The sequence below is a fragment of the Acetatifactor aquisgranensis genome, assembly GCF_943193215.1.
Taxonomy (GTDB): domain Bacteria; phylum Bacillota; class Clostridia; order Lachnospirales; family Lachnospiraceae; genus Acetatifactor; species Acetatifactor aquisgranensis.
Genome location: NZ_CALPDH010000021.1, coordinates 1 through 115,343, shown reverse-complemented (window position 1 = coordinate 115,343; position 115,343 = coordinate 1). Strand labels below are relative to the sequence as shown.

The following is a 115,343-nucleotide window of genomic DNA, read 5'->3' as shown; positions in this document are numbered from 1 at the left end:
CTTATGCCGCCTTGACAAATTCCACTCCTATCATTCTGATCTTAACCTCTGTTGCGATGGGGGCAACTAATGGTGTATCAATTTTGATCTCTCAGGCGATTGGCGCAAAGAACAAGGAAAAAACAGAGAGTTTGATTTCCACATCGTTCTGCGTGGCAGTAGTTTTCTCCCTCCTTGTAACTATTCTGCTTGAGGCTTTTCTTCCGGGAGTTTTGAAAGCTCTGAACACCCCGGCTGAAACCTATGATATGGCATACAGCTACTTGGCGATCTATATCCTCGGATATTTGGCGGTCTACCTCTATCTTTATTTCACCGCTGTTTTGAGGAGCTTTGGCAATTCTATGTTTCAAGCCGTAGCCATGCTGGTGTCAACAATTTTGAACGCGATCCTCGATCCTATTTTTATCCACTTCATCGGATTTCACGGTGCGGCGATTGCTACCTTGCTTTCTCAAGTGATCTGTCTGGCGTTCATGTTGATTTATCTGAAAAAGAAGAAATTGCTTGCATTCAAAATCTCTGCGTTTGATAAAAATGATGTATTGCCACTCATTCAAAAAGCAATTCCCTCGGTTATTCAGCAGAGTATTCCGGCCATCAGCACGACTTTCCTTACTGCACTTGTTAGTACATATAGCGTCACTGCAATAGCGGCTTATGGGGTAACAGGAAAACTGGAAACCATCCTGTTTTATCCGGCGATGGCATTGAACATGGTCTTAACTACCATTATCGGACAATGTGTCGGCGGCGCACGTTATGACCGGGCCAAAGATTATTTGAAGTGTGCATTGGGGTACGGCTGTGGTCTGCTTGTAATTCTTTCTGTTTTGGTGGTCGGGTTTTCAAAACAGCTTTCCGGCCTATTCGTCAAGAGCGATGCTGTGGCGGCTATTGTCGGAACTTATTTTCTGATTGTCAGTGTCGGGTACATTCTGAATACGGTTACAAACTGCTATCTTGGTGCCCTTAACGGTATGGGAAAACCTTCAAAGAGTATGTTCCTGATGATTTTTTATTACATTGTGGTTCGGATGCCCCTGGCCTACTTACTTTCCTATCTTGGCTTTGGACTAAATGGAATTTGGGTTGCGGTTCTGGTCAGTCATGTGGTGGCCAGTGTTGCCGCTGGCATCTCTGGAACTATTGCTTTCAAAAAGCGGACAAGTACAACCTAAGTCAGTTTTATTAGGCGAATGCAACTGTCCGGCGGCGGTAAATAAAAAAACCGCCATTGAGACAGTTGGTTTTGTGCGCTCAAATTCATTTCAACGGCGGTTCATAACGAACCGCCGTTTCTTATCATAGCGACGGCGGTTACCAGGAGGTATCGCCGTGTCCTGTTCTCTTTTCCACCCTAACCTGTCAAAAAAAGCCCACCCGCCCAGCAGGATCAGTCCGGCGGTGGATGCGAAATTTGACAGTACATAAATGAATTTGTCATTTCATGCGCTTGCGTGGCTTTGTGTCGCGCAGGCGCTTTTTGTTATCTGCACTTCGAGACAAAGTGTCCCGAGGTACGGAGCAGCTCCCCAGGGTGCCGCTCCCCGCCGCCCTCCATATCGTTTCCCCGCAACCCGACCACAAAAAACGATATGGAGGTACATACAATGACTATCATCAACTTGCGCGACTTTTACTACTGGTACACCCAGGACGAATATATTGAGGTTTCCGACGATGTGGCCGAGGCGCTCCGGGCCAGCGTCCGCTATGAGGCGGCCTATACCGAGCGGGCCCGCTACAACAAGGCGTACTATTCCTTGGACGCGGATGACGGCATCGAGTATTCCGCCTGCCTGCACGAGCTCACCCCGGACGAGGTTCTGGAGTTCAAGGAGCGGTTCTGCCGTCTCTGGAACGCGCTGAACAGCCTGCCGGAGATCCAGGGCCGCCGGGTGGACGCTCACTTTATCCTCGGCATGACCTACCGGGAGATTGCCCAGGCCGAGGGCGTGGATAAGAGCGCGGTGCGGCGCTCCGTTCTCAGCGGCATCGCACAGATGAAAAAATATTTGAGAAAAAATCCGTGATTGCCGTCTCCATTTGCTCCATTTTTCTGGTGGTATATGAGAGGAAGTTTTTTCTTCTCCACAACTGAATAGCGGGCGGCCCCGGGTGAACACGGGGAGCCGGGCGGCGGGTGCGCTATGACTTCTCCCACGGGAGGACGAGCGACCAACACCACCGCCGCGAGTGGGGAGCCTGCCAGCCCCACGGCCACGATCCGCGAGGGACAAGCTGGCTGCTTGCCACTTGGGGCCGCCGCACAAAACAAGGGAACGCCGGGCCGCTACTCGCTGTCTTTTGACGGGCCAAACATACGGGCCCGGCGCTCCCCATTTCAAACAAGTTCGAGACAAATTGTCCCAAGGTGAGGACAGGCTAAAGGGCGGCACTTTTCGGAGTGCTGCCTTTTCGCGTTTCCCCACCAACCAAAAACGCAAAAGGAGGTTTTGCCGTGAAACTGACCGCACAAGAGCTGGAACAAATGAAAAACGTGGACATCGGCGCGGTGAGCGCGGATGCGCTGGCTGACGTGAGCGGTATGGCCTTTGACCGCACCCTCCCCCGGGAGGAGCGGCTGGCCCGGTTCGTAAAACGGGCCGTCAATCCCTACTGCTTTAGCGTGGGCGGCGTGGGCGTGAAAATCGAGTTTGCCGAGGGCGGTCCCTCCCTCCAGGAGACGTTGGCGGCCTTTCTTATCCGGCAAAAGAGCGGGCTGTAACTGCTGTTGCGGCCTGCTCCCACTTCGAGACAAAATGTCCCGAGGCATCGACATCCTTGTTGATTGCCCCGGGCAGAGGTATAATATAAGTGTAATGTGATAGGGAAGGAGGAACAATGGCACGAACAAAAAACAGAGGGTATCAGCAAACTTTGACCCCTACCTATACGGCCCGGCTCTGGAAAATGGGCGGCTACATCCGGCTTTCCCGAGAGGATTTACAGAAAATCAACCGGGGGCTTGACGATAGCAACAGCGTGAAAAACCAGCGCGACATTCTCAATGATTTTCACTTCAACCATGCGGAAGAATTTGAAAGCTACACCGAGTATGTGGATGACGGCCACACGGGAACCGATACGGAGCGCGAAAGTTTCCAGCGACTTTTAGGGGATGTGATGAGCGGGAAAATCAACTGCGTTGTGGTGAAAGACCTTTCCCGTTTCGCCCGGAATTATAGCGATGCTGGAAGTCTGATTGATAACCTTTTTGTGCAGATGGGCGTCCGCTTTATCAGCTTGGCCGAGGGCGTGGATAGCTACCTAAACCCGGACAGCGTGAACAGCATCATCGTTCCGATAACAAACGTGATGAATGACCAGTATTGTTATCAGACCTCAAAGAAAATCCGGCAGGTTTTCGATTACAAGCGGCGCAACGGCCAGTACATCGGCCCTTTTGCTCCCTACGGCTACATAAAAGACCCCAAAGACAAGCACCAGCTAATCGTTGACCCGGAAGCCGCTGAAATCGTCAAGAAGATTTACGAGCTGTGCCTGCAAGGAACCACCAAACACGCGATAGTGCTTTATCTGAACGAACACGGCATACCCAGCCCCACGGCCTACCGGATAGAAAAGGGCCTGCCCTATTCCCCCGCCGTGGCCGACAATCCCATGTGGGGAAACAAGATTGTCAATGACATTCTGAAAAACCCCATTTATACAGGGGACTTGGTGCAGGGCCGCCGCCGGGTGAAAAGCTACAAGGTACACCAGATCGAGGCTGTGCCGGAGGAAGAATGGGTGCGCGTCCCCGATACCCACGAGGCCATCATCACCCACGAAACCTTTGACCGGGTGCAGGCCCTCCTGCTCCGCGATACCCGGACAACCCCAAAGGGCCGGGAGCTCCATTTGTTCAGCGGCTTTCTGAAATGTGCGGACTGTGGGAAATCCGTCACCCGGAGCCAGAGCGGGAAAAATGTATATTATGCCTGCTCCACCTACAAGAACCGCTCCCGGACGGCCTGCACCATGCACTCTATCAAGCACAACCGTTTAGAGGCCGCCGTCCTGTTCGCTATCCAGTATCAAGTGAGCACCGCCGTTTCTTATTCGGAAATAGTAACCCGTATCAATGCGGCCCCGCTGAAAAAAAGTCAATCCCACCGCCTTAATGACCAGATAGCCGCAAAGGAAAAGGAATTGACGAAAATCACCCGCTATAAGCAGTCACTGTATCAAGACTGGAAAGACGGGGAAATCACCCAGCAGGAATACCGGGAAATGAAAGCCGATTATGAACGGCAGCCGCTGGGCTCTCGGATTTGCTGGCCCGGCTGACGGCTGAACGGAAAGAGCTCTCAAATGGCGTTGACCAGCAGCATCCCGCGCTGGTAGCTTTTGCAAAATATCAGAACATCGAAAAGCTGACCCGCGAAATTCTGATTGAGCTGGTAGACCATATCAAGGTTTACGAAAACGGCAATATCAGCGTTCACTTTAAGTTTGCGGACGAGTTCCGCCGGATTGCCGAGTACATTGAAATCAACACCACTGACACCGCCGAGGCGGGCTGACCCCCGCCAAAGCATAAAATCCTTTTGACAGTGTGTTTTCCTAATAAAACGCAATCTTAGTATTACCAATCTGCACGCCTTTATACAGATTTTTCTAATTTTTTGCACCAAAATAAAACATCCCGGCTGCTTCTTTTCGTGGGCTCTGCCCACACCCGGCCTCTGGAATAAGGATGGGGACAGCAGCATTCCTTTCAGGGTGCGCTGCCCCAGACTTTCCTAATGATGCGAAGCTTCTATATGATGCGGAGCTTCTATATGATGCGGAGCTTCTATATGATGCGGAGCTTCTATATGATGCGGAGCTTCTATTTTACAGATGCTGGGTCAGCCGTTCCCCATAGAGGACTGTCAGCTGGTTCAGCACCTGGTTCCAGTTCCGGTATCTCTGTGTCCACTTCTTCGCCACATTCAGGCTGGCCAGATAGAGCATCTTTTCCAGGGAGCTGTCGCTGGGGAACACGCTCTTTGTCTTGGCGGCTTTCCTGTACTGGCGGTTCAGCCCCTCGATTATATTGGTCGTGTACATGATACGGCGTACTTCGTCTGGGAACTGGAAGAAAGGGCTTACATCTTCCCAGTTGTTTTCCCAGTTGCTGACTGCGTAGGGATCCCCATTTTTCCCTGACATCCGACAGTGCTTCCAGCCCGGTTTTTTCATTCGGGGCATTGTATACCGCCTTGAAATCAGACGCGGACTTCTTCAGGTCACTGTAGTTCACATACTTGAACGAGTTGCGCAGCATGTGGATGACGCACCTCTGGATTTCGGACTGGGGGAACACGGCGCCAATCGCCTCCTTGAACCCAGGGAGCCCGTCCACGCAGAAGAACAGCACATCCTGCACTCCCCGGTTCTTCAGGTCGTTCAGCATCCCCAGCCAGAACTTCGAGCTCTCGTTGGCGCCTACCGTGATGCTGAGGATCTCCTTGTACCCTTCCGTCGTGACGCCCAGCACCACATAGGCCGCACGGCTGAGTATCCGCCCGTCTTCCCTGACCTTGTAGTGGATGCAGTCCATGAACACGAATGGATAGACCGGGTTCAGGGGCCTTGACTGCCATTCCCGGATTTCCGGCAGTATCTTGTCCGTGATTTTGCTGACCATCTCTGCAGACATCTCTATCCCATAGAGGTCCTGCAGCTGGTCATGGATGTCCCTGGTGCTCATCCCCCTGCCGTAGAGCGGGATGACTTTTTCTTCGATTCCGGAGATGTCCCTCTGGTATTTGGGGATGAGCTTCGGCTCGAATTCACCGTTCCTGTCCCGGGGCACATCGATCCGGAACCCGCCGTACTGGCTCTTGAGGTTCTTGGGGGAGTGGCCATTGCGCTTATTTGAAGTCTCCACATTCCCTTTGTTGTTCTTCTCATAGCCCAGTGTCGCGTCAAGCTCTGCCTCCATGAGTTCCTGGAGGATATCTTTGAATCCATCTCTCAGGAGGGTGTAGACATCTGCCACGCTGTTTAAGTTGCTGTCTGCAATAATCTGTCGAATCTGTTCCTTTGCTACCGGCATAAAAATACTCCTTTTCGATAAGAATTTTCATATCTTGATTCTTACCAAAAAGGAGTCATTTTTTACCAAAGACACAAACTTTTTTACACTACCTCCCTATTTTCCAAATGCTTTCCTTAACCACTATATCGATATTTAAAATCTATTCTATTTTTAGTGAAAGACCTTCATAGATTCCCACTGGTATGTCTTTATCAAAAGAGAATTCTTCCATACTGTCTTTTTCAAAATTATATACTGTCACAAGTTCTCTTTCAGAATCTACAACCCAATATTCTCTAACTCCTGCTGTCCGATACTTAAACAACTTCTTATAATAATCCATCTGTCTACTGCTTGGTGAAACAATCTCAATAGCCCAGTCAGGTGCACCATTGCAGCCTTTATCCGTAATTTTATTCTTATCACAAATAACAGAAATATCAGGCTCCACATAGTTTTTATCATTTTCATTCAAGAATACAGCAAACGGAGCAGGGAACACCTCGCACTCACCATCATTTCGCTTAATAAAGTCTTTTATCTGATAATGCAAATCAGAAACCAATCTCTGATGTCTTGTGTTTGGTGGAGCCATATAGTATATTTTCCCATCAATTAATTCAGCCCGTTCTCCATCTGGTAAAGCATAAATATCTTCTAATGTATAAATATCTTCTTTTCTCAATGCCTCCATCCTTGCACCTCCGCTCTTGTTTCCATTATAGGCAATATTCATAGGAATTACTATCGCTTTCCATCATTTGAATATCTAATTTCATTGATATTATAGAACGGTTTCTTCCAAAACGCCTTCTCCATCTCTAAACCATATTACTTTACTTACTACTTTTTCCTCTTAAATTTTTTTTGGATCTCTAACTAAAGTTTTTCAATTTTCTGGTCATCATATTCAGAAAACAGAATAATTGCATGATTGTCATTTCTCTCTAAAAGATAGCACACTCCATTTGTTACTTTACCAATTTCTTTTGTATCGATCCTACTATGAAATCCGCCCATATCTTGATTATAATATATACTATTATTGTTCATTCCACCATATTCTGCCTTTGACTTATCAAAAACTAATTCATTTCCTCTTTTTCTATAACACCAGTTTACAACTTTTGAATATTTTTAAAGCCTGACAATATATAGCCCTCAATGATTTTGATTAGGGAGCATGATTTTATTACAGTTTCGAGTTTTCCCACGAAACTGCTGAATATTATGCTGGCCTGAATCTGTTGTCCAATACCGAAACGCGTCTCCTGTGCGCTGGCAAACTGGTAGTATGAAAAGGCTTCATCACTGTATGGGAGCAGCGTCATGGCGTTATATGCCATGCACTCCAGGTTGATCAGGCGCTCAATGCCACTGCGGCTCCGCATGCGGTATTCTTCCAGTGACCAGAATGTCTTGCTTTCATAGTAGGATACTTCAATCCGTTATGCGAAAGTTCGTATAACGGATTGAATGTACATTCCGTGAACTGAAGCAGCAGATTGGGGCATTCTGCTTTCACTTCTGGTCAAAGTACATGCATCTGTTCCATCTAAATGCGGCATGCGCCTTCCTCCCTATAGTCCCAGGGCAATGGACCCTGTACTTATCCAAAGGAAAATTCTTTAAATAACTCCTCTCTATAGCTTGGTTTATTCATGGCTTTCTCCCCCCGCAATCCCCATTCTACCGCGCAAGTCATCCCCTGGTAAGCCTTCGCTATATTGCTGTTCTAATCTTCTAGCATGACCCTGCATTTCTTCCTGTTACAGGCAATGCCGTATTTCAGAATGGTCTCCAGGCCGTCCTGGCGGAGCTTTTCCTCATAGCCTTTTGTATCTATCTGCTGCAGGGCTTCCCTGCAGCCTTTTTCCATCATTTCATATGGGGATTTTTCATTGCCGCCTTTTGCACGATTGGTGGATGCATCTGTACCGTCCGCGGACTTTTTCCCGCTGTCCGGGTACTTCACCTCTATCACGATGCCGATGCCCTCTTCCTCGATTTCCACAAGGATATCGCTGTACCAGGCATTCGCCAGAATGCCTTTGTCTCCGGACTCCACATTGGAGCGGATGTACCAGTCCTCCCGGTGGCTCAGGAGACCAAGGAGTATGCCGTGGTAGAAGTTCTCCTTCTTGCTTTTGTGCACATTCGTGTCCCGGATGCTGATAGTCCTGGAGAGGTAGGCGTTGAACTGGCTTTCCACCGCTTCCGCGTCCCCTCTCACGAACGCATCGCAGAATGCGTCCAGCGTGGGCGTGTCCCTGCGGGCCTCCTGCTGGAACCATTCCAGAATCTGGTCAATGAAGATTTTCCGTATCTCACGATTCGGTATCGCCAGCTGGTATACCTCCCCGTCCTCGCTGCCCCGCTGCGTCAGGTAGCCAGTGGTAAAGAGGATGCTCCAGAGATTGTCCATGGAGGTATAGAGGTCGCGGTAGGTCAGCTCCTGGTTGATTTTCTTCGGAATCGTCTCCCCGTCGATCAGGCGCTCCAGCTCCTTCCTGGTGCCCGCCTTTGCCATCCGGACAAAATTGCGGATGATGTCGTTCCCGCTGGTATTGATCCAGAAGGGCCTGGGGAGCGCGTCCGGCTCCGAACGCAGCTGGTCGATATAGTTAATCACATCCCAGGGGCAGATAACCTGCGCACGGCCGAAACGGTATCCGTCATACCATTCCTTGATCAGGTGAAGCTTGTCGGTGCACTGGAATCTTTCCGCCATGGCCTGGATTTCGCTTTGGGTAAAGCCGAACCTTTCGTCGGACTGTGTATTTGTGATGGAATACACCTTCAGGTTGTTCAGCCCGGTGAAGATGCTCTCTAAATGTCTTCCGCAGGAAGACATTGATACGCGCAGGCACCCTGTGAGCACGGCGAATGCCAGGCTGTGGTTGCTCCTCAGCGCCTGGCTGAAAAGGCTGCGGATCAGGCTCACCATCTCGTCATAGTAGCCGAAATGCTGCGCTTTGTCCAACGGCACATCGTATTCATCAATCAAAAGAACTGCCTTTTGCCCATAATGCTTATGGAGGAGCTCGCAAAGGGTCAGAAGGCTGGAGGCAAGCGCTCCATAGGACATGCTGAACCATTGTTCATTAGAGGAATCAATTGCAATCAGCTTCTCATAAGATGCTTTTTCCCAGGCAGTAAGCGCTTCGCTGTCCAGCAGGAACTGAAAGCGCATGGCTTCCCTCCCGATGACTGAACGGAGCATTTCCAGAGCCGTGGTGTAGCCATTGCCGCTTACATCCTTCAGGGTGATGGAGATGACAGGGTACTTTCCCATGTGTTCCTGGCAAAGCTGCGGCTCTGCGCTGATGGCAAGCCCCTCAAAGAGCTGCGGGTCACAGCCATATTCGAAAAAGTACTTCAGCATGTTCATGTTAAGGGATTTGCCGAACCTCCTGGGACGCGTAAATAGGTTTATGCCTCCCCATCCCTCCAAGAGATCCTTTATCAGGGCAGTCTTATCTACATAATAAAAACCGTTTCTGCGGATATCTTCAAAATTCTCAATGCCGATAGGCAGTTTGGCTGTTGCGTTCATGGCGGCTCCTTTCGGGGAAATATCTTGGATTACGGTTCCATTATACTATATTTCAGAAGCATTCACAATCCTCGCTAACAATGATCTGCTCCATTTTGAAGCATCCTTGTACATCAACATCCCTGCCCGTCCTTTTATGCGCCTCAGTAGGTTCGTCCATCAGTACATCCCCACATCCCGCCGCATCTCCCGGAGTCCCTGGAGCATGGCCGCCAATATCCCCAGTCCCAGCACGGCCCAAAGCCTCAAAGGCTTCCCTGTTGTCCCGGCATGCCAGTTCCATCAGTTCATTATCTGATTTTTCCTGCAGGCTGCGCTGCTCCACCTTTCCCGCCCTCCTCCCTCTTTTCTGACATCCGTTTTTCGCCCAGACTGCCTGTGCAATCGAAAGCGATGCCCTGCTTCCGCTTTATTATATTATCCGTATCCGAAAGCAGGAAGTTACACCCCTCCCGATAAAAACATAAAAGAAAAGCATCCCCCAAGAGATGCCTTCCTATACAGAATCACTGCTTTCTTATTTACGCAGAACTATACACATCTTAGCCCATTCTCTGCACCTTTCAGACACTTTCCGATCTTACGGATGGCTCCCCGTCTCATAGCACCACCTGGCGATATCGGAAACCAGTCCCGCCGGAACTGTCCCGCTGTAAGGGAGCTGTATGGTTCCCTTGCTGGTCTTGTATCCTTTCAGACACTCGGAAAACTCCCTGACAGCCTCCGGCCCCGGATACAGGCCCACATGGTTTTTGAAACCGGCAAACTGGATGATATTATGCCCCTTCCAATAAGTCGGCATGCTCCATGAAATCCGCTCCTCCGCCTCCGGCAGCGCCGCGCAGAGCGCTTCCCTTATTTCCTTCAGATATCCCTGCACCGCTTCCGGCTGTGCCGCAATGTATTCATCTACTGTTTCCGGCGCTTTCCCGCAGTAATGGCTCTGCTCCTGCCTCTTAAAGGCACGCCCGCACTTCGGACACGTCCACATCTTTATCCCTCCTGTCTCATTCCCGTTCCCTGACTGTCACCAGAACCTGATTCCCCGGTTGCTTCCCTGTCCGGAATGTCGATGGCTCCCGCCCCCCAGTCCTAACGGCACTGTGAACAGGAACAGCAGGCTGCCGGAACAGGAGAACCCTAACAGCGCGGCGGCTGTTTCCAGTTTAGGCTCAAACATGGTTCACACTTCCCTGACATATCTGTCCGTCCCTGTGCACAGCCATGTCCGGTCTCCCTCCTGTTCCAGGCGGAAGACGATCCCATCCCGGGTAGTTTCCGAAATCAGGCAGGTCTCCTTTTCGTTCCGGGAATCGCATACAAGGGGCACCACCGGGTATTCCTCATGCTCCGTGGTGAAAATCAGCACGTTTTCCTCATTGATGCTCTCCAGACAGATTCTGCCGAAAACATCCTCCCCTTCCTCTGCCGTGAAGCAGGCTCCCGCCAGATTGGGCCATAAGGCTCCGGGGGACGGGTATCCGGCGTTCTTCTGGCAGAAGGCCACTCCCCACCTTATGTAGTAGACCTTTCCGTCATATTCCTCCGCTGTAATCCGGTCATGCTCCCCTTTTACGAAGGCTTTCCCGTCCCACTGGAAGCCGCTTAGCCCCTCTTCCCTTTGCCAGGCCCCTCCCTTTTGCAGGGTCTCCGTGTACAGCGTTTCTTCCTGTACGGAAAAGCGGTAAACGCTGGTGCTTCCGTATGCCAGTCCGCTGTATCTGCCGGGGACTTCCAGGAGCGCGCTTTGTTTGATGCCGGCGGGTTCCGATGCCTGGGCGCTTTGTTTTTCTATATTGCCAGGTTCTGATGTCTGGGAGCTTTGATTTTCGCCACTACTGGATTCTAATCCCAGAGTGCTCTGCTTTTCGATGCTGTCAGATTCCGGTTTCTGGGAACTCTGCTTTCCGCTGCTGCCAGGTTCCGGTGTCTGAGAGCTTTGATTTTCAACACCATCCTCTCCGTTCTTTTCAATAAACTTCAGAGCTTCCCCGCCAATGTCCTCCAGCACCTCAAGCCATGGGGCACCTCCATCATTGGTGGCTGAAATCGCCAGTGACAGCCCACAGGCAGGGCCCACCAGCAGATAGCTGGTAAACTGCTCTGTGCCGCCTGACTTTATCACCGCCCCCTCCCCCAGGGGAATCCGGTTCCTGTTGTAGAGCGAGTCCCATCCCAGGCAGTAATCTGCCGCATCGTATGCCCCCTGCAGGAAGGTCGCTCCCTGGGGGCACCTGGTCTCGTCCAGATATGCCTGTCCGATGACGCCCCTGGAATCGATGAAGAGGGAGCCGAACATGGCGCACTCCGGCACTGTGGTATGGATTGCCCCCGCGCCGAAGCAGTTGTAGTATTCCGGCTCGTCACCTCGGCAGGCCACCTTCACATGCCCTTCCGCAAGCCTTCTGCCCACTCCCGCGGAAAAGGCTCCCGCCGGTCCCGTTATCTGCTCCCGCAGCCACCGGATATAGGGCTTGCCTGTCACTGCCTCCACTACTTCCGCCACCAGGTCGAAGCCGTCATTGCCGTAGCTGGAAAAGCTGCCCGGCCTGGCCCGCAGCTTCACTGTCTGCCAGTATGCCGGTGTGTTCCGGTATTTTCCCGTATAAAGCTCCTCCTCTTCCTCCAGGTCAAGATGATCGTGGAGGTTCGTCCCCGGGATTCCGGAAGAGTGGTTCAGGAGCATCCGGACGGTGATCTCCCCGCACCTTTCGTCCGCCATCCTCCAGTCCGGCAGGTATCTGCGCACCGGTTCGTCCAGGGATATCCTTCCCTCCTGCACCAGCTTCATGACAGCCGCCGTCACATAGATTTTGGAGACAGAGCCTACGTTATATAGGTCATCCACCCGGGCCGGGCTGTCATCGAATCCCCTTGTGCCGGCACAGGCCGCCGCCAGGAGCCCTTCCGACCCGCAGACTGCAGCACAGGCCGCCGTGGTTTTCTTTTCCCGGACAATCCTTTCCAGCTTCTCCTGTATCCGCTCCGCCAGCGCCAGGCTGCTCCCGCTGCATCTGCCATCCTGTATGCTCATTGCTTTTCTCCTTATTATGGTTCCGCATCTGCCCCGCCCAGCACCCGGACATGGGCTGTTTTCATTTAGCTCTTGGTATTTCTTAGCTGGACTTATGGATCTGTATCTCTATTTTTCAATCTTTATTCTCATCCCTTTGCCATTGTATCCAAATGGTACTGCCTCAAATCCACAGCTCTCATAAAATTTCTCCATACCTCTAATTGATATCAAATTAATAGTACTGTATTCTCCAGCCATAGTTTCATTTTTTATAGCATCTATTATGGAATTTACAAGTTTTTTTCCTATTCCTTGTTTTTGATATTTTGAGCTGACTACTACGTCAACTAAAAGATATGACATACCATCCCCAATGGCTCTGGCCATACCGACTGTTTTGCTATCGTATGTCGCCTTTTTTATAATTGTGCTATTCCTTATAGCTTTTTCAACAATGAGTGGATTTTTTATTTCCCAGCCTACTTCTACCCTCAATTTATTATATTCATCTACGTTTATATCATCGTGTATTTCAATCATCATTTTCACCATTCCTCTAATCGCAAATTCATCCAAAAACCGACCGCTGTTTTTCGTTTTTCAGATTCTTTCAATCACGCAGCTATGCGCTTTCTTTTTTGCATCATAGCCGATTCCCACCAGCACGATCTCGCCGCCATAGTCCTTCAATACGGCAGGGTAATTCCGCTCTTTCACCTGTCGGATTGCTCCCTCGGATGACTTGTTCCATTTCAGCTCCACCACCAGCGCCGGAAGCGCGGATCTGCGCTTTGGCAGGTATACCACATCCGCAATCCCTTTTCCGGACGGCAGCTCCTCCACCTTCAGGTACTGATCCAGCGCGGCAATGTACGCGAACTTAATCACGTACCGCAATGCCTGTTCGTCATTATAGTAGGCGGGCGCATATTGGGAATCCCGAATCTCTTCCACGGCCTTTGCGACTGCCTCTGCATCTCCCGCTATCGTATCCTCCAAAAGCTTTTCGGAGCGGCCAAGCAGCTCCATCCATTTCCGGTTCACGTTCGTGCCCTTCAGAATCTTTCGGAACTCAATCCGCACCTCCTCATTGGGGATGCGCACCGTCCCCTCCTCCTCATGCCAGGTCAGGTACCCCAAATGAATCAGCAGAGTCAGCACATCATCGCAGCTTTTGAAGGATTCAAAGTCATTCTCGAAAAGGTCTGTGTCGACCTCTACCTCTTCCCCGGAAATCAGCCGGGAAATGGTCTCCTGCAGCCCCTCAAAGTCCATATTGATATATGTCATCAGGGATTCCGCCGCAGAAGTCCTCTGCCAGTAGGAGCCGAACTTCCTCTTTCTCATGGCCAGCATGACTGAATAGGGATTGTAGATTGCCCCGATATCCGGGAAATCGTACCCATCATACCAGTTTTTGGCATCCCCGAAGTCCATCCCGTAGCTTTCACACAGCCTCTTTACCTCGCTTTCCGTGAAACCGGTAAACTCCGCGAACCCATCCGGGTCAAGCACCGAATATTCTCTAAAATCCGAGATGGCTGACTGGGAGCCGTCCTTCTTGATGGGCAGGATTCCCGTCATGTAAGCCGCCGCCACCGCCTTGGGCGTGAAGTTGTTGTTCTTGAACCAGCCCCTGAGGAAATTCAGATACTTCCTCTGTACTACCGTATCTCCCTTCGCCTCCCGAATCAGCGCGTCCCACTCGTCAATGATGAACACGAACGCTTTCCCTGATTTTTCCACACAGCCAATCATGGCATCCGCAAGGCTTTTCCCTTCCAGCTCCGGATACTCTTCCGTCAGTTCCCTGCAGACTGCATCGGCAATCATATTTGGCACATTTGAAAGTGGTATGTCCATTCTCTCCGCATCGGAGATAAAGCCGGTGATGTCCAGATTGATGACATGATATTGGTTCAGATGCGCCAGATATCCCTGCGTCCCTGCTATCTCCTTGTCGTCAAAGAGCCCATGGGAATCGCAGGAACAGTCATAGTATGCACACAGCATCATTGCCGCGTAGGACTTCCCAAAGCGCCTTGGCCTGCTGATACAGGACAACTTCTCCCTTGTCCCCACAGTATTATTTATCAAGGCAATCAAGCCTGTTTTATCCACATATTCAGACTGTAGTATCTCCTGGTATCCACTGTTTCCCGGATTCAAATATGCTCCCATTGGAATCTCCTTCCGCGGCCATGCGTTAATACTCTTTTGTTTAGTTTATACCAGAACCGTCAATAAGACAATACCTCGTTCCATTATCTTTCCGGCAGAATAAAACGCAGAATAAAGTTCGCTGGAGTTCGATAGATGCTCTTTTCGGAAAGAAAATATTCTGCAGCTAATCTGTGAGCGCCATAATCCCAGGCCGTCATTATATCATGGAGGAAGCGCCGGTCATTTTGTTTGTGGTCAATTCATTAGGCAAGAGCATTCTGGAAGATTTGACGCCGGAGGAGCACATTTCCGAAATCTGCAATATCCAGTCTGTAAGCGCTTCCATACAGAATATGCTCCTGGCCGCTACGGAGAAAGGAATCGACAGCCTTTGGATATGCGACATTTTCTTTGCATATGCCGAACTGAGCCAATGGCTGGAAAGCGATGGTCAGCTTATCGCGGCTATCGCCTTTGGTTATCCTGATGAATTCCCGGAGGAAAGGCCGCGCAAGAGGATTGACGATATCGTTGAATGGAGATGCTGATTTTCAGATTACTTCCGAAGAAATCCCCGAATCGTCAGCACTACTGCCAGAATCAGTACCACTATTGTCACCGCCGCTGCAATCACAAAAAAAATTGCGGAAAAGATAGGGATTCCATGGCCGCCTTCCCCACTTGCAAAAATCATCAAATCCAGCCGGATGCAACCGTGGCATTCGCCATCTGCATGGCAGGACTGGTCATCGGGAAGAAATTCGCAGCGTCAGGGTTCTCTTTCCCTTCAGGCGGCCCAACATCCATTGATATATTCTCCCACTCCAGCATGGCCGTTAGTGCTGCATACTTGTCAAATGTTTAGTTTTCTGCCCTGCTGACGTACTTTGTGCCTGCGCTTCCTCTGAAGAAGCAATCCTCACTTCCACATTGCCCACGGATACATACACATCCTTGCTTTCATCCGTGGGGTTCTGCACGTTCACGCCTATCTTAAACCACGCGCCCTTTTCCACCTCCATCTTCACAGGCATCCCCGGCGTCAAATAGACAGGCTCGTCATAGGCATTCTCCTCCCGGACTTCTACCGCCAGCAATTTGGCAAGTTTCGATATAATCATTTTTTCTACTTGTGATTATGTCCCTGGCCCATGCAATGGTATTGCGGCAACAACCGGAAGGAAAAACTACGGTTCCATGCACTTTTATGCTGTTGTTTTGATACATTCAATTTTTATACTTAACTATGCATGTACATTCTTGACATCCTGGGTTCACCATTTCCCTGGACCATGCACAAAAATTTATGTCCTGCAATCCCTTTACAGCGATATTCTTCCTCTGTATATACAGCGCAGACATTTGGCGTGAGGTCTTTTCTGTCATGAAAATCATTTTCAATCACTCCAAGTCCTCCTATGATTCTGCCCTCATCCAGGCAAAGATACCAGCCATACTCGGTTTCATTATTAAGATAAGCTTCCATACATTCAAGGTAAGCTTCTTGTGGCACTCCCCACTTACAATGAAACCATTCGGCTGCCGTGTCCTTTAATTCCGGCCGCTGCCTTAACGTGACATATATACTGTTTCATGTTCTCCTCCATAAATCCTGCGCTTCTGTACATACACGGCAGTTACAACATGCTCTTGGCGTGCTGACACAGCCCCGGAACCAAGTATGATTGCATTCATGTTATATCCGCCTCCTTCTTTTCATAAAATACTAATGTAAGTCTTTCATTAATGATTTCTGTTTTTCCCGTCTGGCAATATCCCATTTTTTCATACAAATGACAGTTTTTAGCCTCCTGCCAAATTGTGTCCAGCTCCCAATTTTCGTTTCCATGCATTTCTTCACACAGCCGGATTGCTTTCTGTGCAATGCCTTTCCCTTGAAATTCCGGCAATATAAATATTGGGGAAATTCTTTTGTTTTTTCCATTTTCCTTTTTGTCAATAATACGGATAGCTCCTACTTTCTTCTGTCCGATACAGATAAAATAGTAAAATGTAAAGTCCTGTTTTAAGCGTGCTTCTACTTTTTCCATGTTTTCATTTCCAGGACTGGTGTCAAAATCCTGATATTTTTCCAATAATTCTTTGAAAGCTTCAATCTGCATAGCATGTAGTTCTTTTGCGTTGTCAATATTTGCCCTTAATAATGTTATTTCCATATACAGCCTCCGTATTACAAAAAAGCATTGCCTGATACATTTTTCTCAAATGCCACTTTGGGTATGTCCTCTGCTTCCAAAGCCTTCATTGCTGAATCGCCTAGCCCATTTTAGGTATTTTCATACAATATCCCTCTTGTATCAGTAATTTCAATACAAGCGCCCTCTCGTTCCAACATTATCCGAGTGAAATTATCCAGTATCCATCATATTTAGCAACAATAATCTTCATTATTTCTTCATCCGGCTGCCAGAAATCCAGCTTTTCCTATCCCGATTGATGAATTACATCCATATCTTAGCACAAATGCACACACAATTCTATTAAATTCTGCTTGAGTTCCCTTACTTTGTTATTCACGCAGGCATACAAATATCCTACAGCGCCCTTTGCCACCGCCCATTTCCTGTGTCCACAGCCCTGATACCCCAAAAAGTTTGCAGCGTGAAGCCATATATGATATAATGACCTTATTTTCGGCAGGAAACGGCCGAATGGCCATCCAGCATGAGCGATGCCTTGCTCATGCTATCATGCTGTGTAACCTGTATCTACAATACGCCCCCTCATTGAAAAGGCTGCTGTCAGTTACAGGCATTCCTCATAAACCAGAACAACACCTCATGGAGGCACCCATGGATACCATTATTCAAAAAATCGATGCGAAACCCGGTCAGCGGATTATCGCCATGAGCGATATCCACGGCCAGCCTGACTATATACTACAGCTCTTACGAAAACTGCATTACCGCAACGACGACATCCTGGTCATCGTGGGCGACCTGGCCGACAAAGGTTCGGACAGCCTGCATGCAGTTCGTTATATCATGGATTTATATTTGAAAAACCAGGTCTATGTCTCTATGGGAAACGTGGATGACCGCCTGGTCCAGCTCCTTCTGGATGAAACGGAAGGGTGGGAACAGCGCTTCCATGACTTTGTGCACTGGCAGTGGGATGTCTGGCGCCGCGGCCTGATCCTGGACATGCTTACCGGCATGGGCATTTCCCCGGAACATATCACCCCGGAAAATACGGCGGCCTGCCGGAAACGCCTGCAGGAACATTATGCTCCGGAAATTTCGTTTTTGCGACAGCTTCCCACCATTCTGGATATGGGTTCCTATCTTTTCGTCCATGGGGGAATTCCCACCGATGACCTGGACCGCCTGTCCGGCACCCCCAGGTATCAGTGGCTGAAAAACGACCGTTTTCTGGAACAGGACTGCCGCTTTTCCCGATGCGTGGTCACCGGGCACTGGCCGGTATGTCTCTACAGACAGGACGAGCTGAACATGAATCCCCTCTTCGACTATGAGCGCAGGGTCATTGCCATGGACGGCGGATGCGGCCTGAAGACCACAGGACAGCTGAACGCCCTGGTTTTTCCGGACAAGGATGCCCCCATGGAAAAGGTCACCTGGGAATCCTACGATGCCTTTCCCCTTGTGACAGCCCTGGAGAACCAGGAAAAGAAGCCTTTCTCCCTGTACATCCAGTATCTCGACAGCCAGGTGGATCTCCTGGAAGAAAAGGATGGCATGACGCTCTGCCGCCATTCGGGCAGCGGCAAAGAATTGTGGATTCCCTCCTGTTACCTCTACCGTCGGGAGGACGGATGGCATGCCAATGATTACACCGACGAAGAACTGGAAGTGGACGCCGGAGACGAACTTTCCGTCCTCTACAGCCATGCGTCCGGATGTTATGTGAAAAAGAATGGCATTTCCGGGTGGTACAGGGGCAGTTACCGGGAATCCCCTTCCCTGGGGATTTCCCCGGGCTCGGTCAGCGTCCTGGGACTGATGAACGATGCGGAGAACCGGGTACAGCTCCTGATGGACCGGGATGTGCTGCAAGGGACTTATTTCGGCTGTCACCCTAACGTCAATACAAGCAGTCTCCGCATCAGGATGGACGACTTACTGGAACGGATTCTGCCTGCCATCCATCATGAACCGCTTATGGTGGAGCTGAAGGGAAACCCGAATCCGTGAACCTTGCTACATATTTGCAAGCCGAAACCAAGCTTTTGTCAATTTGCGCAAGGCAAAAAATCCAGACTTTCTCCAATGCCCCTCTGATACCCAATTTATACTGCTTAACGATTTCACTTGCCGTGAAACCAGACTGCATAACGCTGACTGGTTCATTCGCATGATTACATTAGGCAGCATTCAGCGTTATGCAGTATAACGCCGCAGTCTCTTTACAGAAACTGAGAATTAATCACACAAAATCTCGCACACCTTTTCCAGATGCTCCCTGATAGCCAGGTGCTGGGGGCATTTCTTCTCGCAGATACCGCACTTTTTGCAGTCCGCAAAGGTCTTGCCTTCTTTCTGGAGGTAATTCTTCATCATATTCTTCGCATGGTCTTTCAGGCCGTACACATTATAATAGGTATACATCTCAAAAATCCGGGGGATGTCGATTCCCACAGGGCAGGGCTGGCAGTATTTGCAGCCTGTGCAGTAAAGCTCCGAGAACTTCTTGATTTCCTCCATGGCAGCGCCCAGCTGCTCCCACTCTTCCGCGGAGAATGCCGTATCGTCGGAGGCCACTTTGATGTTCTTCTGCACCATGTCCAGGTTCTGCATGCCGGAAAGGGCGCAGTTCAGGTTCGGGTTGCCCAGGCAGAATTTGAACGCCAGTTCGTATGTAGCGATGGAAGCCTTGCCGGTGAGCTTCGCGTAGAGGTCTGTTGGAGCCGCCAGCCTGCCGCCGCCCACGGGCCCCATGGCAACGGTGCCAAGGCCTTTTTCATTCACATATTTGATCATCTCTTCATTGGAACGGTCAAGGAGATTGTACTGGCAGAGCATGGACTCCATCTTCACGCCCCGTTCCTCGGAGGTGTCCACGATGTGCCTGATGACTTCCGGCGCGTCATGGAACGAAAAGGAAATGTGGCGGATAAGGCCCTCTTCCCTGGCTTTCGCGGCAGCCTCCAGAAGGCCCTCCTTTACGACTACATTGTTGTAGGAATTGCGGTTCAGGGCCCAGAAATGGTAGAAATCCACATGGTCTGTGCCCAGGCGGGAAAGGCTCTTCTCCAGGCGCTTTCTGTAGCCGTCGGCTCCTATGCCTGCGTCTATGGGGCATTTGGTGGAGATGAGGATCCTGTCCCGGAAGCCTTTTACCGCATGTCCCAGGGCGGCTTCGCTGTTCTCGCTGCAGTATCCGGGAGCGGTGTCGAAATAGTTCACGCCGTTCTCATAGGCGTATGCTATCATTTCGTCCACCTTGTCCTGATCCACGAAATTCTTCTCGCCCTCCTTATATTCCGGAAAGCGCATGCATCCAAATCCCAGTGCCGAAATCTTCTCTCCTGTTTTGCCGAATTCACGATAGTTCATCTTGTCATCCTTTCTTGGTTATATTATTTTTTGTTATATTAGACAATTCCTTAGGAACTGTCGGAAAATAACCGCTACAATTTGTTTAGGAAAAAGCCCGGAAATACAATAAAAATTGCTGCAGACTTGTAGCGGTTATTTGCAGACACTTCCTTAGTGCCTGCAAGCTGAAACTTTTATTCTGCAGTATACCTTTCCCATACTTGCGGCAATTTAGACTGTATAAAAGAAGCATAGGCGCAGTCAGGGGTTTCTATCATATGCTTTTCCTTTAAATATTCGACACAGCATGAATACCACCATTCCAGCTGCTGCTCCGATTTATCTTCAAAATGACCTATCTTCATTTTACCCTGCTTCACATATTCCGTAAATAGAGCATATGCATTTTCTACCCGGAAACACCCCATTACTTCAACAGGTTCTGTCGCCAGTCTCGCACAAGGGATATTTTTGAATGGAATGACTTGATTTTCTTCTGCAAGGACTTCGTAGATATATCCGCTGACGCCTTCCGATACTTCTTTCAGCGCATTCGGGTACAGTTCGTGGTAAATCGGTATATTACTGTCGCCTTCAAAACCATAAGGAAACCAATAATAGGGCCGTTCTACAGCATTGCATAAATAGAATGCGGCAACTACATCTATTGTAGTCATATATACATATGGCCTGTCATGGTCAGCCTGATTGGGTTTTAATACTTTAATATTTCCTGTGTTACTTCCATGATATAGTATCATAGCGGCTTCCTCCTTAAATGCCGATTTATATATGATTATACTCCGTCTCTGCGTATTCTTCGTATTTCATACATGTTTTTCCATCACTATGCCTTGTAAAAAGAGGTCGAACGTCTGTTCCCTGTCTTTTGCGGTCTCAAAGTACGGCAGACCGTATTTTTGGCATTGCTCTTTCATGCAGATGCTTTGCTCCACGATATATACTGCGCCCTCCCGGAGCTCTTCCTCCGATTTGTAGAAGGTGTAGTCCTTTTCCGTGTCATATCTCTTTTGAATGGCGAACCGCTCTTCCGGTGTCACGTCGGACGTAATGAAATAGAAGATTTCACAGTTCGCCCCATGGATATATTTCATATAATCCCCTGGCAGGAGCTGATACATATCCAACACCATACCGGGTTGGAACTCATCGTATTCGCCGCTGTCCAGCATCGCCCGGACAAAAGGGGCCATCTTACCGCTAATCAGGCGCAATGTGTCCATGGAGGATAGTCCGGTGTAGGTATTCACCCCTGTTTCGGGGAAACACTTCTCAAACCCCGCTATGATCGAATCCATGCTGATATGCTGATACCCATACTGCTTTGCCAGACGGCGGGAAATCGTGCTCTTCCCGGCTCTTGGGACACCTGCGATAATAATGTTGTTTTTCATCTTGCCTTCTCTCCAAATGCTGTTTTTTGATTTCAATTCAGATCTCTTTAGTTTTGATAAAGTATGTCACAGAACGCTTCTTCTGTCAAGATGCCGCGGCAAGGTTGAAGTATGTTGAAATCTGTTGAAATCTAAGGGAAATTCGGGAGGGCAGCGGTTCAGCCTGGACGCTGAACCGTTGCCCTGGAACTCCCCCTCGCGCTACACAAACTGGGAATTATAAAGCGTGCTGTAGAACCCGCCCTGCCGCAGCAGTTCCTGGTGGGTTCCCTGCTCGGTAATCTCCCCGCCCCGGACTACCAGGATCGTATCCGCGTTCTGTATGGTGGACAGTCTGTGGGCGATCACGAAGCTAGTCCTGCCCTGCATCAGTCCGTTCATGGCTTCCTGGATCTGAATCTCCGTCCGGGAGTCCACATTGGAGGTGGCCTCGTCCAGAATCAGCATGGGAGCGTCGGACAGGAACGCCCTGGCAATGGTAATCAGCTGCCGCTGGCCCTTGGAGATGTTCACGCCGTCATCTGAAAGCAGAGTGTCGTACCCGTCGGGAAGGCTTTCGATGTATCCGTCAATCTTGGCGGATTTCGCCGCTGCCCTGACCTCCTCCATGGTGGCGTCTTCCCTGCCATAGACAATGTTCTCGAAGATGGTGCCGTGGAACAGCCAGGTGTCCTGGAGCACCATGGTAAAGGCGCGGCGCAGATCCTCCCGCCTGATCTTCAGGGACGGCGCGCCGTCCACCCGAATCTCGCCGGACACAGGGTCGTAGAAGCGCATCAGCAGGTTGATGATGGTGGTCTTGCCCGCGCCGGTGGGGCCCACGATGGCGATCATCTGCCCCGGCTTCGCCGTCACGAAGACATTGTGCAGAATGGTGGTGTCCTTCTTGTAGCCGAAGGTGATGTCGTCCAGCTCCACCTGGCCTTTCACCTGCGCCATTTCCCGGGCATCGGCGGCGTCCGCCGGCTCCGGCGCTTCGTCCAGCACCCGGAATACCCGCTCCGCCGCCGAGAAAGCGGACTGGAACTCGTGGAGGATGTTGGAGAATTCGTTGATGGGCCCGGCGAATTTCCTGGAATACTGCACGAACTGCGCCACTCCCCCCAAAGTGATGAACAGGACGGAGCCCGCCTGTATCAGGCCGTTTTCGGAATACATATACAGGATTCCGCCGAAGATGGCCACCAGCGAAAGGGACACGTTGTTGATCAGGTTGATGGTGGGGAACAGGAGGGATGCATTGTACTCCGCGTTGTAGAACGCCCCCATGGCCTCGTCATTGTGGGTATTGAAGCGGCCCGAGATCACGTCCTGCCGCCCGTATGCCCGGATGCTGGCAGAGCCGGAAAGCATCTCTTCGGCATAGCCGTTGAGCTCGCCGTACTTCCGGGAGCGGGCGCTGAACAGAGGGCGCACCTTTTTGGAACGGTACCGGGTGAACAGGACAGAAACCGGCACGGTGACCACGAAAATCAGAATCATCGGCCTGGAAATCTTCCACATGAACACCAGCGAGCCCACCACGGTATAAATGCTGGTCATGACCTGCACCAGGTCGTTGGACAGGGAGGTGTTCACCGTATCCACGTCATAGGATATGCGGCTGATGATGTCCCCGGTGGCGTTGGTGTCGAAATACCCCACAGGCAGCGTGTTCAGCTTCTCAAAAATCTGTCTGCGCATGGTATATACGATTCGCTGGCTCAGGTTCACCATAATCACCGACAGAAAATAGGCGATGACGGCAGAGCCGGCGTAGCAGACAATCATCTTGATTACGCTGTCCCAGACCGCCCCAAAGTCCACCCCCGAGGACAGGCTGATGGCGTCGATTGCGGCACCGGAATACCGCGGGCCCAAAAGGGACATCTGATTCGATGCCAGGGTCAGTATCACGGCAAGGAGGAACAGCGGCCATTGCTTCAGGATATATCCCCCCAGCCGGAGCATGATTCCGCGGTTGTCGCGCTTTTTCTTCGAATGATTGTCGGTCATAGGTTTATTCGTCAATGGTTTGTCAGTCAAGGAAGGCACCTCCCATCTGAGAATCGCTGATTTGCCGGTATTCCGCACAGTTTTCCATCAGTTCCTCGTGTGTTCCCCGGCCGATGATTCTGCCCTCGTCCAGCACGATGATCAGGTCGCAGTTTTTCACGGAGCTGACGCGCTGGGCCACGGTGATGACGGTGGAATCGGACATGGACTCCTTCAGCGCCTGGCGCAGGCTGGCGTCGGTCTTGTAGTCAAGGGCCGATGAGGAATCGTCCAGAATCAGGATGCCGGGATCCGCGGCGATGGCCCGGGCGATCAGGATGCGCTGCCGCTGGCCGCCGGAAAGGTTCGTCCCCTTGGAGGAAATCATGTGGCCATAGCCATCCGGCATGGCGGAGATGAAATCATGGGCCTGGGCAATCTTCGCGGCCCGGCGTATCTGTTCGTCCGAAATGTCCCTTCCGAAACGTATGTTCTCCTCGATGGTGTCCGCGTAAAGGAAGTCGTTTTGCAACGCCACGCCGAACATGGCGGTCAACTCCTTCTGGGTATAGGAGGATATCTTTCTGCCGTCGATGCGAATCGTGCCGGAGTCGGCATCGTAAAACCGCAGCAGAAGCTTCACAAACGTGGATTTTCCGCTGCCGGTGGCGCCGATGATGCCAAGCGTCCCGCCTTTGGGGACACTGAGGGTGATATCTTCCAGGTTAGGCTTTTTGCCCAGGTAGGAAAAGGTCACTTGCTCAAAAGAAATCCTGACTGCGGGGTCTCCTCTGCCGTCATCCTCTGTCAGCGGGAAAGATTCCGGCGTGTCCAGAACCGCGGCGATCCTGCGGGCAGAGGCGGCGCATTTCGTGTACATGATGAACATGCGGGACAGGGACATCAGCGCCATGGAAATCAGGGTAAAGTATTGGGTAAAGGCAATCACCGTAGCCGCGGAGGAGGTTCCCTTTGCCACCCGGTAGGCCGCCACGGCGATGACCCCAGCGATGCCCAGATTCATCAACAGGGTCATGATGGGATTCACCGCGTTCATCACGATGCCGGCATGGCATTCCTGCTTTGAGAGGGCTCGGTTGAAAGCGTCGTAGCGGCGGTTCTCGAAGTCGTTTTTGGAAAGGGCCTTGATGACGCGGACGCCCAGCACATCCTCCCGCACCACCCGGATCATGTCGTCGGTGGACTTCTGCACTTTGGTGTACAGCGGGACGCCCCGGCGGGCGACGCTGTACACGGTAAGGAAGATTAGGGGCATGGTGGCGATCATCACCAGGGACAGAGCGCTGTCCATGAACAGGGTAATCCCTACGCCCCCAAGCAGCAGAATGGGCGCACGGATGCCCATGCGCTGCATCATGCCCACGAAGTTCTGGACATTGTAGGTGTCCGAGGTGATGCGGGATTCCAGGGAGGGAATCGTGAATCCATCCGTGTCCCGGGCAGACAAATACAGGGTACTGGCGAACAGGTCTCTGCGCATCACGGTGGAGAAATCCGCCGTGACCCCTGCAGCCATCCGGTTGGCGGTCACGTTCCCCACGCAGGCTGCCACCGAACAGAGAATCATCACCCCGCCATACCACAGGATGCGGGGGATTTCCATGGTGACAATGACATTCTCCAGGATGTAGGTCAGCAGAAAGGGAATCAGAAGCTCTGCCACGGTGCCCAGGATCTTGATGGAGATGCCCCGCAGCATCCGCATTTTATAGGGTGCAAGATAGGAAAATATCCGTTTCAACTTGATGTCACCTCCAGCTCTTCCGTAATCTTTTTCGCATTCTGTTCCATCCTGGAGAGCACTCTGTGGAAGACTTCCAGCTCTTCCGGCGGGACATTTTCCGTCAGGCGGGCGTTCCATCCCTTGTTTGCCAGCAGCACTTTGGGATAGATGTCCAGCATCTTCTCCGTGGGATGTACCTGGTACTGCCTCCTGTCCTTTTCATTGGGGACACGGGTGATGTAGCCGTGCTTTTCCAGATGGGCCAGGGTCCTGGCCACAGTGCTTTTGTCCAGGCACAGCGCCCTGGCGAGCTCGTCCTGGGAACGGCCAGGCGCATGGCAGATGTTCAGCACGAATGCATAGTGGTTGGGGCACAGGTCTTGGGCCGCTATGGTCTTCTTTCGATATGTGGCCTGGCAGCGGCTGATGTTGTTCAGGGTTTTCATGATTCCGGGCATGTTATGCTCCTTTATTGGTTGTATTTACAACAGTTGACACCGCAACCATTATACTATGGGATGGTTGCGGTGTCAACTGTTTCCTGCCGGTTAATTGTGTGTCGCTTCACCCGCTCAATTGGATAAACCGCTCTCCTACAGCAAGGAAATCCCCAAGCATCCCCTCAAAATCATCAGATTCATCACCATTCTACCATATAGATCCATCCATTCCGTCTCGATTCTCACGTCACCGCTGCAAAGAAAAAACTTCCCTTTTAGACCCGATTGCTGTATAATTAGGAAAAATTGTGCAGCCCAAACGGGTCATAGGAGCGATTATATGGAACATTCCCTGAAGCTTTTGATTGACTATTTACAGAATATCCTGGAACAGCCGGAGGCAGCCACCCTCCGTCTGGAAGAGCTGTCGCCCGATTTCCGAGAGTTGGGAGAAAAAATAGCGCTTCTGGCTGATGCGCTTCTTGACCTGACCGGTCAATTGCAGCAGAAAACCGAGTCCCTGGAGCTGGAGAACCAGGTCTTGATGGACAACATCCAGGCCATGGATGAGATCAGCTGGTCTCTGGAGCAGAGCAACCAGGAGCTGCGCAGCAACCTGGCACTGGTGAATGCCCTGACAGACTACACCCACAGCATGATTTTCGTATACTCTGCGGAAACAGGAGAGGAAGTGCACTCCAATCAGCCAGCACGCTGGTTCCAGAAAGCCTATGTGCAGACCGCCGCCCAGTTGACCAGGCAGCTCCTTGACAAACAGCCGGAGATCCAGCGCCAGATAGATCAGCACAGAAAGAATCCGAACGCGGAAACCTCACCCCTCCAGGACGGGCAGGCCGCGGAAGGCGAGAATCCATCAGACCATAACCAGAACTCCCTGAGATGGGATCTGGCGCTGCACGATTCCGACGATACCGAAATCTTCTACCAGGTGGAGTCCTTTCTCATCCCCTGGTTCCGTTCAGACGGGGAGAATTCCCACGATGCCAGGAAACAGGCCGTCGTCCATATCGTGATTGACGAGACAGAGCGGCAGCGACGGCAGAAGCTAATCTACCGTTATGCCTATGTAGACCCTCTGACCAACCTGAACAACCGGCGCTATGCTACCGAAAAGATGGAGCAATGGCTGCAGGAGGGAACTGCATTCACGCTCTCCTTTATCGATGTGGACTATTTGAAATACTGTAACGATACTTTCGGGCATGAGCAGGGCGACAGCTATCTGATCCAGGTCTCCAGGGCGCTGCAGACCCTGGGCGGGGAGGTATGCCGGGTAGGCGGCGATGAGTTCTTCCTGCTCCAGACCGGGCTTACCTCAGCCGAGCAGAATCGGAAACTGGAAAGCCTGCGGCAGGCGATGCTGGCGGACAAGAGCAGCGGGCACCCCAAATGCTTCAGCTACGCCTCCACCCTGGTTCCGGCCCATTCCGGCACTCCTTTATCCACGTATATCAGCGATACGGACGCGCAGATGTACCAATATAAGCAGAAATACAAGATTCCTCTCTCCAATGTCATCTACAAGGATGACCGGATATAGGCGGGAATGCCCGGCTTTCCCGGAACGGTCATCCCGCGGTAAAATAGCATGACCAGCTGAAACGGAGGCATCATATGGCTTTTCAACCAAAGGAACCGGGCTTTTTTACAATTTCTGACCTGCAGGAGGCACTGGAATATATCGAGGCGAATCTTCTGGAAGCGCTGACTCCCGGCCTGATTGCGGCCCATTTTTTCGTCAGCCCGTCAACGCTGTCCTCTCTCTTCAAGCTGGTGTGCGGCATGACGGTCATGGAGTATATCCGCAACAGGCGGCTCACGCTGGCTGCGGCGGAATTGTCCTCCTCCGGCGCTCCTGTCATAGAGCTGGCCTACAAATACGGCTATGATACGCCGGAGGCCTTCACGAAAGCCTTTTCCAGATTCCATGGCTTCCCGCCCAGCTTCGTCAGGCGCGGCTTTCCGGTCTCGAAGGTATTTCTGCCCCTGCGGGTCAATGTCGTACTGGAGGGCGGCTGGGCATGCGCAGACCTGACAAAATCCAATCCTACAGGACAAGACCAGTCTTCCCTTTCCTGTTATGATACCTTTATCAAGGACGAAGGAGGAAGACGAATGGACAGTCAAAATATTTACCGGATTGACCTAAGCAGGATGCAGTTTCAGAGGGAATGGGGCATCCTCTGCTCTTTGGCGGAGGATTTGATTCAAGGCCGGATTCCTTTCAAGGTGGATGGCAAGACCATGATTTTTGCCCATGGCCTGGAATTTCCCCTGGAGAAGATCTGCCTGACCTTTCAGTGGGACGACGAGGAGCGGGTCAGGAGATTCTTCCGCTATGATTCGGAGACGCAGCATACGGGTGGGAGCTTTCAGTATTTCGATGGACAGTACAGGGACATGAGGGTCAGGTGTATGTTCTACGATGTCTGCCCCGGCCAGGACTCGGAGACGCTCCTGTACCGAAATACTGATTCCGTACAGGTGGGCGCTCTTCTGCTCCCTGTGCAGTCCCTGGAGTTTTATTATGAAAATGCGGAAAAAGATACGCCTTTCTACAGCATGGTGGCAAGGCGGCTGGGAAAGCCCGGGAACTACCGTGCCCAAAACAAGCGCGCATGGGAATATTCCGCCTACGAATTCTGGCTTAGGACTTCCGGGCAGCCTGCCGAAAGGGCGGAAAAGAGCCTGGAGAATCCCCTGGGCATGTTAAGGAAATACGCGGCTTATTTCGACGGCTATGAGGGCGTGCGGATAGCGAATATATGCGGCTCTTGCGGAAAAAAGGCCGTGGCTTTGGCCATCCTGGGCGCGGAGGTCACTGTCTTTGACATTTCGGAGGACAACAGAAGATATGCCCTGGAAGTGGCTGCGGCCGCAAAGGTGGCGCTGGATTATCAGGTATGCGATGTTCTGGATATGGATATAGAGAAGTATCGTGAGTCCTTTGATGTGGTGTTCATGGAGGGCGGCGTTCTGCACTATTTCCATGACCTGGATGAATTCATGGGCATTATGTACGCTCTGTTGAAATGGGGCGGGAAGATGATCTGCAGCGATTTCCATCCATTTTCCAAGATATCGGATATCCTGGAGCTGGAACAGCCTTCCATGAGCTATTTTTCCACGGAGGTCTTCGAAGGGGAAATGGCCCATGCCCGCTTCTATCCGGATGCCGTCAGAAGCCAGATGCCGAAATGCCTTTACAGGAAATATACCATCAGCGAGATCATCAATGCTATCGTCAGATGCGGATTCCTGCTGGAGAAATTCGATGAGCATCCGGCGTGGACTGACGACAGGCTCCCAGGGGAGTTCACGGCGGTGGCAGTTAAAAGACAGATTGGGCCGTAGGGCGCAGTAGGATACAGATTGATGGCTCGCGATGGGCCCGCCTGACGACAAGGGCGGGCCTATTCCGGTTTCATTTGGACTTCCGCCTGATTTTCCCGCGGGCAATGGCAATAGCTTACCTGGGCTTACTGCTTTTCCAGCCTCTCTATCCTACAGCTATGGGGATTGTTGACATCATCCTTGTCATAATTTATCTCCACGGCCAATATCTCGCCTGCATACTCTTCAAATTCCCCATTATAATATGCAAAGCACAATCTCCCTTTGGGCATCCAGTCCTAAAAGACAGCAAAAAACAGGCAATCCCTCTTGCAGAACAAGGAACTGCCTGTTGGTGTTCTATCCAGATTTACATCATAATCAGTCGCAGCATTCCTTTGTGTCAAAGGCAGGGTTGAACGCATAGAAATTCCTGCTGTCCAGCCTATCCTGTACGATGCGCAGCGCTTCGCCGAACCGCTGGAAATGCACGATTTCCCGCATGCGCAGGAACTTGATGGGCTCGCACACATCCGGCTCTTTCACCAGGCGCAGGATGTTGTCATAGGTGGTGCGGGCCTTCTGCTCCGCCGCCAGGTCCTCCATCAAATCCGTCACAGGGTCCCCTGTCACCTGGAACTGGGCGGCAGTGAAAGGGAATCCCGAAGCAGCCTGCGGCCATACGCCGACGGTATGATCCACATAATAGCTGGCGAAGCCGCTCTTTTCGATTTCCTCCATGGACAGGTTCCGGGTGAGCTGGTGGACGATAGCCGCCACCATTTCCAAATGTGCCAGCTCTTCGGTACCGATGTCCGTCAGGACGCCCGCCACTTCTCTGTAGGGCATGGAATAGCGCTGGGAAAGATAGCGCATGCTGGCTCCCATCTCGCCGTCCGGCCCGCCGTATTGGCTGATGATGGCCTGGGCCAGCTTCGCGTTGGGCTCCTTGATGTTCACGGGAAATTCCAATCTTTTCTCATAACTCCACATTTATGCGCACTCTCCTTCCCAGGGCAGGGGCGCCGCGCCCCATCTCCATTCCTTGCTGCTCTCGGCGTATCTGGTGTTCAGAGGGTAATATTTCTGGGAAAACTCCTTTTCCATCTGAAGCTTGATTCGGTTGTAATGGTTGAAGTACTCCTGTGCATTGCGGTCAAAGGGATGGGTGTCCAGGTACAGGACAAGTTCCGTCAGGACGAAATCCGCAATCCCGATATCTCTTAACAGCTGTTCCTTCTCTCCCATTATACACATCTCCTTCCTGTGAAAGGCTTATCCAGTTCAGGGAATATTGTTCCGGCACAATACCCTTTCTCCAAGTCTTCACACAACCGCTCAAATTTCTGCCACGGCACATAAGCCATCGCTACCGGGAAATCATCAAAATTGTTGTCATTCCAATGTTCGTGCATTTTGAGACCTTTCTTTCATAGATTTTAGCTTGCTATTATAATATGAGGAATCGGGAAATCTGTGAAAACCGTGGAAAGAAAAGTGCCCGGCCAACCGCAGTCTGTCTGCTTCTGCGTGATTGTCCGAGCACTGAATATTCAGCTCTTTATCTTGACTCTCCCATGAAGAACAGGGCGATTGTGCCGGGGCCTGAATGGGCGCCTATGGTAGGGCCTATGTGATTGATCAGGAAATGCTGGTATCCGTACCGTTCTTTTATCAAATCCCTCACATATTCCGCGTCCTCCAGGGCATCCCCATGGCTGATGAACACATAATCATCCTTGTTCTCCTCTGCCCAGGAACCCATCTTCTCTTCCATATAATCCACCAGCGCGGCCAGGGATTTCTTTCTGCCCCGCACCTTCCCAATCAGAATCAGGTGCCCCTCGCTGTCCACATGGAGCTTGGGCTTGATGGAGACCAGCGTCCCCAGGACAGCTGCCGTCCTGCTGACGCGCCCGCCCCTGTATAAATGGAACAAGTCATCCACCGTAAATACATGGACGAAATTCTGCACATGCTCTTCCAGCCATTTCGCCGTCTCTTCCATGGACTTTCCCGCATCGCGCATCCTTGCCGCCTTATGCACGAACAGCCCCTCCCCCATGGACGCGCCCAGGCTGTCCACCACTCTAATCTTCACATCCGGACGCTCTTCCATGATTTCAGCGGCCGCCATGCGGATATTGCCGCAGGTTCCGCTCAAGCCCGAAGAGAATGCAAGGTAGAGGATTTCCATGGGATTTTCATTCCCGAAAAGGGCTCTCGTTATATACTCCTCCAGCTGTTCCTTCGCCTCGGCAGGATTGATCTGGGAGGTAGTCGGCATCTTGCCCTCCTCCCGCATCATGGCATAGAACTCTTTCCAGTCCAGTTCCCTGTCCCTGCCATATGTGACTCCGTCCAGAATATAGCTGATGGGCAGGCATCCTACGTCATGCTCCTCCAGATATTCTTTCGGCAAATCCGTCGTGCTGTCGGTTATGATTTTAAACATATATGTCCCTCCATGGCCTTTTTCTTTTACTCAGCTTTCTTGACTTTATCACAAATCCGCGCGTCTGTCAAATCCGCCGGCCCTCTGCGGGACGTGCTTCCCGTCTCTCTGCCGAATCTCCTACTGCGGCAGCAGAATCTCCGTGGTAAAGGCTCCGTCCTCGCTGTTTCGGCTGATATACCCCTGATATCTCTCCACAATGGTATCCACCCGCACCAGGCCGTGCCCATGCCCCATGCCCTTCGTCGTCCTAAAACGTCCGGCTTCTTTCTTCTGTTTCCTCTGGGCCGTGGTATTGGTAAAGGACATGTACAGCTGCGTGTTCTTCATGTCCATGTAGACACGAATCAGCCTATCCTCCTTGGGCAGTTCCATGCAGGCCTCGATGGCATTGTCGAACAGATTGCCCATGATGATGCACAGATCCAACTCCGACGTCGTCAGCGATACCGGCACATGGGCATCCGCCCTGACTGTGATGTCCCTGGATCTGGCCAGCGAGATTTTGCTGTTCAGGATTACATCCGTCATCTTGTTTCCGGTCTTCAGGGCCATATCCACAGCCTCCAAATCGGCGCTCAGCTCTTTCAGATAAGCTTTCAGCGATTCCATGTCTCCCATCCGGGCATAACTTCCGAGCACCTGGATATGATTGCGGTAATCATGCCGCCAGCTCCTGATCTGCCGGTACATGTTCTCCACCTCCGCGTAATGCGTGGCCAACAGGTCGCTCTGGTATGCCGCGATTCTTTTGTCGATTATCTTGTCCAGCAGATGCATCCCGACTTTCCTTTCCGTCTGTATGAAGTTCAGAAATACTGTATCAACGCCCGATTCAATCCCTCATACGCTTTTCTGGACAGAGGGAGCTCCTCGCTTTCCTTCAGCGTCACGGCAGTCTTCGTCACTTTCTTCACGAACCGCAGATTCACCACATAGGATCGATGAATTTTGTAAAAGCTGTCGTCCAGCTCTTCCTCCAGCTCGCGCAGCGTGCGCTTTACGCTGTAGGTTTCCCCGGCGTGCACCGTGACATAATTTTTCATCACTTCCAGATATCGAATCTCATCTAACGGCAGCCTGACCATGCTCCCGCCCCAGGACAGAACCAGTACATTCCCCCTTGCCCCCAGCCTCTCCATGGCCCGCTCCAGCACGGTTTCCAGCTTCCCCTGAGTCACCGGCTTGAGCAGATAGTGCAGAGCCTCCACGTCATAGCCCTGCTCGATATAGTCCATGTATCCCGTGATGAATACAATCTGGAGCTTCGCACCTGTGGCGCGCAGCCGTTTCGCCAGCTCTACTCCGCTCATGCCGTTCATTTCGATGTCCAGGAACAGCACGTCTACGCCATTGTCGTCTTCATAGGCGAACAGAAAAGCCTCCGCGGAGGGATAGGTTTCGATTTGAAAGGGCGTGTTCGATTTCTTGCTCCAGTTATTTATCAGCGATACTACATACTGTATGTCTGCCGGATTGTCGTCACATACTGCAAATCTGTACATTTCTTTTCCCCCTGTGCCGCAATGCCCGAAATCCATGGGCGCCCTGTCCTCTCGGACATTATACTACATCCGGCCTGAAAATGGTATCTTATTTTAGGACCTTTTTTTCGGCTGACACCATCCCTCCACACAACTTATCCCCGAAATCATGCATTTCGTCACCCAATCCGCATTCCTTCCTTTTCTGTGCTATACTATCCTCAGGAACTGTTCCTTAGTCCAACAAACCCTGAAAGGAAAAATTATGGCAGAACAAGAGTTAAAACAAAAAGAAAAAGGCAAGTACAACATGTGGCAGTCTGCAGGCTTCATGATTCGGCTGGCCATTCGGGAGCGGGAAAAGAAAGTCCCCATCCTGTGCGTCCTGACAGCGCTCCTGGCTGTGGCGAACAATCTGACCGGACTCTATGTGGCGCCCGTCATCATCGGATCCGTAGAGGCCCACCAGTCCCTGAACCGATTGTTCCTCATCATACTGGCATTTTTGTTCCTGAACATCCTGCTGAACGGGGCATCCGGCTATCTCTATGTCAATGTCCTGTATGGCAGGGTTACCGTGCGCTCCAGCCTTATTGCGCGGCTGAACACAAAGATGGCCGTCACCTCCTATCCCAATACGGACAATGATGAACTGCTGAAGAAGTTGGCCAAAGCCGGTGATGCCCTGAACAGTAATGCAGCGGCTGGCGAGGCCATATGGACCACCCTGACCGATCTGCTCAGGGACGTGACGGGGTTCCTGTTCTATTTAATGCTTTTGTCCCACGTCAATCCTCTGCTGATTGCAGCCATATCCGCTGCCACCGTTGCGGGATACTGCATCAACAAGCCCCTGTCCGAATACCGCTACCGGCACCGGGAGGAAGAGGGGGAATGCGATCAGATGTTCTGGCACTTCTTCACCTGTACCGAGGACAAGAAAATGGCAAAGGATATCCGCATCTTCGGCATGCAGCCCTGGCTGGAGCAGGTATTTAGCAGCACCCGGGATACATTCCGCGCTTTCCACAGGCGCGTGCAGAACAGATATCTGTGGGGCAGCATCGCCAATCTGATACTGGCCCTTTTTCAGAACGGCTTTGCTTATGCCTATCTGATCTGGCTGGTGCTAAACGAAGATTTAAGCGTATCCATGTTCCTGCTCTATTTTTCCGCCGTGGGGAATTTCAGCGCATGGGTAAGCGGCATCCTGAACGGTTTCCTCACCTTACATAAGCAGGGCCTGGAAATTTCCAATATCCGGGAATGCCTGGAATTCCCGGAGCCTTTCCTCTTCGAGGAGGGCAAGCCCATCGCCGCAGACACGGCAAATACATACGAAATCCGTCTGGAGGACGTCTCTTTCCGCTATCCGGACGCGGCGGCAGATACTCTTTCCCATATCGACCTGACCCTGCGCCCCGGCGAGAAACTGGCCGTGGTGGGCTTAAACGGCGCGGGCAAGACCACCCTCATCAAGCTCCTCTGCGGCTTCCTGGATCCCACAGAGGGAAAAGTGCTCTTAAACGGCAATGACATCCGCCAGTACGACCGCAGAGACTATTACCGCCTGTTCTCCGCGGTCTTCCAGGACTTCAACATACTGGCCACCACCATTGCCGCCAACATAGCCCAGACAGAGGATCACATCGACAGCGCTAAAATGAAAGAATGTGTGGAAAAAGCCGGCCTCACCCGGAAAATCGAATCCCTGCCCCTGCAATACGACTCCAAAATGCTGCGGGAAATCTATGATGACGCAGTCACTCTCTCCGGCGGCGAGACCCAGAGGCTCATGCTGGCCAGAGCCCTTTACAAGGACGCGCCCCTAGTAGTGTTGGACGAGCCCACTGCGGCGCTGGATCCAATAGCCGAGGCCGATATGTACTGCAAATACGACGAAATGACACAGGGGCGCTCCTCTGTATACATTTCCCACAGACTGGCCTCCACCCGCTTCTGCGACCGCATCCTCCTTATCGAGGGCGGCCGGATTGCGGAGGAAGGCACCCACGAAAAGCTGCTCGCCATGGGCGGCCGATATGCACAGCTCTATGAGGTGCAGAGCAGATATTATAAGGAAGGAGCCGATGGCAATGAACCGCAAATCATCAAAAAAGAAACAAAAAACAAACGATAACAAGATGTTGTCCTGGAAAGAGACCTGGCAAATCAACAAAATGGCGCTGCTGCTGATACACCGCAGCCAGTCCGGGCTAATCGCGACATCCCTGATGCCCTGCGTCTGGAGCGCCCTGACCCCCTATGTGGGCATCTGGCTCCTGGCCCTCATCATTGACGAGCTGTCCGGCAGCCGAAGGCCTCAAAGGCTCCTTACACTGGTGCTGGCCACACTGATTTCCTCGGCATTGATTTCCCTGGCAGACGCTCTGCTAAAAAAAAGAAAGGCCGTAGAGGAGGAATGCCGGTTCTACTATCTGCGCAAAATCACGGCGGACAAAATGATGGACATGGATTTCTGCATCGTGGACAATCCGGACACCGACCGGAAACTGGCCCAGATTCTTCAGAACCAGTCCGGAGGCGGATGGGGACTGATCAGAGCTTTCCGGCTGATGGAGGAACTTCTCACGGCAATCCTCACTCTGTTCGGAGGCATCGCCATGACCATAACTCTGTTCACCAGCCGGGTGCCGGATAATGCCGGGACACTGACTATCCTGAACAATCCCCTTTTCCTGGCTCTCATCATTGCCGTCATGCTGGCCGTGACCTATATCGCTCCCCTGCTCTCCAATAAGGCGGACAGCTATTATGCTTTCAATTCCAACATCCATACGCTGGCCAATCGGCTGTTTGGCCATTATGGATTTATGGGAAAGCGTAAGGAATTCGCCGCTGACATGCGAATCTACCGCCAGGATAAGCTGTGCGAAAAGTATAATAATGACAAGTCCGGCGCTTTCTGCTCTCAGGGCTATTTCGCCAAACTGGCCAGAGGGCCCATGGGACTGTATTCCGGGGCCTCCGGAGCCGTCTCCGTGATGTTCACCGGCGTGGCGTACCTGTTCGCGGGCCTCAAGGCATGGGCCGGAGCCTTTGGGGTAGGCATGATGACCCAATATGTCAGTTCCATCGTCAGGCTGGCGGGAGGCCTCTCCTCTTTCATAGGCACATTAGGGCAGACCCGCATCAACGCCACCTTTGTAAAGATGCTGTTGGATTTTCTGGAGACGCCCAACGTCATGTACCAGGGAAGCCTCACCGTGGAGAAACGAAACGACAGGCAGTATGAAATCGAATTCCAGGACGTATCTTTCCGGTACCCGGGAAACGACCAATATGCCCTCCGCCATGTGAACATGAAATTCACCGTTGGCAGGCGCCTGGCGGTGGTAGGCATGAACGGCAGCGGCAAGACCACTTTCATCAAACTGCTCTGCAGGCTCTACGATCCCACGGAGGGGAGGATTCTCTTGAACGGCATCGATATCCGCAAATACAGCTACCGGGAATACCTCTCCATCTTCTCCGTGGTATTCCAGGATTTTACTTTGACGGATCTGCCCCTGGGCCAGAACGTGGCCGCCGCCATGAACTACGATGGAAGTCTCGCGGAATCCTGCCTGCAGAAATCCGGCTTCGGCGACCGGCTGGACAGACTTCCCGATGGGCTGGAGACCTATCTGTCCAAGAGGTTGAATAAGAACGGCATGGATATGTCCGGCGGGGAAAAGCAGAAAATCGCTCTTGCCAGGGCGCTCTACAGGGATACGCCCTTTATCATCCTGGATGAGCCCACGGCAGCGCTGGATCCTTTGGCGGAGGCGGAAATCTACAGCAACTTCAATGCGATTATCAAGGACAAGACAGCCATCTATATCAGCCACCGACTGTCTTCCTGCAAGTTCTGTGACGACATCCTCGTCTTCGACAGTGGGGCAATCGTCCAGCAGGGCAGCCATGATGTCCTGGTAGAGGATACAGCCGGGAAATACCACGAACTGTGGCAGGCGCAGGCACAATATTATAATAGCCAGCCAAATCCACAGGGCTCTCCAGCCAGATAAACTGATAAAAGGGGGCGTCTCACTACTCATTTCGCGGGACGCCTCCTTTGGCGCTTTTAACCGCTTTTCCACCCGCAGTTCTCTTATGCCCTATCTCGGCTCTTTTTTCAACGCTCCAGGCAGCCGGGTCCGGAACAGTTTGTTCTTCAGCGTCTTCCAACTAAAAGGAATCAGGGGATAGAGGTAGCTCCTGTGGGACACTGTCCGGTTGCAGCCGATAGCCAGCAAAGACAACAATATTCCTCCGATATATCCCCACAGATTGAACCACTGGGTCAGCAGCAAAGTGATGATACGCAGGAACTTCAGGGCATACCCCAGCTCATAGTTGGCCTGGGTATAGTTCGCGATGGCCACGAACGCCATGTACAGCATGACCTCTGGGCTGAACCACCCGCTGTTCACCGAGAACTCCCCCAGCACCAGGGCTGCCATGACACTCAATGGTGTGCTGAGCATATTCGGCGTATTGATGGCCGCCAGCTTCAGGCCGTCTATGGCCAGCTCCAGCACCAGGAACTGCCAGATTAGGGGAAGGTTCGGCTCCTCCTGCAATATGATGAAGGAAAATGTCTCTGGGATAAACTGGGGATTATTCATCATCAGCAGGAAGGTGGGAGTGACCAGGTAAGTCAACAGGGAAATCAGGAACCTGGTCATCCGCAGATAGGTGCCCGTCACCGGAGGGAAGTAATAATCGTCCGCTTCCTCTATCACATCGAATATGGTGGTGGGCAGAATCATGGCCGAAGGGGAATTGTCCACCAAAATGACGATATTGCCCTCCAGCACCTGGGCAGAAGCCGCATCCGGCCGTTCTGTATACTTGAACTTCGGGAAAGGATTGTACCACTTCCTCTGGTAAAGGCATTCCGCCAGAGATTCCTGGTTCATGGTCAGGGCATCCGCCTGGATATTGTTGATTTTCCGCCTTATATCGTCCAGGAAATCCTCATCCACCCGGCCTTTCATATAGCAGAGCGCAATGTCCGTATGAGAGCTTTCCCCGGCGCTCTGCATCTCAATGTGCAGGTCTGTGCTGCGGATTCTGCGGCGAATCATGGCCGTGTTGGACACAAGAGTCTCCACGAAGCCGTCCTTAGAGCCCCGGAGAGTCTTGTCCTTCTCCGGCTCCCCCACGCTCCTGGCCGGATATGTCCTGGAATCTATCAGCAGGGCTTTCTCGTAGCCGTCCACCAGAAGCACAAATATGCCGGAGAGCAGGGCGGTAATCAGGGTATCCCATTTGTCCTCGATGTCCACTTCCGCATAGGGCGTGAATCCTTTCGACAGACCATGGGCGTCCGCCGGCATATCGTCCGGAGTCAGATCCATGAAATACTGCAGCAGCTTCTGCACCAGGTCATCCTTGCAGAAGCCGTCCACCAGGTACATGCAGGCTTCTTTTCCGCCTATCTGGATGACCCGGTAGATGATGTCAAAGTTCTTCTCCACGTCCAGGGCACGGTTCAGGTAAGCCATATTTTCCTGCAGAGAGCCCATAAGGCGGCCGCTTCCTCTTTCGCTTCCATTCATGAGCTTCTCTGTTTTCCTGCCGGAATCTTTCTTCTCTATCATCCAAAAACTCCTTTTCTTTCATGATTTGCGCATGTTCTTACGCTTATCATAGCCAGAACCGGAATTTTTATTCGATTCCACATGCTTTTATATGTTTTAGGACGGCAGAATACTGTCCGCAGGTTTCCTGAGAGGGCGGCCCGCAAAGGTCTCTAAAATAGCGCTATTTTGTCGTGCTCCCCAATCCGCCGTTGCGCACATCGGACACCTCATCGTCCACGGTAATTCCATACTCCAGGAAAATTCCCTGGGCAAAGCCTGACCCCTGGGCAATCTCTATGGTCTTTCCCTCATTGGTGGCATTTGTCATTTTGATAAAGATATGCCCCTCGTTGTCGGAATCATAATAATCGCTGTCAATGATGCCCACAGTATTGTTCATCTGCAGACGGTATTTGAATCCCAGTCCGCTGCGCGGATAAAGGGTGAATACCCAATTTTCGTCCATTTTTACACGGATTCCCGTAGGTATCTTGATGGTCTCGGCAGGCGCGAGGGAAAAGGAAAACGGCGCGTATATATCATACCCGGCACTGCCTTTGGTGGCGCGTTTCGGCAGCATGATTTTTTCATATATCTCCCGGATATCCTTAGCAGAATACTCTGAAAACCCCTCTCTCATGGCTTCCGCAAAATTATCAGGACTTACCTTATAGAACTGTGCTACTCTCTTCATATGTCTCTCTTTCCATAAAATATCTTTCCATATCAAGCCGAAACAAATGCATCGTCTTTCCCGGCATGTATCGAAAAATAGACCCATCCAATCAGCAATGGCACAGACGCCACTGTCGGCAGTTCATAGCGTATCGCCCCAGCCATGGGAGACGCCAAACAGACCAGGATATTCATAACGGACGGCACCAGGAGAATCAATGCACTATACCTGCGGTGTTTGATCAAAAGCATTATCAGAATCGCCACAATCCATGTATACATTCCCGGTGTACACAAATACTTTACCAGCGGCATCACCATGCTCATATTCCACACCATGACAAGCACATTGGACACATTCAGGGAAAATACATGGTGCACGCCAAGCTCTTTCATATAATCATAATGCTCCAGCTGAATCCACGCTTCTATATTCTGGGACACTGGCGCCAGATACCCGTAGCATTTGTTGATGAACGCCGAAAAGTAAGTGCCGGAATGCTTAAAAAACATGCGGAACCATACGCCAAAATATTCATCCATCGCGATACCCTTACAATGATTCTTGATCGGATCCGACAGAACCGGATTATAACTGAAAAGGGCGTCATAGTCAAATACCTTCCCAAGAATCTCTTTCTCCTGCTCCGTGACCTCATCCGGATACTCGCAGACATATCTGGCCGTCTGCTGAAAGGGAATGCTCAGCGGTTCCACCACTGACGCTCCCCGGACTCCCAAAGCAGGATACAGCCCTCTCATCACGCTTTCATATGCAGCCAGGACAATCAGCGATACCGCCGCGATTCTCTTTCTGGATATCCCCCTGAAACGGATTGCCAGAAGAACCAGCGCGGGCAGCACCGCATGTATTCCATTGTTACGCAAAAAAACTGCTCCCAGGCTGCTGCAGGTCAGAAAAACTGCCTCTTTTTTGCCGCATTCTTTCCGAATCAGAATCTCCAGCATACAGATAGTCTGCAGCAGAGCGATTTCCGCATAGAAAAGGTCCTTTTCCAGCCATTGGGCATAAGTCCCCCACAGCGGAGTGAACGCGAATAAGGCGATTCCCAGCAGGCACCATTTGATTGGAATCCCCAAATCCTTCAGTTTTTTCATACTTAAGGAAAATATCAGCGCCCCTGCGCATGTCTGCATGAGGCAGTATAGAAAAAAGCCGAAATTAGCATCCACCAGCAAGCGTCCCACAGAAAAAAGGCTGCCCATAATCACCGAAGACAGCGGCGGATGTCCTACAGCCCATTGTTCCTCTCCGAAAAACTCTTTGAGCTGCAAAATACTGTCAGGGCAATCGGATCCCGGATAATTCATCACAATCCAGGGAAGCCATCCCAAAAAAATAATACAGAAACCAATCAACAGAAAATGCTTGTCCAGTATAAGCAGAAAGCCATTCTTTTCTGTCTTTGCCGACTCCATAATGTTTTGATTGAACAGATGATAGACACATCTGAGAATCCCATACAAAATAATCCAGATACCTATTATACAAAAGCAGGATATCATGAACTGATAGCTGTTCTCAAACAGAAAATCCGCAGAATCAAATTTTTTAAAGCTGATTGACGCAACCAACATCACAGAAAGGAAAAGTGAAAAAAGAAGAGAGCCGATATCCGGCTTATCATCTTTCTTTTTCACAAAACGCAACATGATGAACACTGCAGCAAATACGAACAAATCTGTGTACTCAGGTCCGTAAAAAGTACCATACAGCTTATGCATTCCATTGAGCAGAGCCGAATCGGGAAAACTACCGACAAATATCTCAAATCTACAGTGCAGCGCAAAGACAGCCACCAAAGACAGCAAAATCTCCATCCTATATCCCCCTTCTGTGCCAGGATTGCATCCAGTGCCATAAATGGCCCCCTTATGCCTGTCAGTCACAGCATCCACATATATTATCCGGCTTATCCGCTATTGTATACTCCTGCTCATAATCGCCGCAGTGAATCACCGGCACAGAGGGGTCTTCCCGGGCCAGCGTCCTCTGCACATCTATCACCCGCTGGTTCGCGCTGCCTTTCCATAGAAGCTTCACATCTTTCTCATCCTCATGGAATTCCCCGTCTACCAGCACATCAATGTACTTCATCATAGGATAATGCAGGATATCCTCCCAGCTGTCGCCCGTGTAGAGCCAAATCGTCTTTTCCGGATGTCTCTCCTTGATTTCAGCCATCAATCCCCTTACATCCAGCCTATTGGCAGGGTGCAGAGGGTCTCCCCCGGAAAAAGTGATGCCGGAGATATAGCTTTTCCCTAACTCCTCAAAAATCTCATCCCGGGCCGCCTTATCAAACAGCAGCCCTCCGTCCGGATCCCAGGTCAAGGGATTCTGGCAGCCCTTGCAGCAATGGTTGCAGCCGGCCAGCCAGAGCACCACCCTCAGACCATCGCCATTCAGCATATCATCAGACGTTATATTGTGATATCTCATATTAATGCTCCCTACATGCTCCTGCGCTCCGCAATCTCCGCCATCTTCGCGTCATTCAGCCTGGTGTCCCCATGCACCCTGGAATAGGACAGATAGCCGTTCATGCGGTCAATCTTGGTCAGGTTGCGGCTGCCGCACTTGGGGCACACGTCCATCTCCAGCTCCTGATGGCCGCAGTCATCGCAGTAAGCCAAAGACAGGTTGACCCCCTCGTAAAAGCCCAAATCCATGGCCCGGCGAATCAGCGTCCTTATCGCTTCAATGTTATAATCTATAGGATATTTCACATACTGAATCTTCCCGCCATTGCTCAAATCCCAGAAACGATTCTCCAGATTCTGCTTCTGGATAGGCGTAATGTCCTCCGCCACATGGCAATGGAAGCTGTTGCTCACATATTCCCTGTCGGAGACGCCCTCTATGATACCGTATTTATTGCGGAACTGCTTCACCTGCAGCCCGCACAAATTCTCCGCAGGCGTGCCGTAGATGGCGTACAGATTGCCGTCCTCTTCCTTGAATTCATTGATCCGCTTGTTGATGTACTCCAGCACCTCCACGGCAAACTCCCCGTCCTCCACCAGGGACTTGCCATTGTACAGCTCCTGCAGCTCATTCAGCGCCGTGATGCCGAAGCTGGCAGTGGCAGACTTCAATAGCGGCTTTATCTTGTCCGTGAGCTTCAGGTGCCCGCCCAGGAAGCCGCCCTCGCAGTAAGCCAAAGGATTCGTGGAGGCCCGCATCTCGCCCAGATAGGCATAGGTACGGATGTGGAGCTGGCGGATCAGATTCAGATAATAGTCCAGCACCTTGTAAAAGTCCCGGCTCTCCTTCCTGGCCTTTGCCAGAATCATGGGCAGATGCAGCGACACCGCCCCGATGTTGAACCGTCCCACGAACACAGGTTTGTCCTGGTCGTCAGCCGGGTGCATGCCCCCTCTCTCATACCAGGGGGACAGGAACGCCCTGCAGCCCATGGGGGACACGATGCGCCCGTACTGCTTGTACATGCTGGCCACATACCCTTTTCCCGTCAGGCTCAGCCAGTCAGGATACATGGTCTTGGCGGAACACTGCACTCCAGCCTCGAACACATCCTCCAGGGGCTTGCCCGGCCCATGAAGATTCTCATCGTATAAGAACACAATCTTTGGAAACAGCACCGGCTTTTTATGCTCCTTCTTGCCTTGGCCGCCTTTTCTCACTTCCAGCATAGTCATGGTGGCCAGTTTGGCGAACCGTCCAGTCCCTGTGCCCGCAGTCACCGTGATGAAAGGATAGTCTCCTCTGCTGCTTCCCACTGTGTTGAATTTATACTCCCAGCCCTGGAAGCCCTGCTCATACTCCCTGACTACATCCGCGTAGGCTTCCGCTTCTGCGGCTTCTTTCTCTATGCCCAGGCGCTGGTATTTCTCGATATATCGATGATAGGACTTCTCAGCATAAGGCTCCAGTATCAGATCCACGCTGGGAACGGTAAATCCGCCGTACTGCTGGCTGGCGGCGCTGAGCACGATATCCCCGATGACGTCGAAAGCCACGTCCAGAGATTTCGGCTCATTGTACCACACATTCCCCATCTCGAAGCCGCCGCTCAAGACATTCTGCACATCGAACAGGCAGCAGTTCATGGTGTCCCGCCTGGCGGACATGTCGTGGACATAGATATAGCCGTCCCGGCATGCCTGGATTTCCTCCGTAGTCATGAAAAATTTCTGATATAATTCCTTGTTCAGCTGGTTGAACACCAGGCTCCTCTTGGTGGCCACCAGGGCGGAGTCCGTGTTGGCATTCTCCTTGTCGCCGATGTACATGATGGACTGGCTCTTCTTGTACACATCGTCCAGCATGCGCACGAAATCCTGCTTATAGTTGCGGTAGTCCCGGTAACTCTTGGCCACTACCGGCTTCACCTGCTCCAGGGCGCTCTCTACGATATTATGCATGACAGGTATCGGAACTTCGTCCATCCCCAGCTCGTCCACCTTATCGATCACATGCTGACAGATAAGGCTCTCCTCCTCTACGGTAAATTTCGCCAGGGCCCTGTACGCGCTCTTGGCCACGGCACTGATTACTTTCTGTACGTTGAAAGCCTCTTTGCTGCCGTCCTTTTTGATCACGCACACTTCCCTGGCGGGCTTGTACTTCTCTCCATAGTTGATGTTCTCTGCAGCTGTCTGACTCTGTTCCATGTTCATAGCCCCATCCCTTCTCCTTACCAGCATCCGCGCATTCCATCAGGATATTTTGGGAATGCCCTTGTTCCACAGAATCGCTTTTGTTCCATGAAAATACCTGCTTTCCTAAGACGCTTTTTTAATACAAAATATAGTGTTCCGTCTTTTCCAAATTCCAATATATTGTGCCGTGTACATACCAGTATATGAAAAAAGGGAATGCTTGTCAATCTTTGGTTTAGAGATGCTTTATTGTTTGAATTACGTTTGTCCGGTAAAAAAGGCCAGCGTTTCCCAGGTTCCGCCAGGAACCCGGGACGCCGGCTGTCATGTCCGCCTAAGACGCGTCTGCCCCAAATTCAATTGCGTCTGCCACAAATCCAATGGAGATGCTGCCCTTTACATTTCCCAAATCCCCATCCGTCGCCCGGAGGAACAGCTTATAGGTTCCGGGCTTTGCCAGCGGGCGGAGGGTAAAGCTGGCGATGCATTCCAGGCCTTCATCTTCCTGACGGCGATTCTCCACAGTCCAATAGGTGGTTTCCAAAGATTCTTCCCCGGGTTCGGCGAAGCCCACCTGCATACCGTTTCCCGTCTCCGCCCGGACGGCATACCAAAGCCTGTCGCCCTCGGACAGGGTGTACTCCCCCAGATAAACCACCCGGCCCTCGGCTACACTCTCCAGATCCACCGGGATGACCCGGGGATACCAGGTTCTGCCGCTGGCAGATTGATGCCAACCGTCGCTGTCATCGTCGCTGTCCCCGTCATCCTGCCCATCGTCATCCCTGTCATCCCCCGCTTCATCGCCTCTGTCGCCATCCCCATCCCGTACGTCCTCATCATCATGACCCTCAAGCAGCTCAGCCACTTCCGCGTCCGTCATGTAATCAGCGCCTGTAATCTGATTGTCCCCATCGCGGATAATCTTGATATTGACGGTTCCCGCCGGGTTCATGTTCAGCGTCCAGAAAGCCTTGCCGGGCCGGATGTCCAGAAAGATATCGACCAGCTGCCCCTGGTAGTAATAATTCTTGCCGTCCATCGTGACACCTACCGCCCGGTATTCCGCCGCCTGCGCTTCCTTCCACTCTTTTTCCCATTCTTCTTTCAGTTCGTCAAATTCGTCCTCCCGGTTCAGCGCGTTGAACAGCATGGACTGGAAACTCCACTTTTCGTCCTCCAACGCCTTACTCAGCCATTTGTCCAGCGCCTCCTCGCTCATATGCATGGCCAGGACAGAAAAGTAAGAGATGTCGTCGTCCCTGTAGGCTTTGTCCGCATAGCGCTGAATCAAAGTACCGTCCTCGTCCAGCAGATTGACCGCGGCGTTCCAGAATCCGATTTGATCATCGGCGTAAATCCTGTCCAGCCATTTGTCCTGCGCCTCTTCGTCCAGCCGGGAGAAAGCGATTTGGAACAGGGGCAGGCTGCCAGCCTCATAGTACCGCTCTGCCTGGGAATCATAATCCTTGTCATCCGCTCCTGTCCCCGCCCGGGCGGGAGAGCCGTTCCTGATTTCGTCGCCGGTCCCGTTCCCGGCTCCAGCCCCGCTCCCATATCCGCTTCCCTGCCCGGACACCGACTCCCCGCCGGATGGCTGCCCGGCTGCGGCGGCAATGGGGTAAACGCCCACGAAAGCCGCCCCTAAAACCACGCACAGCGTCAGCGCGCCTGTCAAGATCCGTATCGCTTTCGATTTCTTCCTGAAATTCATGATGGCACCTAACCTTTCTTTCAATAGCTGCTTATTTTCATTCAAAGTGACCGCGCCGACACTTTCCCTGTATTTCCCCACCGCCGCCATAGCGTCAAGCAAGGTCTTCCCATAGTCCCGCGCATCGCCGCCCATTTTTGCCAGAACGGCTTCGTCGCAGGAAAACTCACCGGCCTTTGTAATCTCCTGCCCCATCAGATGCACCAGAGGATTGAACCAATGCAGACAGACCGTCACCTGTACCAGCCACTTATAGAACATATCCCCCCGCCTGTAATGCGTCAGCTCATGCAGAACGATATAATAAAAATCTTTTTCAGAAATATCCGTCTCCGGCAGAACGATGCACGGACGGAAGAAGCCGATCAGCAGCGGCGAAGAGATTAGCGGACTGACCCATAGCTCTACCGGCCTTTTGACGCCTGCCTGCTCTGCCGCCGCGGAAAACCGGTCCAATACCGCAATGTCAGGAACCGGCGCAGCCCCGGCGCGAAGATACCGAACAAAGCCCTGATAGATTGTCACTTTCCGTATCAGCAGACCCAGCGCCGCCCCCAGCCAGACCAGCCAGGCATGCTCTGTCAGCCCCGCCCAGAAATCCCGGAACAGATGAGCGGACGGCAACGCCTCCGCCTCATCGACTACATTTTCATCGTCTTCCCCTGTCTCCATAAAAGGGACAGAAACGCTTCCCGCCGCATCCGGCAGAGCCTGCTGCATATCGGCCGTCCCGGTCATCGTCTGGCTGATGGCCCGGTCTACGTCCTGATAGGCATTTCCCAGCAGATTCGTCTCCGGCCCGAAAGGAAACAGCAGCCGCAGAACGGCCACCAGCCAAATGTAATACTGCCATTGCCGGCTGATTCTGTCCTTCACAAATCTTTTGCCCAAAAACAGAACCAGAATCAGAAGCCCGCCGGAAAAGGACATGGACAAAATAAGTTTCAAAACAGTGTTCATGGCTTCTCCTCCCCCTGCTCCAGCAGCTTCCTCAATTCCTCGTGCTCCTCCTCTGTCAGCAAATCGCCTGAAATCAGGTTGGAGACCAACCCTTTCACGCTCCCCTCATAGATTTTGTCCAGAAAGCTTTTCGTCTGTGCCGTCTGGTACGCCGTCTCCGAGACCAGCGCGGTGTATTCGTTCCGGCGGCCGATCTTCCTGGCGCTCAGATAGCCCTTGGCCATCAGCCGCGACAACAGCACAATCAGGGTATTCTTCTGGCAGGGCTTCCCCCTGGCCGCCAGACCGTCCATAATATAGGAAAAAAGCGTCACATCCTCCGGGTTTCCCCATACGATTTTCATGATTTCAAGTTCGGCATCCGATATCTGCTGTACCATATCCGCATCCTCCTTAATGTATGACATTGTGCCGACTATTAAAATATAACACAGTGTCATCCTACTGTCAAGCCCTTTCGGACTAATGTACCAAATCCGGATAATTTCACTTTGCTGTCCTTTTAAGGCTCTCTTTTCACAGAACCACCCATAAACAGTTTGGGCACATCCCGCTCTTTGAATAAAAACAGGCAGCAGGAACCTCCTGCTGCCATAACATTTTATAATTAATCATCCGACATAGAGGACATGATATCCGCCAGCCAGCCCCTGTACTGCACCCTGACGGCATCGGGACTCACTACCTCCACATCCTTTCCTATGCCCGCCAGCCAGCCGAAGAACTGGCCGCTCACCGTCACTTTCGCCCGGACGCGGAAACGCCCCTCCGGCATCTGCCGGATATCCGCCTCTCTCCCGAAGCGGTCCAGCACCACGCCCACCAGCCTGTCGGGAAGCTGCAGCGTCACCACCGCCTCTTCTCCTCCATACATGCCGAACACCTGATTGGTATAGGCGGCCAGGTCCACCTTTTCGAACTGTTCCAGCCCCTCCCTGGCCTCCCTGCACACCTCTACCTTTCCCATCTTGTCCACCCGGTAGTGCTTCATGCAGGCATCCCTGCCGTCATAGGCGGCCAGATAATAATTCTCGTCCTGCCAGATCAGCGCCCAGGGGCTCACCGTCCTTTCACTGTTGTTTCTGGGCACCAGCTCCTTTTTCAGGTTCCAGTCCAGGTATTGGAAAGAAATCTGCCTGTTCTCCTGTATGGCCCTGTGGATATTGTCGATGCTGTAGTAGACGCTCTCGTTCTCCGTCTTGATGCGCCCGGCCACGTACACCTGGCGCTGCAGCTTCCCGGCATCGTATTTTCCGGCCATCTGCTCCAGCTTCCTGATCAGGCTCCGGGATTTCTTCGTGGTGAGGAACCGGGATGACTGCACAGCGTCCACCAAAAGCTTCAGCTCCGCCAGCTCGAACTCCCTGCCGGCCATGTAATAGCCGCCGCCCAGCCGACTGTGGACTTGTACGATATCGTAGCCGAAATCACACAGTTTTTCCATATCATCGTAGACGCTCTTGCGCTCGGAATGGATGCCATTGGCCTCCAGATGGGCGATGATGTCCGCCGTGCTGGCGGGATGGTGTTCATCGGTATTCTCCGATAAGAACTTCACGATATACAGAAGCTTCAGCTTCTGTCCAGATGCCCTGGCCATATCCTTCTCTATCCTTTCTGCCCTGCGCCGAACTCAAGCGCTGTTCTCCGCGCTCCCGCTAACAGTCACCGCGCAATCCCAGAATCTCAAACACCCTATGTAAATCATCAATCTCATAGTCAGGCCTGGCCGCCCCAGGCTCGACATCCTTTCCGCCTGCCGCCTTATGGTACCAGCAGGCAGGGATCCCGGACTGTATGCCGCCCTTGATGTCGCTGGTAAGACTGTCGCCCACTATCAGAATCCTGGACCTGTCCTTTTCCTCGATATGTTCCAGACAATAATCGAAAAAGGCGGGCGCAGGCTTCGGGCTTCCCACCTGCTCCGAGATGAAGATATCGTCCATCACCTCCGCCAGCCCGGAAAGCTCCAGCTTGTTTCTCTGGGTAGCCGTGACGCCGTTGGTGATGACATACTGGCGCACCTTACCCCGCAGGGCCTTGCAGATACTCAGCGAATCATCCAGATAGGCAAAGACCCTCCCCAGGGCAGTCTGATATTCCTCCGTGAAAGCCCCTATATCCACGCCCTCTATGCCCAGCTTTTCAAACAGCAAAAGAAAGCGTCCTGTCAACAGCTGCTCCTTCGTCACTTCACCCAGCTCAAGACGCTTCCAGTAATCATCATTGATACGGACATACAAATCAATCTGCTCCCTGGTAATCTCTCTCCCGATAGAGCGGAAGCACTGCGTCAGCGCATGCTGCTGGGAATAAGAGAAATCAAGGAGCGTATTGTCCACATCCCAAAGGACAGTGGTGAACCTACTCATTGCTGCCCTTGATAGCAGCCACCGCCTCATTTCTGGAGGCTTTCTTCTTCGCCATATTGATGCCGATGGCCGTAGCCACTCCCGCCACCACTACGATTACAAGCATTACCATCAGATAAGACATAAATGAATTCAAAAAACTTACCAGCATAATTTCCTCTACTTCCTTTCGTAAACCTAAAACGCCTTCTCCAGGCCCTCTCTTCCTCTCCAGTATACCAGATATAGTGGCTCTGCGTCAAGATAGATTCAAAATCTGTGCCGCACCTACTTTCCTTATCCGCAATCCGCCCCGCCATTCGCCCTGATGCCAATGAGCCCTGATAAATTACGTCTGCCTCACATCTCCTGCCAAATGCCGGACTGCGCGAAATGCTCTGCCTGATCCGTGGCCTTTTTTATCACATCCATGTCGTATCCCATCAACTCCAGCAGCTTGATGGCGTTCCTCGTGGTCGTCCTGCCCTCTTTCAGCCTGTAGTTGAAGAATACGTCACCGTCCCGGACATCCTCCTCGAAATGGTAATTGTCGAAATCGCCCTGCAAAAGTTCCGTCAGTTCAATGTCGTGGGTGGCGGCAAAGCAGAGAATTCCCGAACTCCCCAGGGATTTCAGTATCTGGGTGGAGGCGGCGATCCGCTCTACGGTATTGGTTCCCCGCAGCACCTCGTCCACAAAGCACAGAATCCGTCCCTCCCTTGCAGAAGCAGCGTCCAGAATACGCTTTAACGCCTTTATTTCTACGATATAGTAACTCTCCCCCGAGTCCAGGTCGTCCCGCAGAGCCATGGAGGAATACACCTGATAGAAAGGCGCCCGGTAGCTGTCCGCGGCACAGGTGTGGATGGTCTGGGCCAGAATCGCGTTGAGAGCTACCATTTTCAGGAAAGTAGATTTTCCGGAGGCATTGGAGCCCGTGAGCAGCACTCCTCTGTCCGTGGCGATTCCGTTCTTCACAGGCCGGGCGAGCAACGGATGATATCCCTCCTCCAGTTCCAGTCCTTCCGCCAGAGCAAAATCCGGAGTGCACCACCCCTTTTTATCATCATCCTCAGCCAGGTTCTCTGCCGCAGCTGCAGCAGACGCCGTTTCCGCCCTTGCCAGCGACTCCCTGAAAATCCAGATTGCAATAGCAGTCTCCACATATCCCACCACCTCAATCATGGAATCCACATCCTCCATATGTCCCCGCAGAATCCTCAGCATACTGTCGAATTTGATCAGATCCACATGAAAGACCATGCGGATATAGTCCAGCAATATGGCCAGCACATCCCCCGAAGAGTTGCCCCGGTAAGGCGACATGACCCAGAAAGAATTGTGCTTCATGCCCTGAAGCCGTTTCCTGGCCTGCCTTATCTGCTCCCACTCCGCCCCGCATACAGGCACCTCAAGTTTTCCCAGCTCCTCACAGCAGCGGATCAGCCGCATAATATAGGAAAAACTGGTGATATAGGGGTCAATTTCCCCCTTTCCCTTAAAATAAGACACAATATTGTAGACCATCAGAACCACGATTCCCAGGACAGCCACCGAGAAATTCACCCACAAAAGCCCGATCAATGGCACGAACAGCAAATCCGTCAAAAGGTGCTTTTTGCCGGAGCGCTCCCCCAGCAAATCCAGATTGTCCAGATAGTCATAGAGGGAATATTTCCCCATGTTACCCAGCCGCTTCATGGCCAGCTGCGCCCGGACTCTTGTTTCCGGGTGCTCCCCGAAGAAACTGACCACATCCTCCAAATGCGCAAGTTCTTTCTCATCCTGCTTCAAGGTCCGCAATGTATAGTATAAATACTCTTCCCCTGAGGAGGAGAGAGTATAGTTCATTCGCTTGAATAAATCGTCCATCCCAAGGTCATTCCAGGTGATGTCGTCCAGCTGCCCCTGCCTCTGATGTCTGTCAAAATAGCTCCCCATCCTTATGAAGCGCTCCAGGGCATATTCTTTCCGGGAAAGCTTCTCGTAATCGTGATACAGAGATTCCGTGAATCTCTTTTCTTCTTTCTTTGTGCGCACACTCTCTGAAACAAAGATAACCAGCACAAACGCTGCCATAGCGGCAATAAAAACCACAGTTTCCATATAGATTTCCTTTTATCGTTTTTTATCAGATTCTGATATGGCCAAATGCCAGAGCAGCCCTGGCCGCCCTGGCACCCTTTTCATATAATATCTTCACTTTCCACAATGCTATGCCACTAAGAAGAACTTAATCAGGAAAATAGCGGAAAGCACATAGGTCAGAATGGAGACATCCCTGGCCTTGCCTGTGAACACCTTGATAACCGTGTAGGCAATCAGGCCGATACCGATGCCGTGTCCGATGGATCCGGAGACAGGCATGGCAATCAGCATCAATGCGACAGGCACAATTTCGCTCATATCATCGAAATGCACATTCTTCAGGCCGGAGAGCATCAGCACACCTACATAAATCAGGGCCGATGAAGTCGCCGCCGCGGGAATAATCGCCGCAACGGGAGCGATGAACATACATGCCAGGAATACGATACCGGTGGTCAGAGCGGTCAGACCTGTACGTCCGCCTGCCTCAACGCCGGAAGCAGACTCTACGAAAGTGGTGACTGTGGAAGTACCGGTGGCAGATCCCACTACAGTACCTACCGCGTCTGCAAGCAGGGCTTCCTTCATATTCGGCATCTTGCCGTTCTTGTCAAGCATTCCGGCACGGCTTGCGGTACCCACCAGAGTCCCGATGGTATCGAACATGTCGATGATGCAGAATGTGACAATCAAAGTCACCACGGTAAACCAGCCAATCTGAGCGAATCCACTGAAATTGAACTTGAACAGCGTGGTAGCCGCCATATCTTTCACAGGAGGCAGGAACGACGCTTCCGCCAGAGAGGCAAAAGGGTTGGCATGCAGGAAAACAGCCTGTCCAATCCAGTAAATGACGCTGGCGGCCAGCATTCCCAGGATAACAGCAGCTTTCACTCCCATCTGGGCAAGGATGACGATGGCGAACAGGCCCACGAACATCGTGACGACGCTCAGCACCATCTGCGCATAGCCGGAGCCCATGGTGTCCTTTGCAAGGCCTGCGGTCAGAGCGCCGAAAAAGTCTCTCATCACATAGAACGGACCGCCTGTCTCGGAATACACGCCCGCATTGGATCCGATACCGATATTCATCAGCATCATGCCGATAGCCGGAGCAATTCCCAGACGCACTCCCAGGGGAATGGCATCCACAATCTGCTCACGCACGTTCAGCACTGACAGAATGATGAACACGATACCTTCCACCAGGATGATGCACAGCGCGGCCTGGAAAGACTCCACATAAGACAATCCGGTGATGCTTACGATATTTGCCACAACAATCGCAAAGAAGCTGTTGAGACCCATACCGGGCGCCATTGCGAAAGGCTTGTTCGCCAGAAATGCCATTACGAACATACCGACTGCGGAAGCGATGCAGGTGGCCAGGAATACACCGTTCCACAAGTCCATTCCCTCCGCGCCGAAGCCTGTCAGCAGGTTCGGGTTCAGGGCGATGATGTAGGCCATCGTCATGAACGTGGTGAGTCCGGCGATGATCTCCGTCCTCACAGTGGTCTTGTTTTCTTTGAGTTTAAAAAGTTTCTCTAACATTTTTTACTCCCTCCTATGTAGATTTGATTAGAGAATGAAACTCCGGGTTCTTCACCCATATGCGAAGCGGATGCACTCCCCGACTGGCCAGTCCGGAAAATGATACGCGATACGCTTTGCGGCAATTTGTCTGAAATCACCGTGCACCAAAATCAGGAGGCTTACTGAATGGATCCTCCTCCGAATCCGTGAGGCAGCAATTCCTCCAGCCGATAGATTTTGTAGTCGGAGACACTGCGCGCCACGATAATCCGAAAATCCTCTCCCGCAAACTCCTGCATGACCTGCCTGCAGATGCCGCAGGGATAGGCATAGTCCACAGGCTCCTTACCCTCCATTCCGCCGGCGATGGCAATAGCGAGGAAGCTTCTCCTGCCCTCGCTGACTGCCTTGAAAATGGCGGTCCGTTCCGCACAGTTAGTAGCGCCGTAGGAGGCATTTTCAATATTGCCGCCCTGATAGGTCTCTCCCTCTGCCGTCAGCAGAGCGGCTCCTACCGTATAATGGGAATAAGGCACATAAGCCATCTCTCTGGCTTCCAGCGCCGCCTGAATCAAATCCTGATACTGCATATTCTCACCTTTGCCTTTTCCTTGGAAGCCCTGTTCCGTTCTATCTGTCCTCAGACAAAAAAGGCTTCATCCCCCTCACGGTCTCCGTCACCAGCTTCTTGAAGTTCGGTGCAGCCATGTCCGCGGCCTCCTGCACCTCCTGATGGCTTAGGGGATTCTCCGACATTCCGGCAGCCAGATTGCTGATGCACGATACGCCGCATATTTTCATGCCCATGTGATTGGCGGCGATTGCCTCTACCACCGTGCTCATCCCTACCGCGTCGCAGCCAAGCGTCCGCAGCATATGAATCTCTGCCGGAGATTCATAGGAGGGGCCTGTCATCTGCGCATATACGCCCTGCTGCAAAAAGATACGATTCTCTTTCGCCGTGCTGATGATCAGCTTCTGCAAATCCCTGTCGTACACGGCGCTCATGTCCGGGAAACGGGGGCCCAGTTGGTCTATATTAGGTCCAATCAGAGGATTCGGTGCAAAGACAGAGATATGATCCTTAATCAGCATCAGGTCTCCCGCATGGAAAGAGGTATTCACGCCGCCTGCCGCATTGGTCAGGAACAGAATTCTTGTCCCCATCAGCCCCAGGAGCCGGATAGGCAACACCACATCGCTGACAGGATATCCTTCATAATAATGCACCCTGCCTTTCATGCATGCCACGGGAATCTCGTCAATATATCCGAAGATGAATTTCCCCGCGTGCCCCGGCACCGTAGATACCGGGAAACCCTCCAGCTCGCTGTAGGAAATCTCGCGCTCCACCTGAATATTCTCCGCATAATCTCCCAGTCCGGAGCCCAGCACGATTGCTGCTTTCGGCTCAAAGTCAGTCCGTTTTCTGACATCTTCAAAGCATTTTTTCAGCTTTTCATATATCTGTCCCATAGCCGCCTGTCCTTTCCATATATTTTAGTATTCCATTTTTTAGAAAAAATTAATAAAAACATTATACTAAAAAACATAATAAAAAGCAATTCCTTTATAAAAAAAGAGCAGAGCCTAAGCCCTGCCCTTAAAACACATCCTAAATGATGATACAGACCATCCCGCCGTTGCTGTCATTGACGATTTTCTGCATGGTATCCTGAAGTTTCAGCTGGCTCTCCTCTCCGATGACAGCCACTTTGGCCGTAATTCCGTCATTAACCAATTGTTCTACCGTTTTTCCAAAAATATTGGTGTTCCAGATGCCGCTCTCCATGTCCGCCTGGTTGATGAATCCAATCAAATCGTTGGCCTGTTCCTGTGTTCCCACTATGGGAGCGATTTCCGTCTCTATGTTGGCGCGAATCATATGTATGGAAGGACTGGAAGCCTTTATCTTCACACCGAATTTGTTGCCATGTTTGATCAGTTCCGGTTTCTCCAGCATGATTTCATCTTTATCAGGCGTCACCACCCCATAGCCCTTGATACGCACCATGTTCACGGCATCCAGCACTTTAGCATATTCATGTTTCATTGCCGCGAAACTTTTAAGCTTGCTGATCAGCTGATATTCGTCCGTGATGGTCTCCCCCACCATCTCTGTCAGCATCTCATAATAATAGGCCTCCTCCACGTCCAGGGTCACGCGGATAACGCCATCCGACAGGCTTATGGTGTCCGTCTTGCAGCGCTTTATGTACTCGCTCGACAGCTCCACCGGCTTCATTCTCACATCCCGGATGGTGCTGTAGTCTTTCATCATCGCCTTGACCTGGGCGATGATATCCTGCTTCATGCGATTGTCCCAGGGAAGCATCTCCACCCATTTCGGCATATAGAATTCTATGGAAGAAATGGGGAATTCGTACAGCACATTCTCCAGCAGCATATGGATGTCATCCTTTTTCAGCTGCTCACAGTTCACGGTCACTGCCGTAACGCCGTATTTTTCCGTGATTTCCTCCGCCACCCGCCTTGCGTCCTCGGAATAGGGTTTCTGGCTGTTCACCAGCACCAGGAAAGGCTTGTGCAGCTTCTTTAAAGCCTGTATGGTCCTCTCCTCCGCCTCCAGATAATTTCCTCTGGGAATCTCCCCGAAGCTGCCGTCCGTGGTAATCACCAGCCCTATGGTGGAATGGTCGTTCATGACTTTATCCGTACCGATTTCCGCCGCCTGGGTGAAAGGAATCTCATAGTCGAACCAGGGCGTCTTCACCATCCGTTCCATGTCCTCTTCCATGTGTCCGGCAGCGCCCTCCACCATGTAGCCCACGCAGTCAATCAGGCGCACTGAGACAGGAATCTCTCCGCTCAGAATTACGCTTGCCGCCTCATTGGGAATGAATTTCGGCTCCGTGGTGGTAATCGTCTTGCCCCCTGCGCTCTGAGGCAGCTCATCCTGGGCCCGGTTCCTGGCATGCTCATCCTCCATGTAAGGCAGCACCATCTCTTCCATGAATCGTTTGATAAAGGTAGATTTACCGGTGCGCACCGGCCCCAGCACTCCTATGTATATCTCTCCCCCTGTGCGGTTTTTGATATCGTTGTACAGGTCATAGGTGTTTATCGAATAATTTTCCATAGAAAAACCTCCTGCATATACTGTTAGATGTATATGTAGGAGGCCGGAAAATTATGCTAATGTTTATTCACAGTCAATCCTGCCGGATTCCCTCCACGACTCCCAGGAATATCGGCAGATTCTGTTCACAGTCCACAATCATATAGAGAAAAGGTCTGTCAAGATAGACTGTCCTGATGTAGTCTTCCATCACCGCGCTCTCCCTCTTCATTTCCACGGCAGTGGCCGCCCCTGCCTTCGTCCCCCGCTCGTCCACGGCGATGAAAGTCTTGTGCAGCACGCGGCTGATGTACAGGTTCCCTTGGGAAGAGCTGCCGATCCCCGAGAAATCCGCCCTGGCCATGTCAAAGGCGTCCGCCATGCCCATCTCCTGCAGGATATCGCCAAGTTCCGCGCTGTACTCGTTCTCATATTTCGGGATGGCGGCATTCACCTGCAGCTGCGTGGGATTCGCCAGGATGTTCCAAAGCTTCTCCCCATCCAGGGTGGCCACATATTCCGCCACGCTCATGCCCTCCTCGGGCAGCAGCGCCGCAAAGGCATATTTCCTGTCCGCGTAGTATTTCAGGAACCCCGCGGCATGTTCATCCTCCAGGTACTGGCTCTCCTCGGAGTACATCATCTCCGCCTGCTGGACGGTGCCGTCCTCCTTCGTGAATTTGCCCTCCCGCACTTCGTAGTCATGGTAAATCCGCTCCCACTCCGCGTCGAAAGCCAGCGCGTTCACCAGGTACATCACCGCGTCCATGGGAATCTCGTCCAGGATTTCCTCGATCATGCCCTCCGTGTTGTCCTTCACCCATCCGTTGATTTCCTTCAGGGTGGACTGGTCAAAGGGAGCCCTGCGCGCGCTGGCCCCAAAGGAGTCGGCACATGTCTGCAGGAACTCCGGCTCCACGGCAAAGCGCTCATCCTCCGTGAACCAGATGCCGTTGGCCATGCTCAGCCTGTAGTTCTCCCCTGCGGGCAGTTCTCCCTGATAGGCAGCCAGGAATGCGGACAGCTCCGGAACAGACATTCCCAAGACCTCCTCCATCTGCCTTAAGGTCTCCTCTTTCGCGCCGCCCCCGGTCATCGCCAGGGCGCTGATCACGGACAGCGGGGATATCAGCACGTTCTTGCCCGCCTCTATCTCGGCATACACATCCTGGGGCATGGAGGCGCCTGGCGGGAAAGAATCCTTCGCCTTTTCCATGCAGACCCCCAACAGACGGAGCCCGAAATCCGCCACCGCCGCGCTTTCTGACTGAGAGCCTGCCCCATTTTGACCGCTTTTTCCTGTGCCGTCCGGCTGACTCACGCCTGCCCCGCCGCCGGGCTGGATGTCCTCCTGAGAATCCACCCCATCCGACAAGGCCCCGCCGTCCGCCCCTCCTGACGAAATCCCGGCGCTGCCTGAATCGATTTTCGACGAGACCGCCACATCCTCGCCCGCACCCCCGGCAGCGGACGGCTCCTCAGCCGCCTGCGCTGTGCCGCTTTGGTCTGCCTCCCCTCCCGGGTTCCCGCAGCCGGAGACGGAGAACAGCAGCGCTGCCGCCAGGAACAGGCTCATTCCCTTCCTTAAACTTTTTTTCATTCTTCCATACTTTTTCATACCTTCCTACCTCCTGGTTTTTCATTTTGCGGTGCAGAGAGCATTCCTGGCATAGCCTGCGGGCCGCCAAGACAGCTTCCGCATCCTACCCGCATGCGCAGAGCTGACCCTGGAATCCGGCTCCGCTGCCATGCCCGCGCACAGATAGCTCATTCCCTGCGGGCAGAAATACCGCTTCTGACCATATAAACGATAAAAAGGCGCAAAAGTTCTTGTGACAACCTATAGATTCTCTGTTTTTAAGAGAACCCTGCTGAGCTTATCATTCCTTTCCCTATTTCACCACCACTCTCTTATAATTCTTCTTCCCACGTCTGACTACAATTCCGTCTCCATTTAGCTGCTCCGGACGGTACACGGTCTTGATGTCGCTTACCTTCTCATTGTCCACCGTGACGCCGCCCTGCTCCACCGCCCTTCTGGCCTCGGAGCGAGACGCGGTCAGGCCGGCTTTCACCAGGATGCCCAGAATGTCAATCGTGCCGTCCTGGAAATCGTCTTCTGCCAGCTCGCTGGTAGGCATATCCGCCCCGCTTGCGCCGCCGGAAAAGATATTCCGCGCGCTGTCCTGGGCCGCCTGAGCCTCCTCTTCGCCGTGCACCAGCTTGGTCAGCTCGAAAGCCAGGATTTCCTTGGCCCGGTTCAGCTGGCTGCCTTCCCAACTGTCCATCTCGTCAATCTGCTCAATCGGCAGGAATGTCAGCATCCGCAGGCATTTCAGCACATCCGCATCCGCCACGTTCCTCCAGTACTGGTAGAATTCAAAGGGCGAGGTCTTGTCAGGGGCAAGCCACACCGCGCCTTTCTGGGTCTTTCCCATTTTCTTTCCTTCGGAATTCAGAAGCAAAGTAATCGTCATGGCGTATGCGTCCTTGCCAAGCTTCCTTCTGATCAGCTCCGTGCCCCCCAGCATGTTGCTCCACTGGTCGTCGCCGCCGAACTGCATGTTGCAGCCGTAGTTCTCGTACAGCTTCAGGAAGTCGAAGCTCTGCATGATCATGTAGTTGAACTCCAGGAAGCTTAAGCCCTTCTCCATGCGCTGCTTGTAGCACTCCGCCGTGAGCATCCTGTTCACGGAGAAATGCACGCCGATGTCCCGGATGAACTCGATGTAGTTCAGGTCCATCAGCCAGTCCGCGTTGTTCACCATCAGCGCCTTGGAGCTGCCCTCCTCCAGCCTGTCGCCGAACTCGATGAAACGGCTCATCTGCTTTTTGAAGCACTCGCAGTTGTGGTCGATGGTTTCTTTCGTCATCATGGTGCGCAGGTCGCTCCTGCCGGAAGGGTCGCCAATCATGCCCGTGCCGCCGCCGATCAGCGCGATGGGCCGGTTCCCCGCCATCTGCAGCCGCTTCATCAGGCAGAGCGCCATGAAATGCCCTACGTGCAGGCTGTCCGCCGTGGGATCGAAACCGATGTAGAAAGTGGCCTTTCCGTTGTTAATCAACTCCTTAATCTCTTCCTCGTCCGTCAGCTGGGCCAGCAGCCCTCTCGCTTTCAATTCCTCAAATACCGTCATTTTTCTCTCTCCTTTGCTGTAAACGAAAATAGTCTTTCAGAAACCGCGCTGTCAGACATACGGCGGAGCATTCCGCGCATACAAAAAGCCCGTCCTGTGAAAGGACGGGCCTGCGCTCGTGTTACCACCTTACTTCCCACAGGACTCGCATCCTGCGGCTCATCGAGTATCCATCAATACTCCGGCAGATATCGGTGCCCACCGGCAAAGCCTACTTTCCGAAAGTCTCCCCTCTTCTTTCAGCCCTGCTGCTCCGGGATGTATGTTCCCTCAGTCCTTCTCGCGCCTCTCACCAACCGGCAACTCTCTGTCAGCCTTTAGACAAAGGTACTTCTTCCCATCATCGCGTTCTCTGATGTTCTGATTTTTCATTATAACCGCTGTATTCCCCTTTGTCAACCTAAATTTTCAGCGTTTTAAAAGCGTTTTAAAATCCACTGTTACCATTTACCGTTACCCTGCCCTGGCGGCTCATCCCTCAAACTCTTTCCTGTGCTTCTCAAAAAAGCGATAAAAATACCGCACATTCTTAAGCTCTGTCCACTTCACCGCCTCCAGTTCCCCGGAGTCGATGTCGTAAATCTTGGCCTGCAGCGTCCCCGGCATGAAAGGGGAATGGGTGGATATGATGAACTGGCAGCCCGGGAACCTGGCCATCCGGTTCAGCTTGTCCGCCAATTTCGTCTGGTTCTCCGGCGACAGGGACACTTCCGGCTCATGATTCTCTCTCCCGGCAAATCTCAAGCCTTTGTCCGTTCCCGGCTATGACTCACTATCCCGCCTTTTGCGCACTGTCTCCGCCCCGTCCGTCACCTGCCGGTACCGGAAACAGGTCTCCGCATGGTCGTTCACCATCCCGCAGGCCTGCAGATGCGCATACACCGTCACAGACCCCAGATATTTGAGGCCCCTCTTCTTCAAATCCTTTGCTATCAAATCCGACAGCCCGTTCCTGGCCGGAATTACGCCTGCCCTCTGCCCGCGGTAAATACCCTTTTCCGCAGACCCGGATTTTTCTCCGCCCCCGCCCTCCCGATTCCATTGTGCTAAATGTCTCCCCATATTTTCGGAAAAAACGCCCATGGCATCCTTTTTTCAGCGCCTTAAAAGCCTATGTTCATCGGCAGCCTGCTGTATGTCAGCATATTACAATGATATACACAGATTCCCACACAGAAAAGGATAACCGCTGCAGGAATCAGACTGGCTGCCAGCTTATTTTCGCATCGCGAAACCCTCTCCATACTGTCCGCCGCCGGTATGCAGAATACTGCTGTCGCCATTCCCCAGAATACCGCTGGTGTCTCTATCAGGGAAATCAGTTTAACCGACCAGTCTCCCAGTCTCTGCAGGATATCCCATGGAAAACAGAAAAGGGACAGCACCGCCAGAAAAAGTGCAATATATATAAAGCTTCTTCTTTTCTTATCCGCCTGTTTTTCCCCGTTTACAAACCTCAGCCACAGTACAGCCAACAGGCAAATCATCATACCCAGTCCCATCCCGGGCTTCCCATCCCGAAACGCATAGCTGCTAAAAAACTGTCCCACATGGTATCCTTTCTGCATAATCATTTGCAGCGGTATCTCCCACTGGGCAAATTCATCTGTGAAGAGATAACTTTCCAGCCGAAGCATCCCCGGAAAGGCCAGTAGACAGCCTGTTGCCGCTGCCATACATGGAAAGGGCTTGCGCGCCGCAATCCCTGCTAATAGCGTGATGCCTGTTGCTGTCAACAATATGATGATATCCGCATACCCTATTCCGGCCAGCGCCAATGCAGCTATTGCGAACTCCCAAAGCCTTCCCCTGGATGCAAACAGCCCATAAATCGCCCATATATATAAAGGAATGAGCATCCACGCTGTTGCCTGAGAAAGATTGGCTATATCATAACAGACATAAATTCTGTAAGGGTTCGTCATATAGAGCACAATCCCAATACAGGCAGACATCCCCATTCTCTCCATAAATATGCGTTTGAAGCAGAGAAAAGCCGCTAAAAATGTGCCAATCTGTACCAGCAGCATATAAACTCTATATGCAAGTACCATTTTTCCTGTCAGAAAATATAGAAATCCTGGAAAAATGAACCATAGATTTGAATTCATCACATTCTCTGTCAGCCCTGATGCCATCCGTGTCTCCAGGCTTGGAAACAGATAGAATTCTCCACTTCGAAATCCCTCTGCCACTTCGGCAACTCTGGCAAGCCATTCTGTCACAATTCCCCCATCCATGACATAATCACAACCCAGGGGAAAAAGCGCTACTGCACTGGCCAATACACATAGAATGCAATATGTAGACTGTCTGTCGTCATGCTTCTCTATTTTCATTCTGCACCTTCCTCTTTTGCATCACTTTATTTCCCAAAACTGCCAGTATGCTTATAAGTGATGCCGCTTCCGCGATACAAAACAGAGGGAACCCCTTATAGGACACATGTATTCTGCCCTGATATCCTCCGGGTACTTCTATCCGCAAATCACCGTGGGCACCTCTCTCTTGCGCAATCACCAAAGAACCGCCCCCGCTCATATCTTCCGCCTTGTACCCCTTATACCCCACAAGAGGAAGTTCCAGATAACGAGTCTGCGATGATTTATTTTCCAAAAAAATGTCAACAGTAGTGCCTTTTTTCTCATAATCTTTCCACAATAAATCAGCCTCAGCCACTGGTTCACGAAACTTTAGTTCTGCCCTATCCTCACCCTCCAACAGCCTTTCTCCGTTCACGATTCCGGTAGTGCCCATATTTTCTGCATTGTACAGAAAAATGGGAGAGGCCTGAAAGGCACAGTCATTGACATGGTATACCGCACTGAAAAATACCACCAATGCGGCAATCCCTATCAGCATTTTTGAGTATGGCCCCTCTTCTTCCCGCAGTTCAAACAGGAAAAATGCTGAAAATGCTGCCGCGAAGAATGATGCCGGAGCCATCCACCGGAACGGAAACTGCAAAGCCCCCACAAAGAAACCAATTACCGGAAGCTTCATAATCATATTCCACGGAATATATTCTGTACTCAAAACCAGTGTCAGTACTGTCAGGATGGCAAAACTCCTGCAAGCTTTTCCTACTTCTCTTCTTTTGATCCTCCACAGCAGATATGCAAGCAGCATTAACAGTGCAGCGGCTCCAAGCTGGATAGGTTCACAGTTCCACATACCAGTCTGCGCGCCCCCTTTGTTGGGCAATAACTGAAGCGCACCGGCCAATACAGTGCCATTTATCATTTCGTTCTGAATCCACGTTTGAAATTGATATCTGTCAGCCTGCATCATATATACAAGCGGAAGCCAGAAAAACATATTAAGCAGCAGCACAATACCAACCGTTTCCAGCAATTGTATAAATGTCTTCCTGCGAAATGTTTTTCTCCAGAGCGCCACGCATATCAGCGCCATCAGCATTGTAACCATTTCTGTTGTAATGATGTGACTTTGCAGCAGAGCCGACATCCCCCAGATAAGATACCATTTATATTTTCCATAATCCCGGGATGTAGGTTCTTTCGAGTATAGGAGATACATCCCACAGCATATCAGCGGCAGAAATGTCATTGCCAGGTATTCCCCCACAGCCCCCCTGTTATAAATATTGAAAATGCGGTACGGTGCAAGCAGATACATCATACTGCCAAATAAAGCAGCATATGTATCCTTTAAACATTGATACAGACAATGGTATCCAATCCATGCGCCAGCCGCCAGCACTATAAAAACAAATATTTTGTAGGCTGTCATGACGGAAAAACCCAGCCACATCAGACAGGCGGGAAAATACAGGAATAGATCCCCGCAAAAAACTGAGGCTGCATAACCATGTCCATCCAGCCATGTTCCCTGCACTCTTATGGGAAAAGCTGCCCCCTGCTGCAGAGCATCCTTCAAAAAGGCAATACGACTCAGATGATAACCAATATCCCCCGTAATGCTTATATAATCCGTCAGATATGGGAAAAAGGCAAGCAAAGTGCCAATTGTCAACGTCCAGAAAACCGTCTGTTGCTTTGCCGTAATGCTCCCTGCCAGAATACGCCTTCGGAACCAGAGGAAAAAGTCCAGCGCCGCATAAAAACACAATACTATAAAAAAAAGCAGTCTGTTTCCGATGCCTGTCCTGTATACTTCCAGAGAAAACTGTGCATTCGCGTCGATGCCTGAAAATCCACAGTATATATAAGCCGTGTTGACTTTATCCAGTACATACACATAAAACTGCTTTTCTGTTTCTGAGGGCATGAGCGCCGCTCCGTTATTGCGCAGCGCCTTAAAATACGCTCCGTTATGTCTGACTTCTGCAAAAAAGGACTGCCCTTCTTCCAGATGCGCTTTCAGCCTTATCCGATATACCCCGGGAGTCAGCTCCATTTCTTCCCCGATGTATTCTGTATATCCCTCTGTCTCAATGAGCTGGTTCTGTATATTTTCACCTAAAACCGTACAAATTCGCTTTTCCTGCTGAAAACATGTCAGCAGCAGAATACAGGCCGACATAACTTCAATCATCAGCAACAGCCTGAATTTATGCCTTAACATACTTTCTCCTCCTGTTTCTGTACCACAATACCATTAATCCAATACATGACACTCCGCTGACCAGCTCGCTGATACGCCAATAAACAGGAGGAACAAACCTGATTTTCAAATGGCCATTAAAGCCTGGCGGAATCATCACCCGAACAACATTATTTTTTCCGGCGCATACCCCCAGCCTGTTTCCGCTGTCCGTATCCACTGCCTCATAGCCTTTGTAATACAAAATCGGGGTGTCTATAAAGCCGACATCTGTACCGTTATTGAAGCACTGAAGATCAATGCTAAGATATTCCTTATCATATGTCTCTATCTCTACGCCCTCTCCTGCCTCCGGCCCGCTGAAGGCAATATCTGCCTGCTCCGTTCCCTCTAATATGTATTCCGCCCCTGAGATATAGCTGACTCCCATGCCATCCTCGTTATATAACGTAACACTGCTCTGCTCTGCATTCGTATAATCTAAAAGATACATATCCGATGTCGTTATGCCAATGAACGCAAGTACCAGCAGGAACAGATACCCCTTTTCATGCCTCCCTTTCAGATAATCCAGGCAATAGCCGAACAGAAATACCAGACACCCTGTTCCCCATCCCAGAAAACGGTTTGGGAACTGCAGACTGCTTACCAATGCGGCAAAAACGGAATTCATGCTTTGAATCCTGTCCCACGGAAATATCTTCAGGCTCATTAACAATAACAACATGGCAATCAGAGCTGTCTTTTTCGCAAAAGATGTCTCTTCTTTTTTACCAGGTAATTTCCCGGAAAACCATAATATCAGAAATAAGACCAGTCCCGCTATCAACATCATTCCTATTCCCACTGGATACGAATGCCACATACCATTGTCTGCTAAGGGTGTAGTCTCTCCTCCGCCTCCCCAGAAATGGAATGCCAGTTGCGCCAAATAAAGTCCTCTGTCCTGAATTGTTCTGGCAGACACATATTTTATATGCACAGGCTGTGTCATATAATAGTCCAGAAAAGGTACAAGAAACCAGAGGCTCACAGCCAGCGCAGCAATTCCTCCTTTCAGCAGCTCCAGCAGAGTGTTCCTGCGCAACAGCTTCCGAAAGTTTATGATGCAGAACAAAAGCATTACAAACGCCGTTATCTCACAGGTCAGCACATGTGTCTGCAGCAGTCCTGAAAAGCCCAGCATAACAAAGACCCACGATGTCTTATATCCCGGTTTATCCGGATTCTCTGTAAAGATTCTGTACAGCCCATATATAACCAGCGGGATAAATGTAAACGCGCTGGCTTCACCTACCGCACTGGTAATCACAAGCTTGTAAATTCGGAAAATCGACAGGGTATAAAGAGCACTGCAGATTATTCCATGCCGGCGATTCCTGAAAATATGATAAAAACAGAAATAAGAAATCCACGCTGTCGCCAAATTAAGCGCAACGCAGAATATATTGTAGCTTGTTGTAACCGGAAACCCCAACAGACGCAGCAAAGCCGGAAAATACAGCAGTGTACCGCAATAGAAAATCGCATCCGCATATCCATGCCCGCACAGCCATTCCGGTTCCAGCCTTACAGGAAACTGTCCGCTTAGCAGTCCATCCTTCAAGCCTTCTATACGCTGCAAATGATAGCCTAAATCCGCTCCCCAGATATTATATCCGCACAGATAAGGAACAGAAGCAATCAGCCCAATCAGCATAACAAGAAAAAAACTCTGCTTCTTTTCAATCGAAATCGGAAAGACACGATTATATTCACAAATATAATGTGCCATAAGCAGAATCACTCCAACAAACACAAGCAGTGTCAATATTATCGTCCACAACAGGTTTGTCTCAACAATTTCCAATTCCCCTGTTGTCAGATTGCTGTCGCCACTACACGAAACTTGTACCTGCAGCCCATCCGTTTTTTCCAGAAGCCAGATATGATAACCTGTTTTTGAAAGTCCTCTGTACAAGGGTTCTCCATTCGACAGTACGCCCCCTGAAGAAATCGTACCGTCAACTACATTACATATCCCTTGTAGATTCGCATCAATCTTATACGCTAATTCAATTCGATATACCCCCGGCGACAGGGAAATATCCTCATAGATTGTTTTCTCTTCGTAACTGGTTCCGCTGAACGTTTCGTTTCCGTCATAGTGATATATCTTACACGGCTTTACAATCTGAATCATACAAAAAAGGAAAAGCACAGACCAAAAAAGAAAAAGCAAACACAAAGATTTCTTTTTCCATAAACCCGGCACTTTCAATTTTTTGAAAATATTTTCCATTCTTCTGTCCCCTATTTATTCGCCATCAATTTCACCATAGCCTGGTTCAACCCATCCACAGTAAGCTTATACATAGGGAAAATCTCCTTCACCGCCGTCTCCGCCTCACGCCACGGGGCACGACCGGGAGCCATCTTGGGGTTCAGCCATACCACTTTTTTGTATTTCTTCTTCAGCAGCTGCAGCCACTCGTAGCCGGACAGGCCGCCGTTGGGGCCTCTGTAATTGCCCGTATCCGAATACAGCTCCTCCGGCGCCATGGCGGCATCCCCGACAATTATCACCTTGTAGTCGCTGTCCACGTTGCGGAACATCCACTCTGTGTCCACCCAGTCGCCGTTCTCGCACTCCGGGGTCTTGTATACCTTGCTGTAGATACAGTTGTGGAAATAATAAGTCTTCACATCTTTATAATGATTGGACTTATGCACCGCCTGGAACAAATCGTTGAGCAGACTGCTGAATGGAATCATGGTGCCGCCGGAATCCATCAGCAGCAACAGTTTCACCGCGTTCTTCCTGGGCTTCTGCATGACAATCTGCAGGCAGCCGCCGTTGTTGCAGGTCTTGTCCACCGTACCGTTTATGTCCAGCTCCGTCTCCGGGATGTCCAGCCTGCTGGAGAACTGCCGGAGCTTCCGGAACGCCATCTGGAACTGCCTGTTGTCCAGGACACGGTCATCCCTGAAATCCCGGTACTTCCTTGCCCCCACCACCGCAAAGGCGGACTGGTAGCCGGTCTTGCCGCCCACCCGGACGCCGCCCACGTTGCCGCCGGTATTGCCGAAGGAGGTCTTGCCCATGGTGCCGATCCAAAAGCTCCCGCCATTGTGCTCGCTGTCCTGATCCTTCAGGCGCTGGCGGAACTTCTCCTCCACGTCCTCCTTGTCGATCTGGAGATCCTCCATCTTGTTCATATGGTCTCTGGCCTCCTCATGGGCCAGCTCCATCATGTCGGACTTGTCCAGCCAGCGGAGCATCTCCTTGCCCACCTCAGTCTCCCTCTGGGCAGCCTTGAAGCACTCCTCGAAGGCCATGTCGAACTTGTCGAAATCCGTCTCGCTCTTCACCAGAATCATCCGGGCCGTATAATAGAACTGGGTCAGGGAGCTGCCGCAGAGCCCCTTGTCCAGCGCCTCCTGGAAGGTCAGCCACTCCCCCAGGGTCACCCGCAGCCCTTTCTCCCTCAGTGTCTCAAAAAATTTTATGAACATATTCCATCCTCTTCCAGACTCTCCGGAGTCACTTCACCTGAATCCGCCGGAGCTGTGCTATCGGCGCTCCTTTTTCCCGGCTTCTTCCGGCCTTTGCTTCCTGACGTCCCGATTTTTCCGTTTCTCTCCTATCTTCCGCGCCATCTTATGGCACCACTCCAGCAACATCTGATTCGCTATCTGTCCCATCGCCACTTCCTTCCGGCCGTCATCGGCTTTGTTCGAGAATATTTTCCATGTCCCTGTGGCCGGCCTGTCCATTTGAAGGATTTCACATCCCTCAAAAATACGTTCGACGGACGGCCATCACCCACGCCCTTTTGCCGCAAGACAGCCGCCTTACAGATTCGGCTCGCTCCGCACCAGTTGGAGATCTTCGTCCTTCTTCACCACCACCCCCACGAAAGGCAGCGCCTTGCGGATGGTGTCCGCCGGAATCCCCCCGATCTGCAGGGCATTGATCCAGTCAATCAGCTCGGAAGTGCTGGGCTTCTTCCGGATATCCCGGATGGCGCGGATATTGTAGAACACCTCCATGGCATTCTTCAGCAGGTTCTCCTCCACGTCCGGATAATGCACCCGCACGATTTCCTCCATCAGCTCCCTGTCCGGGAAATCGATGTAATGGAAGATGCAGCGGCGCAGGAACGCGTCCGGCAGCTCCTTCTCCGCGTTGGAGGTGATGATCACGATGGGGCGCTGCTTGGCTTTCACTGTCCGCTTGGTCTCATTGATGTAGAACTCCATCTGATCCAGCTCCCACAGCAGATCGTTGGGGAACTCCAGATCCGCCTTGTCGATCTCGTCTATCAGGAGCACCACCTGCTCCTCGCTGTCAAAGGCCTCCCCCAGCTTGCCCAGCTTGATGTAATGGGCGATGTCGTCCACACCCTCCTCGCCGAACTGCCCGTCGTAGAGGCGCTGGATGGTGTCATACACGTACAGCCCCTCCTGGGCCTTGGTGGTGGACTTGATGTTCCAGATGATCAGCCGCTTCCCCAGAGCCTTGGCCACGGCCTCCGCCAGCATGGTCTTGCCTGTGCCCGGCTCCCCCTTGATCAATAGAGGCTTCTTCAATGCAATCGCGATATTCACACTGGCCATGAGCTCCTCACTGGCCACATATTCCCCCGTTCCCTGAAATCCCTGCTGTTCCATATCATTTCACACACCTTTCCCTTGAATTTCATTCTCTTTCATGTTACGATATTATCGATGCAAAATCAAGACTAAACTAAGGAAAATAAGGTGATTTTACAATGTTGCAGAATTTGTTCAACCATAAGCGTTCTCTTTCTTTTGAAGTTTTCCCCCCGAAAAAGGACGGGGATTTTGAATCCGCCTTTCAGGTGATGGACGCGCTGGGCGCCCTGTCCCCGGATTTCATCAGCGTCACTTACGGCGCCGGAGGAAGCCGCGCCGGCAAGACCGTCGAAATCGCATCCTATATCCAGAACACCTTGGGGATAGATGCCATGGCCCACATGACCTGTGTAGGCAGCAGACAGGAAAGCCTGCAGCAGTACGCCGCAGCCCTGAAAGAACACAATATCAGCTATGTCTTGGCCCTGCGCGGCGACCGCCCGAAAGATATGACCGACGAGCAGTTCAATTCCCGGGATTTCGCCCATGCCAGCGACATGATGCGGTTCCTGAAAGAAAATGAAGCTCTTCATATAGCCGGAGCCTGCTATCCGGAAAAGCATTATGAAAGCTTCAGCCTGGAATCCGATTTGAACAACCTGAAAAAGAAGCAGGATGCAGGAGCGGAATTTTTCATCAGCCAGATGTTCTTCGACAACGACTATTACTATTCTTTCCTTGAAAAAGCTGAAAAGAAAGGAATCACTGTCCCAATCTGTGCGGGTATCATGCCTATCACCTCCGCCAGTCAGCTGGGCACCACCGTCACCCTCTCCGGTTCCAGCATCCCCAGGGCGCTGTCCAATCTGATAGCCACCTACGGGGACAATAAAGAGGATATGTGCAAGGCCGGCATCGATTACGCCATCCGGCAGATTCGCGACCTCCAGGAAAATGACGTAAACGACATACATATCTATGCCATGAACAAACCCAAGACGACCCGGGAAATCGTTGAGGCCATTTACAGATAACCACACTATTAAGAAATATATCAAAGGAGACCACGGATATGTACCATTGTCATATTCATTTTTATTTGACAGGCCGACAGCGCAGGTTATTTGACATCATAAAGAGCATGCCGCCCCTTGCGCATTTCTCCCATGAATTCTCAGAAAGCGATGCTCCCGAAGCCGGTCAGCTTGCTCTTGCGGACGTCATTTTCGTGAATCTGCAGGAGATGGATGTCGCTCAGACACTGCCGGCGCTTCTCTCCGGAAAGCGGGAGGCGGCCGCGCTTGTCGTTCTGGCAGAAAAAAGCCAGATTCCCCTTTTGTCAGGCTGGCTGGACCAGATCAGGGATATATGGACCATCCCCATGTCAGAAGAGGAAATCTCATTCCGTTTTCTGAGATGGCAGCAGACCTGCAAGACAGACAAGGATTTCTGGGAGACCAGCCAATTTCTGGAGGCTACCATCAACCATGTCCCCAACCTTATCTGGTACAAAAGCAGGGAAGGGCTCCATATAAAGGTAAACGACAGCTTCTGCAAGACCGTGGGCAAGACGAAGCAGCAGGTTGAAGGACGAGATCATTTCTACATCTGGGATGTGGATCCCAACGATCCTGCCAACAATGCCGGCGACTGCATGGAATCCGATTTTGAGGTCATGGACAAGCAAATTACTTCTGTGTCTGAGGAAGTGGTGAGCACCGGGGGTGGAACGAAGCTGCTCACTACTTATAAATCCCCCCTGTATGACCTGGACGGCAGCGTCATGGGCACGGTGGGAGTAGCCATCGATGTGACGCAGGAACGGGAATATGAACGGGAAATCCTCCAAAAGAACCAGACTCTCGAAACCATCTTCACTACCCTGGAATGCGGGGTCATGTGCCATACACTGGACGGTTCCAGGATTATCAGCATCAATAAGTCCGCTCTGGATATCCTGGGCTATGAATCCCAGGAGGAACTAATGGCTAATGGTTTCAATATGGTGGCATCTTCTGTATTACCTGAAGACCAGGAAAGTCTCCGCCAATCTATCCTGTCCCTGACAAAAGAAGGGGACAGTGTCGGCGTGGAATACCGCATCCGGCATAAAGACGGCAATATCCTGTATATCATGGGCAATATCAAGCTCATAAGAGAACACGGCAATCTGGCCTATCAGCGTTTCCTGCTGGATTTCACTGACCAAAAGCAGCGCGAGGACAAAGAACGGCTGAAAGCCGAACGGCATCAGGTGGAACTGGTTCAGGCCCTGACAGTTGACTACAATCTCGTCTGCTCCTTTGACCTCGATACAGAGGAGGGGCGGCTGCTCCAGATCAGGGACAGCGATGGCTCTCTGTTCGGCACTATCTTCGCCGGGAAATTGTCGTTTTCCAAAACGATGAGGCTCTATATCCAAAGCTGTGTCCATGAAGAGGATCGGGATATGCTGCACGAATTCCTCACCCTTGAAAAAATAAGGGAGGGGCTGACGCAGAAACTGCTGTTTTACACCAATTATCGCGCCATTCAAAACGGTGAAGTGAAATATTATCAGCTGAAAGTCGTGCGCGCGGGCGAGTGGAATGAAAGCCACAGCATGGTCCTGGGACTGCGCAGCGTGGATGAAGAGACCCGCAGGGAGATGGAGCAAAAGGGGCTGCTGGAGGATGCGCTTCTTCAGGCGAACCGGGCCAGCAAGGCCAAGAGCACATTCCTGTCCAATATGTCCCACGATATCCGCACGCCCATGAATGCTATCGTCGGCTTTACCGCTTTAGCCATAACGCATATCAAACATAAAGAGCAGGTGGCCGAATACCTGAAGAAAATCATGACTTCCAGCAATCATCTGCTGAGCCTGATCAATGATGTCCTGGATATGAGCCGCATTGAAAGCGGCAAGATGCATCTGGAGGAGCAGGAATGCAGTCTGCCCGACATTCTGCACGGGCTCCGCAATATCGTGCAGGCGGATATCCGGGCTAAGCAGCTGGAATTCTATATCGATGCCGTGGATGTGCGCCACGAGGGAATCTATTGTGACCGGCTTCGCCTGAATCAGCTTCTGCTGAACCTGTTAAGCAATTCTATCAAATATACAGGTGCGGGAGGAATTGTCAGCATGCGGATCAAAGAAAAGCCCGGCGCTGCGGCTGGTTACGCAAATTACGAATTCACGATCAAAGATACCGGCATCGGCATGAGCGAAGAATTTGTAATGCGTATCTTCGAGCCTTTTGAACGGGAACGCAGCTCCACCATCAGCAAGATTCAGGGAACAGGTCTGGGGATGGCCATCACCAAGAACATTGTGGACATGATGAACGGCTCCATCACAGTAAAAAGCGAACAGAATGTGGGCACTGAGTTCACCGTATCCCTCACTTTCCGCCTGCTTTCATCCCAGAAAGAGCTGCCGTCCATCCCTGAACTGGCAAACTGCAGGGCATTGGTGGTAGATGACGACTTCAACACCTGCGACAGCGTATCTCTCATGCTCCAGCAGATTGGCATGCGCGCCGAGTGGACCATGTCAGGAAGAGAAGCCATACTGCGCACCCATCAGGCCGTGACCCGGGGCGATTGCTACATTGTCTACATTATCGACTGGCTGCTGCCGGACTTAAACGGTATAGAGATTGCCCGGCGGATCAGAAAGGAAATGGGGGAGGATGTCCCCATCATCGTTCTGACCGCATACGACTGGTCAGATATCGAGGACGAGGCCAGAGAAGCAGGCGTCACAGCTTTCTGCAGCAAACCGCTGTTCATGTCCGAACTGCGCAGCTGCCTTTATTCCGTTTTCCATGCCGAGGCAGAACAAGAGAAAGAGGAAGACAGAAAGAATCTCCCGCGCCATACAGGACGCATCCTGTTAGCCGAAGACAATGAGCTGAATCAGGAAATCGCGAATGCTATCCTGAGCGAAGCCGGATTCACTGTGGAGATTGCCGACAACGGCAAGGTCGCCGTGGATATGCTGCTGAAATCCGCCCCTGGCTATTACCAGCTGATATTGATGGATGTGCAGATGCCGGTGATGAGCGGATACGAAGCGGCCACTGTAATCCGTCAGCTGGAGGATTCGGAGCTTTCCAATATCCCCATCCTGGCAATGACCGCCAACGCCTTTGAGGAAGATAAAAAAGAGGCCCTGAAATGCGGCATGAACGGCCACATTGCAAAGCCCATTGATGTAGACGCCCTGTTCGAGACTCTGAATCAGATACTGGCTTAAGTTTCCCCGGAAATCTCCCTCTCGGCCGGAAGCCTGTGCACCATATAGAAGTAGCTCGGAATCAGAATCACATCCGCGCCAATCCAGGCGAGGATTTCCGCAAACAGAATACCATTTTCTCCGAACATCAGGGGCAGCAGCAATGCTGCTCCTGTTCTCATGACGAATTCCGCCACGCCGGAGACCATGGGCAGCATGGTATTCCCCAATCCCTGAATGCAGCTCCTGGCCACATGCAGGATATACAGTACCGGCAGGAATACCGCCATGATAGCCAGATAACGGTAAGCTATATCCAGCGCCTCTATGCTCTGCTGCGCGTCGGCCGGCAGGAACCAGGCCAGAATCCATCTTCCAAAGCCCAGCATGGCGGCCATGATGAGTATGGATGTGATTATGGCGATTCCGATTCCTACACGCATCCCCTCTGAAATCCTGCGGATTTTTCCTGCTCCCAGGTTCTGGCCGGAATAAGTGGTCATTGCATAGCCGTAGGATGTGGCGGCAACCTCCAGGATTCCGTACAGCTTATTGGTGGCCGTGACTCCCGCGATGAATACGACTCCGAAACCGTTGACGATGGTCTGGACAATCATTCCTCCCACTGAAATGACGGTATTCTGGAAAGCCATGGGCAGTCCGAACATCATCAGCCTGCCGCAGAGAGTCCCCTCCAGCTTCCAGTCCTCTTTCTTTATCTGGAGCACCTCAATACGGCGGATATGCCAGATACAGTACGCCGCCGACAGGCACTGGGCAATCAGCGTGGCGATGGCCGCGCCCTGTACGCCCCAGTGCAGGACCATGACGAACACTAAATCCAGCACAATATTGGTCAGGGAGGCGATTACCATGGCAATCAGAGGTTTCCTGCCGTTGCCCAAGGCCCGCAGGATTGCCGCCGCCAGATTGTACACCATCACAATAGGCAGGCCGGCAAACAGAATCCTCAGATATGCCATGGAAATCGGACGGATTTCTTCCGGTGTGCGGAGCAGCGATACCACTGCTCCCGCGATTCCCTCGCTGACAAAAGTCAGGGAAACGGCACATACCGCTGCCAGCACGATAGAATTGGTGATGACCTGGCGCAGCCTTCCATACTCGCCGGCACCGAACTTCTGTGCCATCAGGATAGAGAATCCCTGTGCGAACCCCTGGATGATTCCCAGCGTCAGCCAATTCAGCCAGTCCACCGACCCCAGCGCGGCCAGCGCCTCCACCCCCAGAACCTTGCCCACCACAGCAGTATCCACCATGGTATACATCTGCTGGAAGATATTTCCTGCCATCAAGGGAAAGGAAAACAGAAGCAGAAGCTTCCAGGGGCGTCCCTCTGTCAGCGTATTAGCGTCTGTCTTTTTCTGAAATCCCGTCTGTTCCATAACTCAGCAAAGCTCCTCTCTTCTGTCGTATCTTTGATCCTTTTCGTTTCCGCACATGCTTCGAGGCGGCCCGATAACCGTTCCGTCATCCCAGCATCACGTCAAGCAGCATCATCACCGCGAATCCCAGAATGATTCCCATAGTCGCGGAATACGGCTCTTTCTGCTGATTCCTCTGGCATTCGGGTATCAGCTCGTGGACGGCCACCAGTATCATCGCCCCCGCCGCGAAAGAAAGGGCAAAGGGCAGAATGGCCTCCATATACACCACCAGAAGCGCGCCGATCACTCCCGCCACCGGCTCTACCATGCCGGAAGCCTGCCCCAGCAGGAATCCTTTTTTCCGGGAGTATCCCTCCCGCCTCAAAGGGATGGAGACTGCCGCGCCCTCCGGGAAATTCTGCAGCCCTATGCCTACTGCCACCGTCACAGCGCCCATCAGATTCTCCATGCCGGCTCTGTCGCCGCGCAGAGTCCCAAAGGCGACTCCTACTGCCAGCCCCTCCGGTATATTGTGGAGCGTAATCGACAGCACCAGCATGATAATCCTATTCATGCGGGCGCCCGGCTCTCCCTGAGCGCTGTCCGCCCTGTTTCTGGCATAGGAGACGATTTTATCCGAAATCCACATAAATCCCGCGCCGCAGAGGAATCCCCCCGTAGCTACCAGAAAAGGCGGCGCTCCCCCCATGGCCTCCGCTCTTTCGATGGCAGGCTGGAGCAAGGACCAGAAGCTGGCCGCAACCATGACTCCCGCCGCAAAGCCCAGCATCAGATTCAGCACCCGGCCATTCGGTGTCCGGAAAAAAACAACGGTTGCAGCGCCCAAAGCCGTCACAGACCAGGTCCCAAGCGTTGCAACCAATGCCATGATAATCACATTATCCATCTCGCACCCCCCTCATATACAGCATATGACGCCGTATATGAAGTGTGCCTGTATCCTAAAAACCCAAAACGATGCCAAGCCAGAACTTCTTCTCACACTGGCCAGGGCTGATCGGACACCTCGAGCTTCTTATCCCGCAGCATCAGCTCCCGCACCGCCAAGGCCGCGCTCTTTCCCTGAAACAGCACTGCGTTCACCTGTTCGATGATAGGCAGCTGCACATTATACTTCTGCGCCAGCTCCATGGCCGCCTTGGCGGAGTGCACGCCCTCCACCACCATCTTGACCTCTGCCATGGCCTCGTCGCAGGTCTTCCCCTGTCCGATCAGGATGCCCGCCCGGCGGTTCCTGGAATGCATGCTGGCACAGGTGACTATCAAATCCCCGATTCCTGTCAGACCGCAGAAAGTCTCGAACCTGCCGCCCATGGCGGTGCCCAGCCTGGCAATCTCCGTGATGCCTCTGGTAATCAGGGCCGCCTTTGTATTGTCGCCGTACCCCAGGCCGTCCGCGATACCCGCAGCCAGGGCCACCACATTCTTAAGCGCTCCTCCCAGTTCCATACCCAGGATATCCGGGCTGATATAGACCCGGAACACCTCATTCATGAACAGATTCTGGATATATTCCGCAGTGGCTTTTGATTTCGCTCCTACTACTATAGTAGTGGGGACGCCCCGCCCTACTTCCTCCGCATGAGAGGGGCCGGACATCACCGCCACATCCGCCTGGGGAATCTCCTGTTCGATGATTTCGGAGAGCGTCATCACCGTATGCTCCTCGATTCCCTTGGCCACGTTCAGAATCTTCTGTCCGTCCGCCACATAAGGCTTTAGCCTGTGGGCTGTGGACCTGGTATAAGAACTGGCCACCGCCATGATCAGCAAGTCCTTTCCCTCTACTGCCTCTTTGTCATCCGTGGTGAACGCCATATCCTCCGCCAGCTTTACCCCGGGCAGCATCTTGTGCTCGTGATTCTCCCGCAGCATCTCGATTTCCTTATCCAGCGCTGACCAGACAGTAATCTCATGTCCGTTACCCCGCAGCAGCACCGCCAGCGCGATGCCCCAGCTTCCTCCACCAATGATACTAACCTTGGCCATAATCCCCCTTTTCCGCAGATATCCGCTCTCTGCTTCCTATTGCTTTTATTCCTTTTTGTCGCCAGGCTCTTCTACATCCACCTTGTTCTTCCTGAACAGATAGGTTCTCCTCTCATTGCCCTGCAGCAGGCGCACGATATTCTCCCGGTGCTTCCAGTAAGCCAGCGCGGCCAGCAGGAAAGAGAGGATATACATCTCATTCAGATGCGACTGGCTCATACCGGCGAACACCCCGTTCTGCCCGCATACCACCATCTCTATCACAAAGCCCAGATACACCAGAAGAGATCCCAGCGAAACCAGATGGGTGGAAAAGAAAATCCCGAAGAACACCGCCACGCCCATAATGATGAAATACGGATGGAAAGAAAGAATCAGCCCTGCCGTGGCGGCGATTCCCTTTCCTCCCTTAAATCCCATATAAAAGGGATAATTATGTCCCAGAACGGCTCCTGCCCCTGCATAGAGACAGAGCAGATATATCGTGTCCGGATGGCTCTCTCCAAAGAGCAGTCTCGTTATCACCACCGCCGCGATACATTTCAGGCAGTCCCCGGCCAGTACAATCAGCCCGGCTTTCGTCCCCAGCACCCGCAAGGCGTTGGTGGTGCCGGCATTTCCGCTTCCATGCTGCCGGATGTCGATTCCATGTGCCTTGCCGTAGAAATAGGCGGTCTGAAACAGACCAAAAACATGGCCTATCAGCAAACAAATAATCCTTTCCATAAAATCTACTGCTCCTTTTCTATGAATGCTCTTCTTCATTATGAATGCTTTTCTTCATTTCGTTCTCTGATGATGAAGCGAAGCGGCGTACCTCTGAATCCAAAAGTATCCCGAATCTGGTTCTCAATATATCTGGTATAGGAGAAATGCATCAGTTCCTTCTTATTCACAAAGATGACGAAAGTGGGCGGCTTTACGGCAACCTGGGTGATATAGTACAGCTTCAGTCTCTTGCCCTTGTCAGAGGGCGGCTGCTGCATGGCCACCGCTTCCGCCATGATCTCATTCAGCACGCCGGTGGCCACTCTCATGGCGTGGTTCTCGCTGACCATGTCGATGACTTCGAACAGCTTGCCCAGACGCTGTCCGGTCAGAGCCGATATGAAGATGATTTCCGCATAGGGCATGTAGGACAGGACATTGCGCACCTTTTCAGTGACGCGGTAGATGGTCTTGTCATCCTTTTCCACCGCATCCCATTTATTCACCGCTATGATGACTGCCTTGCCCCTGTCATGGGCTATCCCGGCAATCTTCGCGTCCTGCTCGCTGACCCCCTCCACCGCGTCGATGATCAGCACCACGATATCCGCCCGCTCTACCGCGCCAACGGCGCGCACAATCATATAGTGCTCCAGCTGTTCTTTTATCTTGTTCTTCCTGCGCAGTCCCGCCGTGTCGATGAACACATATTCCTTTCCATTGCGGACAATCTCTGTGTCCACGGCATCTCTGGTGGTTCCCGCGATATCGGACACGATAAGGCGCTCCTCGCCCAAAAGCTTGTTGATCAGAGAGGATTTCCCCACATTGGGCTTCCCTACAATCGCCACCCTTGTGCGCTCGTCCTCTTCCTCCTCCGGCGCCTCCTTGCTGAAATGGGAAATCACCTCCTCCAGCATGTCGCCAAGCCCCAACCTGTTCACCGCCGAGATGGGATGAGGCTCGCCGATGCCCAAGTTATAGAATTCAAACACATCAGCGGAATACTTGTTCACGCTGTCCACCTTGTTGACCACCAGCACCACCGGCTTGCGGGAGCGGCGCAGCATGTCCGCCACCTTGTCGTCCGCGTCCACCAGTCCCTGCTTTACATCCACAAGGAAAATAATCACATCAGCCGTATCAATGGCGATCTGGGCCTGTGCCCGCATCTGGGACAATATGATATCCTTACTGTCCGGCTCTATGCCGCCTGTGTCTATCAGAGTAAAGGTCCTGTCCAGCCAGGTCACATCCGTATAAATCCTGTCGCGCGTGATGCCGGGGGTATCCTGCACAATGGATATCCGCTCTCCTGCCAGGGCATTGAACAGGGTCGATTTCCCCACATTGGGTCTTCCCACCACTGCCACGATCGGTTTCCTGCTTCTCTTTGCCATAATTCACCTCTCATATATCTGTTCCGGATTCCGCCCGGCATAGGCAAAGCGTGCGCCTTTCCGCCAGCCAGAAGACAGGACTGTTGTTATCTTGACACTGCCGCCAGCACGGAATCCACAAAATCGTTTCCGCTTGATTTTACAATATTAATCGGCACTTGTAAAGCTTTTTCCAATTCCGGCAGCCTATAATCGTCTAAAAAAACATCCTCACCGCTGCGGAGAATGTTCTCCGGCAGGAGCAGGCAGCGTCCAAGGGGCTTGTCCTGAAGCTGCGCCAGCAGGTCCTGCCCCGTGATTAGCCCGGACACCGTGATCATCTCTCCGAAAAAGAAATTCGTGATGGGATAGACCATTAGCTTCACTCCCGGACAGGCCTCCATCAGCCGCTCCGCCATCCTCTGAATATAGGGATATGCCAGCTTTCCCGTGGCCATGGCTATCTCCCCTTTTGGCGCAGTATTCGGAAAACCGTCTTTTTTTACTTGTTCTTCCATTTTTTCTTCAAATTCATCCGTCAGAAGACGCAACATCCCCACGCCGTTCTCCAGCTGCAGGTATCCGTCATAGCGCTCCGCCTCCGGCAGTTCCCTCTCCGCCAGAATGTACCATTCATCGCTGGCGTGTACGAAATGGGTGCCGTATTTCCCATAGCACTCCCTCTGGAATCCCTCAATCAGATTGATGACAGCCTCCGCCTCCTCTTTCCCGAAAGGCTCCAGCGGATACAGCCCCTCACGGTATTTCGTCAGCCCTACGGGCACCACAGAGACACTCTCCAGATTCGGAATATATTCCATCAGCCGGGTGATGCTGTATTCCAGCTCTTTCCCGTCATTCAGCCCCTTACAGAGCACAATCTGTCCGTTCATATGGATATCGGCCTCCATCAGCCTGTCCACTTTCTTCAGGGCCTCCCCCGCGAAGCGGTTGTTCAGCATTTTACAGCGAAGCTCCGGATTCATGGCATGGAAAGAGATGTTGATAGGCGACAGCCTGTACCTGCAGATTCTGTCCACATCATGCTCCGACATATTAGTCAGCGTCACATAATTCCCCTGCAGAAAAGAAAGCCTGGAATCATCATCCTTGAAATATAAAGTATCCCGCATCCCCGGAGGCATCTGATCGATGAAGCAGAACACGCACTTATTGCGGCAGTGCCGGTATTCATCCATCAATCCATTCTCAAACTCCAGCCCCAGATCCTCATCATAGTCTTTCTCCACCTCCAGCAGCCACTGCTCCCCGTCCGGCTTCTCCAGTACCAGCTCAACATAAGTATCCTGGATCATGAACTGATAATCAAAAATATCCTCAATCTCCGCATCGTCAATAGAAACAAGCCTGTCCCCCGCCTCTATCTCCAGTTCCTCCGCAATACTTCCCGGAAGGACCCTCTTCACAATATGTGTCTTTTCCCGCATCGGTCTTACACTTCCTTTTTGTCTCAGATAAACTTTTCACACTCTAATCATACAAGAAATTTCTTGACGTGTCACTAGTATAATGATATAAAATATGTGTACGCTCAATTTATACTGCTTAACAGTTAAATTTCCGGGAAATCTGACTACACGGCACCAGTCATATGCGTTTAACCAGTGCAGAACGGTAAATTCTGGTGTAATGTAGTATACTTTCTACATCACAGGGAGGACATATGCCTAATTTACATGAGATTGAGAACGCCATGCCCGTAGCTCCGTTAAAAATCGTCGCGCTTTCTTCCGCAAAGAAAATGGGTAAAAGAATCAATGATTATCTGGTAGAGTTCCGAAAGAGCATCCACAACGACAAGGTAAAGACAGATCCTGCTTTTCAGGGCTACAGTGAAGACAACTATCTGGCAGAAGTAGAGACGCCCCGTTTTGGAAGCGGCGAGGCCAAAGCCTCTTTTCAGGAGTCCATCCGCGGCAAGGATCTCTTTCTGCTGGTGGATGTCTGCAACCACAGCATCACCTATAATATGCACGGCCATGTGAACCATATGTCCCCGGATGACCATTATCAGGATTTAAAACGCGTCATCTCCGCCTGCAACGGCAAGGCCCACAGAATCAATGTCATCATGCCTTTCCTCTACGAGAGCAGACAGCATAAGAGGAACGGCCGTGAATCCTTAGACTGCGCTTTCGCCCTGCGGGAGCTGCGGGACATGGGCATCAGCAATTTCATCACCTTTGACGCCCACGATCCCAGAGTCCAGAACGCCATTCCCCTGAGCGGCTTCGACAATTTCACCACTCCCTATCAGTTCATCAAGGCGCTCCTTGGCTCGGAAGAGGATCTGATCGTGGACAAAGAGCATCTGGTCGTCATCAGTCCCGATGAGGGGGCCATGGACCGCGCTATTTATTTCTCCACCGTCTTAGGCGTGGACACCGGCATGTTCTATAAGCGCCGGGACTACTCCACCATAGTAAACGGCAGGAACCCCATCGTGGCCCACGAATTCCTGGGCGATAATATCGACAGCAAAGATGTCATCGTCATAGACGATATCATCTCCTCCGGCCAGAGCATGCTCGACACTGCCAGGCAGCTGAAGCAGATGAATGCCAGGCGGGTCTTCATCTGCTGTACTTTCGGGCTCTTTACCGATGGTCTTGAGTCCTTTGACGAAGCTTATGAGATGGGATATTTCGATAAAGTAGTCACCACAGACCTGGCTTATCTGCCTCCCGCGCTTTACAGCAGACCTTATTTCATCGAGGCGGACATGAGCAAGTTCGTGGCCTCCCTGATCGATTTCATGAACCATGACGCCTCTCTCAACAACGCCCTGACGCCTACCGGCAAGATTCACAGCATCCTGGAATCCTACAACAATCGTCAGGCATTTGAGATGAATTAATCAGAAGCGGCGTTTTCGTCGTATTCCGGAAAAGCCAGCCGCACCTTGAACAGATCCCCGTCCATCAGAATCTCAAAGTCTCCTCCATGCACCTGGACCAGGCTTTTCGCAATGGAAAGCCCCAGGCCGCTGCCCTCTGTGGTCCGGGAAGAATCACCCCTGATGAAGCGTTCCGCCAGTTCTTCCGGCCGGACGCTCATCTGCTGTCTGGAGATGTTTTTGACAGATACCTCTATCCGCCCTTTCTCCATCGCCATATCAATGTAGACCCTGGTGCCCTCCAGGGCGTATTTGCAGATATTGTTGAACAGGTTTTCCAGTACACGCCACATTCTGCGGCTGTCCGCATAGATATAGGCCGGGGCGTCAGCCTGGTCGAATACCACCTGCAGTCTGCACTCCTCCATCTTTTCGGAGAATTCTCCTATTCCCTGATTGAGCAGCTCCGTCAGGTTCAGTTTTTCCTTTTCCAGCACAATGCTTCCTGAAGAAATCCTGGAGGCTTCCACCAGGTCATCCGTCAGCTGCTTCAGGCGCTGTGCCTTGCTGTCCAGGATATTGATGTATCCCTTTGCAGGCTCCTCCTGGATGCGCAGCCTTTTCAGCAGATCCACATAACTGATGATGGAAGTAAGCGGTGTCTTCAGGTCATGAGAGACATTAGTAATCAGCTCTGTCTTCATCCGCTCGTCCTCCATGCTGGTCTTCACCGCCTTGCGGATACCCTCTCCGATATTGTTCACCGCAATGGCCACTTCTTTGCTGGAACCGTGGAGACTGTCCGCATCCACTTTATACTCCACTTCCCCATCCCGTATCCTGTGAATGCCCTCCACAATCTCTGCCTGTTCCGCATTCCTCCTGAGCAGGAAAACGCCTATGATTCCGTCCATCACCACCATGGCGGCAAGAATCAGGAAAGCGTACATATGCCTGTCCCACAGTTTATATGTGGTGACAATTCCCAGCAGGTTCGTAAAGAGGAACATATTATAGGGCAGCAGCATACTGACTGCGGAATTCTTGTGGCGTAAAATAAATCTGACAGCATTGTCGATTCCCCTGTATGCAAAATGCAGAAAACTCCCCTGCAGCAGACTGCCTGCTTTCATCCGGCGCACTATGCTGTGCCAGACGATGCCGAAGCACACACTGACATAGATACCGTACACCGCAAACAAGCCATAGCGGTACAGTTTCGTCAGTTCGACCCCCATAAGCCGGGTGGGCACGACTCCCGCAGTCTCCGCAATTTCCACGATTATCTGATATCCCTGCAGGCCGCCATAGACAAAACCTGCCGCCAGGAGAAGCAGAAGCTCTGTCCACAGCTTATCGAAACGATTCAGATACTGTACCTGCTCCCCATTCTCCCCGATTGCTGTACCCGCGGTAACTGTCAGATAGATTCCGATTCCCAGCCAGAAAAGGGCCAGCATCATCGTCAGCATAATAAACCGTCCCACATTGGGCACGATTTTCTGATAAATAGCATTCGCTGTGTGGAATGCGTCTCCTTCGATGGCGTATCTGGAATCTACCCCCAGCCAGATGTGGGTAGTATCAGGATAGGCATAGCTATATACGCCGATATATTCGTCTATCTCCTCTTCGCTGAAAATCGTATTCCCCATGAACACCAGACTGTCCGGATAATAAATCAGATAACGTCTGTACTCATTAAAGGACTCCGTGACCTCATTGTCCTCCAGCCCGGCCAGATTAGGCACATTCGTATAAGTGCACATTCCCTTATCCGTCATCATGCGCACCATGTACTTCACATTGCTGTTGGTCCCCTTATAGGCTTCATTACAAATCTGATAGCGCTGATAGTTGACTGTGAGGCTGTCGATTGCCGCCACTACATTTTCCTGCAGCTTGATATAATCGATCCAGTTCTGTGCATAAGCCGTCAGCTGCCTCTCTCCGTCCACCGTGGCATAACGGCAGTTCAGCATGGGGATGTACACAGTCAGGCTGCCGTCATCCTCTCTGGATAGATTTATACCGTCAAGATTCTCCGACATGATATGGGAAAAGACCATATCCTCCAGCTGTTCCTGGGTGCTCTCCTCCAGCTTTTCCGAGAGCGCGGCGATTTCTTCCATGGTCTTGCCGGAAAGCGCGGCCGGCATATCCTCCCCTGTTTCCGGTTCCGGACTCTCATCCCCTCCGTCTTCCGCTTCTTCCCCCACATGATAGAAATCATCAAAACAAAGCTGGTCATACTCGTCCAGCTTGAAATTCTCCGGGTAGATACAATAGCCGAAATAGTTCACGAATTCCGTCATGCTCATGAAACGGTCCGTATATTCCACGCCGGACTTCCCCCATTTGACAATATCGTCCAATGTATAGACCGCCGTAAGGGCGCAGCCTGAATCTTCCCCTATCTCGCTGGCGTACTCTGTCACATCGATTTTTTTAGAGGGATTCAGGACGCCGTCCGTCTCCAGCTGCCCTTTCAAGGCTACCAGCTGCGTGATATCGGAAACAGCGTTCCGAAACAAGTCCTGATAGATCTCAGACTCCTCAAACTCCAGCCCTGTATCGATGGGAAAAATCCGGTAGACCTTGGGGCCGTCGATAGAATCCACCGCGATATAGGAATTCAGAAGCAGACTTGCCACGGTCATCATAATACCGGCCGCCAGCAGATGCTGCAGCAGCTCCAGGCACAATCTTTTAAATCTCTTTATTTTCATAGGCCTCCGTTATTGTTTGTCGATTTTATAGCCCACCCCCCAGACCACTTTCAGATATCTGGGCTCTCTCGGATTGATTTCAATCTTCTCCCTGATATGGCGGATATGTACCGCCACCGTATTGTCCGCGCCTATGGCGTCCTCGTTCCAGATGCTCTCATAAATCTGGTCGATGGAGAATACCCTGCCCTGGTTCTTCATCAGAAGCAGCAGGATATTGTATTCAATGGGAGTCATCTTAACAGGCTCCCCATCCACGGTTACCTGCTTCGTGTCGTCATTGATCACCAGGCCTCCCACCTGATAGACCGACTTGCTCTCCGTATTCAGGCTCCCAAGGGAAGTATAGCGGCGGAGATTGGACTTCACCCGCGCCACCAGCTCCAGCGGATTGAAAGGCTTCGTGATATAGTCGTCCGCGCCGATGTTCAGCCCGAGAATCTTGTCCGTGTCCTCGGATTTTGCGGACAGCATGATGATGGGGATGCTGCTGTACTCCCGAATCTTCAGGGTGGCGCGGATACCGTCCAGCTTCGGCATCATCACGTCCATGATCAGCAGATGGATTTCTTCCTTCTTCAGTAAATCAATCGCCTGCTTCCCGTCGTAGGCCTTAAAAATGCTGTGCCCGTCCTGGTTTAAGTAAATCTCTATCGCGTCCACGATTTCCCTGTCATCATCACACACGAGTATATTAGCCATATTCCTTCACTCCGTCTTCCTGAAATGCTCCTCTTCCACATTTGCCTGAAGATAATTAAAGCATATCTTTTTTAAATGTTATCTAACAAAAATATGAATGTTTTCTTAATCTTTCAATGCCAGGAACGCAGCCACATTCCCCCGTCTTCCGCCGCTGGCCCGGTGGGAGAACAGGTAATCGCTGTTGTGGCAGGTACAGATATCCGTCACAGCGATGTGCGAGGGCGGAAGTCCCGCCTGCTCCAGAATAAGCTTATTGGCAAGCCACAGATCCAGCTGATACTTCCCGGGCCCCTTTCCGGGCGCTGCCACTTCTTCTCCCAGCATGCGGATGAACTGTACCGCCACATCCTCGCTGACCTCATAGCAGTCGCGGCAGATAGAGGGGCCGACCGCCGCGTATAAGTCCTCCGGCCTGCTCCCGAAATGCTTTTCCATAGCCTGTACCATGCGCTCTCCCATCCTGCCCACAGTGCCCCGCCAGCCGGAATGCGCCAGTCCGATGGCACGATGGACCGGATCCACGAAATAAAGCGGCACACAGTCCGCGTAGAAAGTCACCAGCACAAGCCCCGCCTCATCCGTCACCATCCCGTCCACGTCCGAGTAATCCCGGGGGCGCAGGATTCCCTTTCCCTTATCCGAGGCTGTCATACGCCGGATATTCGTGGTGTGGGTCTGATGGGAGGCTGCCATATCCTCCACCCTGCACCCAAAAGCCTCCGCAATCCTCCCATAGTTTTCCAGCACGTTCTTACTACTGTCTCCTCTGTCCACACTGAAGTTCATAGCGGAAAATTCCCCTGTGCTCACTCCGCCTGTGCGCGTGGTGAACAGATGCTTTACTATCCCTGTCTCCTCCAGCAGAGGAAAAGTCAGGTATTCCAGCGCATCGCCGCTCTTTGTCAGGACACAGTTCTGCCGCAGAACCTGATTATTCTGATTGTATTCCCTCACTGTCCGCTCTATCTGAAACATAGTGTAACCTCCGCGCTTACCTGCGTGTATAAATATGTGAAAAAGCGTTCTGTATCCACTGCACCTGTGCGCCCTGGATACCCACCACATCATATCTGATACTCACATCGTCTCCCAGTCCATGGGTGTATCTGTAATAATCGGCAACCCTGCAGATCCGGCGTTGCTTGCGGTAGTCCACAGCCTCCAGTGCATAGCCTTTCTCCGAGGTACTGCGATACTTCACCTCCACGAACACCAGATATCCCTGATGCCTGCCAATCAAATCAATTTCTCCCTCTCTGCAGCGGAAGTTCATATCCAGTATCCGCATGCCGTTCTCTGCGAGATATTCCGCCGCCTGTCTTTCGTAGTCCGCTCCCTCCTTGCGCTTGTTCAAAAAGACTACCTCTTAATCTTCCCCTTTATCTTGTCCATAGAGTCCACGAACACCAATATCTCCGCCACCACTTCATACAGTTCCGGCGGTATCATGTCCCCGATGTCTAACCGGGAGAGCGTGTCCGCCAGCTTGTCGTCCCGGTGTATGGGCACATCGCTTTCCTGGGCCTTTTCGATGATTTTCTCCGCAAGGATTCCCCGTCCGCTGGCAATGACTCTGGGAGCCGCGTCCGAGGGGTCATATTCCAGCGCGATGGCCTGTTTCAGTTTGCCGTCCTTCTCTCTCTTTCCGTCCATGTGTCCGCCCCTCTCCGTCTATCTGCTACTCTGTCTCTTCACGCTAAGTCCTTACATCAAACGCGTATCTGGAGAGCATGACGCTATGCTCCTGTTTTAAGAGAGGCTCCAGCCCTCCTTTCGTGGCCTCGCCGCCTTTCTCCTCTCTGGTGGTCATGGCATAGCTGCAGTCATATCCCCGCTTCCGCAGGCGCTCCGTCAGAATATCCATATGAGCCGCCATAAAATCTATCATTTCATCGTCCCGGAGATAGAACTTCGTGTTCACCTTATTGTTCTGCATAGCCACATATACATCCACCGGCCCCAGATGCTCCATGTCCAGATGCAGCAGGGCGCTGACATTCCCGTCTTTCTTCGCCAGATTCTTTTTATTTGTATAAACATAGAGGTCCCCGTGGGCATCCCGCTGCTGCAGATGCAGGGGCAGCTGCACATAACTGTACATCTGGTTCAGCTGCTGCAGGAAATCCACATTCTGGGACATGGACGCAGCGGCGCGGAAAGCCTCGCTGCCGGTCTGCCCCGCATTTTCCAGAGCGCCGGTCAGGCCTTTCAGCTGTCTGTCCAGCCTGCGGTACAGCTCTTCCACCTTGCCCGGAACAGCCAGTTCCTCCGGCCTCAGCACCCAGTCCGCCTTGAATGAATCAGCAAAAAAGGCTCTGAAATTCTCCCCGGAAAACAGCCTCTCCAGCGCGTGCATAGCGCCCGAAGAGGTTCTTGCGCTGTCGGCGAGAGCTCCCAGATTCGCGAAGAAAAGCCCCTCATCCATCTGCCCTGCGGCAAACTGCCGAATCTGGTTCTGCAGCTGTGCGGCCTCCTCCGGCGGCAGGCGCAAAGAATCTATCAGCCCCATGGCCTCCTCTGCCACAGCGGCCCGCAGATTGCCCTGTACCGCATCCATCGCCGCACCTTCCGGCATGCCGGCCTGCGCTCCGGCACTGCCCGGTTTGATCTGCGTTTCTCCGCGCATTCCCTCCGCCACCTCGGCCGCCATGTCCAGGATAATCTCCGCGCCGGCACCAGTCTGCAGCGGCTGGCCGGTTTCTCCCGCTGTCTGAGTCCCCCCAGCACCCATTCCCTGCGCAGCATCCGTTTCCTGAGCAATGCCTGGTTCCCGGGCAGAACCCATTTCCCCAGCCAAAGACAGCACCTCCTGATACAGCCTCACCGCCCCCAGGACATCTCCCTCGGCCATCATGGAATCGAATACTTCCGGGAGCGTGCCCAGGATATCATTCATTCCGTCTACCAGCTGATAACTCAGATTCCTGTAGGAGGCCATCTGATTTACATTCCCCTCATTTACCGGCATCTGCAGCTTGTGGAGATTGATGATATCGGAAACGAAAGCCTGCGGAAAGCTGTTGATTTCCCGGAAAATCTGCTGCAGGTTGGCCTTGTTCACAGGAAGCCCTGCCGCCATCAGCTGCTCCGTCATGTCCACAGTGTTCCGGTTCAAGGGAAGTCCCGCCATGTCCAGCGCTTTCAGCACGTTCACGTCCGTGGCCACATTGGTGAACAGCGGGCTCAAGGTAAGGGCGCTTCCATTGTTTTTGACCTCGAATGTCATATTCTTTCCGATTTCGATGTTCATATTGCGGTCTATCCGGGCATTCAGCACCATATCCTCGGAAAGCCTGATCTGTACCTCATTGCCATTTCTGGCCACGATTTCGCCATTGATCGTCTGTCCCGGCACAAGGGACCGAATCTGGCGTGCCAGCTGTTCCGTCTGGGCAGAAGCGGGCGGCGCAGCCTTTGCCGCCTGATCCGTTCGGCTCTCTCCCGAAAAGAGCTGTGTCAGTTTCATCTATGCTCTCCTTTCCTGTCCTGCACGCTTAAACCTGTACGAAATTTTTGATAAAACTCCTGCGATGTATCGGCGTAGGCCCATACTTTCTCAGGGCCTCTATGTGTCCCGTGCTTCCATATCCCTTGTTTTGGGCAAAATCATATCCCGGAAAAATCTTATCGTAATCCTGCATCAGTCTGTCCCTTGTGACTTTAGCGATGATGCTGGCAGCGCCGATGGAAATGCTCTTTGCATCCCCCTTGACAATCGGCACCTGAGGTATGGAGACCCGCGGTATGGTCACTGCGTCATTCAGCAGGATATCAGGCCTGCAGGTCAGCTTGCCGATTGCCTCACGCATGGCCTCATATGTAGCCTGCAGGATATTGATCTCATCAATCCTCTCCGGCGCGGCATATCCCACCCCGCAGGAGACGGCCTGCTCCATGATGATTTCATAAAGCTCCTCTCTCTTTTTTTCGGACAATTGCTTCGAATCATTTATATACAGGATGCGGCAGCCTTTGGGTAAAATGACAGCGCCGGCCACCACGGGCCCTGCCAGCGGCCCTCTGCCCACCTCGTCTATCCCGCAGATATAGTCGTAATCCCTGTACTGCTCCTCATATACCCGCAGCGTCTCTATCCGCTTCTTCTCCTGTTCCAGCGCGGCAAGCCGCTTCGCTGCCGCCTCCGCCAGTTTCCTCACTCCGGCGCGCTCGTCTGCGGAATACTCTTTTACAAGTTCAGGCAGCTCCTCTATGGACGCTGCCTGAAGAATCTTCTTTATCTCAGTAGTACTTTTCATTCCGGGTTCCCTCACACTATTACTGATGCTTCAATATGCCGAACTTCGACAACGGCCAGATGCGGATCCATGCCCTGCCCACTATATCTTCCCTCTTAATATTTCCTATGATTTCTGCCCGGCTGTCCATGCTGTTGTTGCGGTTATCTCCCATGACAAAGTATTCGTCCTCCCCCAGGACAACGGGATCGATAGCGATTCCCACATGTTCCGGCGAAATGACCTCCCTGCCGTAGCTTTCCTCCAGCACCTCACCGTTGATATAGATATTGCCCTGTACGTCAATCTGTACCGTCTCTCCGGGAAGCCCGATGATCCGCTTGATGTAAAATGTATTCTCCTGCTGTTTGAAAGGAAATACGATGATATCGAATCTTTTCGGGTCGGCGAAACGATAGGTAATCTTATCCACAATCAGATTGTCCATGTCAGAAAGCATCGGTTCCATGGAAGAGCCGTCCACCTCTGTCCTCTGCCCCACAAAAGTAATCACCAGCCACGTCAAACACAATACGCCTAAAAGATAAGCAAGCGTGCTTATCATTTCTTTCATCGCTTTATTCATCGTTCGTTCTCCTGTTCTGACACCGGCGGCGGACTCTCCGGGCTCTCCAGCGTTATCCTGCCCAGACGGCCGCTCCTGAAGTCATCCAGCAGCAAATCGGCCGCTTTCTTCAAATCAAGGCTCTCGCCTTTCAGAAAGCATTTCCTGCAGCGCGCGATTTCTGTCAGCATCCGGGCCGCACTGTCCTCCCATGAAATTCCATACCGCCCTGTCACGGCGTCCGGGTACAGCTTACGCAGGACGTCCAGCAAATCACAGGCAAGCTCCTCCATGATGATGATTTCATCATTCATGGAACCGATAAAGGCCAGATGCATTCCTACCAGGTTGTCTTCAAACTTAGGCCACAGAATACCCGGCGTATCCAGCAGCTCCAGATTCTTATTCAGCCGAATCCACTGCTTTCCCTTTGTGACACCCGGCTTATTCCCTGTCCTGGTACAGGCCTTGCCCGCAAAGGAATTGATGAAAGTGGACTTGCCCACATTGGGGATTCCCACCACCATGGCCCTCACCGGGCGGCCCACGATGCCTCGTTTCCTGTCCCTTGCTATTTTTTCGGCGCAGGCTTTCTGTACCAGGCCGTTTATCGCCTTGATGCCGGAGCCGGATTTGGAATTGACCTCCAGAGCGAAGATTCCCTTGTCTTCAAAATACCGCATCCACGCCTTGTTGCAGGCTGCATCCGCCAAATCGGATTTATTCAGAAGCACGAGCCTCGACTTACCCTTTCCGAGCCCGTCGATGTCCGGGTTGCGGCTTGCCACCGGCACTCTCGCGTCCACCAGTTCTATAATCAAATCAATCAGTTTTATATTTTCCTGCATCATACGCCTGGCTTTGGTCATATGACCAGGATACCATTGATAATTCATACTATTTCACGAATCCCATGTCTGCTTCCTCAAAGGCGGCACGGAACCATACCTTTCCTATAATGTCTTCTTCCTTCACCGGCCCGATGTTGGCCGAGCGGCTGTCTTCGCTGTTGCCCGGATTATCTCCGATGCAGAAGAACTCCCCGTTCTCTATGACGAATTCCTCTGCCGCGATTCCCGCCTCCGCCAGCTTTTCCTCCACCCAGGGGCTTTCCGTCCCGTTCACGTACAGGATGCCGCCGGCAATCACCACGCTGTCCCCCGGGCCTGCCACTACGCGCTTTACATAATAATGCGAGTTCTCATTCCCATTGGGAAGAAAAACTATCACATCTCCCGCTTTCGGAGAAGATATCAGATAAAGGAAAGAATTGATGAATATCTGCTGGCCATTGTAAAGAGTAGGCTCCATGGACACGCCTACCACATTGGTCCTCATCCCCAGAAAGACATTCAGCACGACCGCTATGAAAACCGCCGTAAAGATACCGAACAGCCAGCTAAAGACCTCCCGGACATGGGCCGGGCTGATTTTCTTTTTTCGTCTGTAAAAGCTAAGACCCCTGTTTTTCGCCATATAATCATTCCTGATGAAAGAAAAGGACAACTACCTGAGTAATTGCCCTTTTGTCCGCTTACCTTACGGCTTCCTTTACCTTTGCCTTCTTACCGACGCGGCCTCTCAAGTAGTTCAGCTTAGCACGTCTGACCTTACCTCTCCTGACTACCTCAATCCTCTCCACATTGGGGGAATGGACGGGCCAGGTCTTCTCAACGCCGATACCATTGGATGTCTTCCTGACGGTAAATGTCTCGCGGCTGCTTCCGCCCTGTCTCTTCAGGACGATTCCCTCGAACATCTGGATTCTCTCCCGGTTGCCTTCCTTAATCTTACCGTAAACCCTTACGGTATCGCCGACGTTAAAATCGTCGACTTGGCTTTTCAGCTGCTCTGCTTCGATTTCTCTGATAATGTCACTCATAATGAGCCTCCTTTTTCAAATGGATGTTCTTAATGCGCCTTGGCAACAGAGGACCATCTCTTCTTTACAACATTAAAAGTTTAGCATAATCATACTCTATTTGCAAGCACTTTTTCCAGCCACCAGAAAGATTTTTCCGCTTTGTAAAAGCCCAGCCGCTCCTGGAGCCGCTCCGAAACGGTATTTCCCACCGCCACATGGCCGTAGGGAGTCCAGCCTCTCTCCAGCATGCGGTTCACGGCATAGGCTTCCAGCGAAGCCGCAATCCCTCTTCCGCGAAAAAAATCCTCCACGAACAGCATCCCCAGGCTCCCCTCATCGTGCATCCCCACAAAGCCCACCTGCCTGCCATCCACAAAAGCGCCGAACATGGCTCCTGCCGATATCCGCTCCCGGACATAATCTTCATCTGTACCGGGGCCCTTTGTGCCATCGCCGTACCATTTATGCACATACGCAAAATCATCCATGGTAAGCTGCCGGATATCCTTGTGCTTCACCGGCAGCGTCTCTCTTCTGGTATACAGCATCTGGCTGAATTCACCGAATACCGCATACTGCCTTTTCAACAGAATATCCCGGGCAAAAGCCTCCGACACCAGGACCATCTCCGTCTCTGCAGGCAGCAGATCCGCCAGACTCTCGCAAGTCTCCCTGTCAAGGGCAGTCATCATGGCAATCCTGCATCCCCTGTCATATAACAACACGGCAGTCTCGTTCAAACGGTAATCCGTATACAGAATGTCGGCACGTCCTCTGGACAGGCTTTCCATCATATGGATATTATTGCGCTTCTGAGCGGAAAGCCTCTTAATCAGCTGCTGCTTTTTTTGATACTTCGCATACAGATCAGGCCGCCGCCCGGCAGTGCGCTGTCTGGACTGCTCCAGCCTCCAGGCCGCCACCTTGCTGTGATTGCCGGACAGAAGCACTTCCGGCACCCGCATCCCCATCCACTCCTCCGGCCGGGAATATTGGGGATATTCCAGCAGATCGTTGTAAAAGCTCTCCTCCTCGGCCGAGCTGTCATTGCCCAGCACACCGGGAATCAGCCGGGCGATGGCGTCTATCATCACCATGGCCGGAAGCTCCCCGCCGGTCAGCACATAATCCCCGATAGACACCTGATCCGTGACGACTTTTTCCAGCGCCCTCTCATCGATTCCCTCATAGTGGCCGCAGAGGAACACCAGCTCCTCCTCCCGGGCAAAGTCTTCCGCCATCCTCTGGGTGAACGGAGTCCCCTGGGGCGTCACGTAAATCGTCCTGACAGCAGCGCCGCCTGTCACGGCCCTGTGGGCATCATACACGGGCTGCGCCTGCATCAGCATGCCGGCCCCGCCTCCGTAAGGGTAATCGTCCACTTTTCCGTGCCTGTCCAAAGTGTAGTCCCTGATATTCACCGCGTTCAGGGAAATGATGCCTTTCCCCGCTGCCCTGCCGATAATGCCGGAGCCAAGTCCATGCAGAATCATCTCCGGGAACAAAGTCAGTATATGAAATTTCGTCACTTTCTTCACGCTCCGTCCAGTAATCCGTCCAAAATGTGTATCCTGATGAATCCGGCCTCCACATCCACCTCAAGGACGCATTGCCTGATAGCAGGCAGAAGCAGCTCCCGGCCGTCCGAGAGCGCAATGACATACACATCGTTGGCGCCGGTCTCCATCACATCTTTCAGGGTTCCGATTTCCGTCCCGTCCTCATCCCGCACTGCCAGCCCAATCAAATCCGCGATGAAATATTCATCTTTTCTGAGGCGCACCGCGTCGCTTCTGGGCACCATCAGGAACGCTTTCCTGTATTTTTCCACATCCTCTATGCTGTCAATCCCCTTGAATTTCAATATGGCGAACTGTTTGAAGAACTTGACGCTCTCTATCTCCAGCTCTGTGCCGGAAGTCTGTGCCCTCCCGGTATCCAGCGTCACTTTTTTCAGCCGCTTGAATCGTTTCACATCATCTGTCGTAGGATATACCTTCACCTCTCCCCGCAGGCCGTGGGTGGAGGTGATGATGCCCACCTTAAAAAAATCTTCCATGGAATGCCCTCTTTCCATAATCCGCAGGGCTTTCCCGGCTCTTAAGACAAAAAGGCCGCCACACTCCTCATGTAGCAGCCCCTGCCGGAAACCTGCATTTTCTATACCACGCGTTTCCTCTATACGATTTCAACATCCACGCTCTTCTTCTCACGGAAAGATGCCGCTTTCACAACGGAACGGATTGCCTTTGCAATCCTGCCCTGCTTGCCGATGACCTTTCCCATATCGGAGGGCGCCACATGAAGCTCGATGACAGTATTCCTGCCCTCGGTCTTTTCCGTCACAACAACCTCCTCCGGGTTATCCACAAGCGCCTTTGCGATAACTTCCACCAAATCTGTGGAATGCTTTTCTTCCAAAGAATGATTTTCTTCTAAAGAATGAATTTCTTCTTTCATAAGCCACCTCCAAGAATCAAAAATTTACTTCTCGATGCCAGCAGCTTTGAACAGTTTTCCTACCGTTTCTGTAGGCTGGGCGCCGTTTGCCAGCCATTTCTTAGCAAGCTCTTCGTTGATTTTGAAAGTGCTGGGATCCGTGCTGGGATCATAGGTACCTATTTCCTCAATGAATCTTCCGTCTCTGGGAGAACGGGAATCAGCCACGATGATTCTATAAAAAGGAGCCTTCTTCTGTCCCATTCTTCTCAATCTGATTTTTACTGCCATTGTCTACCTCTTTCTGCCGTCCTGTGCGGCCTTATGTTAAAATGTTTCTATGAAAAGGGATATACCCATATTCATCCTGATTTTCGGTGTCACAGGTTTTGAGCACCTTAAAAGGGGAACCTGCCCTTGCCGCCTATGCCCGGAAAACCGCCGAACATCCCGCGGCCCTTTTTGCCGCCGCCAAACTGCTTCATCATCTTCTGGCTCTGTTCGAACTGCTTGATGAAACGGTTCACTATCGCGATGTCCACACCGGCGCCTTTGGCGATGCGGTGCTTTCTCTGGGGATTTAGCAGCTTCGGATTCCTGCGCTCCTCTTTCGTCATGGAGAGGACGATTGCCTCCATATGCTTCAGCTGCTTCTCGTCAATCATGGACTCCAGGTCCGCTCCCTTGATTCCCAGACCGGGCAGCATGCTCAGGATACTGGTCAGCCCGCCCATGTTGCGCATCTGCTTCATGCTCTCCAGATAGTCCTCGAAATCGAACTTGCCCTTTTTCATGCGGCCGGCCATCTCGCGGCTCTTGTCCTCGTCTAAATCTATGCTCTCCTGGGCTTTCTCAATCAGAGAGAGTACATCTCCCATCCCTAAGATTCTGTTGGCCATGCGGTCCGGGTGGAACTGCTCCATATCCGAGAGCTTCTCGCCCATACTTACATATAAAATCGGCTTGCCTGTGACCGCTTTGATGGAAAGGGCCGCACCGCCTCTGGTATCGCCGTCCATCTTGGACAGGACCACTCCGTCAATGCCCACCTTTTCATCGAACTCTTTCGCCACGTTCACGGCGTCCTGACCGGTCATGGCATCCACTACCAGCAAGGTCTGGTGAACAGCGACCGTGTCCTTGATCTCCTGCAGCTCCGCCATCATGTCCTCGTCTATATGCAGACGGCCTGCCGTATCCAGGATGACCACATTGTGGCCGTTCTTCTCCGCGTACCGGATTGCCTCTGTCGCAATCTCAGGCGGTCTATGGTCCGTTCCCATGGAAAACACGTCCACTTCCTGCTTCCTGCCGTTGATCTGCAGCTGCTCGATAGCGGCAGGACGGTAAATATCGCAGGCTACCAGCAAAGACTTCTTACCCCTGGTCTTGAGTTTTCCGGCAATCTTCGCCGTAGCCGTGGTCTTTCCGGCACCCTGGAGGCCAGCCATCATGATGACTGTGATGCTCTTGCCTGGCTGCATGGCAATCTCTGTGGTCTCGCTTCCCATGAGGGCAATCATTTCCTCATTGACGATTTTGATGACCATCTGTCCGGGATTCAGGCCGTTCATCACGTCCTGCCCGATAGAGCGCTCCTCCACGGCCTTTACGAACTGCTTGACCACCTTGAAGTTCACATCAGCCTCCAGAAGCGCCATCTTCACTTCTTTCAGGGCTGCTTTTACATCCTCCTCGGTCAGGCGCCCCTTGCTCCTCAGGTTCTTGAATACATTCTGCAGTTTATCTGTTAAGCTCTCAAATGCCACCTGTGACTCCTTGTCCTGTTGTTTTCGCAGTTTGCATGTTATGCAAACTTTGCAACCTATATACTATGTCCTAAAGCTCTTCCAGAAGCTCATGGGACAGCTCCCGGATGACCCGCAGGCGTTCCCGCATGGCCCCGGCATCTATCACAGCGCTGTCATCTTCTTTTTCTTCCGCAGGAAGCGTCAGCCGCCGGATTTCCTCTACAGTCTTCTTCGCTCTGGCAAAGCGCTCCACAAGATGGAGTTTGCTCTCATAATCCTGGAGTATTTTATCGCAGCGCTTAATCAAATCATGCACGCCCTGCCTGCTGATGCCCTGGGCCTGCGCAATCTCACTTAAGGACAAGTCATGGTACACCGCGTCCTCGTAGACGCTGCGCTGGTGCTCCGTCAGCAGTTCGCCGTAGAAATCAAATAGCATTGTCTGTTCATATATTTTATCCATATCACTACCAACCTTGTGTATCTTACTACAGAAGCGGGCAGGTGTCAAGTGTTTTTTCTTGTCGAACTAACGTTCAATGGAGAACCTTGGTATTGAAAAAAGCAATGAGAAGATTTATTTGGCACGGAAATGACGCACCGCCGACAGCACCGGCTGGAACAGCAAGGAAAACGCTAAAACGTGGCGCAAGGCCCCGGGAGGTGTTGACGGAATATTTTCAGGATAGTAAAATACTGAAATGGAATGATGTTCAACCACCATATATACATAAAATAGAAAAAATCATCCTCTTCATATGGAACCGGACATATCCGGCAGATACATTCTTACCATTGGATTTAAACGAATGGGTTTTAGAATGGACAGAAGATTTTGTTGGATATTCGCATGATAAAATAACCAAGGAGATATACCGAAGATGAGAAGAACAAAGATATGGCTATTATCCGTTGTTTCATCAATTGCTCTGCTATTGTCAGCGTGTGCTGCCCCTGCAGCCGGCGACGCAGGCCCCTCTCCCACTCCGGAACCGGTAGAATCTGCAGAAGAGGCGGCTTCTGAAAGCGCGTCTGAGGGTATGCCTGCTCCATCTCCTGAACCAGTGGAGCCCTGGCAAGAGCGGCCTGCGGAAAACGCTGCCCCTGACGATGGACGGCAATCCATTCCGCAACTATCCGGCCCCTCATTTTCTAACAATGATATCGCTCCATATTCAGGAGAGCCCTATGCAATCGTCAATAATAATGTCCCCTATTTCTCTGAAAGCGATCTGTCTCCTGAATCATTTGAGTACTACAGCGACCTGGACAGCCTGGGCCGGTGCGGCACTGCATATGCTTCTATCGGATTGGATATGATGCCGGCAGAAGAACGCGAAAGCATCGGGCAGATAAAGCCTACCGGCTGGCACACGGTCAAATACAGCGACGTGATTGACGGAAACTACTTATATAACAGATGCCATCTGATCGGATACCAGCTTACAGGGGAAAATGCCAACGAAAAGAATCTGATTACCGGCACCCGTTATCTCAATGTCCAAGGAATGCTGCCATTTGAGGATATGGTCACAGATTATGTGAAAGAGACCGGAAACCATGTGCTCTATCGTGCCACTCCTATCTTTGAAGGAGACAATCTATTGGCATCCGGAGTATTGATGGAGGCTGAATCCGTAGAAGATACCGGTGAAGGCATCTTGTTCTGTGTCTATGCGTATAATGTACAGCCTAATATCATAATCAATTACGCTACGGGCGAAAGCAGCCTGTCGCCAGAGGGTCCGGCTTCTGAGCCTATTACCACACCAGAACCCACAGTCGAGCCTGTCCCTACTGCCGCACCAGAGCCTACAGCCGAACCTGCCCCTATAGAAGCTCCGGCAATCACAGAGACACAGGAACCCATCGATGAGCCTGTTCCACAAGGAACGACCTATATCCTGAATACTAATACGGGCAAGTTCCACTATCCTACCTGCGGCAGCGTGAAACAGATGAAAGAAAAGAACAAGCAGGAGTTTTCCGGCACCAGGGATGAAGCCATATCAATGGGATACGATCCATGCAAGAAGTGCAATCCATAGAATACTGAAAACGAAGCGGCCGGCCATATATCTCTGCCGGCCGCTTCGTTCCAAAATTGCAAAGGTCTTACCGGGTATAAGGACATAAACCGTATCATCGCAACTTTCTGCGGTGGCTTACAAAGCTAAATCATAAAGGCTACTCTTTTATGCCTTCAGATACAGTTTCACCGTCTTGATTTCAAACGGCCGGAAAGAAAGCTCGATTCTTTGCCCATTCTCACCGGTGAAAGGACACGGCGCGATGGTCTCTTCCAATAGATTGACTATCTCCGCGCCATCAATCTGATAGTCGGAAGACAGCTGCACCGAAGTACGGACCCCCCTGTATTCGTGCAGGCGCACAATGACACCCTCATCGGCCTCCGCTTTCTTCACCGCATCGACTTTTACGGATTTTCCCGACAGGCGAACAAACATTCTCTCCTCTACGAGCTTTGCATCCGCGAATACCGTAATCGGGAGATTCAATTTCTCTGCCTCTTCCACCGTACTACATGCCGTGATATGGCCGGCATGCGGATAAAGCGCATAAGTAAAAGTATGCTCTCCCATATCCGCCTGGGGATCCGGCGCTTTGGGCGAACGGAGAAGACTTAGCCTGACAGCGCTCCCTTCTATATTGTAGCCGTATTTGCAGTCATTCAGAAGACTCACGCCGTAGTCGCTCTCCGACAGATCCGCCCATTTATGGCCGCACACCTCAAATTTTGCCCGATCCCAGCTTGTATTTCTGTGTGTCGGACGTTCTATGTACCCGAACTGGATGTCATAAGCGGCTTTCACGGCGCGTACATCGGTGTAAAATGCCGTCTTTAAAAGCTTATGCTCCTCTCTCCAATCCACCCGGGTCTGAAAATCAATCCGTGGGCAGTCCCGGTAAAGCACCATTTCCTGACGAATCAAGGAGCGGTGGAAATGATAGACAAACTCTATCTTCATGCGCAGCGTCCCCAATTCCGAGATTCTGGCCTCCCCATCCATGGAAAGCTCTTTCTTTTTCTCCGTATAAAAGGAGTCGATATTCCAGGCATCGTTGCTCAGCGGTTTGTCTTCATACAATTCCAGGACATTTCCGAAACATCCCTCTTTCAGAACCTCCCGACAGCATTTTTTATCATAAATCATGGAAAGCCGGCCTTTTTCATTCCAGCGGATGATATAGTAAGGCGTCTCAACCATACGGGATTCCGAAATAAACTGAAATGTTTCCTGTTCCCCCGAAACTGCCTCTTCCCCCGGCACAAAGACCAACTGTTTCAGGGACAGGGGCTCCAGCTTTGTCCGCACCAGATAACCGCCCTCTGTCCTCTGGGCGTCCAGCCTCCGCTCTCCATCGTAGAAGCAGCCCGCCTTTTCCTGCTCAATCCACACATAATCGTCCCTGGAAAATCCGTCAAACGCCGTCAGTACATAGGAATTTTCTTCCGGCTGCGTGAGGCCTGCCGCAGCCTGCTTCTGCAGCGTACCCACTTCCTTTTCCAGCGCTGTGTACATAATCCGGGAGTCCTCATAGACCTCACGGATCGAGGATCCGGGTATGATATCGTGGAACTGATACAGCAGGACCTGCTCCCAGCACTTTCTCAGCTCTTCTTCCTTTCCGTTTCCTCCCGCTGTGCGGTTCCATGCGGACAGCCATTCCGCCTGGGAGAGCAGCAGTTCCATGCGGCGGTTCATTTTCTTATTGTAGCCCTGTGTGGTATAGGTCCCCCGGTGAAACTCCAGATACAGTTCCCCGTCCCAGACCGGAACTTTATCTTTCTCTTTTTCCGCATTTTCATGAATCTTTTTGAAAAAGCTGCCTGCCGTGTCCGTCTGCACATTGGGCAGCCCCGGCATGCGGTGAATCATCTTCCGCATTTCAAGCATTTCCCTGTTGACGCCTCCGCCGCCGTCCCCGTATCCGTAAGAAATCAGCACATCCTGCGACAGATCTTTATTCTTGAATTTGCTCCAGCTTCCCAGAACGGTTTTCGGCGTCAGCAGTCCGTTATAGGTGGAAAACCAATCCTCCGGAGGCCTGTGTTCTTCCGGCGTCTCGATAAAATAGGTCAGAATTTCGCTTCCGTCGATGCCGCGCCAGATAAACAGATCTTCCGGAATCTGATTGTTCTCATTCCAGCTGATTTTTGTGGTCATAAATGTCTTCATTCCGCATAAGTTCAGAATCTGCGGAAGCGCCCAGCTATAGCCGAATACATCCGGCAGCCACAGGTATTCGCATGTCTTCCCGAATTCTTTCCTGAAGAAAGCGGTTCCATGGAGGAACTGGCGCACAAGGGATTCCCCTGAGGGGATATTGCAGTCGGCCTCCACCCACATGCCGCCGTCCGGCTCCCATTTTCCCTCTGCGGCCTTTTCTTTTATCTTCGCATACAATTCCGGACAATCTTCTTTCACATACTGATATAGCTGTGGCTGGGACTGCAGAAAAATATATTCCGGATACCGCTCCATCAGGCGGAAAACTGTACTGAAAGAACGCTGTGCTTTTTCACGGGTATGTTTCAGCCGCCACAGCCATGCCACGTCAATATGCGTATGGCCCACGGCGTGTACGGTAACGGCATGTTCTTTTTCAATCTGTCCCAGTCCCTTTTCCATCACCGCGACAGCCCTGGCCGCACTTTCATAAAGCGCCTCCTCGTCCCAGTCAATGGCGCCCAAAATCTCTTCTGTCAGACCGGTAAGAACCTGTTTCTCACTGTCCGTGGTCGCAAGCAAATCGGTGGCCTGGGCTGCCGATTTCATATAATAGTACAGCGCATCCGTATTCCGCTCCAGGAACGCCAGATCCGCCTGCTGCAGACAAAGGGTAAAATCATCCTCTCCGTCTCCCTCCATGCCCGTCCAGGCAAGGAATGTCAGCCGTACCGTTTTTCCCTCGTATTCCCGCAGCAGAATCTCCGTGTGGTTCTCATCCACGCCCTGACAGGGTCTTCCGTCCACATAGAGCATGGCCTCGAAACGTCCCCGCAGACAACCCGCTTTTTTGCCGAAATGAAACAGCAGCACCGTCTCGCAGCTTTTTGGCGCTTTCGGGATTTCCACGGTTCTTTCCAGCCACAGATAGTTGTTCCGTCCTCTCAGGCAGTCGCCGATTGCAAAGGACATGCCATCTTCCATTTTCTTCGGACAGGCGCGGTAGACCTCATCCGGTCCGTTTTCCCCTTTTGCCGCCAGAAAAGGGGCTATGGACTGATGCCCAAAATATCTCCTGCTTTTCAGCTCCTCCGCCCGTCTCTCATATTTCCTGCTTGTTCTATCCATCTTTACCCCCTGTATCCGCCAGACTCCCAAAGAGCCTGTCACATGCTGATATCTGAAAATTTCAAGGCCTGTCCTTTTTTCTCTGTCCGGCTCTTCACAGGCCGCCCGGCGCTGTCCCTGCCATGGCCAGGCACAGGATGAGGGCCTCCCCGCTGTTTAAGGTGATTCTTTCCGCCGGCATTATAGTGTTTTCTTCCCGCTGGAACGCTATTTCGGCTCCGCCTGCAACGAGCCTTTCCGGCATGCCGCCTTTCCGGACCTGCAGCTTCTCCACTTCCATCTTCCCGTCCAGGACGCACAATTCCACACGGTTTTCCGTTACTTTCAAAACGCCGTAGCCGAAACACGTGAACCAGGGAATCGTCAGCGTTTCCTGCTTTGGAGCGATGGTGACCGCCGCCCTTGCCCTGTCATATCTGAATCCGCTCAGAGAGAGCATCAGCGTCCACGCCGCCAGCGGGCGGTAATAGTGTCCGCCGCATTCCTCATGATTGAAGATTCTGCCCGCCTGCACATAACGGCCATCGACATTTGCCGCGATCGCCCTTGCCCGCTCGAACTCGCCCATCTCCAGGTACATGCCGGAAAGCGCGAACTCGATTCCGGACCAGTTGGACTCTACCTGAACATTTCCGTATGTATATAAAGTCGGCTTCTTTCCCTCCGGATAGGAGGCGTTGATCAGGCCGCCTTCTTCCGTGTAGTTGTGTCTCCACACCTGATCCAGCACCTTTGTGATATATCCGTCCTCCACATAGCCCGGGATTCCCATTATCCTGCAGTACCATGCGGCGTCCAGCTGCCCGCTCATCAGGCATTCGTCACGCTCATCCCCATCCATCCACAAGCTGAAATATTCACCGTTCCATAGCTTTTTGAAACTCTCTTTACCTTTCGCAAGGATTTCCCGCCAATGGGCGGCCAGCTCCTCCTCCTGCATTTCTTCAGCCAGATGCACAGCGGCTGTCAGCGATGCCAGCCACAGGCCCGCGATATAGGAAGGGATTCCCCGAAATCTCCATGCGTCATAGGTATTTGCCCGGGTGTCGTGGTCCGGAAGTCCGTCCTTGTCCGCGTCAAGCTTTTCCGTGCTGGCCATGGCTTTTACCACCGGCTCCCACATCAGCTTCAGGTACTCTCTGTCCCCGGTCCACATATAGTCTCTGCACACCATCAGAACAAACTGCGGGTTCATGTCCACACGGTCATAGCCCCCGTCCACATGCTCAAAATCCGGGCGGAAGAAATGATGGACTCTTCCGTCCTCGCGTTGGAACCTCGTCCCCATTTCCATCTGCCTCAGCTGCAGTTCCGGGAACAGCGCCAGAATCATATAGGAACCGTAGTAGGTGATGTCCATGGTATGGAACCCGCAGCTTCCCAGACCCTCCCAAATCCCGAAGTCGCCGTTGCAAGCCCACCAGGAGCATTTTACAAGAGTGCTGAGCTGAATCACCCAGTTTCTCGTAAATTCCGTGGGAGCGGAACAGTTCTGAAGCGTCTCGGAGAACATCCGGACCCTGCCCTGGATTTCTTCCGCATTTTCCGTCAGATATATGGCCGCGTCCTCGGCATTTTTGCACCAGCATGTATATTTGTGGCCCACATAACTGTTTTCCGTGCTGATGTGATTGGGGAAATTCCAGGTCACCAGGAAAGTGACTGTCCTGCTCTCCCCCGGCTGCAGGATGACCTTGCTGCAAAGCGCCCCGTCGCCGAAGCCTCCGCAGGGCATTTCTTCCAGATTCCTGTACTGCCGCAGCAAAATCCCGAGAAATTCCCTCTTTCCCTCCGCCGTCTCCAGAATGTCCGGGCGCACCTCCGTCAAACGTTTCCATGGTCTGTAGCCGCTGGCAAGCTTTTTCACGGATTCCAGCATTTCTTCAATCTTTTCTTCGCCCAAATCCTTTAAGGCTTCCAAATCCGGCATATGAAGTTCCCCATCCGCCTCTTCCCATCCCAGATTCGGAAGCTCGCCGTAATCCCGGAAACCGAACAGACAGGATTCCTCCGAACAGCCGAACGTCCCTCCGAGCACATAAGCCCCAAAAAATTCCGCATAATCGCCTTTGATATAGCTGGGAACGCCGTCAAGCACAGAAAGCGCCATGCTTCCGTTTTGTTCCGCCTTTATATCGGAGGAGCTTTCCATGAGAAGGGTCGTCCTCTCGCCGACGGTTTTGACGGTATTTTTCAGCTTCCTGTCCGCAAGCCCCCTGTTCACCGGGTTCTTCAAGGTACCCATCAGGGAAACCTCGGCCGTTTCCGAAGTCTTGTTCTTCACCTGGAAATTCACATAAAATCCGGGCATTCCGCTTGTCTTTGTATCACGGGGCACAAAAGGCGACATAAACTCTGCTTTCAATTCAACAGGCAGGCCCGGATCCTCGTACTCCATATGGCAGATTGGAAAATCCGGCGTCCAGCGGATGGTCTCGACATTTTTTAAAAACGAATACATCACCGAACGGAAGCCGCCGATTTTCCTCCCATGGGATAATTTTCTCACAACCGGCTCTCTTCCTTCCTGTTTAGCCCTCACATAGAACGGCAGCACATCCTGATCGTATTCCGGAAGATTCCCCTTGTTATGTTTCTCCGGATCAGATGCCGCCCAGAGGCCAAGGTTAAAGATCTCCCAGTCTTCAAGACTACCATTCTGTCTTATTTCTACGCTGCCTGTTCCGATTCCGCCCAGAGCCATTCCATGGAGTTGCTCCTGCTTCTCTGTAACTGTCCGCACTGCTCTCATCTGTTTTATTCCTCCTGCCCCCTTCTAATTGATACATGGACATCCCTCTTATAAAATATAATTCTCCTGCATAAACTTGTCAATATTTAGATTGTTCCGCTTCTTTATTGCATATTTTCAGAGCAGGAAAAGGAGCTCTATCAAATAGAACTCCTTTTTAAGTTGACCGCTTACTCCAGATAATCCGAGGCCTCTTCCAGAGCCTTATCGTACTCTCCGGTCCACCATTCGACGAAGTCGTTGCTTCCTATATTTTCCGCTTTTTCAATCATCTCTGCTTTCAGAGCCTCATACTCGGCATCATCCTTGGCGAAGGCCATCTTCCAGGAATTTGTCGTGACCACATCGCCGACTCTTGCCGCAAGCTGTTCCATATCGTCTGTCAGGATAGGATAACCGACAAACTGGAACGGTATCAGCAGGTTATTCTTTGTGAGGTAATCGATGGAATCAACCGCGTCATAGTCTTCCTGCCACATATCTACCAGTTTCGTATCCTTAGGAGCATATTCTTTCTTCTCCCAGAAGCTGTTTCCGATCGGAGTATTATTTAAGTCAGGATTCTGCGTCGTGATGTGGAGCGCGGCCCATGTCTGAGGACAGCCGTCATAAAGCCCTTTTCCCTCGGGAAGCTCCTTTTTGCCATCCTGCATGTACTCATACCCCTCTTCCGTCACATAGGGATTGCCGTTCTCATCCACATCCCAGGTAATTCCTTTCGGGCCGTTGCGCTGCAGCATGGCTCCGTCAAAGGAGAACATATAGTTGATGAACCGCATGGCCGCCTCCGAGTTCTTACACGCCTTACTTACGGAAACGGTCCAGGTTCTTCCGATAGGCTGCAGGCCCTCCGTAACGGTGGGAGAATCCTTGACGAACACAGGCATATGCCCGATCCCTTCTTCCTGTTTTTCAGGTGTCGCGAAATCGCTGACGCCCCAGTTTCCAAGCCCCATCAGGACACGGCCGGAGCCCATCTTGTTGGTCGCGTCGTCAAAACGCTGTGTCATGGAGTCAGGATCCAAAAGCCCCATCTGGTTGGCCTGATACAGGAAATCAATGAACTTCAGGTAAAGGCTGTCCTCATCCAGGATAGAACGAACCTTGGGCGGATTGACATTGTAATCGATTTCAACAAGAGTACCCTCAATCATCTCAACACCGGAGAACTTGCCGGCAAACATGGCAAGACACATAAAGGTTCTGTCCCAGTCTTTCCAGATAGAAAGTCCGTAGACTTTCTGCCCATCGGCATTCGCAGGCTCGATCTCCTGCATCTGTTGCAAGACAGAAAGATAGTCATTCAGAGAGGTAATCTCCGGGGAGCCGATCTGTTTATACAGGTCGTAGCGGAGCCAGGGTTCCTTATCGCCTCTTGTTTCCATGAATAACTTGGCGTCGGTACCCACGGTATAGGCTTTGCCCTTTCCGCAGCTGAGCTTGTCCGCCGCGTATCTCAGCGGAATCTCAGCATTGGCATACAGGTCGGGAAGAAGCTCCTTATAGTCATCGTATGCCAGAAGCATATCGCCCATCACAGCGTTTTCTACCTGTTTGTAATCCTTGAAGCATACAATATCAGGAAGTTCTCCGCTGCCCATCAGGGCATTCAGTTTCTGCTCGCCCTGATCCCCGCAGGGAATCAGCTCGATGGTAACGCCGACCTGACGTTTTACCTCTTCCGCCCACCATCCCTCTACAACTCCGGAACTGTTGGAGGGCAGACTGAGCATCTGCAGTTTCACGATTTCATCGTCGCCGGCGTCATCCGTATCCGCTTCCAATTCCTCTTTCGGCTCTGCCTGGGATTCCGTCTTCGATTCCGTCTCCGGAGCCTGTCCCTCTCCCGCGTTATCGCTGCCGCATGCCGCCAAAGAACCTGCCAGCATAGCCGAGGTCAGCAATAAAGCCCAAAAACGCCACTTCTTTTTTGCTTTCATACCTTTTTCTCCTTTTCCCTTTTTTATATTTGATATCAGTGGGCTCACCGATAACATATATCCCATCAGCCTTTTACCGATCCGATCATGATACCGTTCACGAAAAATCTCTGAAAGAACGGATATACAAAGAGAATCGGCAGTACGACTACCATGGAAACCGTCATTTTGACCGAAGTCGCGGTAAGGATAGAAGACATATCCACCCGCACTCCGCTCTCTGACATCTTCATCAGCGAATCTGCCAGAGAATTCGCCTCGTTCATATACTGATACAGCAGATACTGTAACGTGAATTTAGTGGAATCCGTCATCAAGAACAGAGTATCCGTAAAGGAGTTCCACTGCCCCACGGCGGCAAAAATCGCCGTCGTCGCCAAGATAGGTTTGCTCAGCGGTATTATGATTCTGGTGAATCTGACGAGATACCCCGCACCGTCCATGGCCGCGGATTCCTCCAGGGACGACGGGATGCTCTCCACATATGTCTTGTACAGAATCAGGGAGAACGGTGCCACGATGGCCGGAATCACATACGCCCAAAAGCTGTTGGTCAGGCCCAGATTCTTCATATTGATGAACCATGGGATGATGCCGGCGTTAAAATACATAGTGATGACCACATATCTATACCATATCTTTCGATGCCAGAACTCCTGCTTGCTCAGAGCATATCCCAGAAAGGACGTGCCGATCAAAGTTCCGGCCGTACCCAGAACAGTCCTTCCTACGGAAACCAGCGCCGCCAGTCCCAGTCCTCTCATCTTCAGAATCTCCACATAGTTGTTAAAATGAATTCCTTTCGGTGTCAAAAGAATCTGCCCCTTTGACACAAGGTCATTCGCACTGATGGTGTTTATGAACAGATAGTAAAAGGGGAGCACGCAGATAATAGTGAACAACCCATATACCGCATAATTGACGATATTAAAAATCAAATCTCCAGCAGTTCTCTTTTTTCCCATCGCTTTCATAACCGGTTACCGCCCGCCTTTCCTTTGTAATCAGAATATGGACTCTCCGCGAGTCAGTTTAGAACTCATGTTCGCCACGAACAATAATGTAACGCTGACAATAGATTTCAGGATACTGACTGCGGTAGAGTAAGAATAGTTGATACCGACCATACCCTGGTTGTAAACATAAAGGTCCAGCACCTCAATATATTCCTTATTCATTGCATTTTGGAAAACAAAGTACTGCTCCATGCCGTTATTGACCAGATTCGCAATGGAGAGGAGAAGCAGCACAAAATAGGTCGGAAGCAATCCCGGAATCGTGATATGCCAGATTTTCTGCATCCGTCCTGCCCCATCCACGGCTGCCGCTTCATACTGCTCCTGGTCGATTCCCGTCAGCGCCGCGATATACATGATGGCGCTCCAGCCCAGCCCTTTCCATGTCCCCCACAGCCACATACTGAGCCATACATGTTTGCCGGAAGCCAGGAAATTAATCCCCTCGTCCAGGATGCCCAGGTCCATCAGCAGTCTGTTGACGAAACCGTCATTCACGGAGAACATGGCATAAGCCACGGAATACACCAGGACCCAGCTGATAAAGTTAGGAATCGTGGTCAGGGTCTGCACCGCCTTTCGGTAGTGCTTACTCTTGATTTCTGCCAGAAAGACGGCGAACATCATGGGCAGGCCGGAAGTCGCGATGCCGATCAGGCTCATGCCCAGGGTGTTTTTCATCACTCTGACAATATCCTCCAGCGCATATTTGTCAGCGAACATCCGGGTAAAATTGTCTAGTCCCACGAATTTACAATCCAGCAGCGCCCTGCCGGGCTTGTAATCGAACAGCGCATAGACCCATCCGTACAGCGGCAGATAAGAAAACAGGAAAATCAGTATCAAAAAGGGAAGCGAAAGCAGCCACAAACGAAATCCTCCCTGATCGATCAATCTTGTTTTCTTTTTACCTTCACTCTTCATGTCCTTTCCTCCTTATCCCTGACACCGTCTGCTTTTGCATTTTATTATTCCATTTTATTGCTTCCTTACTTTTCATGCATCAAAAAGATATGTTATATATTGGAAATTATTTTATTTTGATATCTAAATTTTATTATATGAATTTTTATTTGATATGTTTAGATTATAGATATGTCCGTCTCTTTTGTCAATATAACTGAATAAAATTATAATTATTTGTGCATTTTATACATTTTATAGCACTTATTTTATCATATATGTCCATGTGTTTTTGCATTTCGTCTTTATTTGATATATCTTTCTATGTCCACTCTTCTTTCTATTGACATATTTCTTTTTATGCCTTATGATAATACTATAACCAATATTTGTTATAAAACAGAGGTGAAAGCGTTATTATGAGTGCCAATCCCGATTCCCCCAAAAAATTGTACGAAATCATCATCGACTCTATATTAAAGAAGATAGATCAGAACCAGTTTTCTTTTGAGACGCCGATCTGTACCGAGATTCAGCTTATGGAAGAATTCCAGGTCAGCAGGATTACGGCCAAGCGGGCCATTACGGAGCTGGAATATCAGGGCATCCTGTATCGGAAAAGGGGAGTGGGCAGTTTTGTGGTCAGGGATATTTTTCAGAAAAGGGCGAAAATGAGCAATCCTGCCAGCAATACACCTGCAGTTTTCGCCTTTCTGCTTCCCTATACTTTCAAACAGAATAATATTTTCAATATGATTGCGAAAATCAATGCGAAGTTCAATTCCTCCAACTGTTTCCTGTCGCTTTTCATCACTGACGGAAACCGTTCCAAGGAACGAATGATTCTGAAGCAGCTTTTGGAACAGAATATAGCAGGGATACTCCTTTATCCGGCATCCACGGATCTTCACCTGGATCTTTTAAACCAGTTTGTATTCCGCAACATCCCCGTAATCATCAGCGATCAGCCTGTGACTACTCCTTATCTATACAATATTCTGTGCGATAATGTCATGGGAGCCCGAAAGCTGGCAGAGCATTTAATCTCTCTGGGGCATCGGAAAATCTGTTTTTTCTCCGAAAAAAGTATAGCGAGCGTGCCCTCTGTGGCAGAGCGCCTGGGCGGCTATCTGGAGGCGTTGCGCTGCGCAGGCCTTTCCGCGGAACCGGAATATATCATTCCCAAAGCAACGGAGTCAACCGCGGAATCTTTCCGGGAATATATCTGTACACTGAAAAGCAGCGGAGTCACAGCCATCATATGCGAAAATGACGGAGTGGCTTCCGGTCTGATTGAAGCGTGCAGTTCCCTGTCGCTGAGAGTTCCGAAAGATATCAGTATATGCGGCTTCTGCAATGATTACGATAATATAACGTCCATCTATCAGAATGAAGAGCTTATGGGCGAACACATCGGTGACATCTTTCTGGAATCACTGACGCCCGACCGAAATCTCCCACATAAAATTCTGGTACCGGCAACTCTTTGCGTAAAGGCGTCTACGGGCCCCTGTCCTGATTAGCTCAGAGGCCAAAGACCTGTTCCGGCCATTCTCCCGATGCGGTCATCCGGGCATGAGCCGGAACCAGCGACCGGAGCCTCTCCCGCAGAGAGGCTCCCACTCCATCCCATTTACCGACACCCTGCCTGATAAAGCGCCGTCCTCCACAAAACGGGGAATCAGACCATTGACCAGTTTTGTCACCGTTGTCTTGCCATTGTGAACCGTCTCCCTTACGCTTCATTCCTCAGTTCCTGCTCCGGGATGTCCTTCTCCGCAAGGATGATTCCCTGCATCCAGCCCTTCATCAACCGATACACCAATCATAAGCCCTATGCCTGATATCCCCGTCACACCCGGCATCGTCTGAAGCCGATTCCATAAATAATCAGCCCTGGCAGAAACATCATCCAGAAATCCTTCCTTGACTAACATTTTTTCTGTCCAGTTGTGCTGTCAAAACATGTTTTCGTGCAATCGGTATTAGACATAATTTCATTTTTTCCGATATTTTATGTGAAAGCCAAAGGAGGGCATATGATAAAAGTTGCAATATGTGATGATGAAAAGAACATAAGAAGCTACCTTGCTTCGCTTATCAGAGGGCAGAAAGCGGAATGTGAAATTACGGAGTATGCTTCTGCTGAAGAATACCTGTCAAGCGGCATGGGGCATGATTTGCTGTTCCTGGATATAGCGTTAGAGGGTTCTGCGTCCGGCATGGACGGTATGGGAATGGCAAGGCGGATCAGGGGCATGGAACAGATAAAACAGCCCGCAATCATTTTTGTTACGGGATATGAAAAGTATGTCTATGACGCTTTCGAAGTGGAAGCGTCGGGGTATCTGGTAAAGCCTGTGAATGAGCGGAAATTTGCGGAGGTCTTCAGCCGGGCGCAGGATAAGATTTTATCCGAAACGGAGCAGAAAAAGAAAACCCTGTTTATCCAGTACGCCGGGGCAAACAAAGCCATACCGTTAGACCGTATTTATTACATGGAAAGCCGGAAGCACAAGGTAGTGCTTTATATAAAAGACGGGGAACAAGCCAGCTTGCGCAGCCTGGAATATTATGCAAAAATCGGGGAGCTTGAGGAAGAATTGCAGGGGCAGTTCTGCCGCATACACAAAGGCTATCTTGTCAACCTCTCCTGTGTGGACGAATACAGCAGGACAGAAATAATGCTTGCAAACGGGGATAAGCTGCCCCTTTCCAAATATAAGTATGAGGACTTTGTAAAGGCATATCTGCGCTTTATGCAGTAGGAGGGACAGACATTGAGCGAAGCAGGTTTTAATTTGATTATGAATATCATGTCCGGCATTCAAGTGTTTTTATATGCTGCCTGTATGACGGCTTTTTTCTATCCATTTATGGCAGGGAAAAAGGAACGGAGGAAAAGCAGAATCAAAAAAGCGCTTATGGTTTTTGCGGTTTATATGGTTATGTATTTTATTGGCATGACAACGGCTGTTTACGGATGGCTGTGCATGATAATTGTAATTGTCCTCTTGGCGGCGGCTTCAAAGTGTTTGGATATGGGGAGGGAATTTACGATTCTTTTGGGTGTGCTTTTCTTTTGTGCCAGAAAGTTAAGTGCGCTGATTATGAGAAGCGTAAGTTTTCTTGTAGACAAACGCCTGGAACAAAAAGCGGAAACCTTGGAAATGACTAAAAACATTTTCAGCCGTGCGGCATCAAACTATGCTTTTGTTGCGGTGTTGCAAATGCTCCTGCTCTCGGTTATGTTGTGCGTCATGGGGCGGCTTTTGAAGAAAAAAACAAGAAAGCTGCAGATAAAAGAATTGTGTTACATGCTTTTGACCCCGGTAACAGGGATTTTGTTTGTAAATATTATTTTTAATATTCTGCTAATTGTGAATGAAAACACGATGATACAACTTTATGAACAATTCCCGGTATTTCTTGGGATTGTGCCTGTGGTTGCCGCCCTGTTCTATGCAGGGATTTTGATTACGATAGTGTCTTATCAGAAAATGATACGCTTGCAGGAGGAAAGGGAAAAATATTTCGTGGAACAGCAGCAGGTTCACGCAATACAGGAACGAATGGAGGAAGTGGAGCAGTTTTATCATGGCATACGCCAGATGAAGCATGAAATGAAGAACCATATGACGAATATCAAAGGGCTTGTCAGAAATGGCAGCTATGGGGATATAGAGCAGTATATAGACCATATGGACGAAAGCATGGATGTATTTGAGCTTACCATTAAAACCGGAAATACTGTTACGGACGTGATCGTGAATGACAAGCAGAAAGCCGCAGAGAAACAGGGAATACAGTTCCAGTCGGCGTTTTCCTATCCAAAATCGGACGGCTATAATGCCTATGACATAGGGATCATTATTAACAATCTTCTGCAAAATGCCCTTGAAGCCTGTGAAAAAATGGCAGAGGGGAAAAGATACATTTATCTTTCCGGCAGGCAGAAGAAAAAGTTTTATATGATAAATGTAAAAAATTCATTTGAGGGGGAGGTGACATTTGACACAAAAACCAATCTTCCGCTTTCCACAAAGGGAAGGGATACAGCCCTGCACGGCATTGGTTTATCCAATGTAAAACGTGAAGTAGATAAATACATGGGAGATGTGGATATTAGGGCAAGGAAAAACGAATTTAGCGTAGCTGTGTTGTTACAGGAAAGGAGAAAGAAATGAGTAGTTTGGGAGTATGTGGTGTTTTAGGTGCATACCAATATGCAAACAGGACACAATTGCAGTAAAACCAAATATGCCCGGACTTATCATAAGGGGGCAAGGGCGGCTCTGAATGACAGAAGAACCGCAGAAAAAAATTGATGACAATGGAGGATTTGAAAAATGAGCGTAAATGGAATTGGATATAATTATTATCAAAGCAATGTAGCGGCAGATAGACACAACAAGAGCAGGGTCGGACAATTTTACCCACAAAAACAGGAAACAGAGGTGTCTGCACCCGAAGATACAAGGCAGAATGCCAATGTGCAGGATATTTATAAGGCACTTAAATCAAAAAATCCATTATTGGAGCAGGAGGAGGATGTATCAGATGAAGAATTGAAGCAGGAAGATAAACAAGAATCTGAATCAAAGACAGAAATCATTGTTAAGCCAGACGGTTCAAGAGTGCTTGTAATGACAATGAGTATCGGGGGAATGGAAACAACCATGAGCTTAGAAATTTCTAAGCCGACAGAAGCACCAAATGAAAATTCGGAGCATGATGCCAATAATACGCCTACGGCTGAAAATGATACTGTATCAAATGAAATGTCGAATGTTTCAAGTGAAGCATAGAAAATGTACATAATTTTAAACTTGTCATTTCCTGCTCTGGAATTCTTGAAAATTTATCCGGCGCAATATGAGCAGTTATTTATTACATGGTGTACTAATAAACATCGGGGAACTGAAAAATATGCTTTTTTCAGTTCCCGTCTCACTCTATGGGAGTCAGTCATTCTTGTCTTTGTTCCCGGCTTTATCCTTTGCTTTTTCTTCTTTCAATTTCTGTTCCCAATAGGATTTATCCGTTACCTTATTATACTGCATAACGCTGAATACTGCCTAATGCAATCATGCGATTGAACCAGTCAGCGTTATGCAGTCTGGTTTCATTGCAAGTGAAATCGTTAAGCAGTATAATTTCTGACATATAGAACCACCTCCTACAAGCGCACATCCACATGGGTATAAACTGCTGCCTGTGCTGTTGCAACTTCCGGAACGGCTGTTTCAACAGGCTGTACATTTCCCGCCTGTGTACTGTCATCCCGCTGTACATTCTCCTCATTTCCTGTCTGTGACTCGGCGCCAGATACACTATCCTGTGCATTTTCTCCGTTTGTACTGCTTTCCTCTGCCTTTTCGGTTGTATTTTCTGCCCGATATGTTTTTTCCTCTTTTGTACCAGAAGTCTTATTTTCATTGCGCTCTGCCACGGCAGCTTCTTCCATAACCTTATTTGCCTCTGCGAGCGTATTCATTTGTGAAACTGTTGCATTCTCCGCTTTCTGCTCCAGTTCCGCAATTTCCTCTTTCTTGGCTTCCACATTTCCTCCACCCTGCTTGACTTCTGCTTTCAGGACATTCGCCCTGCCTTCCAGTTTTGTTGCCACGCCACCCTGCACTCTTGCCTGCTTGATAGATGTATCCGCAGAAAGCATTGCTGTCATGCTCGCCTGTGACAGTCCTGCGGCTTTTTCTCCTGCTTTTGTTTTCACCCCGCCGGGCAGATTGTCCTTCGAGGAAGCTCTCTCCTGCTGTTTTTCTTTTCGCTGTTCCATCTGATGCTGCCTTAACTGCATATTCAGGTCACTAATCTGCTGCTGTATCTCCTGCCGTTTTTTCATCTTTTCTTCTAATGTCATTTCCTCATTAGAAGAAAGTTCCTGCAACTGCTTCTGTGCGTTGGCAATCTGGTTCTGGATATTCCGGCTGTATGAGTCTGTTGCCTGATTCATTCCCATCTGCCCCATTTGTGCGTTTGATCCACTGATACCATTAATTTTCATTGTACCTGTCCTCCTTCAAAAATTTTGAAAGCCATTTCACATAAAAAAATCCTGCTCTCTATCAATTTTATCGGGATATCATTTGTACGGATAAAGCACCATGTTGTGAGTCACCCTCATTCCGTTGTAAACCCCTTACGCAATCTGAAGCATAATCCCTACCGTAACCTCATTCTTATTTTGTTCAAATGACAAATCCCCCATATACTTCTTAGCCACCCTGAGCATATTCTTTAAACCGATTCCATGCCCACCGCTTTTTTTGGTCGTGTATGGAAATCCGTCTGGATTGATGGGAAGTTTCCCTTCAAAGCTGTTGCTGATAATCAGCATAAAAATACTGTTCTTGCGGAATGCCTGAATCCTGATATACGGATTTTCCCCATTTACCGACTCCATGCAGTTATTCAACGCATTATACAAAATGACGCTGACATCAAAGGCATCCAGTTTTGTATTTTCCGGATAACGGAAGTCGCTTTCAAATCGGATTCCACGCATCTGAGCCTCTTTTTTCTTTTCTAAAAGAATCATATCCGTAACCGGATTTCCTGTCCTAATCTCGGGTGTAAGTTCCTGCCATTCTATTTTCAGTCTCTTAAGATATGCCGAAGCCTCGGCGGTGTTTTCTGTTCCCATCAAACGTTCTATCATCTGGATATGGTTTCCCATGTCATGGCGCAGGGAACGGATATCTCCATACAGCTTTTCAATCCCCTTGATATGCGTTTTTATATTGTCTATTTGGCTTTCCAAAAGTTCATGTCCGGACTGTTCTTCCTGTGAAGTTTTCCAATGCTGGAAGATAATAATTGTCACAAGGATTGCCATTACGGATATCAGATAGTATAAAAAACAAAGTATATCAAAAAATCCCGTCATTTCGGATTTAATCTGGTAAAAATGGAATATTGCATAACCGGCTATCCCTGACAAGGACGGCACAGTCAGCATCACAAGTTCCCTTCTTTCCATATATCTGTCCTTGCTTTCATACGCCCTGTTGACTGCCCGGACAGATAACAGCAGAAACAGAAAACTAAACAGTATGCCCAGAATTCTTACTGCCACATACAATCCGTAATACAACCAACCCAAAGCTGCTATCTGCGGGTTTAAAAGAACAATGTCAAAAAAATGGTCTATAATTCCTGCCATAGAAGCAGACAGCCAACGCAGTGAAAAAAAATTAACAGACAAGAATATCTTTTGGTTGATATTGCGCCTGTCCTCTGCGCACATCACGGCAAATGCCGCTAATGTACCTATGAAATATGCAAGGATATTGTCTATCTGGGGCGGCATGATATATAAGACCGTCATCACCACACCATACACTGTACCTGCCTTAATTGCTTTGCTTCTGCCCAGCATATAAGGCGATACAAATATTCCAAGGCATATGCCCACAACACCAAGCTGCGCAATAATTGATACATAAGACGTAATATTCCAACATAATTCTACCGGACTCACCTGATCTCCCTTCCTTTCCTCTGGTTATATTTCAGATATTGCTTCACAAATTTCGGATAATTCTGCTTTGCAATCAACGCTGTCCCGTTTTCCATAACAGCAGACACAGCATCATACCTCAGCACATACTTAAAATGAATCAGATACGACCTGTGCGGCCTGAAAAAATCCTCTCCAGCTTTTTTCTCCAGATCGGACAGTTTCCCATAATATTCCGTATCGCCGTTTATGGTATGAATGATGACTTTACGGTTGAACACTTCCGCATAAATAATATCCTTAAACAATATTTTTGTATGGACTCCCCCTGCCTGTATCATCATGTAGTCTCCATCATCCCCATCTCTGCCCTTATTCCTGCGTCCGATTCCCAACAGCGCATTTCCAAAAACCTCATCGAATTTATCATCAGATAAAGGCTTGACCAGATAATGAAACGCCCCTACGTCAAATGCCTGAAAGACATATTCCGGAGCCGCTGTAATAAATATGATGAGTGTATCCTTCCGCTGCCTACGAAAAAGCCTTGCCGTCTCCATACCATCCATCTCTGGCATCTGTATGTCCAGAAATAAAATGTCCGCCTGCGTATTGCCTTCCAACAGCTCCCTACCGGAAGAAAACTGTTCTATCACCGCAGAAGGGAGCATATTCTTTATTTTTTCCTCCAGCAGGTCAAGCATAAATGCCTCGTCATCACAGATTGCCACACAGACGGTATCTTTTGCGGTTCGTGCATCAGCATATGTCTGGCTGGTAAAGTCCTCCATAGTTTCACATCTCCTTTATGTAAATAAATTTCCTGTAGTCAATGCCAGATGATAAAAACAACATTGCTTATATTATATCGTAAAAACTGCTTTTGTCTGATACGGTAAGTTGTAAACAGACCTTGTTTTGTTGTGAAAAATTATTACCTCTGCATCACGGAAATGTGCATAACTGGCTTATCCTTAAGACATTTTTATCCCCATCTTTTTGAAACTGCCCGTATCCTTGGTGTTTAAGTACAAAAAGATGA

Annotated in this window: 100 protein-coding genes, 4 pseudogenes and 1 other annotated feature (1 of these 105 running past the window's edge); of the genes and pseudogenes, 20 read left to right on the top strand and 84 right to left on the bottom strand. The window is 51.2% G+C overall.

The window, feature by feature from the left end:
- The 4 genes and pseudogenes from NFS35_RS18160 to NFS35_RS18145 form a co-directional block, all read left to right on the top strand.
- On the top strand, positions 1-1,181 hold the 3' portion of the coding sequence (locus NFS35_RS18160) for an MATE family efflux transporter (RefSeq protein WP_251208521.1). It extends 145 nt beyond the left edge of the window; the window shows 1,181 of its 1,326 coding nt (coding positions 146-1,326); its start codon lies off the left edge, out of view; it ends in the stop codon at positions 1,179-1,181.
- A 432-nt stretch (positions 1,182-1,613) separates the two neighbouring features.
- A complete protein-coding gene (locus NFS35_RS18155) occupies positions 1,614-2,036 on the top strand; it encodes a sigma factor-like helix-turn-helix DNA-binding protein (RefSeq protein WP_251208520.1) in 423 nt (140 codons plus the stop codon).
- Positions 2,037-2,464: 428 nt separating this feature from the next.
- Positions 2,465-2,731 (top strand): DUF6870 family protein, encoded by a 267-nt coding sequence (locus tag NFS35_RS18150; RefSeq protein ID WP_120485209.1) that lies wholly within the window; start codon positions 2,465-2,467, stop codon positions 2,729-2,731.
- A 116-nt stretch (positions 2,732-2,847) separates the two neighbouring features.
- Positions 2,848-4,532, top strand: a pseudogene (locus tag NFS35_RS18145) (recombinase family protein).
- Positions 4,533-4,845: 313 nt separating this feature from the next.
- Here the strand turns inward: NFS35_RS18145 and NFS35_RS18140 are convergent.
- From NFS35_RS18140 to NFS35_RS18095, 10 genes and pseudogenes are all read right to left on the bottom strand, one after another.
- A pseudogene (locus tag NFS35_RS18140) lies at positions 4,846-6,052 on the bottom strand (IS256 family transposase).
- A gap of 142 nt (positions 6,053-6,194) precedes the next feature.
- Positions 6,195-6,728, bottom strand: coding sequence for a Uma2 family endonuclease (locus NFS35_RS18135; protein ID WP_251208519.1), 534 nt, complete (start codon positions 6,726-6,728; stop codon positions 6,195-6,197).
- Positions 6,729-7,152: 424 nt separating this feature from the next.
- The gene (locus NFS35_RS18130) at positions 7,153-7,425 is read right to left on the bottom strand and encodes a hypothetical protein (RefSeq protein ID WP_251208518.1); all 273 of its coding nucleotides are present in this window, start codon (positions 7,423-7,425) and stop codon (positions 7,153-7,155) included.
- 344 nt (positions 7,426-7,769) lie between these two features.
- Positions 7,770-9,590 (bottom strand): AAA family ATPase, encoded by a 1,821-nt coding sequence (locus tag NFS35_RS18125; protein WP_251208517.1) that lies wholly within the window; start codon positions 9,588-9,590, stop codon positions 7,770-7,772.
- A gap of 52 nt (positions 9,591-9,642) precedes the next feature.
- The gene (locus NFS35_RS18120; protein WP_251208516.1) at positions 9,643-9,915 is read right to left on the bottom strand and encodes a hypothetical protein; all 273 of its coding nucleotides are present in this window, start codon (positions 9,913-9,915) and stop codon (positions 9,643-9,645) included.
- Positions 9,916-10,170: 255 nt separating this feature from the next.
- Positions 10,171-10,581: an iron chaperone gene (locus tag NFS35_RS18115; protein WP_251208515.1), complete on the bottom strand. Its 411-nt coding sequence runs from the start codon at positions 10,579-10,581 to the stop codon at positions 10,171-10,173.
- A 36-nt stretch (positions 10,582-10,617) separates the two neighbouring features.
- Positions 10,618-10,770 (bottom strand): hypothetical protein, encoded by a 153-nt coding sequence (locus NFS35_RS18110; RefSeq protein ID WP_251208514.1) that lies wholly within the window; start codon positions 10,768-10,770, stop codon positions 10,618-10,620.
- A gap of 3 nt (positions 10,771-10,773) precedes the next feature.
- A complete protein-coding gene (locus NFS35_RS18105; RefSeq protein ID WP_251208513.1) occupies positions 10,774-12,624 on the bottom strand; it encodes a serine hydrolase domain-containing protein in 1,851 nt (616 codons plus the stop codon).
- Positions 12,625-12,732: 108 nt separating this feature from the next.
- A complete protein-coding gene (locus NFS35_RS18100; protein ID WP_251208512.1) occupies positions 12,733-13,149 on the bottom strand; it encodes a GNAT family N-acetyltransferase in 417 nt (138 codons plus the stop codon).
- Between the two features lie 57 nt (positions 13,150-13,206).
- Positions 13,207-14,787: an AAA family ATPase gene (locus NFS35_RS18095; RefSeq protein ID WP_251208511.1), complete on the bottom strand. Its 1,581-nt coding sequence runs from the start codon at positions 14,785-14,787 to the stop codon at positions 13,207-13,209.
- Between the two features lie 173 nt (positions 14,788-14,960).
- Between NFS35_RS18095 and NFS35_RS18090 the strand changes: the two genes are divergently transcribed.
- Positions 14,961-15,317, top strand: coding sequence for a nitroreductase family protein (locus NFS35_RS18090; protein ID WP_251208510.1), 357 nt, complete (start codon positions 14,961-14,963; stop codon positions 15,315-15,317).
- Positions 15,318-15,325: 8 nt separating this feature from the next.
- Here the strand turns inward: NFS35_RS18090 and NFS35_RS18085 are convergent, their stop codons facing one another.
- The 4 genes from NFS35_RS18085 to NFS35_RS18070 form a co-directional block, all read right to left on the bottom strand.
- Positions 15,326-15,463: a hypothetical protein gene (locus tag NFS35_RS18085; protein WP_251208509.1), complete on the bottom strand. Its 138-nt coding sequence runs from the start codon at positions 15,461-15,463 to the stop codon at positions 15,326-15,328.
- 142 nt (positions 15,464-15,605) lie between these two features.
- On the bottom strand, positions 15,606-15,890 hold the full coding sequence (locus NFS35_RS18080; protein ID WP_251208508.1) for a hypothetical protein: 285 nt from the start codon (positions 15,888-15,890) through the stop codon (positions 15,606-15,608).
- Positions 15,891-16,009: 119 nt separating this feature from the next.
- The gene (locus tag NFS35_RS18075; protein WP_334303560.1) at positions 16,010-16,255 is read right to left on the bottom strand and encodes a GNAT family N-acetyltransferase; all 246 of its coding nucleotides are present in this window, start codon (positions 16,253-16,255) and stop codon (positions 16,010-16,012) included.
- Positions 16,256-16,460: 205 nt separating this feature from the next.
- Positions 16,461-16,946 carry a GNAT family N-acetyltransferase gene (locus tag NFS35_RS18070; RefSeq protein ID WP_251208507.1) on the bottom strand — a complete coding sequence of 162 codons (486 nt, stop codon included), beginning with the start codon at positions 16,944-16,946 and terminating at the stop codon, positions 16,461-16,463.
- A 465-nt stretch (positions 16,947-17,411) separates the two neighbouring features.
- Here NFS35_RS18070 and NFS35_RS29710 point away from each other — a divergent pair.
- Both NFS35_RS29710 and NFS35_RS29705 read left to right on the top strand, forming a co-directional pair.
- Positions 17,412-18,140, top strand: a pseudogene (locus tag NFS35_RS29710) (metallophosphoesterase); the annotation flags it as partial.
- A 573-nt stretch (positions 18,141-18,713) separates the two neighbouring features.
- Positions 18,714-18,944 (top strand): annotated as a pseudogene (locus NFS35_RS29705) (YbaK/EbsC family protein); the annotation flags it as partial.
- A 228-nt stretch (positions 18,945-19,172) separates the two neighbouring features.
- Here NFS35_RS29705 and NFS35_RS18055 read toward each other — a convergent pair.
- The 6 genes from NFS35_RS18055 to NFS35_RS18030 all read right to left on the bottom strand — a co-directional run bounded on the left by NFS35_RS18055 (position 19,173) and on the right by NFS35_RS18030 (position 25,879).
- A complete protein-coding gene (locus NFS35_RS18055) occupies positions 19,173-20,306 on the bottom strand; it encodes an aldo/keto reductase (protein ID WP_251208506.1) in 1,134 nt (377 codons plus the stop codon).
- Positions 20,307-20,482: 176 nt separating this feature from the next.
- Positions 20,483-21,049 carry a hypothetical protein gene (locus NFS35_RS18050; protein ID WP_251208505.1) on the bottom strand — a complete coding sequence of 189 codons (567 nt, stop codon included), beginning with the start codon at positions 21,047-21,049 and terminating at the stop codon, positions 20,483-20,485.
- A gap of 66 nt (positions 21,050-21,115) precedes the next feature.
- The gene (locus tag NFS35_RS18045) at positions 21,116-21,703 is read right to left on the bottom strand and encodes an ATP-binding protein (RefSeq protein WP_251208504.1); all 588 of its coding nucleotides are present in this window, start codon (positions 21,701-21,703) and stop codon (positions 21,116-21,118) included.
- A gap of 201 nt (positions 21,704-21,904) precedes the next feature.
- Positions 21,905-23,728 carry an ABC transporter ATP-binding protein gene (locus tag NFS35_RS18040; protein ID WP_251208503.1) on the bottom strand — a complete coding sequence of 608 codons (1,824 nt, stop codon included), beginning with the start codon at positions 23,726-23,728 and terminating at the stop codon, positions 21,905-21,907.
- Complete coding sequence (locus NFS35_RS18035) at positions 23,721-25,439, bottom strand: ABC transporter ATP-binding protein (protein ID WP_251208502.1); 1,719 nt, start codon at positions 25,437-25,439, stop codon at positions 23,721-23,723. The genes NFS35_RS18040 and NFS35_RS18035 overlap by 8 nt, the downstream gene beginning before the upstream one ends.
- The gene (locus NFS35_RS18030; RefSeq protein WP_251208501.1) at positions 25,436-25,879 is read right to left on the bottom strand and encodes a MarR family winged helix-turn-helix transcriptional regulator; all 444 of its coding nucleotides are present in this window, start codon (positions 25,877-25,879) and stop codon (positions 25,436-25,438) included. Before NFS35_RS18030 ends, NFS35_RS18035 begins: the two co-directional genes overlap by 4 nt.
- A gap of 322 nt (positions 25,880-26,201) precedes the next feature.
- On the opposite strand from NFS35_RS18030, the gene NFS35_RS18025 reads away from it, so the two are divergent.
- A complete protein-coding gene (locus NFS35_RS18025) occupies positions 26,202-27,422 on the top strand; it encodes a GGDEF domain-containing protein (protein ID WP_251208500.1) in 1,221 nt (406 codons plus the stop codon).
- 74 nt (positions 27,423-27,496) lie between these two features.
- Positions 27,497-29,236: a helix-turn-helix domain-containing protein gene (locus NFS35_RS18020; RefSeq protein ID WP_251208499.1), complete on the top strand. Its 1,740-nt coding sequence runs from the start codon at positions 27,497-27,499 to the stop codon at positions 29,234-29,236.
- Positions 29,237-29,361: 125 nt separating this feature from the next.
- On the opposite strand, the gene NFS35_RS18015 is transcribed toward NFS35_RS18020, so the two are convergent.
- The 7 genes from NFS35_RS18015 to NFS35_RS17985 form a co-directional block, all read right to left on the bottom strand.
- Positions 29,362-29,508, bottom strand: a complete 147-nt coding sequence (locus NFS35_RS18015) for a hypothetical protein (RefSeq protein WP_251208498.1) — start codon at positions 29,506-29,508, stop codon at positions 29,362-29,364.
- 88 nt (positions 29,509-29,596) lie between these two features.
- Positions 29,597-30,208, bottom strand: coding sequence for a manganese catalase family protein (locus NFS35_RS18010; protein ID WP_251208497.1), 612 nt, complete (start codon positions 30,206-30,208; stop codon positions 29,597-29,599).
- Positions 30,209-30,463, bottom strand: coding sequence for a spore coat protein CotJB (locus NFS35_RS18005; RefSeq protein WP_251208496.1), 255 nt, complete (start codon positions 30,461-30,463; stop codon positions 30,209-30,211).
- Positions 30,463-30,582, bottom strand: coding sequence for a spore coat associated protein CotJA (locus NFS35_RS18000; RefSeq protein ID WP_289768509.1), 120 nt, complete (start codon positions 30,580-30,582; stop codon positions 30,463-30,465). Before NFS35_RS18000 ends, NFS35_RS18005 begins: the two co-directional genes overlap by 1 nt.
- Before the next feature lie 194 nt (positions 30,583-30,776).
- Complete coding sequence (locus NFS35_RS17995) at positions 30,777-31,670, bottom strand: DegV family protein (RefSeq protein ID WP_251208494.1); 894 nt, start codon at positions 31,668-31,670, stop codon at positions 30,777-30,779.
- Between the two features lie 120 nt (positions 31,671-31,790).
- Entirely contained in the window at positions 31,791-32,450 is a 660-nt protein-coding gene (locus NFS35_RS17990) for a sensor histidine kinase (protein WP_251208493.1), read from the bottom strand.
- 29 nt (positions 32,451-32,479) lie between these two features.
- Positions 32,480-33,175: a LytR/AlgR family response regulator transcription factor gene (locus NFS35_RS17985; RefSeq protein ID WP_251208492.1), complete on the bottom strand. Its 696-nt coding sequence runs from the start codon at positions 33,173-33,175 to the stop codon at positions 32,480-32,482.
- 244 nt (positions 33,176-33,419) lie between these two features.
- Between NFS35_RS17985 and NFS35_RS17980 the strand changes: the two genes are divergently transcribed.
- Complete coding sequence (locus tag NFS35_RS17980) at positions 33,420-35,294, top strand: ABC transporter ATP-binding protein (protein WP_251208491.1); 1,875 nt, start codon at positions 33,420-33,422, stop codon at positions 35,292-35,294.
- Complete coding sequence (locus NFS35_RS17975; protein ID WP_251208490.1) at positions 35,245-37,185, top strand: ABC transporter ATP-binding protein; 1,941 nt, start codon at positions 35,245-35,247, stop codon at positions 37,183-37,185. Before NFS35_RS17980 ends, NFS35_RS17975 begins: the two co-directional genes overlap by 50 nt.
- Before the next feature lie 90 nt (positions 37,186-37,275).
- Here the strand turns inward: NFS35_RS17975 and NFS35_RS17970 are convergent, their stop codons facing one another.
- From NFS35_RS17970 to NFS35_RS17855, 25 genes are all read right to left on the bottom strand, one after another.
- Positions 37,276-38,688 (bottom strand): spore germination protein, encoded by a 1,413-nt coding sequence (locus NFS35_RS17970; protein WP_251208528.1) that lies wholly within the window; start codon positions 38,686-38,688, stop codon positions 37,276-37,278.
- 238 nt (positions 38,689-38,926) lie between these two features.
- Complete coding sequence (locus tag NFS35_RS17965; protein WP_251208489.1) at positions 38,927-39,439, bottom strand: dCTP deaminase/dUTPase family protein; 513 nt, start codon at positions 39,437-39,439, stop codon at positions 38,927-38,929.
- A 32-nt stretch (positions 39,440-39,471) separates the two neighbouring features.
- Positions 39,472-41,262, bottom strand: a complete 1,791-nt coding sequence (locus NFS35_RS17960; RefSeq protein ID WP_251208488.1) for a DUF6020 family protein — start codon at positions 41,260-41,262, stop codon at positions 39,472-39,474.
- A 61-nt stretch (positions 41,263-41,323) separates the two neighbouring features.
- Positions 41,324-41,884 (bottom strand): anaerobic ribonucleoside-triphosphate reductase activating protein, encoded by a 561-nt coding sequence (nrdG, locus tag NFS35_RS17955; RefSeq protein WP_251208487.1) that lies wholly within the window; start codon positions 41,882-41,884, stop codon positions 41,324-41,326.
- 11 nt (positions 41,885-41,895) lie between these two features.
- Entirely contained in the window at positions 41,896-44,079 is a 2,184-nt protein-coding gene (nrdD, locus tag NFS35_RS17950) for an anaerobic ribonucleoside-triphosphate reductase (RefSeq protein ID WP_251208527.1), read from the bottom strand.
- A gap of 322 nt (positions 44,080-44,401) precedes the next feature.
- Positions 44,402-46,741: a M56 family metallopeptidase gene (locus NFS35_RS17945; RefSeq protein ID WP_251208486.1), complete on the bottom strand. Its 2,340-nt coding sequence runs from the start codon at positions 46,739-46,741 to the stop codon at positions 44,402-44,404.
- Positions 46,738-47,121, bottom strand: coding sequence for a BlaI/MecI/CopY family transcriptional regulator (locus NFS35_RS17940; protein ID WP_251208485.1), 384 nt, complete (start codon positions 47,119-47,121; stop codon positions 46,738-46,740). Before NFS35_RS17940 ends, NFS35_RS17945 begins: the two co-directional genes overlap by 4 nt.
- Before the next feature lie 227 nt (positions 47,122-47,348).
- A complete protein-coding gene (locus NFS35_RS17935) occupies positions 47,349-48,341 on the bottom strand; it encodes a helix-turn-helix transcriptional regulator (protein ID WP_251208484.1) in 993 nt (330 codons plus the stop codon).
- A 58-nt stretch (positions 48,342-48,399) separates the two neighbouring features.
- The gene (locus NFS35_RS17930) at positions 48,400-49,113 is read right to left on the bottom strand and encodes a YjjG family noncanonical pyrimidine nucleotidase (RefSeq protein ID WP_251208483.1); all 714 of its coding nucleotides are present in this window, start codon (positions 49,111-49,113) and stop codon (positions 48,400-48,402) included.
- On the bottom strand, positions 49,106-49,264 hold the full coding sequence (locus tag NFS35_RS17925; protein WP_251208482.1) for a hypothetical protein: 159 nt from the start codon (positions 49,262-49,264) through the stop codon (positions 49,106-49,108). The genes NFS35_RS17930 and NFS35_RS17925 overlap by 8 nt, the downstream gene beginning before the upstream one ends.
- Before the next feature lie 188 nt (positions 49,265-49,452).
- The gene (locus NFS35_RS17920; protein WP_251208481.1) at positions 49,453-51,198 is read right to left on the bottom strand and encodes a MutS-related protein; all 1,746 of its coding nucleotides are present in this window, start codon (positions 51,196-51,198) and stop codon (positions 49,453-49,455) included.
- 108 nt (positions 51,199-51,306) lie between these two features.
- Complete coding sequence (locus NFS35_RS17915; protein ID WP_251208480.1) at positions 51,307-52,734, bottom strand: NCS2 family permease; 1,428 nt, start codon at positions 52,732-52,734, stop codon at positions 51,307-51,309.
- Between the two features lie 161 nt (positions 52,735-52,895).
- Positions 52,896-53,306: a cytidine deaminase gene (cdd, locus tag NFS35_RS17910; RefSeq protein WP_251208479.1), complete on the bottom strand. Its 411-nt coding sequence runs from the start codon at positions 53,304-53,306 to the stop codon at positions 52,896-52,898.
- 40 nt (positions 53,307-53,346) lie between these two features.
- Positions 53,347-54,192, bottom strand: a complete 846-nt coding sequence (locus NFS35_RS17905) for a purine-nucleoside phosphorylase (RefSeq protein WP_251208478.1) — start codon at positions 54,190-54,192, stop codon at positions 53,347-53,349.
- Positions 54,193-54,331: 139 nt separating this feature from the next.
- On the bottom strand, positions 54,332-55,801 hold the full coding sequence (gene spoIVA, locus NFS35_RS17900) for a stage IV sporulation protein A (protein ID WP_334303561.1): 1,470 nt from the start codon (positions 55,799-55,801) through the stop codon (positions 54,332-54,334).
- Positions 55,802-55,889: 88 nt separating this feature from the next.
- Complete coding sequence (locus tag NFS35_RS17895) at positions 55,890-57,413, bottom strand: serpin family protein (protein WP_251208476.1); 1,524 nt, start codon at positions 57,411-57,413, stop codon at positions 55,890-55,892.
- Positions 57,414-57,687: 274 nt separating this feature from the next.
- A complete protein-coding gene (tyrS, locus tag NFS35_RS17890) occupies positions 57,688-58,932 on the bottom strand; it encodes a tyrosine--tRNA ligase (protein WP_251208475.1) in 1,245 nt (414 codons plus the stop codon).
- A 97-nt stretch (positions 58,933-59,029) separates the two neighbouring features.
- Positions 59,030-59,285, bottom strand: a binding site (T-box leader).
- 118 nt (positions 59,286-59,403) lie between these two features.
- On the bottom strand, positions 59,404-59,676 hold the full coding sequence (locus NFS35_RS17885) for an AAA family ATPase (RefSeq protein ID WP_330640316.1): 273 nt from the start codon (positions 59,674-59,676) through the stop codon (positions 59,404-59,406).
- Positions 59,677-59,694: 18 nt separating this feature from the next.
- Positions 59,695-59,994: a DNA-3-methyladenine glycosylase I gene (locus NFS35_RS17880; protein ID WP_251208474.1), complete on the bottom strand. Its 300-nt coding sequence runs from the start codon at positions 59,992-59,994 to the stop codon at positions 59,695-59,697.
- A 41-nt stretch (positions 59,995-60,035) separates the two neighbouring features.
- Positions 60,036-61,271, bottom strand: a complete 1,236-nt coding sequence (locus NFS35_RS17875; protein ID WP_251208473.1) for a glycosyltransferase family protein — start codon at positions 61,269-61,271, stop codon at positions 60,036-60,038.
- Entirely contained in the window at positions 61,252-63,480 is a 2,229-nt protein-coding gene (locus NFS35_RS17870; RefSeq protein ID WP_251208472.1) for a hypothetical protein, read from the bottom strand. Before NFS35_RS17870 ends, NFS35_RS17875 begins: the two co-directional genes overlap by 20 nt.
- The gene (locus NFS35_RS17865; RefSeq protein ID WP_251208471.1) at positions 63,467-65,233 is read right to left on the bottom strand and encodes a hypothetical protein; all 1,767 of its coding nucleotides are present in this window, start codon (positions 65,231-65,233) and stop codon (positions 63,467-63,469) included. Before NFS35_RS17865 ends, NFS35_RS17870 begins: the two co-directional genes overlap by 14 nt.
- 518 nt (positions 65,234-65,751) lie before the next feature.
- Positions 65,752-66,954 carry a VWA containing CoxE family protein gene (locus NFS35_RS17860; protein ID WP_251208470.1) on the bottom strand — a complete coding sequence of 401 codons (1,203 nt, stop codon included), beginning with the start codon at positions 66,952-66,954 and terminating at the stop codon, positions 65,752-65,754.
- A 57-nt stretch (positions 66,955-67,011) separates the two neighbouring features.
- A complete protein-coding gene (locus tag NFS35_RS29060) occupies positions 67,012-67,143 on the bottom strand; it encodes a hypothetical protein (protein ID WP_275564704.1) in 132 nt (43 codons plus the stop codon).
- A 150-nt stretch (positions 67,144-67,293) separates the two neighbouring features.
- On the bottom strand, positions 67,294-68,112 hold the full coding sequence (locus tag NFS35_RS17855) for an AAA family ATPase (protein ID WP_251208469.1): 819 nt from the start codon (positions 68,110-68,112) through the stop codon (positions 67,294-67,296).
- A 101-nt stretch (positions 68,113-68,213) separates the two neighbouring features.
- On the opposite strand from NFS35_RS17855, the gene metF reads away from it, so the two are divergent.
- Together metF and NFS35_RS17845 are read left to right on the top strand one after the other, a co-directional pair.
- On the top strand, positions 68,214-69,071 hold the full coding sequence (gene metF, locus NFS35_RS17850; protein ID WP_251208468.1) for a methylenetetrahydrofolate reductase [NAD(P)H]: 858 nt from the start codon (positions 68,214-68,216) through the stop codon (positions 69,069-69,071).
- 38 nt (positions 69,072-69,109) lie between these two features.
- On the top strand, positions 69,110-72,280 hold the full coding sequence (locus NFS35_RS17845; protein WP_251208467.1) for a hybrid sensor histidine kinase/response regulator: 3,171 nt from the start codon (positions 69,110-69,112) through the stop codon (positions 72,278-72,280).
- Here NFS35_RS17845 and NFS35_RS17840 read toward each other — a convergent pair.
- From NFS35_RS17840 to NFS35_RS17815, 6 genes are all read right to left on the bottom strand, one after another.
- Entirely contained in the window at positions 72,277-73,665 is a 1,389-nt protein-coding gene (locus tag NFS35_RS17840; protein WP_251208466.1) for an MATE family efflux transporter, read from the bottom strand. The genes NFS35_RS17845 and NFS35_RS17840 overlap by 4 nt on opposite strands.
- Before the next feature lie 85 nt (positions 73,666-73,750).
- Complete coding sequence (locus NFS35_RS17835; protein WP_251208465.1) at positions 73,751-74,554, bottom strand: ZIP family metal transporter; 804 nt, start codon at positions 74,552-74,554, stop codon at positions 73,751-73,753.
- A 92-nt stretch (positions 74,555-74,646) separates the two neighbouring features.
- Positions 74,647-75,657 carry an NAD(P)H-dependent glycerol-3-phosphate dehydrogenase gene (locus NFS35_RS17830; protein ID WP_251208464.1) on the bottom strand — a complete coding sequence of 337 codons (1,011 nt, stop codon included), beginning with the start codon at positions 75,655-75,657 and terminating at the stop codon, positions 74,647-74,649.
- Between the two features lie 45 nt (positions 75,658-75,702).
- Positions 75,703-76,383 carry a glycerol-3-phosphate 1-O-acyltransferase PlsY gene (gene plsY / locus NFS35_RS17825; protein WP_251208463.1) on the bottom strand — a complete coding sequence of 227 codons (681 nt, stop codon included), beginning with the start codon at positions 76,381-76,383 and terminating at the stop codon, positions 75,703-75,705.
- Between the two features lie 38 nt (positions 76,384-76,421).
- Positions 76,422-77,765: a ribosome biogenesis GTPase Der gene (gene der / locus NFS35_RS17820; RefSeq protein ID WP_251208462.1), complete on the bottom strand. Its 1,344-nt coding sequence runs from the start codon at positions 77,763-77,765 to the stop codon at positions 76,422-76,424.
- A gap of 86 nt (positions 77,766-77,851) precedes the next feature.
- Positions 77,852-79,192 (bottom strand): DUF512 domain-containing protein, encoded by a 1,341-nt coding sequence (locus NFS35_RS17815; protein ID WP_251208461.1) that lies wholly within the window; start codon positions 79,190-79,192, stop codon positions 77,852-77,854.
- Positions 79,193-79,428: 236 nt separating this feature from the next.
- On the opposite strand from NFS35_RS17815, the gene NFS35_RS17810 reads away from it, so the two are divergent.
- Complete coding sequence (locus tag NFS35_RS17810) at positions 79,429-80,622, top strand: ribose-phosphate pyrophosphokinase (RefSeq protein ID WP_251208460.1); 1,194 nt, start codon at positions 79,429-79,431, stop codon at positions 80,620-80,622.
- On the opposite strand, the gene NFS35_RS17805 is transcribed toward NFS35_RS17810, so the two are convergent.
- The 17 genes from NFS35_RS17805 to ylxM all read right to left on the bottom strand — a co-directional run bounded on the left by NFS35_RS17805 (position 80,619) and on the right by ylxM (position 95,352).
- On the bottom strand, positions 80,619-83,330 hold the full coding sequence (locus tag NFS35_RS17805) for a sensor histidine kinase (protein ID WP_251208459.1): 2,712 nt from the start codon (positions 83,328-83,330) through the stop codon (positions 80,619-80,621). The two genes, NFS35_RS17810 and NFS35_RS17805, sit on opposite strands and share 4 nt — an antisense overlap.
- A 9-nt stretch (positions 83,331-83,339) precedes the next feature.
- Positions 83,340-84,032 (bottom strand): response regulator transcription factor, encoded by a 693-nt coding sequence (locus NFS35_RS17800; RefSeq protein WP_251208458.1) that lies wholly within the window; start codon positions 84,030-84,032, stop codon positions 83,340-83,342.
- Positions 84,033-84,137: 105 nt separating this feature from the next.
- Entirely contained in the window at positions 84,138-85,010 is an 873-nt protein-coding gene (gene pgeF / locus NFS35_RS17795) for a peptidoglycan editing factor PgeF (RefSeq protein WP_251208457.1), read from the bottom strand.
- Positions 85,011-85,026: 16 nt separating this feature from the next.
- Positions 85,027-85,389 carry a YraN family protein gene (locus NFS35_RS17790; protein WP_251208456.1) on the bottom strand — a complete coding sequence of 121 codons (363 nt, stop codon included), beginning with the start codon at positions 85,387-85,389 and terminating at the stop codon, positions 85,027-85,029.
- Positions 85,390-85,394: 5 nt separating this feature from the next.
- Positions 85,395-85,688 carry an EscU/YscU/HrcU family type III secretion system export apparatus switch protein gene (locus NFS35_RS17785; protein ID WP_251208455.1) on the bottom strand — a complete coding sequence of 98 codons (294 nt, stop codon included), beginning with the start codon at positions 85,686-85,688 and terminating at the stop codon, positions 85,395-85,397.
- A 43-nt stretch (positions 85,689-85,731) separates the two neighbouring features.
- On the bottom strand, positions 85,732-87,501 hold the full coding sequence (locus NFS35_RS17780) for a flagellar hook-length control protein FliK (protein ID WP_251208454.1): 1,770 nt from the start codon (positions 87,499-87,501) through the stop codon (positions 85,732-85,734).
- Positions 87,502-87,529: 28 nt separating this feature from the next.
- Positions 87,530-88,291, bottom strand: coding sequence for a ribonuclease HII (locus tag NFS35_RS17775; protein WP_251208453.1), 762 nt, complete (start codon positions 88,289-88,291; stop codon positions 87,530-87,532).
- A 19-nt stretch (positions 88,292-88,310) separates the two neighbouring features.
- Positions 88,311-88,856 carry a signal peptidase I gene (lepB, locus tag NFS35_RS17770; RefSeq protein WP_251208452.1) on the bottom strand — a complete coding sequence of 182 codons (546 nt, stop codon included), beginning with the start codon at positions 88,854-88,856 and terminating at the stop codon, positions 88,311-88,313.
- Entirely contained in the window at positions 88,853-89,731 is an 879-nt protein-coding gene (ylqF, locus tag NFS35_RS17765; RefSeq protein ID WP_251208451.1) for a ribosome biogenesis GTPase YlqF, read from the bottom strand. Before ylqF ends, lepB (NFS35_RS17770) begins: the two co-directional genes overlap by 4 nt.
- A gap of 1 nt (position 89,732) precedes the next feature.
- Positions 89,733-90,311: a signal peptidase I gene (gene lepB, locus NFS35_RS17760; RefSeq protein WP_251208450.1), complete on the bottom strand. Its 579-nt coding sequence runs from the start codon at positions 90,309-90,311 to the stop codon at positions 89,733-89,735.
- A gap of 58 nt (positions 90,312-90,369) precedes the next feature.
- A complete protein-coding gene (gene rplS / locus NFS35_RS17755) occupies positions 90,370-90,717 on the bottom strand; it encodes a 50S ribosomal protein L19 (protein ID WP_251208449.1) in 348 nt (115 codons plus the stop codon).
- Between the two features lie 89 nt (positions 90,718-90,806).
- Entirely contained in the window at positions 90,807-92,228 is a 1,422-nt protein-coding gene (gene trmD, locus NFS35_RS29345) for a tRNA (guanosine(37)-N1)-methyltransferase TrmD (protein ID WP_330640315.1), read from the bottom strand.
- Between the two features lie 5 nt (positions 92,229-92,233).
- A complete protein-coding gene (gene rimM, locus NFS35_RS17740) occupies positions 92,234-92,758 on the bottom strand; it encodes a ribosome maturation factor RimM (RefSeq protein WP_251208448.1) in 525 nt (174 codons plus the stop codon).
- Positions 92,759-92,877: 119 nt separating this feature from the next.
- Positions 92,878-93,159: a KH domain-containing protein gene (locus NFS35_RS17735; protein ID WP_251208447.1), complete on the bottom strand. Its 282-nt coding sequence runs from the start codon at positions 93,157-93,159 to the stop codon at positions 92,878-92,880.
- Positions 93,160-93,183: 24 nt separating this feature from the next.
- Complete coding sequence (gene rpsP / locus NFS35_RS17730) at positions 93,184-93,429, bottom strand: 30S ribosomal protein S16 (RefSeq protein ID WP_251208446.1); 246 nt, start codon at positions 93,427-93,429, stop codon at positions 93,184-93,186.
- Positions 93,430-93,536: 107 nt separating this feature from the next.
- Positions 93,537-94,907, bottom strand: a complete 1,371-nt coding sequence (ffh, locus tag NFS35_RS17725) for a signal recognition particle protein (RefSeq protein WP_251208445.1) — start codon at positions 94,905-94,907, stop codon at positions 93,537-93,539.
- Between the two features lie 70 nt (positions 94,908-94,977).
- A complete protein-coding gene (ylxM, locus tag NFS35_RS17720; RefSeq protein ID WP_251208444.1) occupies positions 94,978-95,352 on the bottom strand; it encodes a YlxM family DNA-binding protein in 375 nt (124 codons plus the stop codon).
- A 92-nt stretch (positions 95,353-95,444) separates the two neighbouring features.
- Between ylxM and NFS35_RS17715 the strand changes: the two genes are divergently transcribed.
- Together NFS35_RS17715 and NFS35_RS17710 are read left to right on the top strand one after the other, a co-directional pair.
- The gene (locus tag NFS35_RS17715; RefSeq protein WP_251208443.1) at positions 95,445-95,774 is read left to right on the top strand and encodes a hypothetical protein; all 330 of its coding nucleotides are present in this window, start codon (positions 95,445-95,447) and stop codon (positions 95,772-95,774) included.
- On the top strand, positions 95,771-96,937 hold the full coding sequence (locus NFS35_RS17710) for a DNA/RNA non-specific endonuclease (protein ID WP_251208442.1): 1,167 nt from the start codon (positions 95,771-95,773) through the stop codon (positions 96,935-96,937). The genes NFS35_RS17715 and NFS35_RS17710 overlap by 4 nt, the downstream gene beginning before the upstream one ends.
- A 147-nt stretch (positions 96,938-97,084) precedes the next feature.
- Here the strand turns inward: NFS35_RS17710 and NFS35_RS17705 are convergent, their stop codons facing one another.
- From NFS35_RS17705 to NFS35_RS17685, 5 genes are all read right to left on the bottom strand, one after another.
- Positions 97,085-100,210 (bottom strand): alpha-mannosidase, encoded by a 3,126-nt coding sequence (locus tag NFS35_RS17705; RefSeq protein WP_251208441.1) that lies wholly within the window; start codon positions 100,208-100,210, stop codon positions 97,085-97,087.
- A gap of 94 nt (positions 100,211-100,304) precedes the next feature.
- Complete coding sequence (locus tag NFS35_RS17700; protein ID WP_251208440.1) at positions 100,305-102,962, bottom strand: GH116 family glycosyl hydrolase; 2,658 nt, start codon at positions 102,960-102,962, stop codon at positions 100,305-100,307.
- 170 nt (positions 102,963-103,132) lie between these two features.
- The gene (locus NFS35_RS17695) at positions 103,133-104,902 is read right to left on the bottom strand and encodes an extracellular solute-binding protein (protein WP_251208439.1); all 1,770 of its coding nucleotides are present in this window, start codon (positions 104,900-104,902) and stop codon (positions 103,133-103,135) included.
- 65 nt (positions 104,903-104,967) lie between these two features.
- A complete protein-coding gene (locus NFS35_RS17690) occupies positions 104,968-105,876 on the bottom strand; it encodes a carbohydrate ABC transporter permease (RefSeq protein ID WP_330640314.1) in 909 nt (302 codons plus the stop codon).
- 30 nt (positions 105,877-105,906) lie between these two features.
- A complete protein-coding gene (locus NFS35_RS17685) occupies positions 105,907-106,842 on the bottom strand; it encodes an ABC transporter permease (protein WP_251208438.1) in 936 nt (311 codons plus the stop codon).
- Between the two features lie 398 nt (positions 106,843-107,240).
- On the opposite strand from NFS35_RS17685, the gene NFS35_RS17680 reads away from it, so the two are divergent.
- Positions 107,241-108,344 (top strand): substrate-binding domain-containing protein, encoded by a 1,104-nt coding sequence (locus tag NFS35_RS17680; protein WP_251208437.1) that lies wholly within the window; start codon positions 107,241-107,243, stop codon positions 108,342-108,344.
- Between the two features lie 42 nt (positions 108,345-108,386).
- On the opposite strand, the gene NFS35_RS29340 is transcribed toward NFS35_RS17680, so the two are convergent.
- A complete protein-coding gene (locus tag NFS35_RS29340) occupies positions 108,387-108,527 on the bottom strand; it encodes a hypothetical protein (RefSeq protein ID WP_330640313.1) in 141 nt (46 codons plus the stop codon).
- Between the two features lie 333 nt (positions 108,528-108,860).
- Here NFS35_RS29340 and NFS35_RS17670 point away from each other — a divergent pair, with 333 nt between their 5' ends.
- The 3 genes from NFS35_RS17670 to NFS35_RS17660 all read left to right on the top strand — a co-directional run bounded on the left by NFS35_RS17670 (position 108,861) and on the right by NFS35_RS17660 (position 111,629).
- Positions 108,861-109,589 carry a LytR/AlgR family response regulator transcription factor gene (locus NFS35_RS17670; protein WP_251208436.1) on the top strand — a complete coding sequence of 243 codons (729 nt, stop codon included), beginning with the start codon at positions 108,861-108,863 and terminating at the stop codon, positions 109,587-109,589.
- A 402-nt stretch (positions 109,590-109,991) separates the two neighbouring features.
- Positions 109,992-111,008, top strand: a complete 1,017-nt coding sequence (locus NFS35_RS17665; protein WP_251208435.1) for a sensor histidine kinase — start codon at positions 109,992-109,994, stop codon at positions 111,006-111,008.
- A 162-nt stretch (positions 111,009-111,170) separates the two neighbouring features.
- Positions 111,171-111,629 (top strand): hypothetical protein, encoded by a 459-nt coding sequence (locus NFS35_RS17660; RefSeq protein WP_251208434.1) that lies wholly within the window; start codon positions 111,171-111,173, stop codon positions 111,627-111,629.
- A 371-nt stretch (positions 111,630-112,000) separates the two neighbouring features.
- Here NFS35_RS17660 and NFS35_RS17655 read toward each other — a convergent pair whose 3' ends face one another.
- The 3 genes from NFS35_RS17655 to NFS35_RS17645 form a co-directional block, all read right to left on the bottom strand.
- The gene (locus NFS35_RS17655) at positions 112,001-112,846 is read right to left on the bottom strand and encodes a FlxA-like family protein (protein WP_251208433.1); all 846 of its coding nucleotides are present in this window, start codon (positions 112,844-112,846) and stop codon (positions 112,001-112,003) included.
- Positions 112,847-112,981: 135 nt separating this feature from the next.
- Positions 112,982-113,821 (bottom strand): sensor histidine kinase, encoded by an 840-nt coding sequence (locus tag NFS35_RS17650; protein ID WP_251208432.1) that lies wholly within the window; start codon positions 113,819-113,821, stop codon positions 112,982-112,984.
- A gap of 497 nt (positions 113,822-114,318) precedes the next feature.
- Positions 114,319-115,092 (bottom strand): LytR/AlgR family response regulator transcription factor, encoded by a 774-nt coding sequence (locus tag NFS35_RS17645; RefSeq protein ID WP_251208431.1) that lies wholly within the window; start codon positions 115,090-115,092, stop codon positions 114,319-114,321.
- Between the last annotated feature and the right edge of the window lie 251 nt (positions 115,093-115,343).

What these genes read in the sequence shown, in the direction of transcription:
- NFS35_RS18155 (WP_251208520.1), top strand. Translation starts at nt 1,614, where the DNA reads ATGACTATCATCAACTTGCGCGACTTTTACTACTGGTACACCCAGGAC.
- NFS35_RS18135 (WP_251208519.1), bottom strand. Translation starts at nt 6,728, where the DNA reads ATGGAGGCATTGAGAAAAGAAGATATTTATACATTAGAAGATATTTAT.
- NFS35_RS18130 (WP_251208518.1), bottom strand. Translation starts at nt 7,425, where the DNA reads ATGCGGAGCCGCAGTGGCATTGAGCGCCTGATCAACCTGGAGTGCATG.
- NFS35_RS18125 (WP_251208517.1), bottom strand. Translation starts at nt 9,590, where the DNA reads ATGAACGCAACAGCCAAACTGCCTATCGGCATTGAGAATTTTGAAGAT.
- NFS35_RS18115 (WP_251208515.1), bottom strand. Translation starts at nt 10,581, where the DNA reads ATGTGGACGTGTCCGAAGTGCGGGCGTGCCTTTAAGAGGCAGGAGCAG.
- NFS35_RS18110 (WP_251208514.1), bottom strand. Translation starts at nt 10,770, where the DNA reads ATGTTTGAGCCTAAACTGGAAACAGCCGCCGCGCTGTTAGGGTTCTCC.
- NFS35_RS18105 (WP_251208513.1), bottom strand. Translation starts at nt 12,624, where the DNA reads ATGAGCATACAGGATGGCAGATGCAGCGGGAGCAGCCTGGCGCTGGCG.
- NFS35_RS18100 (WP_251208512.1), bottom strand. Translation starts at nt 13,149, where the DNA reads ATGATGATTGAAATACACGATGATATAAACGTAGATGAATATAATAAA.
- NFS35_RS18095 (WP_251208511.1), bottom strand. Translation starts at nt 14,787, where the DNA reads ATGGGAGCATATTTGAATCCGGGAAACAGTGGATACCAGGAGATACTA.
- NFS35_RS18085 (WP_251208509.1), bottom strand. Translation starts at nt 15,463, where the DNA reads ATGATTTTTGCAAGTGGGGAAGGCGGCCATGGAATCCCTATCTTTTCC.
- NFS35_RS18080 (WP_251208508.1), bottom strand. Translation starts at nt 15,890, where the DNA reads ATGATTATATCGAAACTTGCCAAATTGCTGGCGGTAGAAGTCCGGGAG.
- NFS35_RS18075 (WP_334303560.1), bottom strand. Translation starts at nt 16,255, where the DNA reads ATGGAAGCTTATCTTAATAATGAAACCGAGTATGGCTGGTATCTTTGC.
- NFS35_RS18070 (WP_251208507.1), bottom strand. Translation starts at nt 16,946, where the DNA reads ATGGAAATAACATTATTAAGGGCAAATATTGACAACGCAAAAGAACTA.
- NFS35_RS18055 (WP_251208506.1), bottom strand. Translation starts at nt 20,306, where the DNA reads ATGAACTATCGTGAATTCGGCAAAACAGGAGAGAAGATTTCGGCACTG.
- NFS35_RS18050 (WP_251208505.1), bottom strand. Translation starts at nt 21,049, where the DNA reads ATGATACTATATCATGGAAGTAACACAGGAAATATTAAAGTATTAAAA.
- NFS35_RS18045 (WP_251208504.1), bottom strand. Translation starts at nt 21,703, where the DNA reads ATGAAAAACAACATTATTATCGCAGGTGTCCCAAGAGCCGGGAAGAGC.
- NFS35_RS18030 (WP_251208501.1), bottom strand. Translation starts at nt 25,879, where the DNA reads ATGCCCGGAATCATGAAAACCCTGAACAACATCAGCCGCTGCCAGGCC.
- NFS35_RS18025 (WP_251208500.1), top strand. Translation starts at nt 26,202, where the DNA reads ATGGAACATTCCCTGAAGCTTTTGATTGACTATTTACAGAATATCCTG.
- NFS35_RS18020 (WP_251208499.1), top strand. Translation starts at nt 27,497, where the DNA reads ATGGCTTTTCAACCAAAGGAACCGGGCTTTTTTACAATTTCTGACCTG.
- NFS35_RS18015 (WP_251208498.1), bottom strand. Translation starts at nt 29,508, where the DNA reads ATGCCCAAAGGGAGATTGTGCTTTGCATATTATAATGGGGAATTTGAA.
- NFS35_RS18010 (WP_251208497.1), bottom strand. Translation starts at nt 30,208, where the DNA reads ATGTGGAGTTATGAGAAAAGATTGGAATTTCCCGTGAACATCAAGGAG.
- NFS35_RS18005 (WP_251208496.1), bottom strand. Translation starts at nt 30,463, where the DNA reads ATGGGAGAGAAGGAACAGCTGTTAAGAGATATCGGGATTGCGGATTTC.
- NFS35_RS18000 (WP_289768509.1), bottom strand. Translation starts at nt 30,582, where the DNA reads ATGGCTTATGTGCCGTGGCAGAAATTTGAGCGGTTGTGTGAAGACTTG.
- NFS35_RS17995 (WP_251208494.1), bottom strand. Translation starts at nt 31,670, where the DNA reads ATGTTTAAAATCATAACCGACAGCACGACGGATTTGCCGAAAGAATAT.
- NFS35_RS17990 (WP_251208493.1), bottom strand. Translation starts at nt 32,450, where the DNA reads ATGCATCTGCTGGACAAGATAATCGACAAAAGAATCGCGGCATACCAG.
- NFS35_RS17985 (WP_251208492.1), bottom strand. Translation starts at nt 33,175, where the DNA reads ATGTACAGATTTGCAGTATGTGACGACAATCCGGCAGACATACAGTAT.
- NFS35_RS17980 (WP_251208491.1), top strand. Translation starts at nt 33,420, where the DNA reads ATGGCAGAACAAGAGTTAAAACAAAAAGAAAAAGGCAAGTACAACATG.
- NFS35_RS17975 (WP_251208490.1), top strand. Translation starts at nt 35,245, where the DNA reads ATGGCAATGAACCGCAAATCATCAAAAAAGAAACAAAAAACAAACGAT.
- NFS35_RS17970 (WP_251208528.1), bottom strand. Translation starts at nt 38,688, where the DNA reads ATGGGCTCTCTGCAGGAAAATATGGCTTACCTGAACCGTGCCCTGGAC.
- NFS35_RS17965 (WP_251208489.1), bottom strand. Translation starts at nt 39,439, where the DNA reads ATGAAGAGAGTAGCACAGTTCTATAAGGTAAGTCCTGATAATTTTGCG.
- NFS35_RS17960 (WP_251208488.1), bottom strand. Translation starts at nt 41,262, where the DNA reads ATGGAGATTTTGCTGTCTTTGGTGGCTGTCTTTGCGCTGCACTGTAGA.
- nrdG (WP_251208487.1), bottom strand. Translation starts at nt 41,884, where the DNA reads ATGAGATATCACAATATAACGTCTGATGATATGCTGAATGGCGATGGT.
- nrdD (WP_251208527.1), bottom strand. Translation starts at nt 44,079, where the DNA reads ATGGAACAGAGTCAGACAGCTGCAGAGAACATCAACTATGGAGAGAAG.
- NFS35_RS17945 (WP_251208486.1), bottom strand. Translation starts at nt 46,741, where the DNA reads ATGAACACTGTTTTGAAACTTATTTTGTCCATGTCCTTTTCCGGCGGG.
- NFS35_RS17940 (WP_251208485.1), bottom strand. Translation starts at nt 47,121, where the DNA reads ATGGTACAGCAGATATCGGATGCCGAACTTGAAATCATGAAAATCGTA.
- NFS35_RS17935 (WP_251208484.1), bottom strand. Translation starts at nt 48,341, where the DNA reads ATGGCCAGGGCATCTGGACAGAAGCTGAAGCTTCTGTATATCGTGAAG.
- NFS35_RS17930 (WP_251208483.1), bottom strand. Translation starts at nt 49,113, where the DNA reads ATGAGTAGGTTCACCACTGTCCTTTGGGATGTGGACAATACGCTCCTT.
- NFS35_RS17925 (WP_251208482.1), bottom strand. Translation starts at nt 49,264, where the DNA reads ATGCTGGTAAGTTTTTTGAATTCATTTATGTCTTATCTGATGGTAATG.
- NFS35_RS17920 (WP_251208481.1), bottom strand. Translation starts at nt 51,198, where the DNA reads ATGGAAACTGTGGTTTTTATTGCCGCTATGGCAGCGTTTGTGCTGGTT.
- NFS35_RS17915 (WP_251208480.1), bottom strand. Translation starts at nt 52,734, where the DNA reads ATGTTAGAGAAACTTTTTAAACTCAAAGAAAACAAGACCACTGTGAGG.
- cdd (WP_251208479.1), bottom strand. Translation starts at nt 53,306, where the DNA reads ATGCAGTATCAGGATTTGATTCAGGCGGCGCTGGAAGCCAGAGAGATG.
- NFS35_RS17905 (WP_251208478.1), bottom strand. Translation starts at nt 54,192, where the DNA reads ATGGGACAGATATATGAAAAGCTGAAAAAATGCTTTGAAGATGTCAGA.
- NFS35_RS17895 (WP_251208476.1), bottom strand. Translation starts at nt 57,413, where the DNA reads ATGAAAAAGTATGGAAGAATGAAAAAAAGTTTAAGGAAGGGAATGAGC.
- tyrS (WP_251208475.1), bottom strand. Translation starts at nt 58,932, where the DNA reads ATGACGGTATTTGAGGAATTGAAAGCGAGAGGGCTGCTGGCCCAGCTG.
- NFS35_RS17880 (WP_251208474.1), bottom strand. Translation starts at nt 59,994, where the DNA reads ATGGGGAGACATTTAGCACAATGGAATCGGGAGGGCGGGGGCGGAGAA.
- NFS35_RS17875 (WP_251208473.1), bottom strand. Translation starts at nt 61,271, where the DNA reads ATGAAAATAGAGAAGCATGACGACAGACAGTCTACATATTGCATTCTA.
- NFS35_RS17870 (WP_251208472.1), bottom strand. Translation starts at nt 63,480, where the DNA reads ATGTTAAGGCATAAATTCAGGCTGTTGCTGATGATTGAAGTTATGTCG.
- NFS35_RS17865 (WP_251208471.1), bottom strand. Translation starts at nt 65,233, where the DNA reads ATGGCACATTATATTTGTGAATATAATCGTGTCTTTCCGATTTCGATT.
- NFS35_RS17860 (WP_251208470.1), bottom strand. Translation starts at nt 66,954, where the DNA reads ATGTTCATAAAATTTTTTGAGACACTGAGGGAGAAAGGGCTGCGGGTG.
- NFS35_RS29060 (WP_275564704.1), bottom strand. Translation starts at nt 67,143, where the DNA reads ATGGGACAGATAGCGAATCAGATGTTGCTGGAGTGGTGCCATAAGATG.
- NFS35_RS17855 (WP_251208469.1), bottom strand. Translation starts at nt 68,112, where the DNA reads ATGGAACAGCAGGGATTTCAGGGAACGGGGGAATATGTGGCCAGTGAG.
- metF (WP_251208468.1), top strand. Translation starts at nt 68,214, where the DNA reads ATGTTGCAGAATTTGTTCAACCATAAGCGTTCTCTTTCTTTTGAAGTT.
- NFS35_RS17845 (WP_251208467.1), top strand. Translation starts at nt 69,110, where the DNA reads ATGTACCATTGTCATATTCATTTTTATTTGACAGGCCGACAGCGCAGG.
- NFS35_RS17840 (WP_251208466.1), bottom strand. Translation starts at nt 73,665, where the DNA reads ATGGAACAGACGGGATTTCAGAAAAAGACAGACGCTAATACGCTGACA.
- NFS35_RS17835 (WP_251208465.1), bottom strand. Translation starts at nt 74,554, where the DNA reads ATGGATAATGTGATTATCATGGCATTGGTTGCAACGCTTGGGACCTGG.
- NFS35_RS17830 (WP_251208464.1), bottom strand. Translation starts at nt 75,657, where the DNA reads ATGGCCAAGGTTAGTATCATTGGTGGAGGAAGCTGGGGCATCGCGCTG.
- plsY (WP_251208463.1), bottom strand. Translation starts at nt 76,383, where the DNA reads ATGGAAAGGATTATTTGTTTGCTGATAGGCCATGTTTTTGGTCTGTTT.
- der (WP_251208462.1), bottom strand. Translation starts at nt 77,765, where the DNA reads ATGGCAAAGAGAAGCAGGAAACCGATCGTGGCAGTGGTGGGAAGACCC.
- NFS35_RS17815 (WP_251208461.1), bottom strand. Translation starts at nt 79,192, where the DNA reads ATGCGGGAAAAGACACATATTGTGAAGAGGGTCCTTCCGGGAAGTATT.
- NFS35_RS17810 (WP_251208460.1), top strand. Translation starts at nt 79,429, where the DNA reads ATGCCTAATTTACATGAGATTGAGAACGCCATGCCCGTAGCTCCGTTA.
- NFS35_RS17805 (WP_251208459.1), bottom strand. Translation starts at nt 83,330, where the DNA reads ATGAAAATAAAGAGATTTAAAAGATTGTGCCTGGAGCTGCTGCAGCAT.
- NFS35_RS17800 (WP_251208458.1), bottom strand. Translation starts at nt 84,032, where the DNA reads ATGGCTAATATACTCGTGTGTGATGATGACAGGGAAATCGTGGACGCG.
- pgeF (WP_251208457.1), bottom strand. Translation starts at nt 85,010, where the DNA reads ATGTTTCAGATAGAGCGGACAGTGAGGGAATACAATCAGAATAATCAG.
- NFS35_RS17785 (WP_251208455.1), bottom strand. Translation starts at nt 85,688, where the DNA reads ATGGACGGAAAGAGAGAGAAGGACGGCAAACTGAAACAGGCCATCGCG.
- NFS35_RS17780 (WP_251208454.1), bottom strand. Translation starts at nt 87,501, where the DNA reads ATGAAACTGACACAGCTCTTTTCGGGAGAGAGCCGAACGGATCAGGCG.
- NFS35_RS17775 (WP_251208453.1), bottom strand. Translation starts at nt 88,291, where the DNA reads ATGAAAAGTACTACTGAGATAAAGAAGATTCTTCAGGCAGCGTCCATA.
- lepB (WP_251208452.1), bottom strand. Translation starts at nt 88,856, where the DNA reads ATGAATAAAGCGATGAAAGAAATGATAAGCACGCTTGCTTATCTTTTA.
- ylqF (WP_251208451.1), bottom strand. Translation starts at nt 89,731, where the DNA reads ATGAATTATCAATGGTATCCTGGTCATATGACCAAAGCCAGGCGTATG.
- lepB (WP_251208450.1), bottom strand. Translation starts at nt 90,311, where the DNA reads ATGGCGAAAAACAGGGGTCTTAGCTTTTACAGACGAAAAAAGAAAATC.
- rplS (WP_251208449.1), bottom strand. Translation starts at nt 90,717, where the DNA reads ATGAGTGACATTATCAGAGAAATCGAAGCAGAGCAGCTGAAAAGCCAA.
- rimM (WP_251208448.1), bottom strand. Translation starts at nt 92,758, where the DNA reads ATGGAAGATTTTTTTAAGGTGGGCATCATCACCTCCACCCACGGCCTG.
- NFS35_RS17735 (WP_251208447.1), bottom strand. Translation starts at nt 93,159, where the DNA reads ATGAAAGAAGAAATTCATTCTTTAGAAGAAAATCATTCTTTGGAAGAA.
- rpsP (WP_251208446.1), bottom strand. Translation starts at nt 93,429, where the DNA reads ATGGCAGTAAAAATCAGATTGAGAAGAATGGGACAGAAGAAGGCTCCT.
- ylxM (WP_251208444.1), bottom strand. Translation starts at nt 95,352, where the DNA reads ATGGATAAAATATATGAACAGACAATGCTATTTGATTTCTACGGCGAA.
- NFS35_RS17710 (WP_251208442.1), top strand. Translation starts at nt 95,771, where the DNA reads ATGAGAAGAACAAAGATATGGCTATTATCCGTTGTTTCATCAATTGCT.
- NFS35_RS17705 (WP_251208441.1), bottom strand. Translation starts at nt 100,210, where the DNA reads ATGGATAGAACAAGCAGGAAATATGAGAGACGGGCGGAGGAGCTGAAA.
- NFS35_RS17700 (WP_251208440.1), bottom strand. Translation starts at nt 102,962, where the DNA reads ATGAGAGCAGTGCGGACAGTTACAGAGAAGCAGGAGCAACTCCATGGA.
- NFS35_RS17695 (WP_251208439.1), bottom strand. Translation starts at nt 104,902, where the DNA reads ATGAAAGCAAAAAAGAAGTGGCGTTTTTGGGCTTTATTGCTGACCTCG.
- NFS35_RS17690 (WP_330640314.1), bottom strand. Translation starts at nt 105,876, where the DNA reads ATGAAAGCGATGGGAAAAAAGAGAACTGCTGGAGATTTGATTTTTAAT.
- NFS35_RS17685 (WP_251208438.1), bottom strand. Translation starts at nt 106,842, where the DNA reads ATGAAGAGTGAAGGTAAAAAGAAAACAAGATTGATCGATCAGGGAGGA.
- NFS35_RS17680 (WP_251208437.1), top strand. Translation starts at nt 107,241, where the DNA reads ATGAGTGCCAATCCCGATTCCCCCAAAAAATTGTACGAAATCATCATC.
- NFS35_RS17670 (WP_251208436.1), top strand. Translation starts at nt 108,861, where the DNA reads ATGATAAAAGTTGCAATATGTGATGATGAAAAGAACATAAGAAGCTAC.
- NFS35_RS17665 (WP_251208435.1), top strand. Translation starts at nt 109,992, where the DNA reads ATGACTAAAAACATTTTCAGCCGTGCGGCATCAAACTATGCTTTTGTT.
- NFS35_RS17660 (WP_251208434.1), top strand. Translation starts at nt 111,171, where the DNA reads ATGAGCGTAAATGGAATTGGATATAATTATTATCAAAGCAATGTAGCG.
- NFS35_RS17655 (WP_251208433.1), bottom strand. Translation starts at nt 112,846, where the DNA reads ATGAAAATTAATGGTATCAGTGGATCAAACGCACAAATGGGGCAGATG.
- NFS35_RS17650 (WP_251208432.1), bottom strand. Translation starts at nt 113,821, where the DNA reads ATGGAAAGAAGGGAACTTGTGATGCTGACTGTGCCGTCCTTGTCAGGG.
- NFS35_RS17645 (WP_251208431.1), bottom strand. Translation starts at nt 115,092, where the DNA reads ATGGAGGACTTTACCAGCCAGACATATGCTGATGCACGAACCGCAAAA.